Annotated in this window: 91 protein-coding genes and 10 pseudogenes (2 of these 101 cut by a window edge); 43 read left to right on the plus strand and 58 right to left on the minus strand. The window is 71.2% G+C overall.

Features of this window, described 5'->3' with window-relative positions; genetic code table 11:
• Positions 1–295 carry the final stretch of a PAS domain-containing protein gene (locus tag PV342_RS11885; protein WP_386988108.1) on the plus strand. Its footprint begins 1,022 nt before the window's first position, so 295 of the gene's 1,317 nt are visible here — the last part of the coding sequence; the start codon falls outside the window, past its left edge; it ends in the stop codon at positions 293–295.
• 8 nt (positions 296–303) lie between these two features.
• Here PV342_RS11885 and PV342_RS11890 read toward each other — a convergent pair whose 3' ends face one another.
• Complete coding sequence (locus tag PV342_RS11890) at positions 304–1,053, minus strand: SIS domain-containing protein (RefSeq protein WP_400803987.1); 750 nt, start codon at positions 1,051–1,053, stop codon at positions 304–306.
• Between the two features lie 111 nt (positions 1,054–1,164).
• Between PV342_RS11890 and PV342_RS11895 the strand changes: the two genes are divergently transcribed.
• Entirely contained in the window at positions 1,165–1,857 is a 693-nt protein-coding gene (locus tag PV342_RS11895; protein WP_018559992.1) for an iron-dependent transcriptional repressor DtxR, read from the plus strand.
• Positions 1,858–2,299: 442 nt separating this feature from the next.
• Positions 2,300–3,175, plus strand: a complete 876-nt coding sequence (locus PV342_RS11900; protein ID WP_400803984.1) for an alpha/beta fold hydrolase — start codon at positions 2,300–2,302, stop codon at positions 3,173–3,175.
• A gap of 30 nt (positions 3,176–3,205) precedes the next feature.
• On the opposite strand, the gene purU is transcribed toward PV342_RS11900, so the two are convergent.
• Positions 3,206–4,078 (minus strand): formyltetrahydrofolate deformylase, encoded by an 873-nt coding sequence (purU, locus tag PV342_RS11905; RefSeq protein ID WP_400803981.1) that lies wholly within the window; start codon positions 4,076–4,078, stop codon positions 3,206–3,208.
• Positions 4,079–4,198: 120 nt separating this feature from the next.
• On the minus strand, positions 4,199–4,645 hold the full coding sequence (locus PV342_RS11910; protein ID WP_018559989.1) for an SCO4402 family protein: 447 nt from the start codon (positions 4,643–4,645) through the stop codon (positions 4,199–4,201).
• Positions 4,646–4,805: 160 nt separating this feature from the next.
• On the opposite strand from PV342_RS11910, the gene PV342_RS11915 reads away from it, so the two are divergent.
• The gene (locus PV342_RS11915; RefSeq protein ID WP_400803979.1) at positions 4,806–6,080 is read left to right on the plus strand and encodes an ABC transporter substrate-binding protein; all 1,275 of its coding nucleotides are present in this window, start codon (positions 4,806–4,808) and stop codon (positions 6,078–6,080) included.
• A gap of 103 nt (positions 6,081–6,183) precedes the next feature.
• Here the strand turns inward: PV342_RS11915 and PV342_RS11920 are convergent, their stop codons facing one another.
• Together PV342_RS11920 and PV342_RS11925 are read right to left on the minus strand one after the other, a co-directional pair.
• Entirely contained in the window at positions 6,184–7,464 is a 1,281-nt protein-coding gene (locus tag PV342_RS11920) for a hypothetical protein (protein ID WP_500316894.1), read from the minus strand.
• Positions 7,465–7,669: 205 nt separating this feature from the next.
• A complete protein-coding gene (locus tag PV342_RS11925; RefSeq protein WP_018559986.1) occupies positions 7,670–9,052 on the minus strand; it encodes an NsdA family TPR-like regulatory protein in 1,383 nt (460 codons plus the stop codon).
• Positions 9,053–9,302: 250 nt separating this feature from the next.
• Here PV342_RS11925 and PV342_RS11930 point away from each other — a divergent pair, with 250 nt between their 5' ends.
• From PV342_RS11930 to PV342_RS11940, 3 genes are read left to right on the plus strand one after another with little or no spacing between them, the layout of a single operon-like run.
• The gene (locus PV342_RS11930) at positions 9,303–10,004 is read left to right on the plus strand and encodes a bifunctional DNA primase/polymerase (RefSeq protein WP_400803967.1); all 702 of its coding nucleotides are present in this window, start codon (positions 9,303–9,305) and stop codon (positions 10,002–10,004) included.
• Positions 10,005–10,038: 34 nt separating this feature from the next.
• Positions 10,039–10,917, plus strand: a complete 879-nt coding sequence (locus PV342_RS11935) for an ABC transporter ATP-binding protein (protein ID WP_400803964.1) — start codon at positions 10,039–10,041, stop codon at positions 10,915–10,917.
• Positions 10,914–12,482, plus strand: a complete 1,569-nt coding sequence (locus tag PV342_RS11940) for a transporter (protein ID WP_400803961.1) — start codon at positions 10,914–10,916, stop codon at positions 12,480–12,482. The genes PV342_RS11935 and PV342_RS11940 overlap by 4 nt, the downstream gene beginning before the upstream one ends.
• A 25-nt stretch (positions 12,483–12,507) precedes the next feature.
• Here PV342_RS11940 and PV342_RS11945 read toward each other — a convergent pair whose 3' ends face one another.
• Complete coding sequence (locus PV342_RS11945; RefSeq protein WP_500316897.1) at positions 12,508–13,818, minus strand: maleylpyruvate isomerase N-terminal domain-containing protein; 1,311 nt, start codon at positions 13,816–13,818, stop codon at positions 12,508–12,510.
• Positions 13,815–14,363, minus strand: coding sequence for a sigma-70 family RNA polymerase sigma factor (locus PV342_RS11950; RefSeq protein ID WP_018559981.1), 549 nt, complete (start codon positions 14,361–14,363; stop codon positions 13,815–13,817). Before PV342_RS11950 ends, PV342_RS11945 begins: the two co-directional genes overlap by 4 nt.
• Positions 14,364–14,582: 219 nt before the next feature.
• Between PV342_RS11950 and PV342_RS11955 the strand changes: the two genes are divergently transcribed.
• From PV342_RS11955 to PV342_RS11965, 3 genes are all read left to right on the plus strand, one after another.
• Positions 14,583–14,960 (plus strand): STAS domain-containing protein, encoded by a 378-nt coding sequence (locus PV342_RS11955; protein WP_089222457.1) that lies wholly within the window; start codon positions 14,583–14,585, stop codon positions 14,958–14,960.
• 237 nt (positions 14,961–15,197) lie between these two features.
• Positions 15,198–16,640, plus strand: coding sequence for a glycosyltransferase family 2 protein (locus PV342_RS11960; protein WP_500316900.1), 1,443 nt, complete (start codon positions 15,198–15,200; stop codon positions 16,638–16,640).
• A gap of 91 nt (positions 16,641–16,731) precedes the next feature.
• Entirely contained in the window at positions 16,732–18,204 is a 1,473-nt protein-coding gene (locus PV342_RS11965) for a cellulose binding domain-containing protein (protein WP_500316901.1), read from the plus strand.
• Positions 18,205–18,232: 28 nt separating this feature from the next.
• On the opposite strand, the gene PV342_RS11970 is transcribed toward PV342_RS11965, so the two are convergent.
• Positions 18,233–19,336 carry a tetratricopeptide repeat protein gene (locus PV342_RS11970; protein WP_400803949.1) on the minus strand — a complete coding sequence of 368 codons (1,104 nt, stop codon included), beginning with the start codon at positions 19,334–19,336 and terminating at the stop codon, positions 18,233–18,235.
• 723 nt (positions 19,337–20,059) lie between these two features.
• Here PV342_RS11970 and PV342_RS11975 point away from each other — a divergent pair.
• Together PV342_RS11975 and PV342_RS11980 are read left to right on the plus strand one after the other, a co-directional pair.
• On the plus strand, positions 20,060–20,533 hold the full coding sequence (locus PV342_RS11975) for an ATP-binding protein (protein ID WP_500316903.1): 474 nt from the start codon (positions 20,060–20,062) through the stop codon (positions 20,531–20,533).
• 114 nt (positions 20,534–20,647) lie between these two features.
• Positions 20,648–20,836, plus strand: a pseudogene (locus PV342_RS11980) (Zn-dependent alcohol dehydrogenase); the annotation flags it as partial.
• A gap of 6 nt (positions 20,837–20,842) precedes the next feature.
• Here PV342_RS11980 and PV342_RS11985 read toward each other — a convergent pair.
• The gene (locus PV342_RS11985; protein WP_500316905.1) at positions 20,843–21,868 is read right to left on the minus strand and encodes a GlxA family transcriptional regulator; all 1,026 of its coding nucleotides are present in this window, start codon (positions 21,866–21,868) and stop codon (positions 20,843–20,845) included.
• 70 nt (positions 21,869–21,938) lie between these two features.
• Between PV342_RS11985 and PV342_RS11990 the strand changes: the two genes are divergently transcribed.
• Positions 21,939–23,273, plus strand: a complete 1,335-nt coding sequence (locus PV342_RS11990) for an MFS transporter (RefSeq protein WP_386988150.1) — start codon at positions 21,939–21,941, stop codon at positions 23,271–23,273.
• An 83-nt stretch (positions 23,274–23,356) separates the two neighbouring features.
• Positions 23,357–23,683 carry a hypothetical protein gene (locus PV342_RS11995; RefSeq protein WP_400803941.1) on the plus strand — a complete coding sequence of 109 codons (327 nt, stop codon included), beginning with the start codon at positions 23,357–23,359 and terminating at the stop codon, positions 23,681–23,683.
• Between the two features lie 20 nt (positions 23,684–23,703).
• Here the strand turns inward: PV342_RS11995 and PV342_RS12000 are convergent.
• A pseudogene (locus PV342_RS12000) lies at positions 23,704–24,097 on the minus strand (flavin reductase family protein).
• 96 nt (positions 24,098–24,193) lie between these two features.
• Here PV342_RS12000 and PV342_RS12005 point away from each other — a divergent pair.
• Entirely contained in the window at positions 24,194–24,814 is a 621-nt protein-coding gene (locus tag PV342_RS12005) for a hypothetical protein (protein WP_433421012.1), read from the plus strand.
• Between the two features lie 83 nt (positions 24,815–24,897).
• Here the strand turns inward: PV342_RS12005 and PV342_RS12010 are convergent.
• A pseudogene (locus PV342_RS12010) lies at positions 24,898–25,481 on the minus strand (enoyl-CoA hydratase/isomerase family protein).
• A gap of 270 nt (positions 25,482–25,751) precedes the next feature.
• Positions 25,752–26,945 (minus strand): flavin-containing monooxygenase, encoded by a 1,194-nt coding sequence (locus tag PV342_RS12015; protein WP_500316907.1) that lies wholly within the window; start codon positions 26,943–26,945, stop codon positions 25,752–25,754.
• Between the two features lie 132 nt (positions 26,946–27,077).
• Between PV342_RS12015 and PV342_RS12020 the strand changes: the two genes are divergently transcribed.
• The 3 genes from PV342_RS12020 to PV342_RS12030 all read left to right on the plus strand — a co-directional run bounded on the left by PV342_RS12020 (position 27,078) and on the right by PV342_RS12030 (position 29,146).
• Entirely contained in the window at positions 27,078–27,485 is a 408-nt protein-coding gene (locus tag PV342_RS12020) for a Zn-ribbon domain-containing OB-fold protein (protein WP_500316909.1), read from the plus strand.
• Positions 27,472–28,041 carry a GNAT family N-acetyltransferase gene (locus PV342_RS12025; protein ID WP_392604196.1) on the plus strand — a complete coding sequence of 190 codons (570 nt, stop codon included), beginning with the start codon at positions 27,472–27,474 and terminating at the stop codon, positions 28,039–28,041. Before PV342_RS12020 ends, PV342_RS12025 begins: the two co-directional genes overlap by 14 nt.
• Positions 28,042–28,315: 274 nt before the next feature.
• Positions 28,316–29,146 (plus strand): glycoside hydrolase domain-containing protein, encoded by an 831-nt coding sequence (locus tag PV342_RS12030; protein ID WP_400803928.1) that lies wholly within the window; start codon positions 28,316–28,318, stop codon positions 29,144–29,146.
• A 78-nt stretch (positions 29,147–29,224) separates the two neighbouring features.
• Here PV342_RS12030 and PV342_RS12035 read toward each other — a convergent pair.
• Positions 29,225–29,355, minus strand: a pseudogene (locus PV342_RS12035) (thiolase C-terminal domain-containing protein); the annotation flags it as partial.
• Between the two features lie 25 nt (positions 29,356–29,380).
• Here PV342_RS12035 and PV342_RS12040 point away from each other — a divergent pair.
• Together PV342_RS12040 and PV342_RS12045 are read left to right on the plus strand one after the other, a co-directional pair.
• Positions 29,381–30,206, plus strand: a pseudogene (locus tag PV342_RS12040) (acyl-CoA dehydrogenase family protein); the annotation flags it as partial.
• Positions 30,203–30,703 carry a nitroreductase/quinone reductase family protein gene (locus tag PV342_RS12045; RefSeq protein WP_500316911.1) on the plus strand — a complete coding sequence of 167 codons (501 nt, stop codon included), beginning with the start codon at positions 30,203–30,205 and terminating at the stop codon, positions 30,701–30,703. The pseudogene PV342_RS12040 and the gene PV342_RS12045, both read left to right, overlap by 4 nt.
• 144 nt (positions 30,704–30,847) lie before the next feature.
• Here PV342_RS12045 and PV342_RS12050 read toward each other — a convergent pair whose 3' ends face one another.
• Entirely contained in the window at positions 30,848–31,495 is a 648-nt protein-coding gene (locus PV342_RS12050) for a TetR/AcrR family transcriptional regulator (protein ID WP_361004939.1), read from the minus strand.
• A 193-nt stretch (positions 31,496–31,688) separates the two neighbouring features.
• On the opposite strand from PV342_RS12050, the gene PV342_RS12055 reads away from it, so the two are divergent.
• Together PV342_RS12055 and afsK are read left to right on the plus strand one after the other, a co-directional pair.
• Complete coding sequence (locus PV342_RS12055) at positions 31,689–32,489, plus strand: VOC family protein (RefSeq protein WP_500316914.1); 801 nt, start codon at positions 31,689–31,691, stop codon at positions 32,487–32,489.
• Between the two features lie 135 nt (positions 32,490–32,624).
• Entirely contained in the window at positions 32,625–35,003 is a 2,379-nt protein-coding gene (gene afsK / locus PV342_RS12060; protein WP_400803921.1) for a protein serine/threonine kinase AfsK, read from the plus strand.
• Positions 35,004–35,232: 229 nt separating this feature from the next.
• Here the strand turns inward: afsK and PV342_RS12065 are convergent.
• Positions 35,233–35,723 (minus strand): annotated as a pseudogene (locus PV342_RS12065) (enoyl-CoA hydratase-related protein); the annotation flags it as partial.
• Between PV342_RS12065 and PV342_RS12070 the strand changes: the two are divergent.
• A pseudogene (locus PV342_RS12070) lies at positions 35,722–36,018 on the plus strand (AMP-binding enzyme); the annotation flags it as partial. The pseudogenes PV342_RS12065 and PV342_RS12070 sit on opposite strands and share 2 nt — an antisense overlap.
• A 59-nt stretch (positions 36,019–36,077) precedes the next feature.
• On the opposite strand, the gene PV342_RS12075 reads toward PV342_RS12070, so the two are convergent.
• From PV342_RS12075 to afsR, 3 genes are all read right to left on the minus strand, one after another.
• Positions 36,078–36,221, minus strand: a complete 144-nt coding sequence (locus tag PV342_RS12075) for a hypothetical protein (RefSeq protein ID WP_386988168.1) — start codon at positions 36,219–36,221, stop codon at positions 36,078–36,080.
• 395 nt (positions 36,222–36,616) lie between these two features.
• Complete coding sequence (locus tag PV342_RS12080) at positions 36,617–36,751, minus strand: hypothetical protein (RefSeq protein WP_265737386.1); 135 nt, start codon at positions 36,749–36,751, stop codon at positions 36,617–36,619.
• 174 nt (positions 36,752–36,925) lie between these two features.
• Positions 36,926–39,904 carry an SARP-family global regulator AfsR gene (gene afsR / locus PV342_RS12085; protein WP_500317152.1) on the minus strand — a complete coding sequence of 993 codons (2,979 nt, stop codon included), beginning with the start codon at positions 39,902–39,904 and terminating at the stop codon, positions 36,926–36,928.
• Positions 39,905–40,163: 259 nt separating this feature from the next.
• Between afsR and PV342_RS12090 the strand changes: the two genes are divergently transcribed.
• Together PV342_RS12090 and PV342_RS12095 are read left to right on the plus strand one after the other, a co-directional pair.
• Positions 40,164–40,874 (plus strand): AMP-binding protein, encoded by a 711-nt coding sequence (locus PV342_RS12090; RefSeq protein ID WP_400803911.1) that lies wholly within the window; start codon positions 40,164–40,166, stop codon positions 40,872–40,874.
• Positions 40,875–41,050: 176 nt separating this feature from the next.
• Complete coding sequence (locus PV342_RS12095) at positions 41,051–41,173, plus strand: hypothetical protein (protein ID WP_386988177.1); 123 nt, start codon at positions 41,051–41,053, stop codon at positions 41,171–41,173.
• A 16-nt stretch (positions 41,174–41,189) separates the two neighbouring features.
• Here PV342_RS12095 and PV342_RS12100 read toward each other — a convergent pair whose 3' ends face one another.
• The 4 genes from PV342_RS12100 to PV342_RS12115 all read right to left on the minus strand — a co-directional run bounded on the left by PV342_RS12100 (position 41,190) and on the right by PV342_RS12115 (position 46,465).
• On the minus strand, positions 41,190–42,296 hold the full coding sequence (locus PV342_RS12100) for an ADP-ribosylglycohydrolase family protein (RefSeq protein ID WP_400803906.1): 1,107 nt from the start codon (positions 42,294–42,296) through the stop codon (positions 41,190–41,192).
• A gap of 169 nt (positions 42,297–42,465) precedes the next feature.
• Positions 42,466–42,936, minus strand: coding sequence for a hypothetical protein (locus tag PV342_RS12105; protein ID WP_361004914.1), 471 nt, complete (start codon positions 42,934–42,936; stop codon positions 42,466–42,468).
• Positions 42,937–42,953: 17 nt separating this feature from the next.
• Entirely contained in the window at positions 42,954–43,688 is a 735-nt protein-coding gene (locus tag PV342_RS12110) for an SCO2400 family protein (RefSeq protein ID WP_500316917.1), read from the minus strand.
• Between the two features lie 203 nt (positions 43,689–43,891).
• Positions 43,892–46,465: a bifunctional FO biosynthesis protein CofGH gene (locus PV342_RS12115; protein ID WP_400803899.1), complete on the minus strand. Its 2,574-nt coding sequence runs from the start codon at positions 46,463–46,465 to the stop codon at positions 43,892–43,894.
• 123 nt (positions 46,466–46,588) lie between these two features.
• On the opposite strand from PV342_RS12115, the gene PV342_RS12120 reads away from it, so the two are divergent.
• Both PV342_RS12120 and trxA read left to right on the plus strand, forming a co-directional pair.
• The gene (locus PV342_RS12120) at positions 46,589–47,008 is read left to right on the plus strand and encodes a MerR family transcriptional regulator (protein WP_018559955.1); all 420 of its coding nucleotides are present in this window, start codon (positions 46,589–46,591) and stop codon (positions 47,006–47,008) included.
• Positions 47,005–47,340, plus strand: a complete 336-nt coding sequence (gene trxA, locus PV342_RS12125; RefSeq protein ID WP_018559954.1) for a thioredoxin — start codon at positions 47,005–47,007, stop codon at positions 47,338–47,340. Before PV342_RS12120 ends, trxA begins: the two co-directional genes overlap by 4 nt.
• Before the next feature lie 71 nt (positions 47,341–47,411).
• Here trxA and PV342_RS12130 read toward each other — a convergent pair whose 3' ends face one another.
• The 3 genes and pseudogenes from PV342_RS12130 to PV342_RS12140 form a co-directional block, all read right to left on the minus strand.
• Complete coding sequence (locus PV342_RS12130) at positions 47,412–48,944, minus strand: sodium:solute symporter family protein (protein ID WP_018559953.1); 1,533 nt, start codon at positions 48,942–48,944, stop codon at positions 47,412–47,414.
• A gap of 281 nt (positions 48,945–49,225) precedes the next feature.
• Positions 49,226–49,927 (minus strand): annotated as a pseudogene (locus PV342_RS12135) (SDR family oxidoreductase).
• A 51-nt stretch (positions 49,928–49,978) separates the two neighbouring features.
• Positions 49,979–51,172: an aminotransferase-like domain-containing protein gene (locus PV342_RS12140; protein WP_500316921.1), complete on the minus strand. Its 1,194-nt coding sequence runs from the start codon at positions 51,170–51,172 to the stop codon at positions 49,979–49,981.
• A 77-nt stretch (positions 51,173–51,249) separates the two neighbouring features.
• Between PV342_RS12140 and PV342_RS12145 the strand changes: the two are divergent.
• A pseudogene (locus PV342_RS12145) lies at positions 51,250–52,115 on the plus strand (hypothetical protein).
• A gap of 79 nt (positions 52,116–52,194) precedes the next feature.
• On the opposite strand, the gene PV342_RS12150 reads toward PV342_RS12145, so the two are convergent.
• From PV342_RS12150 to PV342_RS12160, 3 genes are all read right to left on the minus strand, one after another.
• Positions 52,195–52,404 carry a DUF397 domain-containing protein gene (locus PV342_RS12150; RefSeq protein ID WP_026251156.1) on the minus strand — a complete coding sequence of 70 codons (210 nt, stop codon included), beginning with the start codon at positions 52,402–52,404 and terminating at the stop codon, positions 52,195–52,197.
• Between the two features lie 161 nt (positions 52,405–52,565).
• Positions 52,566–53,423: a helix-turn-helix domain-containing protein gene (locus PV342_RS12155; RefSeq protein WP_018559948.1), complete on the minus strand. Its 858-nt coding sequence runs from the start codon at positions 53,421–53,423 to the stop codon at positions 52,566–52,568.
• Positions 53,424–53,670: 247 nt separating this feature from the next.
• Positions 53,671–54,381 (minus strand): GOLPH3/VPS74 family protein, encoded by a 711-nt coding sequence (locus PV342_RS12160; protein ID WP_026251155.1) that lies wholly within the window; start codon positions 54,379–54,381, stop codon positions 53,671–53,673.
• A gap of 250 nt (positions 54,382–54,631) precedes the next feature.
• Here PV342_RS12160 and PV342_RS12165 point away from each other — a divergent pair, with 250 nt between their 5' ends.
• Complete coding sequence (locus PV342_RS12165) at positions 54,632–57,043, plus strand: D-alanyl-D-alanine carboxypeptidase (protein WP_500316924.1); 2,412 nt, start codon at positions 54,632–54,634, stop codon at positions 57,041–57,043.
• A gap of 377 nt (positions 57,044–57,420) precedes the next feature.
• On the opposite strand, the gene PV342_RS12170 is transcribed toward PV342_RS12165, so the two are convergent.
• Complete coding sequence (locus PV342_RS12170; protein ID WP_500316926.1) at positions 57,421–58,611, minus strand: winged helix DNA-binding domain-containing protein; 1,191 nt, start codon at positions 58,609–58,611, stop codon at positions 57,421–57,423.
• A gap of 157 nt (positions 58,612–58,768) precedes the next feature.
• On the opposite strand from PV342_RS12170, the gene PV342_RS12175 reads away from it, so the two are divergent.
• Positions 58,769–59,188 carry an SsgA family sporulation/cell division regulator gene (locus PV342_RS12175; RefSeq protein WP_500316928.1) on the plus strand — a complete coding sequence of 140 codons (420 nt, stop codon included), beginning with the start codon at positions 58,769–58,771 and terminating at the stop codon, positions 59,186–59,188.
• Positions 59,189–59,221: 33 nt separating this feature from the next.
• Here the strand turns inward: PV342_RS12175 and PV342_RS12180 are convergent, their stop codons facing one another.
• The 3 genes from PV342_RS12180 to PV342_RS12190 form a co-directional block, all read right to left on the minus strand.
• Positions 59,222–61,510: a heavy metal translocating P-type ATPase gene (locus PV342_RS12180; RefSeq protein WP_500316930.1), complete on the minus strand. Its 2,289-nt coding sequence runs from the start codon at positions 61,508–61,510 to the stop codon at positions 59,222–59,224.
• Positions 61,507–61,716, minus strand: coding sequence for a heavy-metal-associated domain-containing protein (locus tag PV342_RS12185; RefSeq protein WP_018559941.1), 210 nt, complete (start codon positions 61,714–61,716; stop codon positions 61,507–61,509). The genes PV342_RS12180 and PV342_RS12185 overlap by 4 nt, the downstream gene beginning before the upstream one ends.
• Before the next feature lie 461 nt (positions 61,717–62,177).
• The gene (locus PV342_RS12190) at positions 62,178–62,573 is read right to left on the minus strand and encodes a nuclear transport factor 2 family protein (protein ID WP_361001940.1); all 396 of its coding nucleotides are present in this window, start codon (positions 62,571–62,573) and stop codon (positions 62,178–62,180) included.
• 257 nt (positions 62,574–62,830) lie between these two features.
• Between PV342_RS12190 and PV342_RS12195 the strand changes: the two genes are divergently transcribed.
• Both PV342_RS12195 and PV342_RS12200 read left to right on the plus strand, forming a co-directional pair.
• On the plus strand, positions 62,831–64,189 hold the full coding sequence (locus tag PV342_RS12195) for a transaminase (RefSeq protein WP_500316932.1): 1,359 nt from the start codon (positions 62,831–62,833) through the stop codon (positions 64,187–64,189).
• Positions 64,190–64,194: 5 nt separating this feature from the next.
• Positions 64,195–64,635 carry an Lrp/AsnC family transcriptional regulator gene (locus tag PV342_RS12200; protein WP_018559938.1) on the plus strand — a complete coding sequence of 147 codons (441 nt, stop codon included), beginning with the start codon at positions 64,195–64,197 and terminating at the stop codon, positions 64,633–64,635.
• Between the two features lie 12 nt (positions 64,636–64,647).
• Here the strand turns inward: PV342_RS12200 and PV342_RS12205 are convergent, their stop codons facing one another.
• Both PV342_RS12205 and PV342_RS12210 read right to left on the minus strand, forming a co-directional pair.
• Positions 64,648–64,869 (minus strand): cold shock domain-containing protein, encoded by a 222-nt coding sequence (locus PV342_RS12205; protein ID WP_018559937.1) that lies wholly within the window; start codon positions 64,867–64,869, stop codon positions 64,648–64,650.
• 56 nt (positions 64,870–64,925) lie between these two features.
• Positions 64,926–67,241 carry a bifunctional polysaccharide deacetylase/glycosyltransferase family 2 protein gene (locus PV342_RS12210; protein WP_500316934.1) on the minus strand — a complete coding sequence of 772 codons (2,316 nt, stop codon included), beginning with the start codon at positions 67,239–67,241 and terminating at the stop codon, positions 64,926–64,928.
• 776 nt (positions 67,242–68,017) lie between these two features.
• Here PV342_RS12210 and PV342_RS12215 point away from each other — a divergent pair.
• The 3 genes from PV342_RS12215 (at position 68,018) to PV342_RS12225 (ending at position 69,839) form a co-directional block, all read left to right on the plus strand.
• Positions 68,018–68,437, plus strand: a complete 420-nt coding sequence (locus PV342_RS12215) for a hypothetical protein (protein ID WP_361001926.1) — start codon at positions 68,018–68,020, stop codon at positions 68,435–68,437.
• A gap of 80 nt (positions 68,438–68,517) precedes the next feature.
• The gene (locus tag PV342_RS12220) at positions 68,518–69,108 is read left to right on the plus strand and encodes an RNA polymerase sigma factor (protein WP_018559934.1); all 591 of its coding nucleotides are present in this window, start codon (positions 68,518–68,520) and stop codon (positions 69,106–69,108) included.
• Positions 69,105–69,839: a hypothetical protein gene (locus PV342_RS12225; RefSeq protein ID WP_400802888.1), complete on the plus strand. Its 735-nt coding sequence runs from the start codon at positions 69,105–69,107 to the stop codon at positions 69,837–69,839. The genes PV342_RS12220 and PV342_RS12225 overlap by 4 nt, the downstream gene beginning before the upstream one ends.
• Positions 69,840–69,860: 21 nt before the next feature.
• Here PV342_RS12225 and PV342_RS12230 read toward each other — a convergent pair whose 3' ends face one another.
• A complete protein-coding gene (locus tag PV342_RS12230; protein WP_018559932.1) occupies positions 69,861–70,160 on the minus strand; it encodes a hypothetical protein in 300 nt (99 codons plus the stop codon).
• Positions 70,161–70,714: 554 nt separating this feature from the next.
• Between PV342_RS12230 and PV342_RS12235 the strand changes: the two genes are divergently transcribed.
• Complete coding sequence (locus PV342_RS12235; protein ID WP_500316937.1) at positions 70,715–70,942, plus strand: hypothetical protein; 228 nt, start codon at positions 70,715–70,717, stop codon at positions 70,940–70,942.
• Positions 70,943–70,993: 51 nt separating this feature from the next.
• On the opposite strand, the gene PV342_RS12240 is transcribed toward PV342_RS12235, so the two are convergent.
• Positions 70,994–71,290: a GYD domain-containing protein gene (locus tag PV342_RS12240; RefSeq protein WP_500316939.1), complete on the minus strand. Its 297-nt coding sequence runs from the start codon at positions 71,288–71,290 to the stop codon at positions 70,994–70,996.
• Between the two features lie 120 nt (positions 71,291–71,410).
• Complete coding sequence (locus tag PV342_RS12245) at positions 71,411–71,872, minus strand: hypothetical protein (protein WP_500316941.1); 462 nt, start codon at positions 71,870–71,872, stop codon at positions 71,411–71,413.
• Between the two features lie 330 nt (positions 71,873–72,202).
• Here PV342_RS12245 and PV342_RS12250 point away from each other — a divergent pair, with 330 nt between their 5' ends.
• Together PV342_RS12250 and PV342_RS12255 are read left to right on the plus strand one after the other, a co-directional pair.
• Positions 72,203–73,015, plus strand: coding sequence for a hypothetical protein (locus tag PV342_RS12250; RefSeq protein ID WP_500316942.1), 813 nt, complete (start codon positions 72,203–72,205; stop codon positions 73,013–73,015).
• A gap of 4 nt (positions 73,016–73,019) precedes the next feature.
• A complete protein-coding gene (locus PV342_RS12255; RefSeq protein ID WP_361001908.1) occupies positions 73,020–73,391 on the plus strand; it encodes a GntR family transcriptional regulator in 372 nt (123 codons plus the stop codon).
• A 220-nt stretch (positions 73,392–73,611) separates the two neighbouring features.
• Here the strand turns inward: PV342_RS12255 and PV342_RS12260 are convergent, their stop codons facing one another.
• From PV342_RS12260 to PV342_RS12270, 3 genes are all read right to left on the minus strand, one after another.
• A complete protein-coding gene (locus PV342_RS12260) occupies positions 73,612–74,070 on the minus strand; it encodes a hypothetical protein (RefSeq protein WP_400802869.1) in 459 nt (152 codons plus the stop codon).
• 472 nt (positions 74,071–74,542) lie between these two features.
• Positions 74,543–74,770: a hypothetical protein gene (locus PV342_RS12265; RefSeq protein WP_361001899.1), complete on the minus strand. Its 228-nt coding sequence runs from the start codon at positions 74,768–74,770 to the stop codon at positions 74,543–74,545.
• 1,072 nt (positions 74,771–75,842) lie between these two features.
• On the minus strand, positions 75,843–76,433 hold the full coding sequence (locus PV342_RS12270; protein WP_400802864.1) for a TetR/AcrR family transcriptional regulator: 591 nt from the start codon (positions 76,431–76,433) through the stop codon (positions 75,843–75,845).
• A 388-nt stretch (positions 76,434–76,821) separates the two neighbouring features.
• On the opposite strand from PV342_RS12270, the gene PV342_RS12275 reads away from it, so the two are divergent.
• Entirely contained in the window at positions 76,822–77,574 is a 753-nt protein-coding gene (locus PV342_RS12275) for a ZIP family metal transporter (RefSeq protein WP_400802859.1), read from the plus strand.
• Between the two features lie 390 nt (positions 77,575–77,964).
• Positions 77,965–79,440, plus strand: a complete 1,476-nt coding sequence (locus tag PV342_RS12280) for an FAD-dependent monooxygenase (RefSeq protein ID WP_500316943.1) — start codon at positions 77,965–77,967, stop codon at positions 79,438–79,440.
• Between the two features lie 86 nt (positions 79,441–79,526).
• Here PV342_RS12280 and PV342_RS12285 read toward each other — a convergent pair whose 3' ends face one another.
• Entirely contained in the window at positions 79,527–80,276 is a 750-nt protein-coding gene (locus tag PV342_RS12285) for a glucose 1-dehydrogenase (protein ID WP_018559925.1), read from the minus strand.
• Positions 80,277–80,536: 260 nt separating this feature from the next.
• Here PV342_RS12285 and PV342_RS12290 point away from each other — a divergent pair.
• Positions 80,537–81,105, plus strand: a pseudogene (locus PV342_RS12290) (site-specific integrase); the annotation flags it as partial.
• A gap of 796 nt (positions 81,106–81,901) precedes the next feature.
• Here the strand turns inward: PV342_RS12290 and PV342_RS12295 are convergent.
• From PV342_RS12295 to PV342_RS12345, 11 genes are all read right to left on the minus strand, one after another.
• On the minus strand, positions 81,902–86,104 hold the full coding sequence (locus tag PV342_RS12295) for a hypothetical protein (RefSeq protein WP_500316945.1): 4,203 nt from the start codon (positions 86,102–86,104) through the stop codon (positions 81,902–81,904).
• Positions 86,105–86,113: 9 nt separating this feature from the next.
• Entirely contained in the window at positions 86,114–87,535 is a 1,422-nt protein-coding gene (locus PV342_RS12300) for an esterase/lipase family protein (protein WP_500316946.1), read from the minus strand.
• Between the two features lie 373 nt (positions 87,536–87,908).
• Complete coding sequence (locus tag PV342_RS12305; protein ID WP_500316948.1) at positions 87,909–89,003, minus strand: hypothetical protein; 1,095 nt, start codon at positions 89,001–89,003, stop codon at positions 87,909–87,911.
• A 9-nt stretch (positions 89,004–89,012) separates the two neighbouring features.
• On the minus strand, positions 89,013–90,743 hold the full coding sequence (locus PV342_RS12310; RefSeq protein WP_500316949.1) for a hypothetical protein: 1,731 nt from the start codon (positions 90,741–90,743) through the stop codon (positions 89,013–89,015).
• Entirely contained in the window at positions 90,740–93,910 is a 3,171-nt protein-coding gene (locus PV342_RS12315) for a hypothetical protein (protein WP_500316950.1), read from the minus strand. Before PV342_RS12315 ends, PV342_RS12310 begins: the two co-directional genes overlap by 4 nt.
• 198 nt (positions 93,911–94,108) lie before the next feature.
• On the minus strand, positions 94,109–94,807 hold the full coding sequence (locus PV342_RS12320) for a DUF8548 family protein (RefSeq protein ID WP_500316951.1): 699 nt from the start codon (positions 94,805–94,807) through the stop codon (positions 94,109–94,111).
• 172 nt (positions 94,808–94,979) lie between these two features.
• The gene (locus tag PV342_RS12325; protein WP_500316953.1) at positions 94,980–97,049 is read right to left on the minus strand and encodes an Hsp70 family protein; all 2,070 of its coding nucleotides are present in this window, start codon (positions 97,047–97,049) and stop codon (positions 94,980–94,982) included.
• A complete protein-coding gene (locus PV342_RS12330) occupies positions 97,046–97,519 on the minus strand; it encodes a hypothetical protein (protein WP_500316955.1) in 474 nt (157 codons plus the stop codon). Before PV342_RS12330 ends, PV342_RS12325 begins: the two co-directional genes overlap by 4 nt.
• A 213-nt stretch (positions 97,520–97,732) precedes the next feature.
• Complete coding sequence (locus tag PV342_RS12335) at positions 97,733–99,421, minus strand: hypothetical protein (RefSeq protein ID WP_500317154.1); 1,689 nt, start codon at positions 99,419–99,421, stop codon at positions 97,733–97,735.
• A gap of 342 nt (positions 99,422–99,763) precedes the next feature.
• Entirely contained in the window at positions 99,764–99,979 is a 216-nt protein-coding gene (locus PV342_RS12340) for a hypothetical protein (protein ID WP_500316957.1), read from the minus strand.
• Between the two features lie 200 nt (positions 99,980–100,179).
• Entirely contained in the window at positions 100,180–101,418 is a 1,239-nt protein-coding gene (locus PV342_RS12345) for an IS701 family transposase (RefSeq protein WP_500316959.1), read from the minus strand.
• A gap of 170 nt (positions 101,419–101,588) precedes the next feature.
• Here PV342_RS12345 and PV342_RS12350 point away from each other — a divergent pair, with 170 nt between their 5' ends.
• Positions 101,589–102,095 carry a hypothetical protein gene (locus tag PV342_RS12350; RefSeq protein WP_365224240.1) on the plus strand — a complete coding sequence of 169 codons (507 nt, stop codon included), beginning with the start codon at positions 101,589–101,591 and terminating at the stop codon, positions 102,093–102,095.
• Between the two features lie 154 nt (positions 102,096–102,249).
• Here the strand turns inward: PV342_RS12350 and PV342_RS12355 are convergent, their stop codons facing one another.
• The 6 genes from PV342_RS12355 to PV342_RS12380 all read right to left on the minus strand — a co-directional run bounded on the left by PV342_RS12355 (position 102,250) and on the right by PV342_RS12380 (position 114,915).
• A complete protein-coding gene (locus tag PV342_RS12355) occupies positions 102,250–104,343 on the minus strand; it encodes a DUF262 domain-containing protein (RefSeq protein WP_500316961.1) in 2,094 nt (697 codons plus the stop codon).
• A 125-nt stretch (positions 104,344–104,468) separates the two neighbouring features.
• Positions 104,469–106,073, minus strand: coding sequence for a serine/threonine-protein kinase (locus PV342_RS12360; RefSeq protein WP_500316963.1), 1,605 nt, complete (start codon positions 106,071–106,073; stop codon positions 104,469–104,471).
• 168 nt (positions 106,074–106,241) lie between these two features.
• Positions 106,242–109,445: a type I restriction endonuclease subunit R gene (locus PV342_RS12365; protein ID WP_500316965.1), complete on the minus strand. Its 3,204-nt coding sequence runs from the start codon at positions 109,443–109,445 to the stop codon at positions 106,242–106,244.
• 2 nt (positions 109,446–109,447) lie between these two features.
• A complete protein-coding gene (locus tag PV342_RS12370; protein WP_500316966.1) occupies positions 109,448–110,377 on the minus strand; it encodes a restriction endonuclease subunit S in 930 nt (309 codons plus the stop codon).
• Positions 110,378–110,661: 284 nt separating this feature from the next.
• Complete coding sequence (locus PV342_RS12375) at positions 110,662–112,671, minus strand: type I restriction-modification system subunit M (protein ID WP_500316967.1); 2,010 nt, start codon at positions 112,669–112,671, stop codon at positions 110,662–110,664.
• 90 nt (positions 112,672–112,761) lie between these two features.
• Complete coding sequence (locus PV342_RS12380; RefSeq protein WP_500316969.1) at positions 112,762–114,915, minus strand: N-6 DNA methylase; 2,154 nt, start codon at positions 114,913–114,915, stop codon at positions 112,762–112,764.
• A 206-nt stretch (positions 114,916–115,121) separates the two neighbouring features.
• Here PV342_RS12380 and PV342_RS12385 point away from each other — a divergent pair, with 206 nt between their 5' ends.
• Positions 115,122–115,343, plus strand: partial view of a hypothetical protein gene (locus PV342_RS12385; protein ID WP_500316971.1) — the 5' portion only. The gene runs 108 nt beyond the window's last position; the window shows 222 of its 330 coding nt (coding positions 1–222); it begins with the start codon at positions 115,122–115,124; its stop codon lies beyond the right edge, outside the window.

Below are 115,343 nucleotides of genomic sequence, written 5' to 3' on the forward strand. Positions count from 1 at the left end.
GCACCCGGCCCTGCAGGCGGTCGCCCGCACCGGCTCCGTCCGGGCCGGCTTCGGGGCGGCGGCCGCCGAGCCCGCGTCCCGGGCCCAGGTCGACAGCTGGGCCGCCGCCCGGCGCTGGCCCGACGGCACCGTCCACGGACTGTGCGCCGTGCTCCGCAGCCGCGGCCGCACGCTCGGCGTCCTCACCTTCCTGCGCGGCGCGGGCCGCCGTCCCTTCGACCGGGCCGACGCGGCCTTCGCCGAGGACGTCGCGCTGCGGGTGGCGGCCTGCCTCGACCTGGCGCCGCGGGCCTGACCGAGGACTCAGCGGCGGTAGAAGATCCGGTCCGCGTACTCCTCGAAGACCCTCGCGTTCCACTCGTGGCCGCCGTCCACGTTGCCCGAGCGCAGCATGGGCGGGGTGACGCCGCGCTCCGCCAGGTCCGCCGCGGCCGTCGCCACGACGGCCTGCATCAGCGCGCTCGTCACCACGGTGGAGGCCGGGCCGAAGGGCGCCGGGATACCCGATACGGACAGCTCCGCGTCGCCCGGCGCGATCTTGCTGTCGACGACGACGTCGCAGTGGTCCTTCAGGAAGGTGCCGCTCGCGTGCCGGGAGTGCGTCTCCTTGGCGTACGCCACCGACGTGACGCCGATCACCGTCATCCCGAGCGCCTTGGCCTCCTGCGCCATCTCCACGGGGAGGGGGTTGCGGCCGGAGAGGGAGATGATCACCAGGAGGTCGCCCGCCCGCGCGGGGGAGCTGCGCAGCACGACCCGGGCCAGGCCGCCGACCTGTTCGAGCGCGCTGCCGAGCGTGGCGGGGACGACGTCCACGCCGACCGCGCCGGGCACGGCCAGCAGGTTCACCAGGGCGAGGCCGCCCGCGCGGTAGACGACGTCCTGGGCGGGGAGCGAGGAGTGCCCGGCGCCGTAGGCGAACACCCGCCCCCCGGCCGCCACGGTGTCCGCGAGCGCGGCCGCGGCCGCCTCGATCCCCGCGGACTCCTCGTCCCTCACGCGCCTGAGCAGTGCGATGGCGGCATCGAAATATGTGGCGGCCAGATCGGTCATGCCGAGAACCGTGCTGCCGCGGCGTCCGCCTGTCAACCACAGGGCCCCGGTTGTCGGTCGCATGCGTCAGAATTGAGTCCAGGGCCACGTACGAGCCATCGAGGGGCACGCATGTCCGGACTGATCGACACGACGGAGATGTATCTCCGCACCATCCTTGAGCTGGAGGAGGAGGGTGTGGTCCCCATGCGCGCCCGAATCGCCGAACGGCTCGACCAAAGCGGACCGACGGTCAGTCAGACCGTCGCGCGCATGGAGCGGGACGGGCTGGTGCACGTCGCGGGCGACCGGCATCTGGAGCTGACCTCCGAGGGCCGGCGGATCGCGACGCGCGTGATGCGCAAGCACCGGCTGGCCGAGTGCCTCCTGGTCGACGTCATCGGGCTGGAGTGGGAGCACGTGCACGCCGAGGCGTGCCGGTGGGAGCACGTGATGAGCGAGGCGGTCGAGCGCCGCGTCCTGGAACTGCTGCGGCACCCCACGGAGTCGCCCTACGGCAACCCGATCCCGGGCCTGGAGGAGCTGGGCGAGAAGGACGGCGCGGACCCGTTCCTGGACGAGGGCATGGTCAGCCTGATCGACCTGGAGACGGGCCAGGCGGGTGCGAGCGTGGTCGTGCGGCGGATCGGCGAGCCGATCCAGACGGACGCCCAGCTGATGTACACGCTGCGGCGGGCCGGTGTGCAGCCGGGCGCGGTGGTGTCGGTGACCCCGTCGGCGGGCGGTGTGCTGGTCGGCAGCGGCGGCGAGGCGGCGGAGCTGAGCACGGAGACCGCGTCGCACGTGTTCGTCGCCAAGCGGTAGGGCCGGCCGGAAGGCCGGCCGGTCTCAAGGATCTTCGCGGCGTCGCGTCGCGTCGTACTGCGTTGCGTTGCGCTGTGTCGCGTCGCCGATCGGCCTGGTCGCCGCGGGTCGCGGCGTGCCCAAGGGCGGTGCCGGTGCCGTCTCCGTTGTCCGAGGGACCCCGGCGCCTCCCCTTGCGCCGGAGTCCCTTCCTCCCCCGATCCCCCCGTCCCCTCCCCTGGGTCCCCGTGGAGCCCACCCGGATCCCCGAGCTGTCCGGGTGGCTCCCCGCTGCCCGTCTTCCCCGCCGGACCGCGTCCCGCTGAAGTCCTCCCCTCGGCGCGCTCCGGCAATCCTTGAGCGTTGTCACTCGAAAGAGCGGTGTTGCGCGCGTGAAGACGCGAATCGAACAGGATTTCGATAGCGTGGGGGTCTGAACGTCACGTACCAGGGGGTGCGGCACATGGCCAGGCGCGTCGAAGTCACCGGAGCGGGCGGCCTCCCGCTCACGGCGTGGGAGTACGCCGAAGGGCCCGGGACGGCTCCCGAGGAGGCGCCGCGGCCCGCCGTCCTGCTGCTGCACGGCCTGATGGGACGAGCCTCCCAGTGGGCCGGCACCGCCCGCAGGCTCGCCGCCCGCCATCGCGTGGTGGCCCTGGACCAGCGCGGCCACGGACGCAGCGCCAAGCCCGAGGGGCCCTACACGCGGGACGCCTATGTGGCCGACGCCGCCGCCGTCGTCGAACAGCTGGGGCTCGCCCCGGTCACCGTCGTGGGGCACTCCATGGGCGCCCTCACGGCCTGGCAGCTCGCCGCGCGCCGGCCGTCGCTGGTACGGGGCGTGGTCCTGTGCGACATGCGGGCGGTGGCCCTCGGGGAGGCCAGCCAGCGCCACTGGGAGGACTGGTTCGGGGCCTGGCCGCTGCCGTTCTCCGGCCCCGACGCGGTGCGCCGGTGGTTCGGCGAGGAGGATCCGTGGCTGGAGGGCTCCCGCCCGGCCCGCGGGGAGTTCTTCGCCGAGGTGATGGAGGAGCACGCCGACGGCTGGCGCCCGGTGTTCGAGCGGCGGCACATGCTGCGCTCCCGGGAGTCCTGGATCCACGACGCCCACTGGGACGAGCTGGCCCAGGTGTCCTGCCCCGCGCTCGTCGTGCGGGGCTGGGACGGCGAGCTGGGCCGCGCCGAGGCCCAGGAGATGGTGCGGGTGCTGCCCCGGGGCTCGTACGCGGAGATCCCCGACGCCGGCCACCTCGTCCCCTGGGACCAGCCCGAGGCCTGGTACGCGGCGGTCGAGACCTTCCTGGCGGACGTCGCGGGCCGGCCGGTGTGCCAGGCCTGAACCTCGCCGCGCCGGCCCGCCGGCCGGGCGTCAGGCGAAGACGACCGTGCGGCGGCCGTTGAGCAGGACGCGGTGCTCGCTGTGCCACTTCACGGCGCGGGCCAGGGCCTGGCACTCCACGTCGCGGCCGATGGCGACCAGTTGCTCCGGGTTGACCTCGTGACCCACCCGCTCGACCTCCTGCTCGATGATCGGGCCCTCGTCGAGGTCGGCGGTGACGTAGTGCGCCGTCGCGCCGATCAGCTTCACCCCGCGGGCGTGGGCCTGGTGGTAGGGCCGGGCGCCCTTGAAGCTGGGCAGGAAGGAGTGGTGGATGTTGATGATCCGGCCGGACAGCTCCTTGCAGAGGTGGTCCGACAGGACCTGCATGTAGCGGGCGAGAACGACCAGTTGGACGTTCTCCTTCTCCACCAGGGAGAGCAGTTCCGCCTCTGCCTCGGCCTTGTTCTCCTTCGTCACCGGGATGTGGTGGAAGGGGACGTCGTAGGAGCTCGCGAGCTCCGCGAAGTCGGTGTGGTTGGAGACCACGGCGGCGATCTCCACCGGCAGCGCGCCGATGCTGGTGCGGAACAGCAGGTCGTTCAGGCAGTGCCCGAACTTGCTGACCATGAGGATGATGCGCATCCGCTCGGCGGAGGGCGTGATCTGCCAGTCCATGCGGTAGGCGTCGGCGACGGCCGCGAAGCTGGCGCGCAGCTTGTCGGCGGTGACCGGGTGGCCCGCCGAGAAGTGCACCCGCATGAAGAACAGCCCCGTGTCGTGGTCGCCGAACTGCTGGCTGTCCTCGATGTTGCATCCGGTCATGAAGAGGTAGCTCGACACGGCGTGCACGATGCCCGCCTTGTCGGGGCACGACAGGGTGAGGATGTACTGCTGCGGCTGCGACTCGTCGGCGGCGTTCACGGGGCTAGGGTCGCACAAAGTGGCCGTGCCGTCCCAAGCCGTCCGCCAGCCGGGCGCCCCTGGTGTCGTCGCAGGTGGCACCTTCGCCCGCGCCGCGGCGCGGGCGGCAGGGCGGACGGCTCAGGCCGTACGTGTGTAGATCTTGAGGATTTCCAGTGAGCGCGGCGGCGTGTCCGGGTCCTCGCCGTCCCCGGACGCCAGCCGCACGTGGGCCTCCCGGGCGGCCCGCACGGCCTCGGGCCACGCGTGGTGCTCCAGGTACGCCGAGACGGGGGCGTCCGCACCCACCTGGTGCAGTATCTTCAGCACCCGCAGCACGGCCACGTCGACCAGGGCCGCCTCCTGGGAGTCCCGGAAGACGGTGCCGACGTACTTCTCCGCGGACCAGTTGTCCAGCCAGGTGTCCTCCACCAGGCGGTAGACGGCGTCGGTCACGTCGCCGTAGCCCGGCTGCCCCGCGAGCCAGACCTCACGCTGGAACACCGGGTCGCTGATCATGTGCAGCGCGGAACGCACGTTCGCGCGCCAGCGCCACCAGGGCATGTCGTTGAGCGGCATGCCCCCCATCGTGGAGGAGCGGGTGCCGCGGCGGGAAGACTTCTCCGTACTCTGCACAGTGCACGATCGTACGTGCTTCCCACTCCACACATTCTGTTCACCCGATGGTGACCCTGCGTTCCCCGGCGTTCACCCCTGCGTTACGGGAAGCGCGGAATCTTCCCGTTCCATGACTGATTGCCGTACACGCAGAGCTGTTCCCTTCGTGTCCGCGATGGCCGGAGTCGTACTGCTGGCAGGGTGCGGCACGCTGCCCGGGGGGACCGACGGCACCACGGGCCCGATCGTGGTCATGACGTGGGCGCCGCAGAACACCAGCGCGACCAACATGCCGGGCATGCCGGCCATGGCCAAGACCTACGCCAAGTACGTCAACGCCCGCGGCGGAATCGGCGGCCGGGAGCTCAAGGTCATCACCTGCAACGATCACAACAACTCGCTCGGCGCCGGCGACTGCGCCCAGCGGGCCGCCGACGAGGGCGCGGTCGCCGTCGTCGGCTCCTACAGCCAGTACGGCGCCGCCTTCACCTCCACGCTCGAGGCCGAGGGCATCCCGTACCTCGGCGGCTACGGCATCACCCAGGACGAGTTCGAGAGCCCGCTCTCCTACCCCGTCAACGGAGGGCTGCCCGCGCTGATGGCCGGTGCCGGCCGTCAACTGGCGGGCAAGTGCGACAAGGTGAGCCTCGTACGCCCCGACACCGCCGCGGGCGACATCTTCGCGCGCTTCCTGGACGCCGGCCTGCGCGACGCGGGCCGCACCAGTGCCACCGACCTGCGCGCCGCCGAGGACGCCACCGACTACAACACCGTCTCCCGGCAGGCGATCGGCGCCAACAAGCCCGGCGACTGCGTGAGCGCCGCGCTCGGCGACAAGACCGCCACCTTCTTCGACGCCTTCCGCCGCACGACCACCACCGACCCGGTGACCGGCGGCGAGGAGGGTCCCAAGGCGCAGATCGCCTCCGTCCTCGGCAGCGTCCAGCAGTCCACCCTCGACAGCACCGGCGGCAGCAACAGCCCGTTGGAGGGCGCCTACATCACCGGCTGGTACCCGCCGGCCTCCGACTCCCGCTGGGCGCTGATGCGGAACACGATCAAGAGGTACGCCTTCGGCGACAACGACATCGACCCGAACGACCCGGGCGTGCAGACGACGTGGATCGCCTACACCGCCCTCACCGCGGTCATCCAGAAGATGGGCAAGGACCAGGCGATCACGGCCCCGACGCTGAAGCAGGCGCTGGACGCGGCGCACGACGTCTCCACCGACGGCCTCACGCCCGCGCTCGGCTGGCGGGAGCAGGACGCCGCCGCCGTCATCGAACAGCCGCGCCTGGTCAACGGCTGGGTCACCTTCCAGAAGGTGGAGAAGGGCCGACTCGTCGCCGCCCGCAAGGGCTTCGTGGACGTCAGGGAGACCCTGGAGGACGCCCCGGGCTGATGAGGGGTGCCCGGGCCCTCACGGGCGCGGGCAGTCCGCGGGGCGGGCGGAGGCACCGTAGGCCGTGGCCGTGGAACGCCCCGGTGCCTCCGGGGAGTCCGCCTCAGAGCTGACTGCCCTGGTGCTGCGTCAGCCCGTACTTCTTGGCGATGGGGTTCCACAGCGCGGCCGCGCTCGACTTGGCCTGCGAGGCGGTGCCGCTCTGGGTGTTGCCGGCCGCGTACTGGTTGGTGTGGCGCGCCTGGCCGTGACGGCAGAGCTTCTTGCTGCCCTTGAGCTGATCGGCCCAGGCCGCGTAGTGGTTGTCGGCCGCCGCGGAGGCCGTCCACGCCTTGTTGAGGGCGTCGGTGAGGGCCTGGTGGTTGGCGAGCTCGTCCACCGGCAGTGACTTCAGCCGGGTCATCAGGTCGTTGCGCTGCTGAGCTGCGGCCCGCAGGTCGGCGGCCGCCCCGTCCAGATTGCGGCAGCCCTTGATGCTCTCGACCGCGCTGATCACCGAGGTGCGGTTGCTGCCGCTCGTCTTGAGCAGCGCCTCCAGGCCCTTGGCCTGCTTCTCCGCCGCGTCCTGACCTCCTCCACCGGAGGAGGCCGGGGCGGAGGCACTCGTCGAGGGCGCCGGGGACTGGGCCGCGGCCGGGTCGTCGTCTCCGCCGCTCATCAGTGCACCCGCCAGGAGACCCGCGACGGCGCATCCTCCGACGACGATGCCGATCAGCGCGGCCGGAGTGAGCTTGCGGCGGTTCGGTGCGGGCTCGTCGTAGCCGTAGGACGGCTGCGGCGCGTGGCCCGGCTGCCCGTAGCCGGGCTGCGCGTAGTCCGGTGCAGCGCCGTAGCCGGGCTGCTGCTGCGGGGGCGGGCCGTCCTGGCGGTACAGGTGCCCGAAGTCGTCGTGGGGCTGCTGCGCCGGGGGTGTCGCGTCGTGGCCCTGGTGGCCCTGGTGGCCCTGGGGCGCGTGCGGGTAGCCGTAGCCGGAGGCCGGCTGCGGGGCCTGCGCGTCCTCGAAGCGCGGCAGGTGCTGGGTGGCGTCCGCATCGCCCGGGCGCATGCCGTACGCGGCCTCGGGCGTCGGGTACGGCGGGAAGACCTGAGTGGCGTCCGCCGCGGGGCCGGGCTGGAACTGGGGCGCCGGGGGCTGCTGCGGCTCGTGGGCCGGCATGGGCGGCCGGGCCTGCGGGTACGGCGGGAAGAGCTGTGTCGCGTCGGTGTCCGGGAGGGACTGCTGCGGGGGGTCGTACGCCTGGGGCTGATCGCCCCACGGCTGCCCGGCCGCGGGGCCCGCACCCCATGCCGCGGTCGCTCCCGGGCCGGGTATGCCCCCGTCCGCGGGCAGCACCACGCCCTCGTGCACCTCCGGATACGCCTCGTCACCGCGTCCGCCGTGCATCACCGGTACCTCTGCCTTCTCCGTCGCTACGGAATCGTCGGCTCACGCTACCGGGTCTGCTCGGGACGTCACCACGCCGCGGTCGGTCCCACGGGGTCCGGGGTGCCCCCTGTCGTGGAACAGGGTGCCCCTGGCGCTGGGTTGATGTCGTTCCCGTAACGATTCGGCGGACGGGGGCGCGCGACGCCCCCGTCCCCCCGTGCCGTCACGCCGCCAGTTCCTCCTCCTCCAGCCGGGCGTCGAGCTCCCGGACCGCGCTCTCCGCCGCGTACGGCTGCAGACGCAGACGGAGGTCGTCGAGATACTCCGCGCCACGGGTCGTGCGCAGCGTTGCGAGCAGTTCGACGGCCTGGGCGCCGGTGTGGCAGGCCTGCTCGATCTCCCGCTGCTGGACCTGGGCCTGGGCGAGCAGCAGCAGGCCGATGGCGCGGCGGCGTGCCTTGTCCGGAGCGTGCCCGGCCAGTGCCTCCTCTGCGCGGCGGACCGCCTGCGGCGCCTGGTTGAGGTCGCGGTGGCAGTGGGCGAGTTCGTCGGCGAGGTAGGCCGGGCCGAAGTGCCGGATCCAGTCGGGGTCGTCGCCCGGTTCGGAGCGCTCCAGCGCCTCCACGGCCTGCCCCGCGGCGGCGCCGCAGGCCCGCGCGTCTCCCATCAGCGCGTGGCCGCGGGCCTCCGCCGCGTGGAACATGGCCTGCGCGGTGGCGGTGACCTGGCCGCGGGCGCCCTCCTGTGCGGCACGGGCGAGTTGGGCGATCTCCCGCGGGGTGCCGAGCTGCGCGGCGAGGTGGCTCATCCCCGCGGCCAGGACGTAGCCCCCGTACGCGCGGTCGCCCGCCGCCTGGGCCAGCCGCAGCGCCTGGATGTAGTAGCGCTGCGCCAGCCCGGGTTGGCCGGTGTCGACGGCCATGTAGCCGGCGAGTTCGGTCAGCCGGGCGACGGCGGAGAAGAGCTGGCGCCCCGTCGCCTCCCGGTAGGAGCCGGCGAGCAGCCCGGAGACCACGCTGTTGAGGTAGTGCACCACCACCGGGCGCACATGACCGCTGCCGAAGCGGTGGTCGAGTTCGTTCAGCGCCCGGGTGGTGGCCCGTACCGCCTCGACGTCGGACATGCCGACGCGCTGCCCTCCGGCGCGCGCGACCTGCGTGTCGGCCCGGGTGATCAGCCAGTCCCGGCTGGGCTCGACCAGGGCCGAGGCCGCCACGCTGGAGCCGGTGAGGAAGTCCCGGCGGCCGACGTCGCTCCGCCACAACTCGCAGACCTGCTCGATCGCGCCGAGCACGGTGGGCGAGAAGTGCAGGCCGACACCGGTGGCCAGGTTCTTGCCGTTGGCCATGCCGATCTCGTCGATGGTGACGGTGCGGCCGAGCTTGCGGCCGATGGCCTCGGCGATGATCGCCGGGGCCCGGCCCCTCGGTTGCTGGCCGCGTAGCCAGCGGGCCACGGAGGTCTTGTCATAACGCAGGTCGAGGCCGTGCTCCGCGCCGCACATGTTGACCCGGCGGGCCAATCCGGCGTTGGAGCAGCCTGCCTCCTGGATCAGTGCCTGCAGCCGTTCGTTCGGCTGGCGGGCGACGAGCGGTCGTGCGGCCATGGGCTCCCCCTCACAGCTGCCGCTTTCGGGACCTCAAGATCCCTTCCCGAAGATCCCTTCCCGGTACGCGCCACTCAAATGCCTCGCAAACGACATAATTTACGGAGGGATGCATGCTTACACACCCAAGGGTGACTACCCGGATGCCGGACCACCCCCACCGCGCGCCCCCGCTTGTGCTCCCGTGCGCCCGGCATGAGCCGCGAGGCCGGGACGTCACAGCCCGTAACCCGCGCAGGGCAGTGCAGTTGTGAAGGTCGTGGAAGACACCGTGGAACACACCATCGCAGCCCCGCGGCGGAACGCCGGCCAACTCCTCGACGCCGCCGTCGGGTACGCGGAGGAGCGGCACTGGGACGTGCTGCCCGGTGCCTGGCTCGTCGAGCACGCCTCCCCCTCCGGCGCTTCCGGCGTCCCCGGCATCCCCGGCGCTTCCGGCCGCGGTGGTCCGCGCTGCTCCTGCGGTGACACCGCCTGCCCGGCGCCCGGGGCGCACCCGTCCGGCCCGGGCTGGGTCGGCGAGGCCAGCGGGAGCGGTCCCGCGGTGCGCCGGATGTGGCAGCGGCAGCCGCACGCCTCGGTCCTCCTCCCCACCGGACGCACCTTCGACGCGATCGACGTCCCGGAGGACGCCGGCTGCCTCGCGCTGGCCCGTATGGAGCGCATGGAACTGCCGCTCGGCCCGGTGCTCGGGACCCCGTCCCGCCGGATGATCTTCTTCGTGCTGCCCGGGGCCGCCGCCAAGGTGCCGGGCCTGCTGCGCCGGCTCGGCTGGGCGCCCTCCTCGCTCGACCTGGTGGTGCGCGGCGACGGCGACTGGGTCCCGGCTCCGCCCACCCGGCTCGGCACGGGCGGTGTCGTGCAGTGGGTGCGCCAGCCCACCGCCCTCAACCGGTGGCTGCCGGACACCGAGGAGCTGATCTCCCCCCTCGCGTATGCCTGCGGACGCTAGCCGGGCCACACCCCCCTCGGCATAGGCTGAGCGGATGCCGAACGCATCCGTCGCGCCCGCCGTGCGCGTCCATGGGCTGTGGAAACGCTTCGGGCAGCAGGTCGCCGTCGCCGGGATCGATCTGACACTGCCCGCCGGACACTTCGTGGGACTCGTAGGGCCCAACGGGGCGGGCAAGACCACCACCCTGTCGATGGTGACCGGACTGCTGCGGCCCGACCACGGCCTCATCGAGGTCGGCGGCGCGGACGTCTGGCGCGACCCGGCCGCCGTGAAGTCCCGCATCGGTGTCCTGCCGGAGGGGCTGCGGCTCTTCGAACGGCTCACCGGCCGCGAGCTGCTGGCGTACACCGGCCGGCTGCGCGGCATCCCGGGCGCGGAGACAGACCGCCGCGCGGCCCAGCTGCTCGACGTCCTCGACCTCGCCGGGGCCGCCAACAAGCTCGTGGTGGACTACTCGACGGGCATGCGCAAGAAGATCGGCCTCGCCGCGGCGCTGCTGCACAATCCCGAAGTGCTCTTCCTGGACGAGCCCTTCGAGGGCGTCGACCCCGTCTCCGCCCAGGTGATCCGCGGGGTGCTGGAGCGCTACACCGGGTCCGGGGCGACCGTCGTCTTCTCGTCGCACGTCATGGAGCTCGTGGAGAGCCTGTGCGACTGGGTGGCGGTGATGGCCACCGGCCGGATCGTGGCCCAGGGCCCGCTCGCCGAGGTGCGCGGGCAGGCGCCGACGCTGCAGGACGCCTTCCTGACCCTGGTGGGCGCCCGCGACCGCGGGCCGGGGCAGGACCTGGACTGGCTCGGTGGGGCGAACGCGCCGGCGGCGCGGGGCGCCGGGACCGGCGCGGCCGGAGCGGGCGGCACTGACGGTGCTGACGGCGGGGACGGGCCCGCCGGGGCGAGCCGGTCGTGACGGGCACCTTCGTACGGCTCAAGCTGTCGGTCCTCCGCAACGGGCTGCGCCAGTCGACCGGCCGCCGGGTCGGCTGGATCGCCGGCACCCTGGTGTCCCTGCTGTACGCGCTGGGGATGTCCGTGGGGCTCGTCGTCCTGCGGGGCAACGAGTACGCGCCCTCGGCGGCCGTCGGCGTCGGTGTGGTGCTCGGGGTCGGCTGGGCCGTCATGCCGCTGTTCGTCTTCGGCGGCGACGACACCCTCGACCCGACCCGGCTGGCGATGCTGCCGCTGCGGCCGTGGCCGCTGGTCCGGGCGCTTCTGGTGTCCTCGCTGGTCGGCGTCGGGCCGCTGCTGACGTTCCTGGTGGTGGCCGGAGCGGCGGTGTCCGTCGCGGCGGACGCCGCGTCGGCGGTGGCCGCGGTGCTCGCGGTGCCGCTCGCCGTGCTGTTGTGCGTGGCCCTGTCGCGCGCGGTGGCCGCGGCCAACACCCGGCTGCTGACCAGCCGCAAGGGGCGCGACCTGGCGGTCCTCAGCGGTGTACTGATCGCGGTGGGCGCCCAGTTGGTGAGTCTGGCCGCCAACGCGCTCACCTCCGGGCACGGTCTTGAGCGGATCAGCGCCTTTACCACCGTGCTGCGCTGGGTGCCGCCGGCCTCGGCGCTGGACGCGGTGCGGTCGGCGGGGGAGGGCTCGTACGGGCTCGCGGTCGCCGAACTCGCCTGGACCGGGGCGGTGCTGGCACTGGTGCTCATGTGGTGGCACACCAGTCTGGACCGGCTCATGACCCGCCCGGACGCCTCCACGCTGCAGGCGGGCCCGTCGAGCGTCCGCGAGACCCGGTTCCGGCTCTTCCCCGAGGGGCGCACCGGCACCGTCATGGAGCGCCAGTTCCGCTACGCCTGGCGCGATCCGCGGACCAAGGCCGCCTGGGCCACCGCCCTGGCCGTGGGGCTGCTGCTACCGCTCGTCTCGGCGGTCCAGGAGGGCAGCGTCTACACCGCCTGCTGGGCGGCGGGTCTGCTCGGGCTGCAGATGTACAACCAGTTCGGCATGGACGGCTCCGCCTTCTGGACGGTCGCCGCGACGATCTCCTCCCGTGCGGACGCGTACGCGGAACTGCGCGGACGGGCCCTGGCGATCGTGGTGGTGGGCGTGCCGTACGTGGCCGTCGTCACGATCGGCGCGGCCCTTCTGCTGGGGCGGGCGGACGCGGTGGCCGAGACGCTCGGGCTCTCCTTCGCGCTGCTGGGGGCACTGGTCGCCACCGGCGCCTGGGCGAGCGTGCGCTTCCCCTACTCCATGCCGCAGGAGAACCGCTTCGGGAGCGCGGCCGCGCCGGGCCAGACGAGCCTGGCCTGGCTCAGTCTCGTCGGGGGCGCGCTGACGGGTGCGGTGATCACGCTTCCCGTCCTCGGCCTGCTGATCTGGCTCCATGTCTCGGGACGGCACGGCGCGCTGTGGCTCCTGCTGCCCTTGGGCTGCCTGTACGGGGCGGCGTTCGCGGTGCTGGGGGTCCGCACGGCGGCGCCCCGCCTGCTGGGCCGCCTGCCGGAGGTGCTGACGGCGGTGAGCAAGGGGTAGGCCGCCCGCTCCCCGCGGCGGACTACTAGAGACGTGACAACGATGCCGTGGCGTGCAGGACGTCCCGGATCGCCGCGCTGTCCCCGTCGCGCCCGGCGGCGATGCGGCCGGGGGAGATGTGGCCGGCGGCCAGCTGGCAGAAGTCGAGCTGGTCGACGGCGATCTCGGCGACCACCGCCTCGGGGGTGCCGATCGCGCCGGGCGAGTCCAGGGAGATGTACCAGTGGCCGCCGCCGGACCCCTCGACGTGGAGGTCGAGGGTGCGGCCGGGGGCCCCGGCCCGTACGAGTCTCGCGGTGGACTCGGCCAGCCCCGCCTGGCGGAGCGCGGCCAGGGCGGTGGGCAGCATCCGGGCCGCGAGGTCGATCATGCGGTTGAGGTGCGGCGCCGCCGGCGGCCCGTACTCGGGGTAGTCCAGGGCCTGCGCGATGTCCTCGGCGTGGATCCAGCACTCGAAGGCGCGGTCGATCAGCGCGTCGCGCATCGGCACGACGGCGTCGGCGAAGTCCACCGGCAGTCCGCCGGTCGCGGAGCCGGCGAAGGACAGCGTCCGCACGATGTCCCGGGTCTGGGTGCGCCACTTGTTGCGGACGAAGGCGTGCGTGTGGCGGCGGCAGCGCTCCCCGGCGAGCTCGGTGCGCTCCAGGCGGGTACGGGGCGCGCCCGGGCCGAGCGGGTCGTCGAGGCCGAGGGCGGTGGCCACGACGCCGTCCACCGAGCCGAGATGGGCGAGGACGCCGCAGAGCGTCAGCTCGCGCGTCCCGCCGGCCCAGACGAGCTTGACGGGCATGTCCCACTCGGGCTCGCCGAGGTCGGTGAGGAGCGCGTCGAGGCGCGCGGTCTCTGCGTCGTACGGAGCGGCCCACTCGGGGACGGGGATGCGCGCCGGGCGGCGCCCCAGGCACCCCTCCAGGACGCGGGCACGCAGCAGCGGGTCGAGGTCGAGGGACTCGTCCTGGTGCAGCAGGCCGACCGCGCGGCGCAGTCGCACCGCCTCCTCGGCGCACGGCGCGCAATCGGTGAGGTGGACATCGACGGCGCCGGCCTCGTCACGGGAGCAGGCCGACAGCGCCCACGCGCCCAGCAGGGAGCGCAGCACGCGGTGGTCGTACTGCGGGGGTTCGGGCCGCACGGGTTCCTTCTCGGATTCGCGCTCCGGCTCGCGCGCCGCCTCCGCCGCTCGCGCCGCGCCGTGCGCGGGCGCGTCCGGCGAGGACGGGGACACGGGCCCGACCTCCGGCAGCGGGCCGTTCTCGGCGGCGCCGCGGGGCATCGGCACCCGGGGCAGGTTGGTCCCGGACGGGGGAGTCTCGCCGTTATCGGCCGGTCCGTTCACAGGGACCTTCCCTGGGGCGAGGAGTCCTGCACGGCGGTGGACAGCAGTTGGAGTCCGAGCCGGAGGCGGCGGCGCGCCTCGTCCTCGGTGACCCCGAGGTCCGCGGCGGCCTCGCGGTAGTCCATGCGGCGGCGGTAGGCGAGGTCGAGGGCCTGGCGCAGGGGTTCGGGCATGGAGGTCACGATGTAGTCGGCGCGGGCGGCCGTCGAGGCCTCGCGGACCCGGGCCTCGACCTGCTCGGGGCTGCCCGCGCCGCGGTTCTCCGACTGGCGCAGCCGGTGGACGGACTGGCGCTGGGTGAGGCCGGCGATCCAGGAGCGCAGCGAACCCTGCTTGGGGTCGTAGGCGTCCGGGTTCTCCCAGATGTAGCCGAAGACCTCACGGGTGATCTGGGCGGCGGTCTCCTCGTCGTCCATGACGCGGTGGGCGAGGCTGTGCACGAGGGAGGCGTAGCGGTCGTACAGCTCTCCGAGCGCGGCCTCCTCGCCGCGCGCGAGCCGCTGCTGCATCTTGCGGTCCCAGCGGGGTGGTGCGGATGCCGCCATCGCGTCTCCCCCTTTGTCGCCGTCGCCCTACTACGGTCGCACTGCCTCGGATCGAATGTATCCGCCGATTGCTGCCACGTACGACGCCTTGAGGCAAGCTTCTGCCATAACTGATCGATTCTGGTAATGCGTTACCCGGGTGTGACCGGAAGATTGCGGGGAAGCGGCCCGCGCGGGGCATAGGGTCTGTACGACCGCTGCCGGGAGAAGGGCCAGACAGTGGCATTGCAGGTGGTGCAGGACGAGCGGGACGGCTGGGTGGTCCTGACCGTTTCGGGAGAAATGGATCTCGTGACCGCGCCGGTGGTACGCCAGCACGTACACGACGCGGTGGCCGACGGGCGGCACAGCGTGGTGCTGGACCTGGCCGGGGTCCACTTCTGCGACTCCAGCGGTGTGGGCGTGCTGATCGCGGCCCGGCGGCTGATGCGGTCCTGTGCCGGCCAGCTGCGGCTGATCCTCCCGCGGAACAGTCCCTCCGACGGTGTCGCGCACGTCAACCGGGTGCTGGCCGCGCTCGGCGTACGCCGGCTCTTCGAGGTGTTCCCCGACCTGGAGGCCGCCACCGACGACGCGGCCCGGCCGATGTCGGCCTAGTTCCTCCGGCGCCGCCCGGGGCGAGTGGGCCCGCCCGACCCCGTGTGAGCACTCTCACATCCGATGTCCGCTTCGCCCATGTGGCGTCCCTGGAGGCCGGATTGCGGGCTTACCGGTGAAATATGCGGAGGATGTGCCTTTCGCCGTTCCTCCGCCCGGGTTACCTTCGTGCGCAGAACACGCGTTCAAAGTTCTGTCCGGCGGGTGGGGGCGTTCGTTCGGAGGTCTCCACTGCCCATGCTCGATCTCGCGGATGCATGGGGCCACTTCTCGTGGTCCCTTGGTCATGTGCACTGGTACGGAGTGGCCGTCGGTTCCCTCCTCGCCGTCAAGCTGCTGCTCTCCATCCGCCGGCGCCGCCGTCCGGAGCTCACGTTCGACAAGCCCGTGACCCGGCTCCGCATCCATGGTGTGATCACGGTCTACAACGAGGCCCCGGCGATGCTGCGCGGCTGCCTGGAGTCGGTCCTCGCGCAGACTCTGCCGCCGCACTCCCTCACCGTGGTCGACGACTGCTCCGAGGACCACTCGGCGCGTGCCCTGGTCGAGGAGATGCGCCCACGGTTCCGGCGGGCCGGGGTCCGCCTCGACTTCCTCCGGTTCCCCGACAACCGCGGCAAGCGCCACGGCCTCGCCGCGGGCTTCGGGCAGGAGCCGCTCGCGGACGTCTACCTGTGCATCGACTCCGACACGCTGCTCGACCGGCACGCCGTCGCGGAGCTCGCCCGGCCCTTCGCCAAACGCCGGGTCCAGTGCGTCACCGGGCTGGTGCTCGCCCACAACCGCGGCACGAACCTCCTGACGCGCCTGATCGACATGCGCTACGTCAACGCCTTCCTCGGCGAGCGGGTGGCCTACTCCCGCCTCGGCTCGGTGCTCTGCGCGTGCGGGTCGCTCGCCATGTACCGCGGCTGGGTCGTCCGCAAGCACCTCGACGACTTCCTCGACCAGCGGTTCCTCGGCCGCCCCGCGACCTTCGGGGACGACCGGCGCCTGACGTACTACTGCCTCACCGAGGGGCTCTCCCTGATCCAGCCGTCGGCCGTCGGTTACACCGACGTCCCCGAGCGCCTCGGCCACTACGTGCGCCAGCAGGTCCGCTGGGGCAAGTCGTTCATCCGCGAGGGCTTCCTGCTGCTCGCCAAGTTCCGGCTGCACCGCATGTACTGGTGGCTGAACCTCGTCGAACTCGTCACCTGGGTCGCCTTCACCGCGGCGCTGCTCGCGGCGCTCGTCGCGGTCCTGATGCACCCGCGGGGCTGGACGCTGCTGGCCGGCTACCTGGCCTACATGTGCGTCATGGCCTGGGTGCGCTCCGTCCACTACCTGCGCGGCGCCGCACAGGTGAGGATCGCCGACCGGGTGCTGACCTTCCTCGCCGCCCCGCTGTACGCGCTGCTCAACATCGGCCTGCTGCTGCCGCTGCGGCTGTGGTCGCTGGCGACGCTGCGGCGCACCAACTGGGGCACCCGCGCCCGGATCGAGGTCGGCGGCGCCCACGACGACATCGCCTTCCAGCCCGGCCAGCAGCCCCACCTCCCGCGGCAGCGCAGGGAGAGCACGGCTGCGGAGCAGCAGGACCGGCGGGACCGGTGGAACCCGTGGGACGCGTCCGCGCACGTCGGAAGCACGCCACCGGCCCTCGGCACCGTCGGCCCCGTGCCCGACACCGCACCGTAGGCGGCGCGACCCTCCCGCTGCGGTCCGACCGCGTCCTGGAGACCGCGGGGCATGCCCTCGGCATCGCCCCTCCACCGTGCTAGGAGCTTTCGTGGGTTCTGCCCGCCCCTCTGTCCGCCCTTCCGTCCGGCCCGACCGCCCCGTCCCCTCCGGGCGCGGCGAACGGCGCCGACCCGTCCGGAGGGCGGCCGGGTACCTGCTGGTGGCGGCCGCCGTCGGCGCGGGCGTCACGGCGCTGTACCCGCAGTGGCGAGAGGCGCACCAGCCGCCCCCCGAACTCACCGTCCGCTACAAGGCGGGGACCTCGGAGTCCGCAGCCACGGCCCGGCCGTGGCTGGAGGTCGTCAACACCTCCGACCACCGGCTGCGCCTGGCCGACGTGGCCGTCCGGTACTACTTCACGCAGGACGGCGGCTCCCCGTACGCGTTCAACTGCGTACAGGCATCGGTCGGCTGCTCGGACGTGGACGGGCGGACCGTCGCCATGGACCGTCCGACGCCGACCGCCGACCACTACCTCGAGATCACCTTCACGAAGGCCGCGGGCACCCTTGAGCCCGGCGCCAAGAGCGGCGCCGTCGGGATCCAGCTGTACCGTCCCGGCGGGAGGGTGGACCAGCGCGACGACCGGTCGTTCAGCCCCGCCCACGACACCTTCCAGGCGTCGGAGCTGGTGACCGGCTACCTGGACGGCAGGCACGTCTGGGGCGAGGAGCCCGGCGGTGACGCCGGCGCGTCTCATCGCGGTCCCGCCGCAGGGGCGGCACGGCCCGCCGCGCCCCCCGGGATCGTCTTCGACGACTTCCGGTACAGCGGACCCCGGGACCCGGCGCTGCGCGCCCACGGGTGGCTGGTCCGCACCAGCGCGGGCGGCCCCGGCATCCACGACACGTGGTCGGCGGGAGGCGTCAGCTTCCCCGCGGACGAGGACGCCCTGGGCGGCCAGGTCCTTCGGCTGCGCGCCGCCACCGACGGGACGCGGCGCGGCACCACGCAGGCCGAGGTGCACACCACCGGCACGAAGTTCCTGACGGGGACGTTCGCCGCCCGGATCCACTTCACGGACGAACCCACGAGCGGCCGCAACGGCGACCACGTCAACGAGACCTTCTACATGATCTCGCCGCACCACCACGCCGAGTACAGCGAACTCGACAACGAGTACCAGCCGAACGGCGGCTGGGGCGCCCCCGGCCCGAGGCTCGACACGACGACCTGGCGCAGCGCCAGGGAGGGGGACCGGGTGACCCGGGCCACGACGTCCAGCCTCCGGGGGTGGCACACACTCGTCACCACCGCCGCGCACGGCGTGGTGACCTACAGCCTCGACGGGCACGAGCTGTTCCGGACCGGGGGCAAGTACTACCCGACCCAGAACATGTCCGTGAACTTCAACGCGTGGTTCGTGGACCTGCCGTTCGCGGGGAAGCGCACCTGGGACATGAAGGTCGACTGGTTCTACCACGACGCCCGGAAGGCCCAGTCCCTGGCGGAGGTGGAGAAGGCGGTCGACGGCCTCGCCGCGGACGGCACGGGCTACGTGAACACGGTTCGCGAGCCCTGAGCCGGTACGGCGACGAGGCCGGCCCGCGTCAGGAGTCGGCCGGGGCCGGGCCCAGCGTGGTGGTGCCGATCGCCGCTCGGTGGCCCAGGCCGGTCCGGTAGGCGTCCAGCGCGGCCTCGACCCGGCCGGAACGGCGCAGCAGGTCGCCCAGCAGCCGGCAGATGTCGGCCAGGTCCCCGGCGGCTCCCGCGCGTTCCAGCAGCGCCAGGGCGGAGACGTAGTGCTCCTCAGCGGCCTCCGGGTCGCCGCGCTCCTCCGCCAGCAGCCCGAGCAGCCGGTGCGCGCCGCCGGCGTGGACGGCGCCTCGCCAGGGGCCCAGCTCGTCCAGCAGCCGGGTCAGCAGCTCCTCGGCCTCGGCGGGCTTGCCGCGTCGCCGCAGCACGTCCGCCAGTTCCACCTCGACCTGCACCGTGAACAGCACGGACCGGCCGGCGGACAGCATGTCGCGGGCGGTGCGCAGCTCGCGTTCGGCCTGTTCCAGGTCGCCGTCCTGGGAGTGCACGTAGCCGCGCATCCAGTGGCAGTGGGCCAGGTCCGTGTGCAACTCCAGCCGCTGGAAGAGCTCCTGTGCCTTCGCCAGCGAGGCCTCGGCCTCGACGGTGCGTCCCGCGACGATCAGGGTGCGGGCGATGCTGCGATGCATCTGTGCCACCAGGGCCGGATCTCCCGCCCCGGGAGCGAGGTTGAGCGCCTGCTCGGCGGCGTGCGCGGCCCGGGCGTAGGCGCCCAGGTCGGTGTACGGCCCGATGGAGGCGATGTACAGCATCAGCAGGGCGTCGGGGTCGGGCGGTCCGCCGTCCGGGGCGGTCCGCCTCTCCAGCCGGGTGATGCCCTCCTCCAGCAGGTGGGAGGCGTAGCGCACCTCGCCCGCCAGCAGGTGGGAGACGGCCCGGCCACGCAGTGCCGCGGCGCGCCGGGCGTCGGGGGCCGAGGGGTCGGCGGCCAGCAGCCGCTCGGCGGTCTCGAAGTGGACGCGCGCCTGGTTGAGTTCGCCCGCGTCCAGCGCCGCGTCGCCCAGCCGGAGCAGATCGAGGGGATCCTGCGGGCCGTCCTGCGGGCCGCTTTCCGGACCTGTGCCGGGACCTTCCTCCAGGCCGTCCCGCGCCCGGTCCTGGCCGTCCTGTGTGCCCACCGTGACCCTTCCCCTTTGGAACTCTTGCGGAGGAGGTTACGCGGCTTTGCGCCGGACGTGCCTCACGCTTTCGTAAAGCGCTCCCTGAGCTGGTACTTGAGGACCTTGCGCAGGGTCTCATTCCCTCCAGGAATCCGGGAGCCGCCGCCGAGGTCCTCGACCCCGCCGGGGCTGGTCGACTGCCTGCAGGTGTTCGGCGGCACGGGTTTCACCTGCGAGGCGGAGGTGCATCTCCACATCAAGCGGTCGTGGATCCTGCGGAGCCGGAGCCGGGGCCGTTCCGTGGCGGAGTGTGAGGAGAGCCTCGCGGAGAGCCTTCTCGCTGAGACTCTTCGCGGCATTTAGGCAGTTATGACCTCTTCGTCACGGATAAGGGGTCACCGAGTGCCGATATCGGGTTGTGTCCGAGGTGTGACTCGTCACGCCGTGGAGTCGGAGCCCGCCTCGGGTACGCTCCATCGGGTGCGTGTGGTGGCGAAACGCGACGGATGTGGCAGTGGCGGGGCTTCGGTGCCCGGTGGGCTGCCGATGCCGGGCTGTTCGATTTCGCCCCGTAATGAGCCCCGCACAGTATGCAGTACTCGTCCCCCCTTGCGCTGGAATATGCCCGAAGCGCTTGTTGCGGTGACCGTGGGTCAATCATGCTGGGTCGCGAAGAGGTCACGTACGGTGACCCTGCCGAGGCGCGAGGCGATGTGTCCGCCGGTTCGGATGGTGTGAGCGGTGCAGGTGCTCCAGGTTCAGCTTGAGGTCGGTCCCGACCCCGCGGAAGTGGGCCGGGCCCGCCGGTGGGCCCGCTCGCGTCTGGCGGGGTCCGGGATAGGGGCCGACGAGCCGGTCGCCGAGACGCTGATCCTGCTCATCTCCGAACTGGTCACCAACGCCGTCGTGCACACCGGCTGTCCCGCCGTGCTGCGGATGCTCTTCCGTTCCTCCGGAGCCGCGCAGAGCGGCGAGCAGGAGACCGTGCGCGTCGAGGTGGCCGACACCAGCGACGCCCCGCCGCGCCCGCGCCACGCGGACAGCGACGAGACCGGCGGCCGGGGACTGGAGCTCGTGGACGGCCTCGCGGACCGCTGGGGCTGGCAGCGCGAGGGCGCGGGCAAGCAGATCTGGTGCGAGATCGACCGCTGTGAGCGCCCGGCGATCGTCCCCGCGCAGTCCGTGGGCGGGCTGCTCCGCCGTCCCGCCTTCTGACCGTACGGACCGCGAAGGCCGTCCTCAGGGCACCGCCACCGGCGCGGCCGGGCTGCCGACCCGCCCACGAAGGGCTGCGGGGTGGCGTCCAGCAGGAACTCGTACCGCCCCTCCTCGGCGCAGGGCTGCCGCTACGGCTCGTCGCGACCGCAGCGCGACACCGCGCTCTACGCCGACCTGTACCGGCAGGGACGGCTCCTGCTGGACGAACTCGTGACCCACACCTACCCGGTGGAGGACTTCGCCGAGGCGGTGGAGGACGCCCGGGGCGGCCGTGTGGCGAGGGGCGTGCTGACCTTCTGAGGGGCCTCAGTACGCCGCCGTCGCCCGGAAGGTGCGCCGGTAGGCGCTGGGCGAGACGCCGATGACGGCCTGCAGGTGCTGCCGCATGGAGGCCGCCGTGCCGAACCCGGCCTGCCGGGCTACCTGGTCGACGGACAGGTCGCTGGACTCCAGCAGGTGCCGGGCACGCTCGACGCGCTGCTGCGCCAGCCACTGACCGGGACTGGTGCCCACCTCCTCCCGGAAACGGCGGGTGAAGGTGCGCACGCTCATCGCCTCGCACTCGGCCAACTCGCGCAGTGTCAGCGGCTGGTCGAGCCGGTCCAGCGCCCAGGAGCGCGCCGCGGCCGTGGCGGACTGCTGGGGCTGGGGGACGGGCCGCTGGATGTACTGGGCCTGACCGCCCTCCCGGTGCGGCGGTACGACCGTACGGCGTGCGCTGGCGTTGGCCACGGCGATGCCGTGGTCACGGCGTACGAGGTGCAGGCACAGGTCGACGCCGGAGCCGACGCCCGCGGAGGTGAGGATGCTGCCGTTGTCGACGTACAGGACGTCCGGTTCGACCCGCACCTGCGGGAAGAGCCTCTGGAAGTGGTCCGTGCTCGACCAGTGCGTGGTGGCGCGCAGGCCGTCCAGGTAGCCGGCGGCGGCGAGGAAGTAGGAGCCGGTGCAGATGGACACCAGCCGGGTCCCCGGGCGGATGCGGGCGAAGGCGGCCGCCATCTCCTCGGGCAGGCGCCCCTCCGTGTGCGCGACGGAACGCTCGTGGGCCGCCGGGACGATGACGGTGTCGGCCGTCTCCAGCACCTCGGGGCCGTGTACGACGTGGATCTCGAAGTCGGCCTCGGCGCGCACCGGCCCGGGACCGTGCGGGGAGCACGTGAGCACCTCGTACAGATCGGCCCTGTCGGAGTCCCTCGCCCCGCCGAAGATGCGGTGCGGGATGCCGACTTCGAAGGGGATCACCCCGTGCTGGACCAGGACCGCGACCCGGTGGCGCACCCGAGTGCCGGGATCGGTGTTCCGCGAAGACGTCTCCATGGATGCGGGCATGGCCCGATCCTTGCACAACCTGGCCATCCGGCCACTCGTTCCGTGAAAAACGATGCCGGATGCTGATCTGGTGACGCAGACTCCCGAGCTTCCCGCGCAGACCCTGTCCGACGGGGTCCCCGACGATTCCCGGCCGCCCCGTACGACGCGTGTCCATCGCGCGTGGTCGGTGGCGGCCGCCGCCTTCGTCACGCTCATCGGCGCCGCAGGCTTCGCCTCCCTGCCCGGCCTGCTCATCGAGCCGCTGAACGGCGAGTTCGGCTGGTCGCGGGGCATGATCGGCCTGGCGGTCTCGGTCAACCTCGCGCTCTACGGCGTGACGGCGCCGTTCGCCGCCGCGCTGATGGACCGCTTCGGCATCCGCCGGGTCGTGGCGGCCGCGCTCCTCACCATCGCGACCGGCGCCGGCCTGACCGTCTTCATGACCGCGAGCTGGCAGCTCGTGGTGCTGTGGGGCGTGCTCGTCGGACTGGGCAGCGGCTCCATGGCCCTGGCCTTCGCGACCACCGTCACCAACCGCTGGTTCGAGCACCGGCGCGGTCTGGTCACGGGCATCCTGACCGCGGCCGGCGCGGCGGGGCAGCTGATCTTCCTGCCCCTGCTCTCCGTCATCATCGAGCACGCGGGCTGGCGCGCCGCGACGCTCACCGTCACGGGCGCGGCCGTCGTCGTGGCACCGCTGGTCTACCTGCTGCTGCGGGACCACCCGGCTGACGTGGGCGTGGCCCCTTACGGCGCGAAGGAGTTCGTGCCGAAGCCGCCGCCGGTGACGGGGGCGGCGACGCGCGCGGTCAAGGCGTTGGGCAACGCCGCCCGCGGCGGCCCGTTCTGGCTCCTGGCGGGGACCTTCGCGATCTGCGGTGCCTCGACGAACGGCCTGGTCAAGACGCACTTCGTGCCGGCGGCGCACGACCATGGGATGCCGGTGACGGCCGCCGCCTCGCTGCTCGCCGTGATCGGCGTCTTCGACATCGCGGGCACCGTTGCCTCCGGCTGGTTCACCGACCGCTTCAGCCCGCGGCGGCTGCTCGCCACCTACTACGGGCTGCGCGGACTGTCGCTGATGTTCCTGCCGGTGCTCCTGGGCGACTCCGTGCACCCGCCCATGGTGCTGTTCATCGTCTTCTACGGCCTGGACTGGGTCGCCACCGTGCCGCCCACCATCGCCCTGTGCCGTGAGTACTACGGCGCCGACAGCGCCATCGTCTTCGGCTGGGTGCTCGCCTCCCACCAGGTGGGCGCCGCCCTGGTGGCATTCCTCGGCGGCGTGGCGCGCGACACCTTCGGCTCCTACAACGTGGTCTGGTACTCCTCCGGGGCGCTGTGCGCGCTGGCGGCGCTCATGTCGCTGGCCATCCGGCGGCGCGCGACCCCGGCCTCCGGGGTGCTCCCGCTCGCGGCATAGCCGGCCGCCCGGCGCCGCCGGTCCCGCGCCGCCCTGGTGGCGGCGCGGGAACCGCGTGCGGCACCGCGGCGTCCGTCCCGTGTGTGAGGGAAGCGGCCGAGGGCCGCACCGGCCTTCTCCTGGCGGTCCTGGGCTCCGTGTCCGCGCTGCAGGCCTGGGCGCCGCGCGCCAGGGTCAACGTCGAGGGCGGCTTCGAGGGTCAGCGCCGGGACTTGAGCGTCCTCTACGTCGACCTTCCGCTCGTGGCCGTGGATGGCGCCTTGGTGCCGCTCGCCTTCTGGCTGCTCACGCTGCGCGGGTCGCGCCGCCCCGGGCTCGCCGCCCTGGTGGCGGTGGTCGTGGCCGCCCTCGGGATCTGGGCGCTGATCAGTGGGTGGGCGCCGCACCAGGCGCCGGAGTCCGCGGGCTGAGGCGCGCACGGCGGCCGCGGTCAGGACGTGAGCCGTCCGAAGCCGCCGCGGTGGAAGAGCAGGGGCTCAGTGCCCTCCGCGGCGCAACCGAGGCCGCGTACCCGGCCGATGACGACGAGGTGGTCGCCGCCGGTGTGCACGGCGTGGATCGCGCAGTCGACCCAGGCGGGCACGCCGCGCAGCACGACTGGCAGCGAACCCTGCGGGCCCGCCCTCCGCGTCGTCCCCGGGTGCCGCGATCACCGTCACGCCGCTCGCGAAGTTTCCCAGCACCTCGCGGAACTCCGCCGGGTCCACCGGGGCGCGCTCGTCCGGCCGCACGGCCCGCAGTTCCGGCCGTGGCAGCGGGTCCACCCGCCCGGCCGTCGTCACCGCCCCCACGGACCGTAGGTAGCGGACGACGGCGACCGTCATGCCTGCCTGTTCCATCACGCCTTCCGTTTGAACTGACGATTCATCAGCAATGATCCGCGCGAAGGGCGGACGGGGGCCGGGCGTAACGTGGCGTCCATGGGTCGGGGTACAGGGTGGGGCTCCCCGGTGCGGCCCGCGGCCGATCCGTGGGGCGATGCCGGACGTGCGGCGGCGGTGTCGACGTACTGCGCGGTGGCGGTGATCGCGGCAACGGTCCACACGGTCGTCCTTCCGTCCCTGAAGTCCTCGGACCGCGCGTTCGACGAGCCGTTCGTCCTCTGTCTGCTGCCGTTTGCTCTGATCCCCCTCTGGGCCTGCGCGGTGGCCGCCTCCCTTCTGCACGCCCTGCCGGCGACGGTCCTCGGGCTGAAACTCGCGGCGCGCACCGGGCGTCCCCGCTGGCTCTGCCTGCTGGCGGCGGAGGCGGCGACGGCCGCCGTCCTCGCGGTGCCGGTGGTGTGGCTCGGCGGCCCGTATCTGCCCGTGTGGCTGTGGGTCGCGGGTGCCGGCGCGGCGCCGGTGCTGGTGACCTCGTTCTACGCTGGGCGCCGGGACCCGGAGGGCAGGACCGGGTGGGCGCGCCAGCGGCAGGTCGCGTTCCAGATCTCCCTCGTGGCGGTCGCGTTGATCGGCGTCGTCTTCGCGGGCGGCCTGCTGGCGTACGGCACCGGCCTGCTGGAGGAGTACCGGCCGCCGCCTGGGGCGTCCGTGGAGTGAGCCCTCGGGGCCTTACCGCCCGCGGAACTCGGGCGGGCGGCGTTCGACGAAGGCTCGCAGTCCCTCGTGGGCGTCGGCGGTGGTCATGTTCTGCTCCTGCGCGGCCAGTCCAGGGACGCGTTGACGAGCTGCTTGGTCAGGGCGAGGGTGCGGGTGGGGCCGGCCGCCATGCGCTCGGCGAGGGCGCGGGCGGCCGTGCCGGAGTCGTCGGCGGGGACGACACGGTTGACCGGCCCGAGGCGTTCGGCGGAGGCGGCGGGCAGGTCGTCGCCGAGCAGCAGGAGTTCCTTCGCGCGGTGCGGACCGACCAGGCGGGGCAGCAGATACGCGCCCCCGCCGTCGGGGACGAGGCCGCGGCGGACGAAGACCTCGATGAACTTGGCCGTGTCGGCGGCCAGGACGACGCCGGCGCGGCCGGGATTGACCGGGTGGAGCCGGGCGCCGACGGCCCAGGTGGCGAGCTGCCGGGTGTGCCGGTGTTGGGGCGGCCCTCGGCGTCGTGGGCGCCGACGACCGCCAGGGAGTCGGGCCGGAAGAAGGGGTCGAGGTCGGGCACGCAGGCGTGCAGCGGACGCCCGCTGACGTCCGCGTCGTCCGTGCGGCGGCCCTGGCCGCCGGCGTCCGCCGTGGGATCGGTGCCGCGCGTGCTGAAGGCCGAACCAAGCATGTGTCTCGCCCGTCCTGCTCGAAGGAGCAGAGAACTGACGCTATGTCAGGGTACTTGACTGACGTATCGTCAGGAACGGGGGGGATGCGAGAAACCTGTGCGCTCCGCGGGAAGGCTGCCCGGCCGGCCGAGGGGAAGAGGGCCGGCCGGTCCGCCGGACCGGGGTGGTGCGGGAGCCTCGCGGGTGTGTGCAGAGGGGGTGCGGAGCCGCTGTCCGGGGCGCCGAGGGCGCTCGTCGGCACCCCCTCGGTACCCGCCGCGCCGCGTGGGCTACCGCCGTGCCACCGCTTTGGCGATCCGGCGCGCGTCGATGGCCATTTCACGGATCATGCCGCTGATCGGATTGGTGAAGCCGGTGAAGTAGAGACCCGGAGCGCTCTTCGGGCTGCGGCGGCCGTGCGTCACGGGCCGTCCCCGCTCGTCCAGGACGCCGAGATGTCCGACGAGCGGTTCCAGGCCGCGCTGGTAGCCGGTGGCCGCGACCACCGCGTCCGGGGTGATCCGCGTGCCGTCGGCCAGCAGCACCTCACGCCCGTCGAAGCCCTCGACGGCGGCCACGGGCTCGACCTTCCCCGACCGGACGGCGTCGATGATGCCGACGTCCTGGACGGGGATGGATCCCTCCCGCACCCGCGAGTAGAGCCCGTTGTCCGGGCGGGGCAGCCCGTGCGCGGACAGGTCCGGCACGGAGATGCGCTCCACGTAAGGGGCGATCCCGTCGACCAGCTTCGTCGGGAGGCGGCGGACCATGATCCCGGTGCGCTGTGCGGGCCACCCGGCGGTGGAGCGGCGCATGATGTGCGGGGGTGTCCGCACCGCCAGCCGGACGCGGGCCGCGCCGGACTCCGCGAGGTCGACGGCGATCTCCGCGCCGGTGTTGCCCACGCCGACGACCAGGACGTCCCGGCCCTCGTAGGGCCGGCCGTTGCGGTAGCCCGAGGCGTGCAGCAGCTCGCCGTCGAAGGTGTCGCGCCCGGGCCAGTCCGGCAGATGCGGCGTGTGGTTGTAGCCGGTGGCCACGACGACGCTCCGCGCGGTCAGCCGGCGGCCGCCGGTGGCCGGCAGCACCCAGCCCGCGGCCGGGTCCTCGGCGGGCTCGATCCGCCCCACCTCTATGCCGGTGGCGACGTCCAGCTCGTGGAACTCGGCGTACTGCTCCAGGTAGCGCACGACGTCGTCGCGGCCCACCCAGCGGCCGTACGCCCGGGGGATCCCGAGGCCCGGGAGCGCGGACAGCCGTCTGGTCGTGTGCAGTCGCAGTCTGTCGTAGTGGCCGCGCCAGGAGGCGCCCACCGCGTCCGACCGTTCGACGACCAGGGTGCGCACACCCCGGTGCCGCAGCGACGCGGCGACGGCGAGTCCGCCGGGGCCGGCACCGACGACGATGGCGTCCGGCGCGGCCGTGCTCGGTATGGGGGTGGCGGCGGATGCGGAGGTACCGGCGGATGCCGAGGTGTCGGTCATGGCTGCTCCCGTGCCTGCAGGGTGAGGGTCACTACCGGAAGGTAGCGCGCTTTCGCCCCGGCACCTTGCGAAGGTGCGACCGCAGCCGGTCAACTGACGTATCGTCAGATATGTTGCCGCGAGGAGGCAGCGATGCAGACGGTCTGGCTGACCGGCGCCGAATGGCTCGCCGTGCTGCGTATCGGCCTGGGACTGTGGTGGCTGGAGAGCCGGCGGCACAAGGACAAGAAGGGCTGGTTCGAGCGGGGTACGGGCATCGCCTGGGCCGCCGGCCACGCCACCCTCTACACCTGGTCCGTGGTGCACGCCAACGACCCCAGGCCCTTCGCCGGACGGGTCCCCTGCGTCGCAGCCGTCGTCGACCTCCCCGAGGGGCCGCGCATGATGACGGAGGTCGTCGGCTGCGCCCACGACGCGCTGCACGTCGGCATGGACCTGCGCGTCTGCTTCCCCCCCCCCCCGCGGCCGACGGCACCGGGATCGCGATCCCCGTCTTCCGCCCGGCCCGACGGCCTCCGTTGCCTGCATGAGCTTGAATGAGGTGGTGCTGAGGCCCGTGGAGTTGGAAGCGTACGGACTGCTGCTCAGACCGTGGGAGGAGACCCCCGGCGACCTGGACGCGGCATTGCGCGGCCTCGGCGACCCGGACTTCCGGCGCTGGAACACCGCGCACGCCCCCGAACCGGACGAGGACGGGGCGCGGGGCTTCCTGCGGCGCCGCCGGGACGGCTGGGCGGCCGGCGACCTCGCGTCGTTCGCCGTCACCGAGGCCGGGGTCGTACTCGGCCAGACCGGGATAGGGATGATCGACCACGCCATGCGCGGCGCACGCGTCAGCTACTGGATGCTCCCGGAGGCCCGTGGACGCGGCGTCGCCACCCGTGCGCTGGAGGCGGTGACCCGGTGGGCCTTCCGCGATCTGGGGCTGCACCGGCTGGAACTCGGCCACGCCGTCGGCAACGAGCCCTCCTGCGGCGTCGCACGGCGCTGCGGTTACGTCCTCGAAGGCGTCCTGCGTGAGGCGGTGGTCGACCTGTCGGGCACCCTGCGGGACGTCCATCTGCACAGCCGCCTTGCGACCGATCCGCGTCCCTGACCCGCCCCCGGCAGCGGCTCGGCGCGGAGGTTTGCCGTGCCTTGGGGGAACCTTGTGGCGATCGGGACATCTGCTTTCCCGATCGCGGTGGGCGGTTTGACTAGGGTGCGATCCGCCCCTCGCGCGCCGCGGACCCGTACGCCGGTGCATCCGCGCGCCGCTCAGCCGCCGCACGCGGGCCGCACGAAGTGCCGTACGCGCGCGCCTGCAGGGGCCTCAGCAGTCCCGAAGGCGCACCCGGCGTGGTGTGCCACGTGTCGTGAATGGGGTGGGGATGTCCGGTCACCGGATGTCGAAGAAGCGTCGTTACATCGCGTGGGCGGTGGCGGCGGCCGCGGTGCTCGTGGGGGGCGGCGTCGCCGCGGAGGCCTCGATGGCGACCACCGTGTCGCGCCCGGCGCCCAAGGTCTACACGGGGCGGGCGTTCGACACGTGCGCGGCGCCGTCCGCGTCGGCGATGAAGGCGTGGCACACCGGGTTCTACGGCGCGGCGGCGGTGTACGTCGGCGGCAAGAACCGCGGGTGCGCGCAGCCGAACCTGACCGCGTCCTGGGTCAAGTCGGTCAGCGCCACGGGCTGGAAGCTGATCCCGCTGTACGTGGGCGCGCAGCCGCCGTGCCAGACCAGCCGCAACCCGGAGAAGCTGACCGCCTCCACGGCCGCATCCCTCGGCGCGACGGACGGCGCGGACGCGGCGGCCAAGGCGTCGGCGCTGGGGATGAAGGCGGGCAGCCCGGTCTACCTGGACATGGAGTCGTACGACGTCGCCGACACCTCGTGCGACAACGCGGTGCTCACTTACATCCGGGCCTGGGACAAGGCCGTGCACGCCAAGGGCTACTGGGCCGGCTTCTACGGCTTCCGCAGCTCCAGCGCGAAGGCCGTCGCCACGGCGGCGAACCGCACCGACATGCCGGACATCCTCTGGTACGCGCTGTGGGACGAGCACAAGACCACGACCACGGACTGGCCCTTCTCCACGTCGCTGTGGACCGGGCACCGCCGCGGCCACCAGTACATGGTCAACAGCAAGGAGTCGCGGGGTGGTTACACCATCACCGTGGACCGCAGCGCCTGGGACGCCCCGGTCGCCATCACCGGCTGACGACCGAGGACGGGCAGGCGCGGGGGCGGGACGCAGAGAGCGGGCGGGGGCGGTACGAGGCCCCGCACCGTCAGTCCCGCCCAGCACCACCGTCCCCGAGGAGCAGAACCAGCCCCCCCGGTTCCCGAGGCCACGGCCAGCTCGGGCAGCGCCCCGCCGGCCTTGCGCACCTGCCGCTCGCCCGCCTCCCCCCGCAGCTGCCCGGTGGCCCCCGCACCCACCGGCCCCACCACCGGCGACTGGGCGGGCGGCCGTCGCGCGGGCGGCGTGCTGGCCCGCCGGGCGGACGGCGTCTGGCGGTCGTAGGGGCAGGCCGATCAGGTGCTCGGCGGCCCCGGCGCCGGGCTGCTGCTGGTGGCCGCCCATACGGGTGGCTAGGCCCGCAGCGGCATCCGGCTCTTCCTCGTACCCGGCGACGCGAAGGGCCTGGCCCGCAGGCGGCTGACCGCTCTGGACGAGACCCGCCCGCAGGCCCGCGGCGAACTGCGCGACGTCCCCGCCGAGCCCCTGGGCGGACAGGAGGCCGGCGATCCGCGCACCGCGCTCGCCCGTACGGGTGCCCTGGCCGCCGCCGCACTGGCCGCCGAGGCTGTCGGAGCCGCCTCCCGGGCGCTCGCGGGCACCCTGGAGTACGTCGAGGTCAGGGAGCAGTTCGGGCGGCCCGTGGGGTTCTTCCAGGCCGTCAAGCACCGCCTCGCCGACCTGTACGTCCAGGTCCAGGCCGCCCGCTCGGCCGCCTACTGCGCCGCCTGGGCCGTCGGGAGCCCCCCGGAGCAGGCGCCGGACGCCGCGGTCGCGGCACCACTCGCCCTCGCGCAGGGCCTTGAGGCGCTGCGCGCCGCGTCGGGGCAGGCCGTCCAGTTGCACGGCGGCATCGGCTTCACATGGGAGCACCACGCGCACCTGTACGTGCGTGAAGCGGGCCGCCTCCGACGCGTTGCTCTCCGGCCCCGTGCACGCGCTGCGGGCCCACGCGGCCGAGCGCGCGGGCCACTTCGCCACGGCTGCCACCACCACCACCACGACCACGACCACGACCCGGGGAAGGGCGGCGGCATGAACCCGTTGCGGACCGTCGTGCAGAAGGTGTCGTCGACCCGGGCGTTCGCCAGGGCCGGACCGCATGTCGTCCCGGCGGTGGACCGGTTCGTGCACCGGGCGACCCGCGGCAGGGTGCTGCTCAGCGCCCGGATGCCGCCCGGGCTGGTGCTCACCGCCACCGGCGCGCGCAGCGGCCTCCCCCGGCGCACCCCGCTGGCCTGCATACCCGAGGAGGGCGGGACGTTCGTGCTGGTCGGCAGCAACTTCGGCCGCACGGACCACCCGGCGTGGACGGGGAACCCGCTGAAGCACCCCGACGCGGAGGTCAGCCGGCGCGGCCGGGACATGCCCGTACGCGCGGAGTTGCCGACGGGCGAGGAGCGCGAGGAGGTGTGGGCGGCGCTGCTGGAGTTCTGGCCGCCGTACGCGACCTCCGCGCGACGCGTGGAGCGGCGGATCAGGCTCTTCCGGCTCGTCCCCAGGGAGAAGGGCGGCGGTGCGCCGGTGGAGCCGTAGCGCGAGGCCTTGGGAAAAGACAACGCGGGCGCCTGGACCGGCAACCTCCCCCGAGGACCGGTGGGCGCCCGCGTCGTCACAGGCAGGACTTGACGTGAACGTAGGTCAACAATGCCGCCGGAGGCGGGCGTCAGCGCCGCGGCGTCACCGCGTCGGCTTCTTGCCCGTCACACCGAGGTGCACCAGCAGCGAGAGGTTCGGCTTCAGCTCGGCCTGCTTGACGCCCCAGCTCTGGAAGCCCTTCTGGTGGCCCGCGACGGCGGCGAGCATGGCCACCAGGGATCCGGCCACGGCTGCCGGGCTGACATCCTTGTCGACCCGGCCCTTGCCCTGGAGCTCCTTGATCGAGTCGGAAAGGGAATTGGTGAGGGGGTTGAGGATCTTCATACGGATCTTGTAGAACCGCTTGTCCCCTTCGGCGGCGCCCAAGTCGACGACGCGCAGGATGGCGTCGTGCTTGCGCCAGAAGGAGAGGAAGCCCTCGACCAGTTCCTCCGCCGCCGTGGCGCCGGACTTGCCGGCCCAGGAGCGGCCGGCGACGAGGTCCGTCAGCGCGGCCCCCTCCTTGGCCATCTCCTCGGCGAGCTCGAGGACGGCGCCCTCGACGTCGGGGAAGTACTGATAGAACGTTGCGGGGGAGGTACCCGCCATCCGGGCGACGTCGATCACCTTGACGTCCCGGTACGGCGACGTGCTGAGCATTTCACCGAGGCAGTCGAGCAGCTTCTGCCGCGTCGCCTGTCCCCGGCGGCCTGCCACACGGCCGTCGACGGTGCGAACTTGTCCTGTCATGCCGTCAGTTTACGGGCTGGTGATCAGCGCGCGATTCGATGCCTGCAAATGGGGAAGGCCATGTGTTCGATTTCTCCTCGGGCGCAGCGGGGGATCCGCCGATAACGTGTCAAGCCAGACACTCCGTCGATCCATGCGAATCCCCACGTGAATCGGGATCGCCGGTCGCATCATCGGACGAATCGAGGACGAGATGGCCGCTTATCCCGACGGCACTCCCTGCTGGGCCGACGCCATGCTCAACGACCTGGAGGCCGGGAAGCGCTTCTACGGCGGACTGCTCGGCTGGACCTTCGGGGCGGGGGAGGAGCAGTACGGCCAGTACACGCAGGCGTACGGTCCGGACGGGAAGAACGTCGCGGCACTCTCCCCCAAGCCGGACGGCCGGATGCCGACGGTCTGGAACCTCTACCTCGCCTCCTCCGACATCCGGGCCACCGCGGACAGGATCCGGGACTCGGGCGGCCAACTCATCATGCAGCCCATGGCCGTTGGCGCCTTCGGCACGATGCTCATGGCGGCCGACCCGGGCGGCGCGGTGTTCGGGGTGTGGCAGCCCGGCACGCACGGCGGCTTCGAGGCGACCGGTGTCCCGGGCTCCTACATCTGGACCGAGATCTACACGCGCGAGACCGAGCGGACCGATCCCTTCTACGAGGAGGTCTTCGGCTTCGGCAGCAAGCGGATCGAGGACGAGGCCATCGACTTCCGGATCTTCGTCCCCCAGGGTCAGGAGGTCACGCCGGGCAACGCCGTGCTCGGCCGCTTCCGGATGGGGGAGGGATTCCCCGAGGAACTGCCGGCGCACTACATCGTCTACTTCGCCGTCTCCGACGCCGACCGCGCCGCGGAGACCGTCGGGCGGCTCGGGGGCCGGGTCACCATGGGTCCGATGGATTCGCCTTTCGGTCGTTTTCTCCTGGCGAGCGACGACCAGGGTGCCCATTTCGCCCTGATCGACCCCGGAACCACGGTGGGTGAGAAGCCGTCCTGAACGCAGGCGGATCCGCAACCGAATCAAAGGTAATCGCGTGTCGACACCGCCCCGGGTTCGCAACTGATACTCATCCCAGGAAGAATCAGGGGCGTACCCCGGGATGGGGGGAACCCACGGGGAGGTGGCAGGGCAGTGGTGCAGCAGCTGACGCAGCACGATCCGAGACGGATCGGCCCTTTCGAGGTGCTGGGCAGGCTGGGTGCCGGCGGTATGGGCCTGGTCTATCTCGCGCGATCGGCGTCCGGCCGGCGCGTGGCGATCAAGACCGTACGGGCGGAGCTCGCCGAGGACCAGCTGTTCCGTGTGCGCTTCGCCCGTGAGGTCGAGGCGGCCCGCGCGGTCAGTGGCTTCTACACGGCGGCGGTCGTCGACGCCGATCCCAGGGCCGCCGTGCCCTGGCTGGCGACGGCCTTCGTGCCGGCGCCCTCGCTGGAGGAGATCGTCAACGAGTCCGGTCCGCTGCCGGTGCAGGCCGTGCGGTGGCTGGCGGCGGGCGTTGCGGAGGCGCTGCAGTCGATCCACGGGGCGGGGCTCGTCCACCGGGACATGAAGCCCTCCAACGTGCTCGTCGTGGAGGACGGCCCGCGGGTGATCGACTTCGGCATCGCGAGCGGGGTGTCCAACACGCGGCTGACGATGACGAACGTCGCGGTCGGCACGCCGGCGTACATGTCGCCCGAGCAGGCCAAGGACTCGCGCAGCGTCACGGGCTCCAGCGACGTCTTCTCGCTGGGCTCGACGCTGGTCTTCGCCGCGACGGGGCACGCGCCCTTCCACGGGGCGAACCCCGTGGAGACGGTCTTCATGCTGCTCCGGGAGGGCCCGGACCTGTCGGGTCTGCCCGACGAACTGCGGCCGCTCATCGACGCGTGCATGCGGATGGAGGCGGACCGCCGGCCGAGCCCGGCCGACCTGCAGGCGCAGTTGGCGCCGCATCTGTTCTCCTCCGCGGGTGACGACACCGGTACGGCCTCCGCGTGGCTGCCGCCCGCGGCGGTGGGCCTGATAGAGGAGCGGCGCAGTGGCGGTCGCCCCGGCGCGGGGCCGGGCGCCGCCGGCGGTGGCGCGGGCGCCGGAGCGCCCGGCGGCGGTGCCGTGGTGCCCCCGATGCCGGCGCAGCCGCCCGCGCCTCCCGTGGCGCCCCCCGTGGCGCCCGCACGACCCTCTGCGGTCGCCGCCGAAGGCCCGGGCGGACCGGTGCAGCTCGCCGGCTCGGCGCCGATAGGGCCCGGGATGCGGCTCGCCGAGCGCAAGAACCAGGCCGCGGCCACCGCCGCCGGAGGTGGCCTCGGCTGGGCTGGCCGCGGCGGCGCGGCCGGGGGTCCGCCGGCGGCGGTGCCCGGTCAGGGCAGCCCCCAGGGCGCCCCGCAGGCGCCCGCGGTCCCGCCGGGCGAGTGGCGGCCGTGGCGGTTCCGCATGTCGAACGACGTGTGGGGCACCCCGGTCGTGTCCTCGGGCCGTCTCTACGTGACCTCCTTCGAGGTGCACGCGCTGGACGTGGCCACCGGGCGGCGGCAGTTCAAGACCCGTGACGTGGCGTGGACGATGGCGGTCTCGGGCGGCCGGATCCACGGCTCCGACGGGCCGAGCCTGTACGCGCTGGACGCCGCGGACGGCTCCGAGCACTGGCGCACCGGTGTGGACGGCTGGATCTACTCGCTCCGCGCGGACGCCGGGACCGTGGTCACCGGTACCCGCGGCGGCGGCGTGCAGGTCTGGGACGCCGCGGCCGGACGGCTGCGCTGGGAACGCGGCGGGGCGCAGACGGAGTTCGAGACGCCCGAGTCCGGGCCGAGCGTGGTGGACGGCGTCGTGTACTTCCACGGCGGCGGCCGGCTGCACGCCCTGGACGCGACGAGCGGCGCGGAGCACTGGTCGTACCCGACGGGGGAGGGCGGCGCCATGCCGACCCGTCCGGTCGTCGCCGACGGCGCGGTGTACGTGACCGTCGGGAACCGCGTGCTCGCCCTGGACGCCCGCAGCGGCAGCGAGCGGTGGCGTTTCGACGCCCCCGCGGTGATGTTCGCGCCGCCCGCCTACGTGCCCGGACCGGGTGTCAGCGGCGGCGGGGTCTACGTCGCGGACTACCTGGGCACCGTGTACGCCCTGGACCCGGCGGACGGGCGCGACCGCTGGCGGGTCGCGACGGAGCAGCGGCAGAGCGTGGAGCCGGTGCTCCTCGCGGGCGGTTCGGTGATGCTGGGCGCGGGCGGCGCGCTGTACACGCTCGACGCGGTCTCCGGCACTCCGAAGTGGCGCTTCGCCGCCCAGGGCGAGATCGTCGGCTCCCCGGTGGTGGCCGACGGGCGGGTGCACTTCGGCTCGAAGGACCACTGCCTCTACACGGTCGACGCGAGCGGCGGCCAGTTGCGCTGGAAGCTGGAGACCGGCGGGGAGATCACCGGTTCCCCGGTGGTCTCGGACGGTGTGGTCTACGCGAGCAGCAAGGACCGCTGCGTCTACGCCCTCAACGCGGTGAAGGGCACCGAGGCGGCCACCCGGCGCACCTGAGGGACCCCGGCCGACGGCCGTCGTGCCACACACGGAAGGGGCAGACGACGGCCGCCGCCGGCCAACTTACGCGGTGGGCGGCCGAGGCGCCACGCGAGGGGAAGTCAGGGGTGACCCGCGCCCGACCGTTGTGAGGCCGGCACCCGCGGGCCGGCGGCGTCACCACCGGCCCCGGCGGCGGCAGTTCCCCGTTCGCGTACGGCTCCGCGGCACCCGCGGGGGACGCCGGTCAGCGCACGCGGTGCTCCCGGGTGCGGTCCGCGAACAGCCGGGCCTGGCGCTCCGGGGGGAGGTTGCCGAGGGCGATGAGGTGCGGCGCGTGGACGAAGGCCTTGGCCCGCGCGGCCTCGTGGGCCGACCAGACGGCTCGGATCGTGCCCTGTACGGCCTCCGTTGGTGGGCGGCGAGGACCGCCGCCGGGCGCAGGGCCGCGCCGGGCAGCAGCGGCCCGGGCACGACCTCCGAGACCCGGCCGGTCTCGTGGGCGCGCCGGGCGCCGATCCGCTCCGCGGTGCCCATCAGGGCCATGCGCATCACCTCGCCGTACGGCATGTGCTGCGTCATGGCGATGGCCTCGTACGCGCTGACCATGCCGTAACTGGTGCGCGGATCGAAGAAGGTGGCGTGCTCGGCGGCGATCACGGACTCGCACTCGCCGAGCAGGTAGAAGGCGCCGCCGCAGTCCATGCCGTTGACGGCCGCGATGACCGGCTTCCAAATGCTCATCGGCGCCGGGTTCAACGTGTACCCGGCGGAGATCGAGCAGGCGCTCGCCCGCCACCCGGACGTGGTGGAGGCGGCGGCAGTGGTGGGCGTCCCCGACCCGCGGCTCGGCGAGGTCGGCCGGGCGTACGTGGTGCGGCGTGAGGGGGCCGTGGTCACCGCGGACGACCTGCTCGCCTGGTCGCGGCGGGAGATGGCCAACTGCAAGGTGCCGCGCGAGGTCGAGTTCCTGGCGGAGCTGCCGCACAACGCGAGCGGGAGGGTGCTCAAGACGGCGCTGCGGGCGGGGTGAACTACGCGCGGTGGCCCTCCCCGCGGGACACGGGAGGGCCACCGAACCGCAGGACAGGGTCAGGGCGAGTGCCAGTTGTCGGGCGAGACGATCGTCTGGTGCCAGGCGTCCGGGCTGTCCGCGGCGGCGGCCGGGAGCGCGGGCGTGAGGAGTCCGGCCGCGACGGCAGCGAGGACGACGGCGGCCTTGCGTACGAAGTTCATGACGCCTCCGGAGGGGAGGCCGGGTGCGGGCACCCGGCGGCAGCGTGCGTACAGGTGGTGCCGGCGAGACGGCCCGGGCCGCAGGGGTGCGGGAGGGCGACTCCGGCTGTGAACCTACCGTGTTGTACCCGAGGGCCCGCAAGTGCCGTGCGCCGCGCAAGGTGATCCGGTGCATGACGAAGACCGACTGCGGCGCCCCCTCCGCGCCGCAGTCGGTCCCTGGATCCTCCGTGCCGTCCCCCCGCTCCTGGGGGCGCTCCCCCCTTGGCGCGCCCCCAGGCCGTGCTCCCCCCGGTGATGCCCCCCGTGGTGGTGCCGTCCCCCGTCGTACTGCCCCCCGTGCCCCCCGTGCCCCCGGGCCGGCCGGGCCGGCCGTCCCCCGTGTCAGGCGCCGGTCAGGGCGTGTGCCAGTTGTCGGGCTTGACCGTGGTGTCGTCGCCCTTGACCTTGGGCTCCTCGACCTCCTCGGTGGTGACGACTTCCGGCTCTTCCTCGACGGTGGAGCCGGACTCGGGTGCCGTCTCGCTCATGGTGCCTCCCCTGTGGGTGGAACTGGGCCGATACGAAGCCCGCCTGGCAACGACCCCCGTGCGCTACCAGGCGGGCAGCTCTTGCAGTGATGGAATCGTGGCAGGCGTCGATAATCAACCGATAAACGGAACTGTTGATGTCCTGTATCAGCGGTGTTGCGCGGTGCGGAACCGCTACACGGCGATCGCCGGGGCGGCCGGACCGTGGAGCAGGCGCCGCACCTCGTCGGCGTCGGGGGAGCCGAGCGCGACGAAGGCCGCGAGGGCGTCCCTCCAGCAGGCGCGGGCACGGTCCACCTGGCCCGCCTCGGCGAGGGCGCGACCGAGGACGGTGAGCACCTTCGCGCGGTAGAGCTCGCCCCCGAGGTCGCGCAACGCGTTCAGCGACTGTTCGGCCAGCGCCGCCGATTGACGGTGGGCGCCGGAGGTCAGGTGAACCTCCGCCATGCGGAAGAGGGACATGGCCTCCCAGAACTGCTGCCGCGCCGCTCTGAAGACGGGGAGCGCCTCTGAGAGCGACGCCAACGCCTCCTCGCGGCGGCCGGCCGCCGTCAGCGCGATGGCGAGCGCGTACAGGCCGTTGCCGAGGCGGAATCCGGCCCGCAGCTCACGGTAGATCGACAGGGCCTGCTCCGCCGAGGCCACGGCGGCGGTGACGTCGCCCAGTTCGATCTGCGCGCGGGACAGGTTGCTCAGCGCGGCGGCGCCGCCGTGCCGGTTGCCGTCGGCCACGAAGGCCTCCAGCGCCTGGGAGTGGTGGTCCGCGCAGTCCCGGAAGCGCCGCAGCGGGAAGGCCACCATCCCCCGCAGGTTGGGGGCGTAACTACTGGTCAGAGGGTCGCCCACGGCCCGCCCCAGCGCGAGGCTGCGTTCGGCCTCCCGGTCGGCCTCCTCCAGTCGTCCGGCCAGGCTGTACTGCTGGCCCAGCAGCACGCGGGCCCGGCCCTCCACGAGCGGCTCGCCGCAGGCGTCGGCCGTCGCGACGAGGGAGCGCGTCGCGCGCTCGTATTGGCGCGCGTGGATCCCGGACTCCATCAGGTCCTGGCTCACGAGCAGCAGGTCGACGGCCCGCCGCATCGGGCCCTCGCAACCGCCGGCGGCAGCCTGCCGGACGGCGGCGAGGAGACTGGGCGCCTCGGTGAACAGCCAGTCCAGGCCTTCCTCGCGGGAGCCGAAGGGCATTCCGGCGCGGCCCACGGGGGCCAGGTGCGCGAGCAGGCGGTCGCCGGGGTTCTCCAGCTCGTAGGCGCACATCGCCGACGCGAGGTAGAAGTCCAGCAGCCGGGACACCGCCGCGCAGCGGGCGTCGTCCCCTTCGTGGCGCTCGGCGCAGTCGCGGGCGTACAGGCGGACCAGGTCGTGGTAGCGGTAGCGGGCGGGTGCGGCGGACTCGATGAGGCTGATGTCGACCAGCGTCTCGAGCAGTTCCTCGGCGTCGTAGACGTCCAGGTCGAGGACGGCCGCCGCCGCCTCCAACGAGATGTCCGGGCCGTCGGCGAGGGCCAGCAGGCGGAAGGCACGGGCCTGCTGCGCGGTGAGCTGGCCGTAGCCGAGTTCGAAGGTGGCCTTGACGGCGAGGTCGCCGGCCTTGAGTTCGTCCAGGCGGCGCCGTTCGTCGCTGAGCTTGCGGGCGAGGAAGGAGACCGTCCAGGTGCGGCGGGTGGCCAGGCGGGAGGCGGCGATGCGGATGGCGAGCGGCAGGAAGCCGCAGGCGGCGACGACGTCGAGGGCGGCCTGGCGTTCGGCGGCGACGCGCTCCTCCCCGACGATGCGGGTGAAGAGCAGCAGCGCCTCTTCCGGGCTCATGACGTCGAGATCGACCAGGTGCGCACCGGCCAGGTCGACCATGCGGGCCCGGCTGGTGATCAGCGCGGCGCAGCCGGGGGTGCCCGGCAGGAGGTGGCGGACCTGGGCGGCGTCGTGGGCGTTGTCCAGCAGGGTCAGGATCCGGCGGCCCGCGAGGGTGGAGCGGTAGAGCGCGGCGCGGTCGGCGAGGGACTCGGGTATCGCGGAGTCGGTGACACCGAGGGAGCGCAGGAAGGAGGCGAGCACCGTCTCGGGTTCGGCGGGCCGCGCGGCGGTGCCCTGGAGGTCGATGTAGAGCTGGCCGTCGGGGAAGGTGCCCGCGACGGCGTGGGCGACGTGGACGGCCAGGGTCGTCTTGCCGACTCCGCCGATGCCGGCGACGGCGGAGACCGACATGACGCCGCCCTCCGCCGAGGACGCGGCCAGGCGCTCGCCGAGCTCGCGGACGAAGGCGACGCGGCCCGTGAAGTCGGCGACGGTGGCGGGCAGCTGGGCCGGACGCACCGGCTCCGCGACGGCCTCGGCCTGCGGGACGGGCGGCGGCAGCAGCGACGGGTCGGCCTCCAGCACGCGCTGGTGCAGCTCGGCGAGCTCCGCGCCCGGGTCGACGCCCAGCTCGTCGTCGAGGAGACGGCGGGTGTCGGCGTAGACGCCCAGCGCCTCGGCCTGCCGCCCGCTGCGGTACAGGGCGAGCATCAGCAGGGCACGCGGGCGTTCGCGCAGCGGGTGCTCCGCCGACAGCACGGTGAGCTCGGAGACCGCCTCCGCGTGGCAGCCGGCCTGCAGGTCCAGGTCGAGGCAGGTCTCGGTGAGCTGCAGCCGCCATTCCAGCAGGCGGGTGCGCTGGGTCTCCGCGTACGGGCCGGGGAGCCCCGCCAGCGGCTCCCCGTCGAAGAGGGCGAGGGCGCCGCGCAGCTCCTCGCGGGCGGTGGCCAGGTCGCCCGCGGCGCGGGCCTTCTCGGCCGCGGCCTGGTGCCGTTCGGCGAGGAAGAGGTCGAAACCGTCGCCGGCGTGCAGCACGTAGCCGCCGTCGACGGTGGCCAGCGCTTCGGCGCCGAGGGCCTTGCGGAGGCGGAAGGCGTAACTGCGCAGCGCCGCGAGCGCGGTGGGCGGCGGGTCCTCGCCCCAGACCGCGTCCAGCAGTTCCTGCGCGGTGGCCGCGCGGCCGCCACGCAGCAGCAGGGCGCCCAGCAGCGCCTTCTGCTGTGGCGACCCGGCGGAGATCGGCTCCGCGCCGCGCCAGGCCCGCACCGGGCCGAGGACCGCGAAGCGCAGTGCCCCGCCCTGGTCCTTACCGCTTGCCATGCCTGCCCCCTGGTGCCGCCGAACTGCGCGACGAGCGCGTATATCGATCGTTCATCACGAGCCGGAACAGTTTTCACGGACGGCGGGACCGACCCGATCGGTTCCGCTGCCTGTGCCAGTTTGCCGCCTCAACCTGTACGCGGTCACCTATGGGTGGCTTTCGGGAGGGGCGTACCAGGAAGTAGCGGGGAATGTTCGGGCAAGTTTCATGTGAAGTGCGGTCATATGCCGTCGGTCTGACGGGTGTCCCGTCGGAGGAGGTGGAGGGCCGCCCATGTGTGCGCGTTGTGTGCCGCAGGCCGTGAGCGGACCGAGCCGCAGCGGGAGCGGGCCGGGGCCGTCGGTGTACCGGCTGCCCGGTCCCGCGTTGCGCCGCCGGGCCGTTCGGCATCCCGAGGGGCGCCCGTACGAGCCGTACGACTGCGACTTCGCCGGGCTGGACCGCCGCGCCCGCGCGGTCGCGGCGCGGCTGGGGCGGCTGCTTCCGCCGGGCAGCCGGGTGCTGCTCGCCTATCCGCCGGGCGTGGACCTCGCCGGGGCGTTCTACGGCTGCCTGTACGCCGGTATGGCGGCGGTGCCGCTCGTCGGCGGCGGCCCGGACGGGGCGGGGACGGTCGCCGAGGCCGTCGAGCGCTGCCGTCCCGCGGCGGTGCTCACCGGCGCCGACGCGTGGACCGCGCTCGCGGTGGACCGCTCGCGCACGGAGGTCGTCGAGGCCGACGGGTCCCGGGTCGGCGGCGACCCGGTGGACCGGCTGGCGCAGGAGTGGCGTCCGGTCGGCGTCCTGCGCACGGCGCCCGGCTACGAGCGCTACGTCGCCGACGGGCTCGGCGGGGGCCGCATGGAGCCCGCGCTGCGGCACGGGGACCTCGCGGACGCGGTGGGTGAGCTGGCGGTCGCGGCGGGCCGGGGCACGACGGAGGACAGCCTGGGGTGGATCGCCTCCGTGCACGGGTTGGAGGACGCGGTGTGGCGCATGCTTTTGCTTGCGCCGGGTGGGGGTGTGGCGTGACCGGGGTCGCTTGGTGCGGCCGGTTGTTGGGTGCGGGTTGCTTGCGCCTGGCGGGCTGTCCCCGCCCGCCCTCCCTCCCCCGGCCGAAGGCTGGGGGAGGTGGATGTTCTGGACGCTGCGGGATATTTGTGTGCGGCACAGACGGCACGAATCCGGACCGCCCGTCATACACGTAAATGCCCCAGTCCAGGACGTGCAGCCCCGGAGGCCCCGCCCCCGGCGAGGTCGTGCTGCACCTGCCGTCCGCGGGAACGGCGAAGGTGCTGCGCACCCTCGACGACTTCGCGCGGTACCTCTGAGCGTCCGTCCGGCGGGTCAGTCGACCGGGTAGCGCTCCAGCCAGGCCGCGGAGGTGCCACCGGGCCCGTGCAGCGCCGGTCCCTGCGTCGTCTCCATGGCGAAGTCGTCGGCGAGCTGCAGGATGGTGCCCCGTCCCTCCAGCTCCGCGATCCACGCCGGGGGCAGGGCGGTCTCGCCGTGCTGCACGCCGAGCAGGTTGCCGCAGATCGAGCCGGTGGAGTCGCTGTTCCCGGAGTGGTTGACCGCGAGCAGCAGCCCGTGCCGCACGTCCTCGGCGACCAGGGCGCAGTAGACGCCGACGGCGAGCGCCTCCTCGGCCGTCCGGCCCGCGCCCAGGGACTCCACCCGTTCCGCGCCGGGCAGCCCCTGGCGTACGGCGCCGAGCGCGGCCTGCAGGGCCGCGGAGGTCTCCTCGTGCCCGGGCCGCGCCGCGATCAGGGCCAGCGCGTGCTGCACGGCGCCGTCCAGCGCCTCGCCCCGGGCGAGCCCGTGGACGATGACGGCGAACGCCCCGGCGGCCAGGACGGCGGTGGGGTGACCGTGCGTCTGCGCGGCGCACTCGGCGGCGAGCTGGAACACCAGGTGCGGCTCCCAGCCGACCAGCAGCCCGAACGGCGCGGACCGCACGACCGTGCCGCAGTCCTTGGACTGCGGGTTCTTGGGGCTGCCGAGGGTGCCCATGCGCTCGTCGCCGAGCCCGGTCAGGCAGGCCCTGCCGGGGGCGCGGCGCGCGTACAGCCACTCCTCGCGGGCCAGCCAGCCGGTGTCCATGCGGCGCTCGTCGGGCCCCCAGTCGTTCTGGGTGGCCGCCCAGCGCAGGTAGGCGCGGTGCACATCGGTGGGCGGGTGCCAGGCCCCGGCGTCGCGGCGCACCTGGGCGCGTATCAGGCCCTCGGCGGTGAACAGCGTCAGCTGGGTGTCGTCGGTGACGGCACCCCGCCGCCCGTACGCCGGGACGTAGTCGGTGACCCCGCCCTCGCCGTGCGCCTGCCGAACGGCGTCCGGCGAGTCGGACTGGACGCCGGCGCCGAGGGCGTCGCCGATCGCGCCGCCGAGCAGGCAACCGCGCACCCGGCTGCGGAAGTCCTGCTGCTCGGCACGCCCCCATACGGCCCCGCTCATCACCAACGCCTCTCTGCTTGACCCGACCAAGCACTGTAATCGACCCGGATCGGTCGGCTTCCGGTCGCGAACGGAATGTGGCCGGTCGAGCACGGAGCAAGGCAAGGCCTCCGCTGCCGGGGCAGCGGAGGCCTTCGGGGGTTCGGGGCTCAGGCGCCTGCCAGGCGCGTCACCGCCAGGCGGGCCGGGGAGCCCGGCCGCCGCGGGTCAGGGCCCAGCGGGCCGCACCCGCGAGCAGGGAGGTGACGATCAGCCCGATGAACAGGTTCACCACGCAGGCGGCCAGCACCTCGTTGGAGCGGTGCAGGGCCAGCGGGACCACCACCGCGAAGAAGGTCAGCGCGGTCATGATCCAGCCGAAGAACAGCATGGCGCGCGGCGTCGCGGCGAGCAGGACGCGCAGCAGCAGCGTCGCGGCGAGCGCGATGAACCCCGCCCCGAGGACGTAGGCGGTCGCGGCGGCGTCGCGCCACACCCCGTAGCCCTGGGGGGCGAAGAGCGGCAGCAGCAGGAATCGCTGCGCGACCAGGATGCCGGACTTGGCCAGCAGGCCGGCGAGCACCGCGGCCACGGCTCCGATGCCCCACAACCGCCAGCCGTTGACGCGGCGGCGGTCGTGATCGGCGTAGCTGCTTGACACGTGTCGTTCCTTTCCGGTCAGCCGACGCAGAGCACCAGGAGGCACAACTGCATCGGTGACTTCGTTGCCGACGGCGTGGGGGCCGTCGTCGTGGGGGGTGTGGCCGGGACGTCCGCGGGAGGTTGGGGCGCGGACGAGGGCGCGGAGGTGTGCGGCGCGGTGTCCGCGGGAGCGGGGGCGGCCGTGACCGCGGATACCCGGGAACCGGTGTCGCCCTGCGGGGCGGTGCGGGCCGGCGCGGTGGTGCTCGCGGCGGACGGTGCGGTGTGGGGTGTGTCGCCGCGGGGCGCCGGGGTGGTGGGGTGCGTGCGCTGACCCGGGCGGTGCGTGGGGTCATCGGGCTGCGCGGGGATCGAGGAGAGCGGCAGGGTGCGGGCGGTGGCCGGCGTCAGCGGCTCGGCGGCCGCGGCCGTGCCGGCCTGGCCCCGCGAGCCGCCGTGCGGCAGCGCCGCGACGGTGAGGCCGCCGCCGACGAGTGCCACGGCCGTGGCGGCCGCGGCGCGCCGCCGGTTCTTCTTCCAGCGTTCGAGCTGCCGTCGCCGCGCCGCGCGGCCCTGCAGGGAAGGGTCGGCGTCATCCTGCGCGGAGCCGTCGGGGTCATCGGCGCCGTCCGCGTCGCGGAGCCTCTCCCGTTCGGCGGCCGAGTCCGGGCCCTGCCACATCGGCGGGGCGATGTCGGGTGCGTAGGCGCCGCACCCCGGACACACGAGAGCCCCGTTGAGATGCCGACGGCAGGAGGAGCAGTAGTCCATCTCCGAGTCTTTCTGTGCTGACAGCGCCGCCGGGGGACGTCGGCGGCAGGTCCGCGCGCACGTTCACCGTGCACGGCGGGACGGCCAGCAACGCTAACGACACCTCCCGAAGGAGCTGCGCAGCCTGTGTGACGCTTTTGGAGAGTTGCTCGGACTCTTTTGCACAGGTTGCCGAGGGGCGCGGCCGGGGGCCGCGCCCCGGCTCAGTCCTCCAGCACCGGCAGCAGTTCCGGGAGGTGGCCGTCGGAGGCCAGACCTGCGGCGATGCGCTCGGCGGGCACCTCGCCGTAGGTGGTGGTGCGCTGGCGGGCGGGCCGGCCGGCGGCGTCGGCGATGGCGACGAGGTCGCGGATGGAGCGGTGGGAACCGTAGCTGGAGCCGGCCATGCGGGAGATGGTCTCCTCCATCAGGGTGCCGCCGAGGTCGTTGGCGCCGGAGCGGAGCATCTCGGCGGCGCCGTCGGTGCCGAGCTTGACCCAGCTGGTCTGGATGTTGCGGATGTGGGGGTGGAGCAGCAGGCGGGCCATGGCGGTGACGGCGCGGTTGTCGCGCAGGGTGGGGCCGGGGCGGGCGATGCCGGCCAGGTAGACGGGTGCGTTGGTGTGGATGAAGGGGAGGGTGACGAATTCGGTGAAGCCGCCCGTCCGCTGCTGGATTTCGGCGAGCAGCCGCAGGTGGGCGAGCCAGTGGTGGGGCTGGTCCACGTGGCCGTACATCATGGTGGAGGAGGAGGGCAGGCCCAGTTCGTGGGCGGTGGTGATGACCTCGACCCAGGTGGCGGCGGGGAGTTTGCCCTTGGTGAGGATCCAGCGGACCTCGTCGTCGAGGATCTCGGCGGCGGTGCCGGGAACGGAGTCGAGGCCGGCCTCCTTGGCGGCGGTGAGCCATTCGCGGAGGGACAGGCCGGTGCGGGTGGCGCCGTTGACGACTTCCATCGGGGAGAAGGCGTGCACGTGCATGCCGGGAACGCGTTCCTTGACGGCGCGGGCGATGTCGAAGTAGGCGGTGCCGGGCAGGTCGGGGTGGATGCCGCCCTGCATGCAGACTTCGGTGGCGCCGACCTGCCAGGCCTGTTCGGCGCGGTCGGCGACCTGGGACAGGGACAGCGTGTAGGCGTCGGCGTCGGTGCGGCGCTGGGCGAAGGCGCAGAAACGGCAGCCGGTGTAGCAGACGTTGGTGAAGTTGATGTTGCGGGTGACGACGTAGGTGACCTCGTCGCCGACCGCGTCCCGCCGGACGTCGTCCGCGATCCGGCACAGCGCGTCCAGCGCGGCACCGTCGGCGTGCAGGAGAGCGAGCGCCTCGGCGTCGGTCAGCTTCGTGGGGTCGTCGGCCGCCACGGACAGCGCCGTGCGCACGTCCGCCTCGATGCGGTCGGGGACCAGTCCGGGCGCGGCCTGTTCGCGCAGCGCCTCCCAGTCCCCGTACACCTCGTCGAAGTCCTCGCGGCGGTCGCCGGTGCGGCCCTCGGTGTCGATGGTGCGGTGCAGGTCGGTGCGGCCCGCGGCGGTGAAGACCTCCTCGGGCTCCTGCCACGGACGGCCGGTGACCTCGGCGTCCTCGCGCGCCAGGCCGGTGGCGGGGTCGGCCAGCGCGGTCACGTGCGGCAGCAGCCGCGGGTCCAGCCACGGCTCGCCGCGCCGGACGAACTCCGGGTAGACGCAGAGCCGCTCGCGCAGCGCGAAGCCCGCCTCCGCCGAGCGCGCCGCCAGCTCCTCGATCTGCGGCCAGGGGCGCTCGGGGTTGACGTGGTCCGGGGTCAGCGGGGACACGCCGCCCCAGTCGTCGATGCCGGCCCCGATCAGCCTGGCGTACTCCGCGTCCACCAGGTTCGGCGGCGCCTGCAGACAGGCCGAGGGCCCCATGATGTGCCGCGCGACGGCCACCGTGGCCACCAGGTCGTCCAGTTCCGCGTCCGGCATGCCGCGCATCGCGGTGTCCGGCTTGGCGCGGAAGTTCTGGATGATCAGCTCCTGGATGCCGTGGTACGACCGGGCGACCTTGCGGAGGGCGAACAGCGACTCGGCGCGCTCCTCGTACGTCTCCCCGATGCCGATGAGCAGCCCGCTGGTGAACGGCACGGAGCTGCGCCCGGCGTCCTCCAGCACCCGCAGCCGCACGGCCGGTTCCTTGTCGGGGGAGCCGTAGTGGGGGCCGCCGGGCTCGCTCCACAGCCGGGTCGCGGTCGTCTCCAGCATCATGCCCATCGAGGGCGCGACCGGCTTCAGCCGCTGGAAGTCCGTCCAGCTCATCACCCCGGGGTTGAGGTGCGGCAGCAGCCCCGTCTCCTCCAGGATCCGGACGGACATCGCCCGGACGTAGGCGATGGTGTCGTCGTAGCCGTGGGCGTCCAGCCACTCACGGGCCTCCGGCCAGCGCTCCTCCGGCTTGTCCCCGAGCGTGATCAGGGCTTCCTTGCAGCCGAGTTCGGCACCGCGCCGGGCGATCCCCAGCACCTCGTCCGGGGACATGAACATCCCGTGCCCGGCGCGCCGCAGCTTGCCGGGGACGGTGACGAAGGTGCAGTAGTGGCACTTGTCCCGGCACAGCCGGGTGAGCGGGATGAAGACGCTCTTGGAGTAGGTGATGATCCCCGGACGCCCCGCCGCCTCCAGACCGGCGTCCCGCACCCGGGCCGCGCTCCGTGTCAGGTCGGCGAGGTCCTCCCCCCGCGCCTGGAGCAGCACCGCGGCTTCCGCGGTGTCGAGCGCGACGCCGTCTCGGGCGCGCCTGAGGGCACGGCGCATGCTGTTGGCGGTGGGCGGAGTCTGGGTCATCCTCCGAGGATAGGTGCGGCGTACGTCAGTCGGGTGTGTCGGGAGGATCACCGGACCGCGGGGTCCCGACGGGGAATATCCGGGCTGGCCTTGACGTCCGCGTCAAGGTCTACCGTCGGGGGCATGCGGATCGGAGAACTCGCCGAACGGGCCGGGACCACCACTCGCGCCCTGCGTCACTACGAAGCGCTCGGCCTGCTGCGTGCCCGGCGTGCGGGCAACGGCTACCGGGCCTACGACGAGCGGGACCTGAGGATGCTCCGGCAGATCCAGGCGCTGCGCGCCTTCGGCTTCGAGCTGGAGGACACCCGCCCGTTCGTGGACTGCCTGCGGGCAGGCCATCCGGAGGGGGACTCGTGCGACGCCTCGATCGAAGTCTACCGGCGCAAGCTGGCCGAGCTCGACGAGTGCATCGCCCGCCTGACGGAGGTCCGCGAGCGGCTCGGCTCTCAGCTCGCCCACGCGGAGCTGGCCTCGGCCGGGGGCGCGTCCGAACCGCGCTGTGAGTTCAGTTGCGGGGCAAGCGAGGGGAGTACGCGATGACGACGCACACCGAGGGCCTGACCGAGGTGACCGACGCGACGTTCGCCGAGGAGGTGCTGCGGGCCGAGGGGCCGGTCCTGGTGGAGTTCACCGCCGACTGGTGCGGGCCCTGCCGCCAGATCGCCCCGGTCCTGGCGGAGGTCGCCCGCGAGGAGGCGGGCCGGCTGAAGGTCGTCCTGCTGGACGTGGACCGCAACCCGCAGGCCCAGTCGGCCTACGGCGTCCTGTCGATGCCGACGCTGATGGTCTTCCGGTCGGGCGAGCCGGTGAAGTCCCTGGTGGGGGCGCGGCCCAAGCGGCGGCTGCTGCAGGAGCTCGCCGACGTCCTGTGAGGGGGCGGGCGCCGCGCGGGCGCCCGGGGCGGTTCCCGGGGCGGGTGAAGGACCGCCCCGGGAACCGGCTGTCAGGCCTTCGCGGGCTCCTCGGGCAGGGCCGCGGCGGCGGCCGCGCCGTCCCCGTCGCCGTCGGAGTTGATCTGCGCCAGGACCGCGTCGCGCTCCGGGGTGTCCTCGGGCTTGACGAAGCCGATGAGCACGTAGAGCACGAGGCTGACCGCGAGCGGCGTCACGATCTGGATCTGCAGCTGCACCCCGTCCAGGCCGTAGTTGGTGAGCCAGAAGGCGAACAGGCCCGCCGCCCAGGAGACCAGCGCCGCCGTCGGACCGGACTTGCGGAACGTACGCAGCAGCCCGAGCATGAACGGGATCGCGATCGGGCCCATCAGGCCGGCCACCCACTTGATGACGACCGTGATGATGTCCTTGAAGGTCGGCGAGTTGACCTGGGTGGCGACCGCCATCGACAGGGCGAGGAAGGCCACGGTCGTGATGCGGGCGGCGATCAGCCCGGCCCGCGCGTTCCAGCCGCGCGCCGCCTTGGACAGCACCGGCGCGATGTCCCGGGTGAAGACGGCGGCGATGGCGTTGGCGTCGGAGGAGCACATCGCCATGGTGTGCGAGAAGAAGCCGACGACCACCAGGCCCAGCAGGCCGTGCGGAAGCAGCTGCTCGGTCAGCAGGGCGTACGAGTCGGACGCGTCCGGCTTCTGCGCCTTCACCAGCAGCGGGGCGACCCACATCGGGAAGAAGAGGACCAGCGGCCAGACGAACCACAGCAGGGCCGACAGCCGGGCGGAGCGGGTGGCCTCGCGGGCGTTGGCCGTGGCCATGTAGCGCTGGGCCTGGTTCCACATGCCGCCGTTGTACTCGAACGTCTTGATGAACAGGTACGCCAGCAGGAAGGTCAGGGTGTACGGGCCGGCGGTCGGCGCCGTGTGGTTGTCGGGCAGCTTGTCCCAGACTGTCCACAGCCCGCTGATCCCGCCGATCTCGCCCAGCACGGCGACCAGCATGGCGAGGCCGGCCAGCAGCTGGATGACGAACTGGCCCAGCTCGGTGAGGGCGTCGGCCCACAGCCCGCCGACCGTGCAGTAGACGGCCGTGACGGCGCCGGTGATGAGGATGCCCTGGTTGAGGGAGACTCCGGTGAAGACCGACAGGAGGGTGGCGATCGCCGCCCACTTGGCGCCCACGTCCACGATCTTGAGCAGCACGCCGGAGACGGCGAGGGCCTGCTGGGTCGGGACGTTGTAGCGGTTCTTCAGGTACTCCAGCGGCGAGGCCACGTGCAGCCGGGAGCGCAGGCGGTTGAGCCGCGGCGCGAAGAGGTTGGCGCCGATGGCGATGCCGATGGCGATGGGGAAGGACCAGGTGACGTACGAGGTGACGCCGTAGGTGTAGGCGATGCCGGCGTAACCGGTGAACATCACCGCGCTGTAGCCGGACATGTGGTGCGAGATGCCGGACAGCCACCAGGGCATGCGGCCGCCCGCGGTGAAGAAGTCGCTGACGTCGTCGACGCGTTTGTGGGACCACAGGCCGATGGCGACCATCACGCCGAAGTAGCCGATGAGTACGGCCCAGTCGAGACCATTCATGCGTTGTTGCCCCTTCCAGGGGTCCGCCTTGTGAACGGGAGCGCACTTCGCCGGTACGTCCGTCGCGGGGCGGCGCCCCAGATTGAACCGCCTGGAAAGGGGCTGGTCAAGACCATCGGCGTTCAAGGACATGAACGTCGATCAGGGAGTAGAACGATTTTACTTGTTCTTGACCTTCCGTCACGTTGTTGCGACTGTGTGCGGCGCCCCACCATGAGCGGGTACTTCGCCGGAACGACCGCACGCCGGACGGGGCCCCTCCGGGCTCCGTCCGCCCCCAGTCAGCGCATCAGTTCGCCCGCGATCACCAGCGGCGACTGCCCGGTGATCGCGCGCGCCCGGTCGGAGGCCAGGAAGACCGCGGCCTCCGCCACGTCGCCGTTTCTGGCCAGTCCGGGCAGCGCCATCCGGTCGGCGAGCCGGTGCGGCGCCTCGTCCTCGGGTACGCCCTCGGTGTGCGCGGTGAGGCCGACGAAGGCCTGGACCGGCGGGCCCCACATCCAGCCCGGGAGCACCGTGTCGACCTGGATCCGCTCCGGGCCCAGCTCGCGGGCGAGCGAGTACATCGCCGAGGTCAGCGCGCCCTTGGAGGACGCGTACGCCGCCTGCCGCACCTGGGACGGCGCGGCCACCGCCGACTGGGTGCCGATGAAGACCACCGGGCCGCCGCCGCGCCCGCGCAGGCCGCGCAGGCAGGCTCGGGTCATCCGCAGCGTGCCGAGCGGGTTGGCGTCCAGCACGGTCTTCCAGGTCTCGAAGTCGGCGTTCGCCAGGCCGCCGAAGTGGCCGTCCATCGCGGCCGCGTGGACGACGGCGTCGATCCCGCCGAACCGCTCCTCGGCGAGGGCGGCCAGCGCCTCGCGCTACGCGGCGTCCTTGATGTCGATGGCACGCCAGGCGACGCGGACGACGGCCTGGGCGACGCGCTGTCCGAGGCCGGCCCCGACCCCGGACACCACGACGGTCCTGTCGCGCGGCAGCACGGCCCACCACCTCCACCTGGACGGAAAAACTGATGCGCCGTCACAATTGGCTCAGCCGCCCGCGATGGCCAGGGCCTTGGCGAGCCGGCGCAGCCCCTCCCCGATCTCGTCCGGGGTGTGCGTCACGAACGACAGCCGCAGCGCGGCGCGGTCGGGCTCGCCGGCGTAGAAGGGCGCCCCCGGCACATAGGCCACGTCGTGGGCCACCACCCGGGGGAGCAGCTCCGTCGCGTCGTACCCGGCGGGCAGCCGGGCCCAGACGAACATGCCGCCCTCCGGCCGGTTCCACGAACTGCCCTCGGGCAGTGCGCCGGGCAGCCCGGCCAGCAGGGCGTCCCGCCGCTCACGGTAGGCGGCGCGGACCCGGTCCAGGTGGGCGTCGAGGTCGGAGTCGGCGAGGTAGCGGGCGGCCGCGGCCTGGTCGACGGTCGAGGTGTGCAGGTCGGCGGACTGCTTGGCGACCACGCACGCGCGGCGCAGCGCGGCCGGGGCGCGCAGCCAGCCGAGCCGCATCCCGGGCGGCATGATCTTGGACAGGCTGCCGAGCAGGACCGTCCGGTCGGCGGCCGCCTCGCGCGAGGCGATCCACGGCTGCGCCTCGCCGTCGTAGCGCAGTTCCCCGTACGGGTCGTCCTCCGCGATCCACAGCCCGTGCCGCTCGGCGACCCGGGCGATCGCCTGCCGGCGCTCGGCGGTGGTCGTGCGGCCCGTCGGGTTCTGGAAGGTCGGCACCAGGTAGAGCAGTTTGGCCTTCTCCCGGACGGCGGCCAGTTCCAGGGACATCGGGTCGATGCCGTCCGCGTCGGAGGGGACGGGCACCACGCGCGCGCCCGCGAAGGCGAAGCACTGCAGCGCCGCCAGGTAGCCCGGGTCCTCCACGAGGACGACGTCCCCGGGCTCCAGCAGGGCGGTGGAGATCAGGGTGAGGGCCTGCTGGGAGCCGCCGGTGACGACCAGGTCGTCCGAGCCGGTGGGCAGTCCGGCCCGGGTGAGCCGGCCGGCGACCGCCCCGCGCAGCGCCGGGTCCCCCTCGGTGGTGGAGTACTGCAGCACCCTCTCGGGTGCCTCGGCGAGCACGCGGTCGTACGCGGCGCGTATCGCCGCCGCGTCGAAGAGCTCGGGGGCGGGCAGTCCGCCTGCGAAGGAGATCACCTCCGGACGGGCGGTCAGCGCGAGGATCTCCCGTACCGGCGAGCCGCCGACGGTGGTGGCACGGGTGGCGAGGCCGGGGACGGCGGCGCGCATGGCGGGCTCCTTCACGGTCGCGGGCGATTGCGCGGACCGTACACAGACATGTCGGGTACCGCCACGGGCTTCCATATCTGACGCTACGTCAGCTAAGGGAAGACACCCGCAGCGGGTCTACGCCGAACTGGGCTCCGTCGGCCCCTACGGCCCGGGCCTCGGCCACGCCCTCATCACCATGGTCGTGCCGCACCGCGGCCGCGAGTACGCCTGCAACCGCTGGTACGTGGACGACCACTTCATCGCCGGCGCCATGGCCATGCCCTGGATGTACCGCCGGACGCCGCTGGGTGGCCACCCGCGACCTGCAGTCACTCCGCTACCCGGAGAAGTCCGCGGTGGCCCAGCCGGTCACCCACGGCTGCTACATCACCGTGTACTGGATCACGGCCGGGCGCTACGCGGACCACATGAAGTGGACCGTCGCCATCAACCGGCGCCTCAACCGCGACTCCCGCGTCCACCACGACCGCACCCACGTCTTCACCGCCTTCCAGGACCATCCCGCCACCGTCTACCGCGACGGCGCGGACGGACCCCGGGACTTCCACGCGCTCGACCACCCCTACACGGGGCTGGCCGTCGAGGTCGTCGAGGTCGTCGACACCGATACCCCGCAGCGGTGCGAGACGCTGCTCGACCTGCTGCGCGACCGCCACCTGCCGCGGCGGCTGGCCGGTTCGCCCTCGGCGGTGGTGACCGTCTTCCGCCCCACACCGCTGCCGCTGGAGCGGATGTCCTGCGTGAAGCAGGTCGAGGGCGTCGGCACCCGGCTCACCCTGCTGTGGTTCCTGCAGCGGGAGCCGCGCGAGGTGTGGGAGGAGCACTTCACGGGGCTGGACGCCGAGGTTTCCGGCAGGGGCTCGGCCGGGTCGAACTCGTCGCGCCCTACGTCCCCATGGTGCCGGGGACCGACACCTACGTCGACGAACTGCGGGGATAGGGCGTCGGGGTGGCAGTAAGCCCCCTCGGCCAGGACGGCGTGCCGGTCGAGAGGGCCCGTACGGGTACTGCGACGGTGCTCAGTCGAGGTCGTACGTACCGTGGCTCACGTCCGCGACGAACGCCGACCAGGCCTGGGGGGAGAAGGCGAGCGCCGGGCCGTCGGGGTCCTTGGAGTCGCGGACGTCGACGGCCGACGTCGTACGGGAGGCCACCTCGACACAGGCGCCATTTCCCTGGGAACGAGTGGACTTGGTCCACGCCTTGGTGTTTCCGAGCTGAATAGCCATGATCGCTCCGAGCTTTCTTTTATGTGCAGCTCTGACGTGATCGAAGCTACTCGCCAACATCACTGCCCACAGCGGCTATTACCTCCAACGAGTGGCATATTCCAGGAGGTCTTCCGCCTCACGGGGCCCAGGTGTACTCTCCGGCATTCCCAGTCGCAGAGTCAGCGTGCGTACTCTTTCGCGGCGTCCGCGATGAACTGCCGGCTCTGCTCCGCGCTGAGCGCCTGCGCCCGCAGGTGCTCGTACATGACGCTGTAGCCGTGCACGTCCGTCGGCTTCTCCAGGTACAGGTCGCTCGTGACGCCCTCGATGTACACGACGCTGGAGTCGGTCGCGTCGGCGAACTCCAGGATCGCGAAGTTGCCGGACATGCCCGGGTGCGCCCCGGCGTCGTACGGCAGGACCTGGACCGTGACGTGCGCCTGGGTGCTCATCTGGGCCAGGTACTCCAGCTGTTCGCGCATCACGTCCCTGCTGCCGACGAGGCGGCGCAGCGCGGACTCGTCCATCACCACCCAGAAGCGCAGCGGCGAGTCCGGGTCGGTGACGCGCTCCTGGCGGCGCAGCCGGATCTCGATCCGCTTCTCGATCTGCTCGGGCGTGGCCTCGGGGAGCGTCCCCTCGATGACGGCCGAGGCGTAGTTGCGGGTCTGCAGCAGGCCCGGCACCACCAGGGAGTCGTAGACGCGCAGGGACTCGGCCTCGGTCTCCAGGCCGATGTAGACGCTGTAGGGGACGTCGCCGAAGGCGTGCCACCAGCCCTGCTGCCGGGACTCGCGGGCCATGTTCATCAGGGAGTCGACGAGGCGGCTGTCCTCGACCCCGTAGACGCTGCACAGGTCGCGCACGTCGCGCTGGCTGATGCTGCGGCGCCCGTTCTCCAGCCTGCTGATCTTCGACTGGGAGACCAGCAGCCGGGCGGCGACCTCCTCCGCGGTCATTCCCTTCTGCTCGCGCAGCTTGCGCAGTTCCGAGCCGAGTCGGCGTCGCCTGACGGTGGGATTGACGTTGGCGGCCACGGGATGTGCACCTCCGGTTTCCGGACTGGTCCGTGTTCTCTGCAGATATGTACTGCTGGTCAGCAGAGTGCCACTATCGGTCATCCCGCCGCTGGGAATTGGTCATATGCTGCGCTCTTCAAAAGAGCGGACAAACGGAGGCGCGCGGGGCGGCGACCGGCGGTTGCCGGTCGCCGCCCCGCGCGCTGCGGTTGCGGTGGGATCGCGGTCGTCACGGTGTCCGGGCCCTGCCGCCGGACACCCCGGGTCAGCGGACGCCGGCGCGGACCATGCCGTGGCCCGTCGCCCTGGCCGCCGCCGGACGCCCCTGGGCGGGGGCGCGTTTCGGCTGCGCGGCGGCACCGTTCTGCACGTCCATCACGGCGTGCGCCACGAGGCCGCCCATGGGGTCGTACCTGATCAGGTCACGGAGCCGCGATCGGGACGACCGGCCCTCGTTCCCCGGGTACAGGTGCTTGCCGAGCCCCACGGCATGGGCGATCGCGGCGAGCGCGGCGGTCCGCGGGTCCGGTGGCACCCCGGTGCGGATCGCGCTGTCCAGCCGGGCCCTGATCTCCCGGCTGACCTCGCTGTCGGTCGCCTGATAGCGCGTGGTCGGCAGCACCCCGCACATCTGCCCCGGCACGGCGTGCACCATGCCGCACCGTTCCAGATGCGTGAGATACGTCTGGCGCAGCCCCAGGCGGGGCCCGCCGATCCAGTGGACGGCGCGCACGGGGCTGCCGCGACGGCGCAGCAGTTCGAGCGCGGAGTCCAGGGTCGGATCTCCTGTCGGCCGTGGGTGCACCACGGCGATACGATCCCCGTCAGGGGCTATTCGTCCTGCGAGGGCCAGCTCCACTAGCTGTGCCCCGGCAAGACCAAGGTCGAGCGACTGCGGCTGCGCCGTGGTACCCGTGGCCGGGTCCAGGGCGAGAAGCAGTAGCTCCTCCGGAAGTGTTCTGCGGCTCCTGCCCATCCATGCCTCCCCGCGTGGATGAATGACAGGGTGACGCCTCTCACACCGGCCTGTCGAGAGCGCCTTGCCCGTTCGTGCGGGAACCGACTCATATGTCGTTCTCGTCTAGCACCGAGGGCGGCGGTGGCTCGCGGGGGGCCGGGGCGTCCCACGGCGGGTCTCACGGCGGCTTCACGGCAGAGGCCTGGAAACTGGTGTAAGGGTGAGCGGGGCGCCGCGGCGGCGCACCGCGCGATGTGGAGGAGGTCCGGTGGCGGGCGAGTCCCCCGGCAGGGCGGAGCAGCAGGAGTTGTCGGGGGAGGCGACCGGAGGCGGGGCGGTGGATCCGCGGCTGACGGTCTTCCGCGGGGCCGTGGGAGCGCCCCGGGTCGCATCGGAACCGGCCACCGGTGAACCGGAGTTCGCGCCGGAGCCGCCCGAAGCGGAGGGCGCACCGGCCCCGGACGCGAGTGCTTCGGCTACGCCGGACGACGGAGCGGACGTGGACGGCGCGGCGCAGGACGCTACGCCGGACGCGGCGGACGCCCCTCCGGCCGACGACGCGGGGGACGGCGCGGAATCCCGTACCGGCGACGCAGTCGCCGAGGAGGCCGGCGCGGAGGAATCCGCCACCGCCACCGCCACCGACGGCGACGGGAGCGGGAAGCGGGACGGGGCCGAATCCGGCACCGCCGAGGACACGGATGAGGAGCCGGCCGCCGGCGGGACGCGGGCGGAGGAGCCCGAGCCCGAGGACGCGGCGGAAGCCGGGAAGTCCGGCGCGCCGCAGGAGCGTTCCGCCACCGGGGAGGCCGGCCGCGGCGAGGAGCCGTCCGCCGGGGCGGACACAGAAGCGGAGCCCGGTGACGCCCCCGCGGGCGACACGGTCGCTCAGGCCCCGGAAGACGCCGCGGAGGACACCCCGGAAGACGCCGCGGAGGACACCCCGGAAGACACCGAGGAGGACGCCTCCGGGGAGTCCCGGGACGACGCCCCGTCTGACACCCCCGGGGGCGGCGGCGCTGAAGGCCCCTCAACGGGCCCCGGAGGCGTCAAGGGCGGACCCGGGGCGCGCGAGGCGTCCGGGGGCGGACAGGACGGCCCCAGGGCCGGGGAGGGCACGCTCACGCTGCGCGCGCCCCGTACGGAGGGCGTCGGCACGCCGGTCCGGGACCGCACCATGACCCTTCGCGCGCCCTCCGCCTCCGCGCCCGTCGCGACGCCTCCCCGGCCGAGCGGAACGTTTGTCCCGCTGCGGACCGACGACCGGCCGGCCGCGGCCCCGCAGGCCCCGATGCCCGCCCACGCGCCCGTGCCCGCCCCCGCGCAGAGCACGCGGACCCCGCAGGCCGCGGAGCCCGCCGCCGGTTCGCGGACGAAGCAGATGCCGCTGCCGCCCGACCCCGACGAGCCGCTGCGGCTGCTGGCCGAGCTGACCAACACCCCGCCGCCGCCGCAGACGCCGCTGCGCACGACCGTGCGGCGGGTCAAGATCTGGACCCCGCTGGTCCTGCTGCTCATCGTGGCCTTCTGCGTGGCGCAGGCACTGCGTCCGCTGCCCGAGCCGGAGCTGGTGTCGACCGCCGAGACCTCGTACACCTTCGAGGGCGACGAGCTCGCGCTCCCGTGGCCCAGCGAGGGCCAGGCCGTCGTCGAGGCCGAGGGCCTCGGACGCATGGGCGAGTTCGGCGAGCAGAAGCCGACGCCGATCGCGAGCGTCGCCAAGGTGATGACGACCTACGTCATCCTGCGCGACCACCCGATCAAGAAGGGCGGCAAGGGCAAGACCGTCGAGGTCGACCAGAAGGCCGAGGACCAGTACCACAGCGGTATGCAGGAGTCGGAGTCCGTCGTCCCCGTCACCGCCGGGCAGAAGCTCAGCGAGTACGAGGCGCTGGAGGCCGTCATGCTGCCCTCGGCCAACAACATCGCCCGCCTGCTGGCCCGCTGGGACGCGGGATCGGAGGCGGCGTTCGTGAAGAAGATGAACGCCGCCGCCAAGGAGCTCGGGATGGACGACACGACGTACACCGACCCGAGCGGTCTGGAGGCGACCACCGTCAGCACCGCGAGCGACCAGGTCAAGCTGGGTCACGCGGCGATGAAGGACAAGGTCTTCGCGGAGATCGCCGCCAAGATCCAGTACACGGACATCAACGGGAACGTCCAGAAGAACTACAACCAGCTGGCCGGCTACAACGACATCGTCGGCATCAAGACCGGCACCAGCACCAAGGCCGGCGGCAACCTGCTCTTCGCCGCCTACCGCAAGATCGGCGGCACCAGGCAGCTGATCGTCGGCGCGATGCTCGACCAGCAGAAGGCGCCGATCATCGACACGGTCCTCGGCCGCAGCCGCACCCTGATCGACGGCACCCGGGACGCGCTCGCCTCGGCCTCGATCATCAAGAAGGGCGACGTCGTCGGCTACGTCGACGACGGCCTCGGCGGCCACACCCCCGTGGTGGCCGGGGAGGACGTCACCGCGATCGGCTGGGCGGGCCTCGAGGTCGACATCTCGGTGGAGGCCGGCAAGGCGGGCCTCCCGCACACGGCGAACGCCGGTGACCAGGTCGGTGAACTGGTCGTCGGCAAGGGCGACAGCGTGGTCCGGGTCCCGGTCCTGCTGGAGTCGGCCCTCCTCGCGCCCCCGTTCGGCTCGAAGCTGACCCGGGTCGCCTGACCCGGGTCGGCCCGCCCGCGACGCGCGGGCGACTCGGAGGACGGGCCGGCTGGACCGCTACACGTGGTCCGGCCGGCCCGCCTTCGCCTCCTCGGTCAGCGAGCGGAACTGCTCGGCGCTCATCCGCACCCGCTGCCCGAAGTCGTCGGTCAGCACGACCCGCTGGTCGGCCGGCGCCGCCTCGTCAGTCGTCGGTCAGCACGACCCGCTGGTCGGCCGGCGCCGCTTCGTCCACGTACAGCGTGGGACAGCCGCGGTCGCGGTTGCCGCAGAACACCGCCACCTGTGCCATCGGTCCACCTCCGCCCGGTCCGCGCCCGGATCCCGCCCGGACGGTCACCGGGCGTCATGGGCGGCATGCTCGCGGTGACGGCGTTTCAGGCCGCTGGAGCCGGCGACCCGGACAACTCCCGCTCCAGAGGCGTCCGGAAGCGTGGTGTGACGCGGACACCGTCCAGCCAGCCCCCCAGCCGGGCGGCCTCGGCCCCGATCGCGGCGACGGCCTCGCGGCCGGGGTCGGCGAAGAGACGGTGGACGACCTCGCCGTCGGCGCGCTGCGCCCAGCCGCCGACCACCCGCCCGTTCCACCACACGGTGGGGCCGATGTTGCCCGACTGGTCGAAGAGCGCCGCCCGCTCCCGCCCGTCCGCCGGCAGGTACCAGTCGCGCCGCTGCCAGCCCATCGGCGTCGGATCCAGCGCGGGCAGCAGCGCCGCCCACGGCGATGTCGCGGGGACCGGTCCGGCGTCGTCCGGCAGTACGTGGCCGGTCTCCCCGTCGATCAGCACCTGTTCGGTGCCGATCACCGTGAGGGCCCTGCGGACCTCGGTCAGCGTCCAGCCCGTCCACCACTTCAGGTCGGCCTCCGTGCCCGGCCCGTACGCGGCCAGCCAGCGGCGCACCAGCTCGACACGGGCCTCCGGGGCGGGGGGCGCCTGGGTCACCGCGCCCGGGGCCCAGCGGTACTGACTGCTCGTCCAGCCGCCCAGCGGCCGTCTGCGGACGATGCGGCCCTCCGCCGCCAGCACCCGCAGGACGCGCGTCGACACCGCCTGGGTCGCCTCGTACGGCTTGCCGCGCGCCACCACCACCTGCTCGCGCAGCCCGGGCACGTCGGAGGCGAGCTGTGCGGCCGTCGCCTCGCCGCGTACGGCCAGCGCGGCGAGCACCGACTCCTCCAGCCGTGCCAGCCACCCCTCGTCCCAGCCGCCGCCGTCGGCCAGGTACCCGAGCAGTTTCCGGCGCTCCTGCGCGGCGATCGCCCGGGCCGCGGCGGAGAGCACCACCGGCGCCGAGGCCGTGGCGACGACGAACATCGTCCGGCGCATCGCGAGCAGGCGCGTCAGGCTCCCCTCCTCGTACAGCGCCCGGTCCAGGGCCGCGGCGCCGGGCGCGCGCATCCTGGCCGCGGCCGACAGGTAGACCGTCGCCGGGTCCGTGCCGTGCAGCGCCACCAGCGACTCGGCGACCTCCTCGGGGGCGGCCGCCCGCCGCTGTGCCGTGAGCCGGTGCCGTACCGCCAGGCGCCGGCGCCGCTCCTCGGCCCCAACCGTCCGTCGTGTGTCCATGGCTCATCGTGGCACGGCCCACCGACAGCGCCTTCGGCATCCTGTGACGTACATCACACAATCGGAGCCGCACGTCGCGTAAGGGCAGCGGCCGTCCGCGCTCTTCCAGGGCACCGGAACGCATCCGGAGCGCACCGCCCGCCTGCCGAGGAAGGCCATGCTGACCGACATCGACCACATCGTCAGGGCCCGTCTGCGCGGCCCGCGCTCGGGGCCCGGGGGCCGGGAGATCACCGCGACCCTGCGCTACCGCCGTGACGACCCGCTCGCCGCCCGGATCACCTTCCCCGCGGAGGCCTCCCTCGACGGCGCCGAGGTGACCTGGGTGTTCGCCCGGGGGCTGCTCACCACCGGCCTGTACGAGCCCGCCGGGGAAGGCGACGTGCGCATCCGGCCGAGCGGGCCGGAGCACACCGCCATCGAGTTCCGCACCGACGAGGGCACCGCCCTCGTCGAGGTGCGCACCTCCGGTCTGCGGGGCTTCCTGGCCCGGGTGTACGAGGCCGTGCCGCCCGGGCAGGAACCGCGCCACCTGGACATGGACGCCGTCGTCGCCGCACTCCTGGACGGGGAGTGACCGCCCCCCACGGCCCGGGGGGCGGCCGCGGGGTCAGCGTGCGAGCGGGCGGAAACCGCGCAGCCGGAGGGAGTTGCCGACCACGAAGACCGACGAGAAGGCCATCGCGGCGCCCGCGATCATCGGGTTGAGCAGCCCGGCCGCGGCGAGCGGCAGGGCCGCCACGTTGTAGCCGAAGGCCCAGAGGAGGTTGCCCTTGATCGTGCCGAGCGTGCGCCGGGAGAGCCGGATGGCGTCGGCGGCGACCCGCAGGTCCCCTCGGACCAGCGTCAGGTCGCTCGCCTCGATGGCGGCGTCCGTGCCCGTGCCCATGGCGATCCCGAGGTCGGCGCGGGCCAGCGCGGCGGCGTCGTTGATCCCGTCGCCCACCATGGCGACGGACCTGCCCTCCCGCTGGAGCCGGGCCACGACGGCGACCTTGTCCTCCGGCATCACCTCCGCGATCACATCGGAGGCGTCGATGCCGACCTCGGCGGCGACGGCCCGGGCCACCGCCTCGTTGTCCCCGGTGAGCAGCACCGGGGTGAGGCCCAGGCCGCGCAGCAGGCGCACGGCGTCGGCGCTGGTCGGCTTCACGGCGTCGGCGACGACGAGCACGGCCCGGGCCCTGCCGTCCCAGGTGGCCGTGACCACCGTGCTGCCCCGGGCCTCGGCCTCCGCCTTGGCGCGGGCAAGCCCCGCCGGGAGCGGCCCGGGCGGCTCCTGGCGCCCGACGGCGACCTCGTGGCCGTCGACGGTGCCACGGACGCCGAGTCCGGGCAGCGCGCGGAACCCCGTGACGCCGGGCAGGGCGCCGGTGCGTTCCTCCGCCGCCCGCGCGATCGCGCGGGCGATGGGGTGCTCGGAGGCGTGCTCCAGGGCGCCGGCCAGGCGCAGCACCTCGTCCTCCCGTTCGCCCTCGGCGAGGTGGACGGCGGTCAGCGTCATGGCGCCGGTGGTGACCGTCCCGGTCTTGTCCAGCACGATGGTGTCGATTTGCCGGGTGGTCTCCAGGACCTCGGGTCCCTTGATGAGGATGCCGAGTTGCGCGCCCCGTCCGGTGCCGACCATCAGCGCCGTGGGCGTGGCCAGGCCGAGCGCGCACGGGCAGGCGATGATCAGCACGGCGACGGCCGCCGTGAAGGCCGCGGCCGGCCCCGAGCCGTTGCCGAGCCAGAAGCCGAGCGTCGCCAGGGCGAGCCCGATCACGACGGGCACGAACACCGCGGAGATCCGGTCGGCGAGGCGCTGCGCCGCCGCCTTGCCGTTCTGGGCGTCCTCCACCAGGCGGGCCATGCGGGCCAGCTGGGTGTCCGCGCCGACCCGGGTGGCCTCCACGACCAGACGGCCGCCTGCGTTCACCGTGGCTCCGGTGACGGCCTCGCCCGGCCCCACCTCGACCGGTACGGACTCGCCGGTGAGCATCGAGGCGTCGACCGCCGAGGTGCCCTCCCGTACGACGCCGTCGGTGGCCACCTTCTCGCCCGGCCGCACGACGAACAGGTCGCCGACGGCCAGTTCGGACGTGGGGACGCGCACCTCGCGCGCGCCGCGCAGCACGCCGACGTCCCTGGCGCCCAGCTCCATCAGGGCGCGCAGCGCGGCGCCCGCCCGGCGCTTGGAACGGGTCTCGAACCAGCGCCCGGCCAGGATGAAGGCGGTCACGCCGGAGGCGACCTCCAGGTACAGGTTGGCGGAGCCGTGACCGGGGGCGACGGTCAGCTCGAAGGGGTGCCGCAGGCCGGGCACACCCGCGTCGCCGAGGAAGAGCGCCCACACGGACCAGCCGAAGGCGGCCAGCGTGCCCATGGAGATCAGCGTGTCCATGGTGGTGGCGCCGTGCCGCAGGTTGGTCCACGCCGCCCGGTGGAAGGGCCATGCCGCGTACGCCACGACCGGCGCGGCCAGGGTCAGGGACAGCCACTGCCAGTTGGGGAACTGCAGGGCGGGGACCATGGCCATCGCGATGACGGGCACGGCGAGCACGACGGCGGTCAGCAGCCGCTGCCGCAGCGTCGTGAGCTCGCCCGGCTCGGAGTCCGCCTGCTCCCGGGGCACGTCGGTGACCGGCGGGGCGGGGAGCGCGGCGGTGTAACCGGTGGCCTCGACGGTGGCGATCAGGTCGCCGACGCCGATCCCGCCGCCGAACGCCACCTTGGCCTTCTCGGTGGCGTAGTTGACGGTGGCCGTGACGCCGTCCATCCGGTTGAGCTTCTTCTCGATCCGGGCGGCGCACGAGGCGCAGGTCATCCCGCCGATCGCGAGTTCGAGCTCGGTGACGCCCGCAGGGGCGGCCTGCGCTGCGATCCGCGGGGTGACCTGCTGCTGATCCGGGAGGGTCATGCCGGGCCGACCAGTTCGTAGCCCGCCTCGTCGACGGCCGCGCGGACCGCCGCCTCCTCCAGGGGCGCGTCCGAGTCGATGGTGAGCAGGCCGGTCTTGGCGTCCACGGTGATGCCGGTCACACCGGGGAGGGCCGCGACCTCCTTGCTGACCGCGGACTCGCAGTGACCGCAGCTCATCCCGGAGACGCTGTAGCTGACAGACATGGGTTCTCCTCGTGCGTTCTGTGCGTGTTCCGGTGTACGGCGTCGGGCTCCGCGCCGTCCACCCACCACCAAATTATACCCCCTAGGGGTATCGCGGAAGGGGAGGGTGAGGGGGCGGGGGGCGGTGGGGCGCCGGGTTGCGCTCGCCCGCGGGGGAGCGCCGGGATGCCGGCCATGGCAACTCGGCCCGACCCGGCCCGCCTTGGCCCCGGATCACGACCGGCAGGGGGCGCGGCCTCCTCCGTGCGATCTCGGGGTTGTCGTGCGCGTCGCGTCTTCCGCCCGCGCGGTCGCGCGTCGCGAACCGCCGCGGGAAGCGCGGGGGAGTGGTGACGGTGCCGCGTACGGCCGGTGCCCCGGCCCTCCCGCTCACCTGCGGGCGGCACCACCCGGCCGCGGGGCGGCGGCAGAGCGCGCCGCCACCTTCCCCCCGGTCGTCGCCGCCGTACGGGCGGCCCCGCTCAGGACCAGAACCGGTTGGTGGCATCGAGGTCGGCGACGCACTCGTCGACGTCCGTGATCCGGTCGCCGACGATCCGGAACACGATGCCGCCCGGCTGGTCGAGGTACTCGCCCCCGCGCTCCGCCGTGAGGTGGTGGAGCGACATCGCATGGCCGCGGCCGTCGACGAGCACCTGCCGCAACTGGACCCGCATGCTGCCGTCGGTCTCCTCGGTGAGCCTGCGGTAGTACCCGATGATCTCGTCCCGGCCCTTGTAGTGCCCGGCGAGCGGATGGTCGCCGGGCGAGTGGTGGGCCGCGTCCCCGGACAGCAGGCCGGCCAACGCGTCCATGTCGCCCCGGGTGAACGCCGCGTACGCCTTCTGGACCAGCACGGAGTGAGGGTGTTCCGTCATGGTCATCGCCGCCTTTCCCCGCCGTCCGTCCCCGGCCTGACACAAGCCACCCTGGCACCGGTCCCCGGCGGGCGCACCCGCTGCGGCCGCGGCGTCCCCGGCCGCTCCCGGTCGCCCCGGAGCCGGTGGGTCCGGTGCTTCCCGGCCGTCATCGGATAGGGATTCGATCGTTTGAACGCTCGAATCACTTGCAAAGGGGTGGTCGTGCAGTGGAATCACGCGTACGGTCGGAGCCGCCCGTAGCCGAGGAGGCCCCCATGTCCGTCGACCGCACCCGCCTGAAGGAACTGCTCGCGCGGGAGACCGCCGAGGCCGCCGCCCGCAACCCCAAGTCACGCGCCGCGTACGAGGCCGCCGACCACCTCTTCGGCCGGGTGCCGATGACCTGGATGAACAAGAACGCCGGCGCCTTCCCCCGCTACCTGGCCGGTGCCCGCGGCGCCCGCGTGACCGACATCGACGGCCACGAGTACGTGGACTTCTGCCTCGGCGACACCGGCGCCATGGCCGGCCACTCCCCGGAGCCCGTCGCCGAGGCGATCGAGCGGCGCTACCGCGAGCAGGGCGGCGCCACCGCGATGCTCCCCACCGAGGACGCCGAGTGGGTCGGCGCCGAACTCGCCCGCCGCTTCGGGCTGCCCCGCTGGTCGTACGCGCTGACGGCGACCGACGCCAACCGGTGGGCCATCCGCCTGGCCCGCGCCGTCACCGGACGGCAGAAGATCCTCTTCCACAGCTACTGCTACCACGGCAGCGTCGACGAGTCCCTGATCGTCACCGGCCCCGGCGGCCGTGGTGGCGCCGGCCGTCCCGGCAACGTCGGCGCACCGTGCGACGTCACGCTGACCAGCCGCGTCGCGGAGTTCAACGACCTGGAGGGCCTGGAGCGGGAGCTCGCCCACGGGGACGTGGCCGCCGTCCTGATGGAGCCCGCCCTCACCAACATCGGGATCGTGCTGCCCGAGCCCGGCTACCTGGAGGGCGTCCGCGAGATCACCCGCCGGCACGGCGTCCTTCTGATCAACGACGAGACCCACACCTTCTCCGCCGGGCCCGGCGGCGCCACCGCGGCGTGGTCCCTGGAGCCCGACGTCCTCACCATCGGCAAGGCCATCGCCGGCGGTGTGCCGGCCGGCGCCTACGGCCTCTCCGCCGACCTCGCCGACCGCCTGCTGTCCCGCGGCGACCTCGACCTGGTCGACATGGGCGGCGTCGGCGGCACCCTGGCGGGCAACGCCCTGTCCGTCGCCGCCATGCGCGCCACCCTCGAACACGTCCTCACCGACGACGCGTTCACCGCCATGTCCGCCCTCGCCGCCCGCTTCGAGCGGGGCGTCGCCGACGCCGTCGCCGCCTACGGCCTGCCCTGGTCCGTCAGCCGCCTCGGCGCCCGCACCGAGTACCGCTTCGCCGCGCCCGCGCCGCGCAACGGCACCGAATCGGCGGCCGTCTCCGACCCCGAGCTGGAGGACTTCCTGCACCTGTGGCTGGCCAACCGCGGCATCCTCATGACGCCGTTCCACAACATGGCCCTGATGTGCCCGGCCACCACCGAGGCCGACGTCGACACCCACACCGCCCTCTTCGCCGCGGCCCTGGCCGAACTGGCAGGCTGAACCCCGTGGACGACATCGACCGCGCCATCCTCCGTGAACTCCAGAGCGACGGCCGCATCCCCTACGCGGACCTCGGCCCCAAGGTCGGGCTCTCCCCGTCCGCCGCCCGCCAGCGCCTGCAGCGGCTGATCGACGGCAAGGTCGTCCAGGTGGTGGGCGTCACCGACCCGATGGCCATGGGCGGTCAGGCGATGGCGCTGCTCGGGGTCCGCGTGGACGGCGATCCGCGCGCGGTCGCGGACGCGCTCGCCGCCCGCGACGAGGTGGTCTACGCCGTGCTCACCGCCGGGCCATACGCCCTCTTCGCCGAGGTCGTCTGCCCGGGCCCGTCCGACCTGCTGGACTTCGTCAACGACGTCGTCAGGACCGCGGAGGGCGTCGCGGGCGTGGACACCTTCCCGTACTTCGGCATCCACACCCACCGCTTCCTGTGGGACGTGGGCTGAGCGCGGGCCCGGTCAGCCCTTCGGCACGACGCGCAGGGCGCGGTACTCGTACCCGTCCTGCGCGAAGCCCGGCGCCTCCCACTCCAGTGCCACCGGCTGGCCGGCGGACAGCGTGCGGAAGCCGTTCATCTCGATGTCGCTGTAGTGGGCGAAGCACCCCCCGGGCGTCTCCGGGCAGTCCAGCACGCCCCAGCCCTCTTCCTCGTACCACTCGCGCACGGTCGCATGAGCCATGCCCGCAGCCTAAGCGCGTCCGCGGCGCGGGGCGCGTCCACGAGGGTCAACGGGCGTCACGGGCCCTGGCGGCCGTCCCACATGGCGTCCGACGGGGGGTACGCCCTCGGCAGTGCGCCCCCGTGCAGCTGGGGGACATCGGCGGAGTGGGAGGCACGGGCCTCCTCGACCCAGGAGTCGGCCAGCAGCGTGGGCGATTCCGCCGTCCCGTCCGGGGCCTGCCGATCCGAACCCGAAGCCGGGACCGACAGGCTGCCGTAGCGCTCCATCCGCTGCCAGCGCAACCGTGACCCGGCGAGGGCGGTGGCCACCGACTGGATCACCACGAGGTACATCAGCTGCCGGTAGACGAACTGCTGCAGGGGCAGGCTCCACAGGGGACCCGCCCGCTCGCCGTCCAGCCGGAAGGCGTACAGGCCCATCACGGTCTGCAGCGCCAGGAATCCCAGCCACAACCCGACGATGCGCACGGGGTCGAGGAAGACCAGCCCGTAGACGGCGAAGACATCGACCACCGGGGCCAGCAAGGGCAGCAGCACCTGGAAGAGCATCAGGTACAGCAGGCCGCGGCGGCCGAGCTTGCCGGCCGCACCGGTCTGCAGGAGCGCCCCGCGGTGCTTCCACATCGCCTGCAGCGTGCCGTAGCACCAGCGGTAGCGCTGGCGCCACAACGCGCCCAGCGAGGCAGGGGCCTCGGTCCAGGCGATCGCGTCCTCCTGGTACACCACACGCCAGCCGGCACGGCAGAGCGTCATGGTCAGATCGGTGTCCTCGGCGAGCGTGTCGTCGCTGACGCCGCCCGCCCGCACCAGGGCATCGCGACGGAACGCTCCGACGGCCCCGGGCACGGTAGGCATGCACTCCGCGAGATCGAACAGGCGGCGGTCCAGGTTGAAGCCCACCACGTACTCGATGTGCTGCCAGCGGCCCAGCAGTCCCCGGCGGTTGATGACCTTGGCGTTGCCCGACACCGCGCCGACACGCGGATCGGCGAAGGGCTGCACCAGTCTGCGCACCGCGTCGGGTTCGAAGACCGTGTCGCCGTCGACCATCACGAGCAGGTCGTACGAGGCCGCCGCGATCCCGGTGTTGAGTGCCGCGGGCTTGCCCGCGTTGGCCTGCCGGATGACGCGTACGGAAGGCAGCCGCAGCGACTCCACCAGGTCGGCCGTGCCGTCGGTGGAGCCGTCGTCGACGACGACGATCTCGACGGGATGGTCGGAGGCGAGGAGCGAACGGACCGCGGCCTCGATACCGGCGCTCTCGTTGTACGCGGGCACGATGACAGAGACAGGAACGGTCACCGGCGGCCCCCACGGGACCTCACGCGTGCGGACGTGCCGACGGGCCGCGACCATGACGGCGGCGGCGCGCAGCAGAGCGAGCGCGCCCGCCGCGTACAGCAGCCAGCCCAGGATCCGGAGGGCCCACGCGCTGCCGGTGAGCGCGCCGATGAGCCCCAGACCCAGCCAGTGGTCGCCGGCGGTGGCGGGCCGAGTGGACTGGGGCAGCCGTACCGCTCCGCTCACCGTCGTCACGGAGAAGCCCCGGTCGGCGAGTGCCGAGAGCAGTGGGTCCAGCGCCTTCAGCGTCTGCGAGCGGTCGCCGCCACCGTCGTGCATCAGCAGGATCTGTCCGGCCGTGCCGCGTGGGACCGAGTCGGCGACGATCCGGTCCACGCCCGGCCGCCGCCAGTCACCGCTGTCGAGCGTGCTGAGCACGGTCAGGTAGCCGTCCCCTGAGGCCGCCCGGATGGCGGACCAGTCCTGGTTCGTCACCGCCGCGTTCTTGGACGAGTACGGCGGGCGCAGCAGCGAAGTGGTCTTTCCGGTGGCACCCGCCAGCGCCAACTGGGTCTGGCGCAGTTCCAGCGAGCGCTGCCACTGCGGGAGCGTGCCCAGGTCGGCGTGGGTGAAGCTGTGGACACCGATCTCGTGCCCCTCGGCGAGGATGCGCCGCACGATCTCCGGATGGGCGGCGATCTGGGTGCCGACCACGAAGAACGTGGCGTGCGCATGATGGCGGCGCAGGACGTCGAGGATCTTCGGCGTCCACCTCGGATCCGGGCCGTCGTCGAAGGTGAGGGCTATGGTGCGCGCCCTCGGGCCGGCGGTGCGGACGGTGTGCGAGGAGCCGTCGACGACCGGGCCGCCGTCGCTCACGGCGGACGGTACCCGGTCGGAGGCACCGGCCGGCTTGGCGGCGTCGTCGCCGATCCCGGCCATGTGGTGGGTGTAGCCCTGGATGACCAGTGCCGCGCTCAGCGTCAGGACCAGCATCGTCAGCAGGAGCCAGTGCGTGCGCAGCGGCACGCTGCGCACGACGCCGCGGTGGCCGCGTCTTCGCGGGCGGCGGGTGTGGGCACGCGTCATCGGGGTCGCTCTCCTCGGCGGTGGAACACGGTCGGCCCTAGTCGCGGCCACGAGCGGTACTGCGGGCGGGGGCGGGGTGCGTGGTCGTGCTCCTGCCCCGGGTCGCGGCGGGTGCCGGGGTCGTTTTCGCGGCCCCCGGAGCGCTGCTCGCTCCCGGGCTCGGTGGGGCCGTGGCCGCGGTCCCCGGCCGGGGTGCGGATGCGGGCGTTCGGGATGCCGCGCCGGACGGATTCTCCGGAACCGCGGACGATGCCGGCTCCGGACGGCCCGGGTCGTCCCCGGCGCGCTGCGGTGCCCCTGACGCAGGGCCACGGGAGTGGTGTTCCGCGGAGTCGGGCAGGGGAAGGTACGCCGAGGAGGCGCCGGGCCCGCCCAGCAGGGCGCTCAGCAGAACGGCGATGTACGCGACCGCGGGCACGGCGAGCAGGAGCCCGAGCCGCCGGACCCGCCGCTGCCGACGCCCGGAGGTGTCCACGAAGACGGGTCCCGTGGCCGCGTGGCGACGGGACGCGACAGGGCTTTCCCGCTGCTGCGGGTGCGTGTCGGGCTCGGTGGTCTGGTGCACGGCCGCGCACCCTACAAGCGACCCGGCTCCGTTGACGAACGCCACCATATTCCGCCCAAGACGGGTATTCGAGGGTTTCCCTTCATCTGCCCCTTTCATCATGTTCGCCCCCGGAGCGCGGCGTCGGGGTGTAACGCTTTCGGGGCCGGTTGCGCCCCCGTGGATAGCCGCGTGCAGCACGGCACGCGGGCCCGAGGAGCGAGGGGGCAGGATGAAGCAGGACGTGACCAACCCACCGGTGGCCGTGCTCGGGCCCCGCCTCGCCGCGGACGTGGTGACCATGGCCCGCGAAGGGGCCAGGATCAGGCTCGACTACTCGCCGGCGAGCCTCACCCTGGTCGACCGGGTCATCGAGGCCATCCGGAGCGAACGGCCTCCGCTCCAGGCCGTGACTCCGACACTTCGGGGGTTCGGTGCCTACACGGGCGAGGTGCTCGTCCGCGCGGCCGGGGCGGCCTGGGTGGAGTTCGATGCGGAGGAGCGCGGTACATTCGGGCAGCCGTTCGGAATCCGCACGCCGGACGGGCGAGTCTGGAACCCGCTCGGACGGGCGATGAAGCGGTACGAGAACGGCGCGGCGGACAGCCTGCGTCTTTTCTGCCTCTCCGTGATGGGCCGGGGCCAGGTTTGACCTCCGTCATGTCGCGAGAGTCTGGTCCTCGCGGGGCGACAGGGTGAGACGGACGGGGCGACGAGCACGAAGAGGACGCAGTGGGCAAGGCGGAGGTCCGTCGGCGCGACCGGCTGGGCGAGGGCGAACTCGGTGATGCGGTCAGACGGGCCCGCGACGGTGACGAGACCTCGTTCGCCGTTGTCTACCGGGAGGTCCACCCGATGCTCCTGGGCTACCTGCACGGCCTGGTGGGCGACGACGCCGAGGACGTGGCCTCCGAGACCTGGCACGACATCGTCCGTGACATGTCGCGCTTCCGAGGTGACGGCCAGGCCTTCCGCGGCTGGGCCGCCGCGATCGCCCGGCACCGGGCACTGGACCACATCAGGAGGATCAAGGCGCGGCCCCGCACCACACCTCTCGAGGGTCGCGTCCCCGAGCCGCCGACGCTCGATGACGCCGGCGGCTCGGCGCTGGAGAACCTGTCGACGCGGCGGGCGCTCGATCTGATCGCGGGACTGCCGCAGGACCAGGCCGAGGCGGTCCTCCTGCGCGTGGTCGTAGGACTCAACGCGCCCACTGCGGCCAAGGTCCTGGGCAAGCGGCCGGGCGCGGTACGGACCGCCGCCCACCGGGGTCTGAAACGCCTGGCGGAGCGCCTCGACGGCGCCGGGGGAAGTGAAGGATGAAGGACAGCAGAGAACACGGCGACTGGATGGACGCCTCGCTGGCGGAGCGGTTGCTCGACGGCGCTCCGGTTGGCGACGCCGACGGCCGGGCGGCCCGTGTGGCGGGTCTCCTGGCGGTCGCGTCCGCGCCGTCGGCGGCTGATCCGGCACGGGAGCGGCTGGTACTGGCGGCGTACCGACAGGCGCGGGACGCCGGGACCACGCGGCGGCGACGGTCCGGCCTCGGCCGGCGTGCCCGGGTGGTGGCCGGAGGGCTGGCCGCGGTCTTCGCCCTCGGTGGTGTGGCGGTCGCCGCGCAGACGGGCACGTTGCCCAACCCCTTTCACTCGACCACGACAACACCCCGTCCGGTGACCTCCGGTTCGGCGGGGTCCGTCGCGCCGGTCTCCTCCGCGTCCCCCGGTTCAGTCGCGCCCACGCCCACCGCATCCGTGTCCACGTCTCCCACCGCACCCACGGCGAGCAGGACTTCCGGCGCGCATCCCGTCCCGCCCGGTTCGCCGGGCGTGCCGCCAGGGCTCACGGAGGCGGAACCCAGGGGCCTGTGCCAGGCGTACGTCAAGGCCGCCGGGCGGGGTGAGGCCATGGACGCGGCCGCACGGGCCATGCTCGAGAGGGTGGCGGGCGGAAAGGACGCCCTGGGCCCCTACTGCGACCGGCTCCTCGGCCCGGGCGCCGCTCAGAGATCACAGGCTCCCGCGCCGCCCACGGAGAACGGCGGGCACCGTTGACCGCCCGCGCCCGACGTCCCCTCAGCCCCACACCGAGCGGACGCCGTTGACCAGGTTGACGACCGTCCCCAGCACGAGGAACCAGCCGAAGCACAGGTAGACCCGCCCCACGGTCCGGTCGCCCTGCGCCCGCGAGGCCGCGGGACCGGGCACCGGCGCGGATTCCACCCGCACCGGCTCGTCGGGGGCGAGCAGGCCCCGGGGCGCGCGGCGCCACACGCGGCCCGCCCGTATGAGCACGATCGCCACCAGGCAGCAGAACGCCGCCGTCTGGAAGTAGGTGCCGGGTGATGCCAATTGCGCCGAGGCGTAGCTCTGCATGAACGCGTGACCTTCCAGGATTCCGGACGCGCCGGACCGCACACCGGCCTGCCCGTGCCGACGGGCGAGGCGGTCGTGGACGGACCGCCGGTGGTCTCGGCAGAGTGCCGTACGCGGTCATCTTGTGATGATCCGCAACGCAGGTCAACACCCGGAGCCCGCGAGGAGTCCGCCGGGCCGCGGGGCGGATTGATACGTACCGAATTGCCCCGGATCGACTGTCCCTTCGGACTCTCGGAGGGGACCCTCGGAGGCAGCCGACGCCCGGTTCCCGCCCTGCCGCGCCGACGAACACCCGCGCGCGCTCCCCGGCCTCCTCGATTTCCGCACGTGGCGCCGCTTCAGGACGCCGGACGCACCCCTGGCATGTGACCCGCGCCGGTCACGGGAACCGGCGGTGGGAGGGGTGGGATGGACGTCGAGCTCGTCATGGACTTCCCCGTCGAGCACCGGGCCTCCGACGTCGTGCCCGGCTACGTCTCCGAGCGACTCCTGTCCATGCCGTGGATCCTCGACGCCGAGGACGTGGCCCGCATCGTCCAGGTGGCGAAGCGGTGGCTGCGGTCCGAAGCGACGCGTTCCGCGCGGCCGTGGCGATCGGCCCGCAGAACGGGACCTACCCGGCAGACTCCTGGGAGGAGACCGCCGCACCGGCCGCACCCCTCAAGGAGCGGTTCCCGTCCATGGCCGCCGACGTGGACGCCTGGATGGCACGGGCCGAGCCGTCGTACGAGCGGCTGAGGCGCGGCTCCTTCTTCGACCGGGCCGCCGAAGGCAGCTGAACGCACCGGGGTCCCCGGGCCCTTCCCCGAGGGCGAGCCCCACCGGGCCCCTCAGGCGGAGGCCTTGGCGATGATGCTTTCGACCTCGTCCCGCCCGAACGCCCGCATGGTCGTGCTGCGGATGTTGCCGACCGCGCCCAGCCGCAGCAGCGCCGCGGCGGCGGTCTCGTCGTCGGGCGCCTCGACGACCGCGACGAGGTCGTACGGCCCGACGGTCCAGTAGATGTCGGCCAGCCTCCCCCCGACGTCCCGCAGCGCGGCGCCGAACGCGTCGGCCCGCTCCGCCGTGTCGGCGTACGCGCGGATCCCCTGGTCGGTCCAGTTCAGCAGCGTGATGTAGAGCGGCACGATCTCTCACCTCGACAAAGAGAGGAGCGTCCACTCCCAGCGTATGGGCGCCCCCGAGGGGTCGCATCCGGCGCCCGCGCCCCGGTCCGATCCTGTGGCCCGTTGCCGGCTCCGGCGGGCTCAACGGCACGGCGACTGCCCGGCACACGGCGCCGCATCGGGATCCGACGGCCCGCTCACCGCCCGGCCGCGGTGGTTGATCCGCCCAACGAAGGCGGCCGCCCCGAGGGGCAGACCCGCCAGCGTGCCCAGGGTGAACCCGAGATCCTCGGCGCTGGGCGAGATCCACGAGGTCGCCGCACTGCCTGCCACCGCCGACGCCGACATGACGAGGAGGGCCGCGGCAACGGCGGAGCGCCGGCCCGAAGGCCTTTTCCGGTACAGGTCGCCGAGACGCCGGCCTCCTGCCGCGACAACGCCGACGGACACCGGACCGAACCCGTCCGGCAACCAGCCGAGCGGCCAGGCGACCAACGCCAGAAGGCCCATCCCGAGGAGACCGAAGGCCATGTCCCGAGCCGTCTCCGCAGCCGCGTCCCACGGCCGACCCGGCATCGCGCCGGCCGCGTTCTCGCTGGTCATGTCAGGAGCGTAGCCGCAGCGCGCATCGCTCCGGCACCGAGGGCGGCCCTGCCGGGTTGTCACCGCCGCGGCTTGGGGTGCGCCCTCATGGACGCCGGCGAACTAGGGGGGGCCGCGGCGCAGGATCCCGTCCACAGCGGGCCACTTGTCGGGGGGTACGGGGTAGCGGAGCAGCGTGGGATTCGGCGGACGCCGACCGTCGGGGCCGGCCGACGGCGGCAGGGCTGCCGCCACCGCTTAGCGTTCCGTTGACTTGTCTCAAGGCTTGTCGCATCATGTTGCGACAAGCCTTGAGACATAGGGGGCGTCATGTCGAGGGACAGTGGCCGGATGCCTGAGCAGCCGGTGCGTCAGGCGGACATCGAGCAGGCCGGCGCGTGGCTGGCCGGGCACGGCCTGGCCGACGTCCGGCCGACACCGTTGCTGGCCACACGTCTGGCGGTCCGGCGACGTACCCGCCTGACCAGCCAGATCCTGCTGGCCGCGTTCATCATCGTGGTCGCCCTCGTCTACACCGGAGCCCGTACCGCCGAAGCGGCCTTCGGCGGGGCCGGGTCGTACCGGCGCTGGTCGCTGCTGGTCCTGACGGCGGTGGTGGTCGCGTTGGTGCTGGCCCAGTCGTTGCTGGACCGGCGGGTCCGGCAGGCCGACCGGCGGGCCGGCGCCGACTTGCCGCGGCGGGCGGCCCACCCGGTCCGGCTCGGCTGGCGTACCGTGCTCGGCCGGCCGCGCGCCGCCTTCGCCGCCGCCACGTTCGCGGGCGCGATGCTGATGGCGGTCGGCGCGCTGACCGCGCCGGACTCCATCGCGCGCTACGCGGCACTCATCCTGCTCATCGGGTTGTGCGGGGTCGCGGTCTGCATGGTCGTCCAGTTGCGCCATGTCCTGACGCACCCCGTCGTGGCCGACGACGAGGCCTCGCTGACCGCGGACGTGATCATGCGGGTCGAGGACGCCCGGGAGGTCGCCACGCCGAGTGTGGTGTGGTCGCTGCCGGTCGTGTCGGTCTTCGAGACCGCCCTCGGCTGGTGGAACGCCGCCTGGCTCGGTTTCATCGTCCTGAGCGTCGTCGCGTTCGCCCTGATCACCGCGCGGACCCCGCAGAGCGGCACGGTGGCCCGGCACGCCACGGGCGCCCGGTGAGCCGATGATCGTCATCGACTCCGCCTCCCCCGTCCCGCCGTTCGAGCAGCTCCGCGCCCAGCTCGCCCGCCAGATCCAGGACCGCACTCTGGCCGTGGGCACCCAGTTGCCGACCATCCGCCGCCTGGCCGCGGACCTCGGCCTGGCCGTCAACACCGTCGGCCGCGCCTACCGGGCGCTGGAGGAGGCGGGACTGATCGAGACCCGCGGACGGGCGGGCTCGTTCGTGTCCGCGGCCGGTGAACAGGGGCGCGAACGGGCATACCGCGCCGCCGCCGAGTACGCCGCCGTCATCGCCAGCGTGGGCATCGACACCCCCGAGGCCGTCCGCATCGTCCAGGCGGCCCTGGCCAACAGCGGCGCCGCAACGCCCTAGGCCGTGTCGTCACATGCCCTCCCCCGACCTTCGACCGGGGGTGCCCCCACCCCGCGACGCCTGGCACGGCACTCCCCCAGCTGACGCTGGGAGGTGCCCCCACGCTGCGTTGTCGCATCGTCCGAGTAGCCCCCTACGAGGACGATCCTCCGCCTTGCGATGCACCGCACCTGGGGGCCCCTCCCAGCGGTAGCTGGGGGAGCTCATGTGACGACACGGCCTAGTCGCGACCGACCGCCAGGAGCGGTGCAGGCCTGACGGGCTCCGGGCGGCGCTCGACGTCCTGAGCAGGGCCTCCCGACTGCGAGGTTGTGAGCGCTCGGCCGCCGACCGATCCTTCGACGACCGTCGAGCGCAGCAGCCGGATGTCGTACTCGGTCCAGCAATCCGCTCTCTCGATGCCGACCTCGCTGCCGCAGCGGGCACACAGCAAGTTCGGCCCGTCGAGCCCGTCCGGCCTGCAACACCCGTACAGCCGAGCCGGGTCTGTGTGGGGCCGCAACAGCACGCCATCCAGTGGGTTGATCACCCAGGTGGCGACTGAACCAGCGGGAGCGTACGGATCCGGATCAGGGGAGAAGGAACCCACCGCGACCGTCGAAGGGCCGTACGTGTAGTGCTCCCGGCCCTTCACCATCGGCAGGGGTTTCCACTCGGCTTGCGTCAGGGGATTCGACAAGGGGGCATCACATTGCCGACACCTGAAAACGATCAGCATCGCATCCCCGCGACTTCTCCCGTCCATGGCACACCTGTTGCTGACGTCTTCGGTCGGTAGTCCGACCTGCGGTTGGGCTGTTGGCGGTTGCCGGCACGTACCCCCGACGGCCTGGAGACGGCCCAGTCGCACCTTGGCCTACACGCCCCCCAGACCGAGGTTGGCACCGTCGCGGAGATCTGGGAAGCCTTGAGCGGTGAGGGCCGCAGGCTCAGGGCAGGCGTGGCGGGTCGACGCTTCGGTCGGGTCGCTGGCACAGCCGAGTTGCTGGTACCTGGCGACAGCGGTCCTCGTGGTGCCGGCTTGCCGGATGCCGCCGGCTCCACCGCCGCCACGGACGCATAGCCGACGGGTGGGCACGGTCCCTGACTCTCCCGGCCACGCTCGCGTGGGAGCGCCCCGCGGCGCGTGGCTGCGGGGCGCTTTGCGAGGGTCAGTCGATCTTCTGCCCGTCGTACTTTCCGCCCTTGCAGGTCCCGGTCGCCCAATCGACTGTTCCGCCGCCGTCCTCGCACTCACCCACGGTGGGGGCGGCGTCGGCGGGGGCGGCGTGGGTGGGGGCGGCGTAGGTGGCGGCGCTGGCGGTGGAGGCGCCTGTGAGGCCGAGTCCGGCGAGGGCTGCCGTGGCGATACCGGCGGCGAGGCTTCGTCGAATGCGCATGTGGTTCCCCTTTCACGGATTGCCTCAGGTGGGGCACTACTCAGCTTGATGTTCCTCCATGTGGGCGACACATCATGTTGGGCCGTTCGGGTGACGTTGCTGTCGGGTGCGGGGTCGTGACGCGACCCGTCAGGCAGGCCCTGGTGGGCGCTGCCGCGCGCGGCCACCTCGCGCTCCCGCCCTTGAAGGATCCCCGGTCCACGGGCCGCCGGCTGAAGAAGTTCAGTCGAGGAGTCACGAGGCGGAGTCCGGGCTGCCCGCGACGTGGCGGCCTCGGCCGGGCTACCGACCGCGCCGTGTGGCACCGCACGCCCGGTACCGGCCCGGACGAGCGGCGGATGCCCGGACGGGAGTTGTCGATCGTCACACTGAGCTGGATCGCGACGGTCGACGGTTGTCATCGTCGCGTGTCATCGGTTCGCCTTGCACGGCCCCACGGCCCCACGGCGGCCCGAGGCCAACGTGTCGAGCTCTGGCCAGTGCTCACTGATCGGCGATAGCCCCTCCATCCCGTGGCGAAGCAGTAGTGGCACCTCGGCTGCCAAGGAGGCCGGGTCGGCGACTATGTGAAAAGGCAGCAGTACACGGGCGCTGCGATCGGGATTCTCTTGGGAATCGAGGGGTGTGCACAGCCATCCCTCATGGCGCCGCCAGAACAAGACGAGCCCGTATGCCCATACCGCACGAGTCAGACCAGGAGCTTCCCCTGTCCACCAAAATGCGGTTCCGGCCGCCTCTTCCCACCGCTCACACGGTGCGTGACCCACGGCCTCAAGAGCACTGACCACGGCATCGGCGTACCGATGTCCCTCCCGGAACCCCAGAACCGCACCTGGCTCCGTCATTCCCGTCGCCCCTCTTCCGCTCTCACCGCCGGCATCGGCTGCTCGCTACCGCGCGGGGGTTGACGACCCGATCACGGCGCCCGTCCGCCTGGGGCACGGCGCACCGTCTCCGGGGTACGCCTGCGGGGCGGGCGTCACCACCAGCCCGGAGATCGGCCACCGCTCGTCTCGACGATGGCCGTAGCGCGCGCGAACTGGGCCGGCTCGGTTCGCCTCCTGTCACCGCGCTACGAGCGGGGCAGCAGAGCCAGAGCGGTGTCGGCGATTGCATGAAGGGACTCGGGGCTGCTGCCGCCCTTACCGAGGGCCTCGATGCCGCGGACGACGGCAAGCAGGAGGTCCGCGAGGCGGGCGGCGTCGGCATGGGGGTCGATGTCGCCCGCGCGCTGGGCTGCCGCGACGCAGGCGGTGAAGAGCTCCGCCAGGGCGGCGAAGGTGCGCCGGGCGATCGCGTGGACCTCCGCGTCGCGGCCGGAGAGTTCCGCCGCGCCGTTCGCGAGCAGGCAGCCACGCAGCGACGTGTCGGAGGCAGTGGCCGCGGCGATCTCCCGCACCTGGCCGCTCAGGCGTTCCAGGGCACCCTCGTCCGGGCCTTCGAGCCGGTTGCCCACCGCCCTGACGAGCCCGTCGCAGTACTCCTGGAAGGCGCGCAGAAACAGTTGGTGCTTGTCGCCGAAGGCGCCGTAGAGGCTGCCCTTGCCGAGTCCGGTGTCACGAAGGATGTCGTCGACGCTGGTCCCCGCGTAGCCGGTGGACCAGAACCGGTCCCTGACGGTGCGCAGTACCTGGTCCTCGTCGAAAGTGCGGGGGCGTGCCATGGACTCACGGTACCAATTCTTGACTGCACCGTCCATAACGGCACGGCGCCCAGAACCCGTCCCGCCCGGACGTTGTCGATGAGCCCCTCTGTGCAGGGCCCGACCATCGTTCACCTCCCTGGAAGCCCCGGGCGCCCATGGAAAGGCCCCCTCCATGCCCCCACGCACGGAAGATCGGCCTGTTCGCCGAAGCCTCCCGCGGCGGCGGGCGCGCGATCGCTCAGCGCCTTGCTGTGCGGGTACGGGGGACGCGAAGTCCTGATGCCTCAGCACTCCCGTCCGCGGGCCGGCTGACGCCACATGACGACACGTAGACGTGCCGGCTCCCCATGACAGCCCGGTGAATGGCTGAGTAGCGACCCCCCGCGGCGTCACACAAGATTGCTTCATGCCGGTTCTGATAGCCGCGTGCGCCATGGTCATGACTCTTGTAGGTGGGGTCGTGGCGCAGCGGGTCGGTGACCGCCGTCATCTGGTTCTCGGTCTTGCCGCCGGGCTCATGCTGGGCGTTATCGGCTTCGATCTGCTTCCCGATGCGCTGAACGCTCAGCCGCGGCGCGTTTTCGGGGTTCCTGCGGCATTGCTGATGTTCGTCGCAGGATTCCTCACTCTGCACGTGGTAGAGCGAGGAGTCGCCATTCACCGCGCTCACGAGAGCGAGTACGCACCGCACAGCCATGCTTTTGGGCATGCGCAGGAGTCCGGTAAGGGAATCGGTCTGACCGCAGCCTCAGCACTTGTGGGACACAGTGTGATCGACGGGTTCGCCATCGGCGCTGCGTATCAGGCCGGCAGCACACTGGGAATCGTCGTTGCGATCGCTGTGATCTCGCATGACTTCGCCGACGGATTCAACACCTATACGATCGCCAGGCTGTACGGTAATGCACGGCGTCGGGCTCAACTGCTACTGGTGGCCGACGCGCTGGCTCCGGTGGTCGGGGCGGCGATCACTTTGGCGTTCACGATACCGACGGGACTGCTGGGCCTTTATCTCGGATTCTTCGCCGGCTTCTTGCTTTATCTGGCGACGTCGGACATATTGCCGGAAGCCCACAGTCCGCACCCCTCCAAGGCCACTCTGTTGTTCACGGTGACGGGGGCTCTGCTGATGTGGTTGGTGATCGGGCTCGCTGACTGAGCGGGTCGCTGGTGGCGCACTGACAGGTGCGGAAGGTCTTCGTCGGCCCGTGTGTCGGGACGCCGATCACGTCGGGCCGTGTCGGAGCGTCCACGCCGATCCGATGGCGGTGGTCGTGGTGGTGGTCGGTGGCGTGCGCTCAGGGTTTCGGGCTCCCACACCCCCGTGCATACGCCTGCATGGCAATTTCCGCGTCTGCGGACCGGGCCTGCCGGGACGCCGCGCGTACGCCTGAAGCCGGCGGTACGGTTTGTATAGCCACCGCAGGGCTACCACTGGCCTGCGCTTCGGTATTCCGGTATCGCTGCCCAGAGGGCCGGTCGACGATTTCCCCAGTCGGCCCCGAACACGGCTCTTAACGGTGGCCCCGGCGATCTTGCAGGGAGTCGTATGAGCTCCGAAAATCGGGTATTGGTCGTAGGAGCAGGCCCATCGGGACTATTGCTGGCCGGCGATCTGGCGGAGGCCGGTGTCAGCTGTACCGTCGTCGAGCGTCGTGTACAGGAATCGCAGCTCACCCGGGCTTTCGCAGTCCACGCGCGGACGATGGAACAATTGGACGCCCGTGGTGTGGCCGACCAGATGCTTGCGACCGGCGTCCGTAACCCGGTTCTGCAGTTCTTGCGGATCGATCTGTCGCGGTTGCCGACCCGTTACCCGCATGTGCTGGTGACGCCGCAGTATCACACCGAGCGGATTCTCCGGGCACGGGCTCTTTCCCATGGTGCCGATATACGGGAAGGCTGGGAAGCCCTCGGGCTCACGCAGGATACGACCGGTGTCGACGTTCAGGTCCGGGCGCCGGATGGCTCCCCTCAGACATTGCGCGCGGCTTATGTCGTGGGCGCGGACGGGAGAAACAGCGTCGTACGCCGTTCCCTCGGACTGCCGTTCCCGGGCCGCTCCGCGGTGCGGTCGATGATGCTTGCCGATGTCAGGTTGGCCGACCCCCCGCACAAGCCTCCTACCGTGGGGGCAGTAGGTGACGCCTTCGCCATCCTCGTTCCGTTCGGCGATGGATGGTTCCGCATCATGGCGTGGAATCGCCACCACGAGATGCCGGACAACGCACCGGTCGATCTGGAGGAGATCCGGGCCATCGCCCGCCGAGCGCTCGGCCGCGACTTCGGCATGCACGATCCCCGCTGGATCTCACGGTTCCACAGCGATGAGCGACAGTCACCGCGCTACCGCGTAGGCAGGGTCTTCCTCGTCGGAGACGCGGCGCACGTACATTCCCCCGCCGGCGGCATGGGCATGAACACCAGCATCCAAGATTCCGCCAATCTGGGCTGGAAACTCGCTGCCGTCCTGCGCGACCGTGCCCCCGAAGCCCTGCTTGATACCTACGAGGCCGAGAGGCACCCGGTGGGGCGCAGAGTGCTGCGCATGAGTGGCGCACTGTTGCGTGGGGTCCTGACCACCCCGCGGCTGCTTATCGGCGTCCGAGACTTCGCCGCCCGGACCGTCCTGCGTCTCCCACCGGTCGCCTTGCGGCTGGGGCGGGCGATGTCCGGGATCGACATCGCCTACGGCTCCCCGGCCGGCGCTCACCCGCTTACGGGCAAGCGGGCGCCGGATGTCCTCCTTGCCGATGGTCGACGTCTGTACGAGGTGCTGCGCGGCCGCCGGTTCGTACTGGTCACCCCGGCAGACGCGCCGCTTTCCGCCTCGGTGACCGAAGCCTGGAACGGCGCGGTCGAGTGCGTCACCACCCCGTCCGGTCTGACCAGCAAGTCTGTACTGGTCAGACCGGACGCCTACATCGCGTGGGCCTCCTCCGAGCAGTCTCCACACCGCCGAGCCGACGAGATCGGGCAGACACTGGCCGGCCTCTGTGGTGAGGGCATGGGCCCGTCGTCCTAGAGGCGCTGGTAGCCAGGGTTGCCGCCCGCGGGCGCTGCGGTTGCCATGTCCGCGGGGGGAGGACGCAACGGGAGTCGAAGCGGCGATCAGACCTGGTTCAGGCCGCCGTCGACGAAGAGCTCGGTCCCGGTGATGAAGCTGCTCTGGTCGCTGGCGAGGAAGAGTGCCGCCGCGGCGGCCTCCTCGGGGCGACCCATCCGCCCCAGAGGCACCTGGCTGGCGAAGAAGTCCCAGAGCTTGGCGGCTTCTGCGGCATTGGGCGCGAGCCCGGAGTTGCCGGGCGTCTCGATCGGGCCCGGAACGAGGGTGTTCACGCGGATCTTCCGGCTCTTGAGTTCGTTGGCCCACGTGCGAGAGAAGGATCGGATGGCGGCCTTCGAAGCGGCGTAGACGCCGAAAGCCTCGGCGCCCGAGGTTGCCGCGGTGGATCCGGTGAGGATGACCGAAGCCGCCTCGTTCAGCAGAGGAAGAGCCTTCTGGACCGTGAAGAGCGTACCCCTCACATTGATGCCGAAAGTCGAGTCGAAGTGCTTCTCGGTGACGTCTTCCAAGGCCGAGAACTCGCCGCCACCAGCGTTGGCGAACAGCGTGTCGATGCGGCGGCCCTGCTCGGAAACGGCGGCATAGAGGCGATCGATGTCGTCGAGATCGGAGACGTCGCCCCTGACGGCGGTGGCGTTCGGACCGATCTCGGCCAGCGCGGCGTCGAGCGCTTCCTGACGCCGACCGGTGATGAACACATATGCGCCCTCGGCCGCGAATCGCTTGGCGGTGGCCAGCCCGATTCCGCTGTTACCCCCGGTCACGATGGCCGTCTTACCGTCGAGCTGTCCCATGATCAAGGCTCCTGTTCAGCGGAGGTCTTCCCTCCGTGGCTGTTGCTACGCGTCAGGCCCGCGCTCGGTGCGGTGGGCCTGTTATGGACGGTACGGTAAAAAACCCGATGCTGGACGGATCGGTCCAAAACTGTGGCCTAGCCCACTCGCCCAGCCTCACTGATGTCCTGATCGCCGATTTGTGCGGCGGCGAGGAAGGTCAGCGCGCTCGTCCGGCGTCCAAGGGCTCAGCTCCCGGGCCCGCAGCCGGCGGCTCCACCAGCGCGCGCAAGGATCCGCTCTACCTGGCCTTCGTGTTCGCCATCGCCGTGGGCCTGCGCCGGGGTGAGGTCGTCGGGCTCCGCTGGGCGAACGTCGACCCGGACAAGCGCGTCACCTACGTCCGGCAGGTGGTGCAACGCGGGGTGCTCAACGGCGACGATCCCAACAAGCGCCGTCGCCAGGCGGTGCCCATGCCCGCGCTGTGCATCGCGCCCCTGCGCCGGCATCGGATGCGGCAGGCTGTCGCCCGCCGGCGTGCGGGAGATGTGGAAGGGGGGAGCGGCGGCTACGTCGTCACAGACCGGTCGATCGATCGAGCCCCGCAACCTCTACCGCTCGTTCGCTCGGGCCGCAGACAGCTCCGCGTCATACGGTTGCGCGATGCTCGGCACGGTTGCGCCACGCTGCTGACCGCGGCCGGCGTGGTTCCCCGCGTGGTGATGGAGATCCTCAGCCACAGCCAGATCGCATCACCATGGACGCCTATACACACGTCGTGCAGGACACTCAGCGCGAGACCATCAGCCACATGGACCGGCTGTTGAGGAGGCGTGTCGACCGCGGCTGATCGTCGCCGTTGGTGTCGAAAGTGGATGTCAAAGGCCCCGGACCTTGATCGGTCCGAGGCCTTTTCCCTTGTGCCCCAGGCAGGATTCGAACCTGCGACACCCGCTTTAGGAGAGGCCCTATCGCCTCCCCTGTCTGTCGTTGATCTTCCCCCAGCTTCACCGTTCCTGCTGGTCGGCAAGGTTAGGCCTTCCGTCCCCGGCGGGTGGTTCCCCGACTTTCCCTAGCCTTCCGTTCCCGCCACGTTCCCATCTGGGGGTCCTGGAACCGCTGGGAACGCGGGTGGGGGAGTCGTTCCAGGTCGGCTGAGGTGGCCGAAACGGTGAGCACCGCAGACCCCTTGGGGGCGACGAAGGCCCCGTCCCCATCCGGGGGTCGGGGCCTTCGGCCGTAGTCGCGGCCAGCGTCGGCCGCTGTGGACAGGCTAGCGGCTCGGGCTGAGCTGCGGGACGAGTCCGTACAGGATGGTGGGCAGATCTCCGGATGGTCGACGTTGCCGCAACCGTGCGGGCAGGGCACCTATTTCCAGGGCTGGGCGTGCGGGGCTCGGATGGACTTGCGGGCGCGTACTCTGGCGACGCAGCGACGCTGGACGCGGCCGCGTAGTCCGCAGCCGGTGCACAGGCCGAAGGTACGGGCCGCACCGTTCGGCCTCGATGGCGGCAATCCCGGGTGGGAGTACAGGGTGCGACGCTGGGTGCAACAGTCATAGCCATCCCGGTCGGTTCGTCGTCCCTGCGGACCACAGCCCGGACCGCGTCATCATGTCGGCAGCAGCAAAGGAGCGGTCACGGCGATCAAGCGATGTTGCCGTGCAGGCTGATCACCAAGATCCCGTCTGGTCCGGCGATCGCGAGATCACCGTTGACGCCAGCGAGGTTGCCTACTCCGAAATTCAAAGGAATGACTGCACTGGTTTCGGCTTCCAGATCCCAGATCCGCACTGTGCGGTCGTCGCTGCCGGTGGCGAGCAGGGTGCGGCCGTCGGATGCGGGGAACGCCGCGACCGCCCGCACTGGACCAGTGTGTCCGGTCAGGGGCTGGCCGACTGGGGTGCCGGCCAGCGGATCCCACACCCGGAGCCTCCCGTCGTCGCTGCCGGTGGCGAGCAAGGTGCGTCCGTCAGCTGCAGGGAACGCCGCGACCGCCTGCACTGGACCAGTGTGTCCGGTCAGGGGCTGGCCGACTGGGGTGCCGGCCAGCGGATCCCACACCCGGACCGTCCGGTCGTCGCTGCCGGTGGCGAGCAGGGTGCGTCCGTCCGCTGCGGTGAACGCCGCGACTGCCCGCACCTGGGTGCGGCCGGTCAGGGCCGCCCACACCCGGCCAGTGCGGTTGGTCGGGTGTGGGGTAGTCAGGGGCTGGCCGACTGGGGTGCCGGCCAGCGGATCCCAGATCCGCACCGTCCCGTCGCGGCTGCCGGTGGCTAGCAGGGTGCGGCCGTCGGATGCCGTGAACGCCGCCACCGCAAGCACCCAGCCGGTGTGTCCGGTCAGGGGCTGGCCGACCGGGGTGCCGGATAGCGCGTCCCAGATCCGAACCCTCCGGTCGTCGCCGCTGGCGGCGAGCAGGGTGCGTCCGTCGCTTGCGGTGAACGCCGTCACTGCCCACACCCGGTTGCGGCCGGTTAGGACCGCCCACACCCGGCCGGCGCGGTTGGTCAGGGGCTGGGTGGTCAGGGTCTGGCCGACTGGGGTGCCGGATAGCGCGTCCCACACCCGAACCCTCCGGTCGTCGCTGCCGGTGGCGAGCAGGGTGCGGCCGTCGGCTGCGGTGAACGCCGTAACCGCTCCTACCCAGTGGGCGTCTCTGGTCAGGGGCTGGCCGACTGGGGTGCCGGATAGCGCGTCCCACACCCGCACCGTCCCGTCGCGGTCGCCGGTGGCGAGCAGGGTGCGTCCGTCGGGTGCGGGGAACGCCGCCACCGCCTCCTCCGGGCCGTTGATGCCACTCAGGTGCTGGCCGACCGGGGTGCCCGCCAGCGCGTCCCACACCCGCACCGTCCCGTCGCTGCTGCTGGTGGCGAGCAGGGTGCGTCCGTCGGGTGCCGTGAACGCCGCCACCGCAAGCACCCAGCCGGTGTGTCCGGTCAGGGGCTGGCCGACCGGGGTGCCGGCCAGCGCGTCCCACACCCGCACCGTCCCGTCGCTGTCGCCGGTGGCAAGCAGGGTGCGTCCGTCGGCCGTGGCGAACCCCACTACCGCCCCCACCCCGTGGGCGTGTCCGGTCAGGGGCTGGCCGACCCGGGTGCCGGATAGCGCGTCCCACACCCGCACCGCCCCGTCGTAGCCACCGGTGGCGAGCAGGGTGCGTCCGTCGGGTGCGGGGAACGCCGCCACCGCAAGCACCCAGCCGGTGTGTCCGGTCAGGGGCTGGCCGACCGGGGTGCCGGATAGCGCGTCCCACACCCGCACCGCCCCGTTGCCGCTGCCGGTGGCGAGCAGGGTGCGGCCGTCGGATGCCGTGAACGCCGCCGCCGCCCGCACCGTGCCGGTGTGTCCGGTCAGGGGCTGGCCGACTGGGGTGCCGGACAGCGGATCCCACACCCGCACCGTGCCGTCGCCAGTGGTGGCGAGGAGGGGGCGGCCGTCGGCCGCGGCGAACCCCGCCACCGCCGACACCGCGCCGGTGTGGGCGTGCAGGGTCAGATGCATCGGCTTGATTTTGAGTGAGGCCCATGTGACCGACCAGGCGGGGAGGGTGTCCTCCGGCTCGGTCAGTGGTCGATGGAAGGATCCTGTGACCTGTGCGGCGGCGACTTCCCTAAGGCCGCGGCGGTTGCTGGAGCTGCTCGTGGCGGCCAAGTGCTGTGAGGCCACTGCACCGGCGATGGCCGGGGGAAGAGTGATGCGCCCGAAGGCGTGGGTCATGACCTGGCTGGTGATGCTGATGGGGTCGAGGCGGTCCAGTACGCGGGTGTGCTGTGCGAGGTTTTGCCATGCGGGGAGTCGGCCTTGGCCCGCGTGTGCGGAGAGGTACTGGGCGACGTACGGGTTGAGTTCGGCTTCGGGCAGGCGGAGGCTGTCCGCCTGCGTGGTCAGGGCTGCGGTGATCCGTTGGTGGAGGCGCTCGTCCGCCTGACCGGCCTGTGCGAAGTGTTCGCTGAAGGTTCGGTGGGCGTGGCGGTAGACGGACTGCTCGGCTTCGGTGTCGAGCATCAGGTAGGGCGCGGCCTCTGCTTTCAGGTCACTGATCGCCCTGTCGGGGATGGCCGTGTCCTGGGGAGCAATGGCCGCGGCGATCGTCGACCAGATCCCGTCACGGACCGGAAGTCCGCGTCCTTGTGCGAGTGCCAGGGCATGGAGCAGCGGCTGGAAGGCCGGATTACGCGCTGAAAGCCGGTGGACTGCACGGGCGAAGAGTTGCCGGTGGCTGCTGTTGCGCAGCGGGGTCGGGTCGTGGAGAAGCCGCGGGTCGTGGATGATCTCGTGCACGGCGAGGCGTGCGTGCAGGAACTCGTGGCCGCTGTTCTCAAGGTCGGCTGATGCCTGGGTGATCTGTGTGGGTGAGGCTGTGAGCTTGCCGAGTTGGACGGCCCGCTGCAGTCTGCGTCGGATGTAGCGGACCATTGCGTCCGCGTCGCGTTCGACGCTCACGGTTGCGTGTGGCTGATCGGTAGCTGTGCGGTTCGTGCCCAGGGCGTCGAGGAGGTTGGTGTCGGCCGGTTGTGGAAGGTCGGGGCCTTCCTTGGTCGAGCGACGGGTGCCGACTACCACGCGAGTGCTGGGGAGTTCGGCGAGGCGGCGGATGATCTGGTCGGCGATGACGAGCGGGGTCTGGGCCTCGTCGAGCGCGTCGAGCAGAACTGTGAAGGGCTGCGCCCGCAGTCGCAGTTCACCGAGGAGCCAGTCGATCTGCTCGTTCAGAGGCCGGTCGCGCGGTGCCTCGTGGAGCCTGGCTGCGAGCGCCAGTCGTGCTATCAGGTTCTGGGGAGTGGTGCCCGTCAGGTGGATGACAGCGTCGAAATGGTCGCTGGGGCAGGGGATGCCTGCCGGAAGCGGGCTGAGGTGACCGCTGCGGCGCAGGATGCTGCTGAGGTCGGGACGCGTGTGGAGCAGGATGTGTCCCAGGAGTGCGGATTTGCCGGAGCCTGCGGCACCGGTGACCACGAGCATTCCGTTGGTGGTGGTATCGAGCCAGCAGAGGATGGTGTCGCGCTCTTGTTGACGTCCCTCGAAGTACCAGGCAAGTTCGCCGAGTTCGGCACCGGCCGCCTTGGGAAGGAAGTGTTTTTGCTCGTCGCGTGGGAGTTGGTCGATGACCGCCTGAATCTCGGCGAGCATGTCGAGCGTGGTAGTGACCGCTCCCGCCGCTGCTGGGACGGCTCTGTGGAGGAGGGCCCGTCCCGTGTCGGTGTGGGGCAGGACTGGGCAACCGTGGAGGTTGCGGTTGAGCTCGTCACCTAGAGCCCGCAGGTCGATGGTGCTGTCTGCGGCGAAGGTGGTGCCCAGGACGGTGTGCAGGGCGTGTCGAAAGACACCCAGATTCGCGTCTCCGTCCTGGGAGGTTGCTACGAGCAGGAAGTTCCGTGGGCCGTTGGTCTTCAAGTGGGCCTGGGCGCTGAGGAGTTCGATGAAGCGTCCCGACTTGCACGCGTCGATGACGACGATGGCCCAGGTGTCTTCTGCGTCTGGGTGATTCTGCCGGGCCGTCAGGTAGGTGAGGATGTCTTGCGGTGAGATGCCGCTGTGGACGAGCGGGTGGGGGCTGCCGGTGTGGGCGAGGAGTGCGGTCTCGCCGTCACTCTCGCCGTGGCCGGCCCAGTACAGGATCGTGTTGCCGGTGCTGGACGGGTGGGCCCATTCGCTCAGGCGCTGCTGAACGGCGTCGGCGGTACGTTCGCTCCCTGCCACCTGCCAGGGCTGGTAGCGAGGGGCGAAGGGGGCGAGTTCGGCGGCGACTGCCTCGACCTCTTCGGCGGTGGGTAGTGGCGGGTGATGCCGGTAGTCGCCGATGTCGATGGGGAAGAATTCCAGCGGTGGTGGGGAGGCTGGTGGCATCGGGCGGCCTCAGTCGGCGTCTTCAGGCGCGATGGCCAGGATGAGTTGGGTGACTGCCGCGTTGCCGCCGCTGTCCAGGCTCACCCGGTACAGGCCGGTGTCGGGGAGGGTGACCTGGGCGGCCAGTGCGCCGTCGCGGCCCGACAGCCGCGGGCGGGCGATTGCCCTTCCTGTCGCGGCGTCCTTCACGTGGCAGGTCACGCCGGCCGGTGAGGTGGTGCCGGTCACGCGCAGGGTCCATGCCTGCCCGGCCGGCACTCCTTCTTCGGGCAGGACCAGGCCCAGCTCGCCGGTCCCCATCGGGGGGCCGAGGTGTTCGTCGTGCTCGGTCAGTACCGCGTGTACGTAGCGCAGTGCCGTGCTGTGCTTGGCGAGTGCTCCGTGCTGGACGGGGAGGTAGGTCGTGGAGGCGGGTGTGCCGATGGAGGCGGAGTCGCGGTAGACGGTGCCGTCACCTGCCCGGTCGTGCCGTTCCGGTATGCCGTCGGCATCCCGTCTGAGTTCTCCGTCGGCGTACGCGCGGAACGCCTCGTAGCGGGCGTGGACGACGCCGCTCTCGATGTGCAGGCTTTGGACGGTGGGCTGGGCCACACCGACGACGGCCCGGTGGCCGGGCAGTGCGGGGGTGGCGGTACGCATCCGCGTCTGGAATTCCTGGGCGCGGGCAGCGAGTTCTTTGCTGCCGCCGATGGCCTCGACGGTCTCGGGCGACAGCCGCGCGATCTCCAGTCCTTCGTCGACGCAGCGGTAGTCGGGTAGCAGGTCGTGGACACCCGGCAGGGTTGCTGCCAGGGCCTGCATCCGCCGCGGCGGGAGAGCCGGCGTGGGGTTGGCGCGGTCACCGTTGAGGATGATCGCGGTCTTGGCGGCTCCGAGGAAGGGCGTGCCCAAGGTGATGACGGCTCGCGTGTCGGGGATGAGGTCGTGCTCGTGTGCGAGGGCAGCACGGGTGACGAGGCCGCCCATGGAGTGTGCGACGAAGACCAGGCGCGGCTCGCGGTCCTCGCACAGGGCGCGCAGGTCGGCGCTGGACTCGACTCGGGTACGCCACTGTTCCAAGTGCTGTCGGGTGGCTGCGGCCAGCAGTGCCCCGTTGTGCTGGACCGGCAGGCGCCAGTCGTAGGGGAAGGCGAGTACCGCCTCCGGGGCCGCGGCGGCCTCCGTCACGGTCCGTAGCAGGTCCGAGTACGGTTCGACGCCTCGTAGGAAGGGCGCCCACGCGGGCACGGCCAGCAGTCGAGTGGCACGAACCCGCCCGGTGCTGCCTTCCAGCTCCTCCGGTGTGGTGCGAAGGTGTTCCAGGCCGTCTCCACGCCGCCACGCTCGCTCCAGCAGGCGGACGCTCAGCCCCCACAACAGGTCGCCGGTCTTGGCGTCGCGCAGCTCACTGCCCATGATCCCGGGCACGACGACTATCGCGTCCTGGGTCACATCCGGCTTCGCCGACGGCTGCGGACGCCATACGCGGCCCGCCTCCAATTGTGCGTCTCTGCTCCCCCAAGTCCCCATGAACAACGACAATATCGGCCATGGGCATGACGGGGGAGGCGAATGCAGTGACTCGAAACGGGCACCGAGTCGGGGGGGCAGTGACAACCTGGTCAAAAACCACGCTTCGGCGGCTGGACCGGCGGCCGTTCATCCCCGTCACCTGGAGCCGGGGCACGAAGACCGGCCCGAGCAACCCGCGCGCCAACATTCACTCGCACTCCATGGCCTTGCGGGCGCTCTCCCAACCGCTAGAGCCCTCGCTGCCGACGGCGGCCTGCCCGAGTGCTGGCCGAATGGCCGTCTGGCACAGCCCTTAGAGGACGGCGCGAAAGAGCAGCGCCGTGAGTTGGTCGATCGGTGTGGTATCGAAGCGGATCCGCAGCCGCAGGTATGTCTCGAGATAGCCGCCGCTGGAGGTACTGACGAAGTCATAGTCGGTCGTGTTTTTCAGGCTCCCGGTGGCTCCCACTAGCCAGCGGCTCTCGGGCAGAAAGATAAACGCGCGGGCTGGCACCGGTGTGGACACTGCGGCGCCGTCCAGCGTCATCCGGACCATGTCTGAGGCCTGCAGCCGACCGAGCATCTGCCCGATCTGGCGGGACAGGCCCGAGTCGGCGGCGGCCGGTCGTTTGATCTCAAGCCCAGCACTGATCGTCCAGTAAACGATCTTACTCCTTCCGGGCACGATCAGTGGAGACACATAGGCGCAGTCAAGCCACTCCTTCCAAGCGTAGGCCTCTGCCGGGGCGACGTCCTTCAGGAAAGGCGCCTCCTTGCCCTCACCCCGCGGCTTGGATAGCCACCAGTTCGTCGCTCGCTGCGGTGGGCCGAACGTCCCCCGCGGGTCGAGGTCGGGACCGAGGCCGTGCACATCGATAAGCCGGGTCGACGATGACGCCAGCCGGCTATTGAGATCGCCGACGTGCGCCTCGGAGATGTTGCGGAGGTCCTGGTGCAGCACAACATGATTGTTCGCGAGGCGCTCGAAGAGCAATCCGTTGAACAAGCCCTCGCGACCGACCCCCGGCTTGGCGTTAACCCGCGGTAGGTTGCTGAGCACGCCCTTGGGGTTTTCCGCCACCATATCGACGACCACGATGGCTGCCTTCACCGGCGACGCGCAACCGAGGTGCATCCAGAACGGGATGTAGTCACCGCCAGCGAGGGCGCTCGCTCGGGCCTTCTTCTTGAGGTACTCGACGACCTTCTGAATCAGGAATTCGCGGCGTGCTGTCCAGGCCGGAGTGCCGAGCGACTGCCCAGCCACGGCGTGCTCGCGAAGCAGACGGACCATGTTCCCTTCCGGCTCTGTGTGCGCGGGGGGCGGGTAGAGGGGGGCCTTGAGGGACTCGCCCAGGTCGACGTCGTTCTGCTTGGCGGCTTTGCCGACAATCGTGATGAAAGACATCGTCGTGCCTCACCGCTGGTCCGGTCGCGGGTCCCAGGCCGCGATCGTCTGTAGGTCGTTGTAGTAGCCGCGCAGAAGAAGCAGCCTGCGCACCTCACGTGACTGTATGCCCAGCGGTATCGTCGCGAGCTCCAAGGCCAGCTGGACGGGCAGCGTGGCAAGCACGTCCCGCCGGTAGGCGCAGTAGCGGGCGGCTGTCGAGAGCGCCTCGACCCCGCTCCCCGTCACCGCCCCTGCCAGGCCTATCGCCGTTCCCGCCTCGGCATAGCCGGCTGCGACGCCGTAGAGACTCTCCGCCATGAGCAGGAGATCGACTGCGAGTACTGCGCCGCTGACGGCTGCGCTGGCTGGCGGGATCCAGATCATGGCGAGGGAAACGAGCGCCGCGAGTGTCCGCAGGTTCTTCATCAATGACGCCCGGGACTGTGCGTCGATTGCCCGCTCCATGAGGTGATCGCCCAGTTCGACGAGGTACCAGGTGCCGACCGCGTAAAGGAAGGAGGTGCGGGGCACGCGGTGGTCGAGCAGGTCGGCCCAGAGGGGTTCGACGACGAGGCCCACAAATTCGGGCTCCGACTCGAACCGAGCGGCTGCCTGCCGGACTGCGTGGCGCTCGAACCCCTCGCCTGGGATATTCAGCCGTGCCACGACGTCTGGCGGAATCGGATCGCTGCCGCCGCCCACGCCTGCGAGCGAGGAGACCCATCGCGGACCGGACGGTGGCTGGTGGGCCTGGACCGATGACTTAACCTCCTGGAGAATTTCGCCGAGCGCCTGGGTCATCCGCGGCGGCTCCCATTGCCGTTGCATCACGGGCAGCAGGAGCAACAGGGCCGGCGCGTTCGCCACGAACTGCTCCTGCACGGTCCGAAGTACCGCCTCAGCCTCTGCCACGAGGCCCTTGAGCTGTTCGACCCTCTTGGCGGCTGCTTGGGTCTTCGGGCTGTCCCGGGGGGGGAGCTTGCTGAGGCGCACCCGGTGGAAGTCGTCCATGCGCTTTGCACCCAGGAGTGCGCTCTCCGCCTCGGTGAGCGAGTTCACCAGGTTGTCCAGTTGGTCTCGATGTCCGACCAACTCGAGCATGGCTGCGTGGTATGTCTTCTCCAGGTCGGTGTTGGACGCCCGGTACACCACGATGACGTGCGGGCTCGGGAATGCGACTATCGGGGGCGGTGGGATCTCCAACTTCTTGGAAGTGATGCCGAGGTCATCCCGTAGCTGGTCGAGTTTGGTCAGGACGTCGTCCAGGTTGGAGCTGACCTGAAGGGCGACCCGTGCCTCCAGGTCGACAAGGCATTGGGCAACGACGATCCCGACGGCGTTCCGGGTGATGCGAAAGAACTTCCAGGCGGCCACCCATGGGGCGATCACGGTCCCGCCGGACAGGTCCTCGTGCGCCACAGACACATGTTCCCGGATGGAATGCTCGACGGCTGCGACGCCGTCCCAGCCGCAGGCGGCGTAGATGTCGAGGAGCCGCCCGGCGAGACTTCCGTCGATCACCACCGGTTCGTCGTCGAACGGCACGGTCACCTGCAGGATTTGGCCGCCGACCACGTTCGCAAAGTCCTGGGCCGCAACGAGGTAGGCGCCCCGGACCCGGCGCCACGTCACGACTGCGGTGTCCCCTTCGGTTTCCGCTCGGCTCACCGGCTCGGCGGCCTCAAGGCGGCGCAGGAAGTCACCCTGCTGGGGGCGGCGCTCCGCTGTGAGCTCCAGGAACGCTGGCCGGGCCGTCATTCGTCTCCGACCTCTACCTTCGCGGTTTTCTCTCCGGCGGTCGGAGTCTCGGCGTCCGGTGTCCCGTGGTTGCCGCCTTCCTTCTCCTCCTGTGTCTTTCGTTCCGCTTCGAGGTCGGGCAGCAGGGTGGTGCTGGCGTGCAGATAGACGAGGGTGGTCGGGACGATGAACGTCCATGGCTCGCCCTCGGGCACGCCGCCGTCCCGGTCGTCGACAGACTGCTCCCGTACCTCCTCGAAAAGCGGGACGAATAGATTGTCGTCGATGACTGGTGGTTCACACGCGCCCTGCCACGGCTGGCGTGTCAAGAGATAGTGGTGGACGGCGCATTCGTACCCCGGGGTGACGGACAGCAGTACTCGGGCCATCCCGGCTCGCAGGAATGCCGAGAAGGTCGGGTCGAGGCCGTCTACGCGGCTCATCAACGACAGCCAGTGCTTTCGCTGCGCCCAGTAGTACGGGTAGAAGAGGTATGAGATCCGCTCCCACTCGAAAGCCTGTTCAATGAACTGCACGAGGAACGCATTGGTCCGGGTATTGGCGAGGTTGGCGGCCGGAAGCCGGGTGGGCAGCGGGGATGTGACGAAGCCGGCTGTCGTGCGCTTCGGTTTCCCGTCGTCGTTCTGGCCCTGTTCCTCATCCGTTGGACGGATAAGGGCGTCGTGCACCTCGAATCGAGTCACGTCGAGGTCGACCTGCAGCTCGTCCATGGCAGGGGTTTTCGGCAGCAGGTCGTCGGACTGGTCGGTGTCGAACTCGCAGGTGATGGCGGAGATGCAGGCGCGTTTGATCTCCTCGTCCATGAGCGCGCGGTTCGTTGCGTCGCTGGAGCCCTGGATAAGGTCCACCAGCCGCAAACCCGCCAGTTCCGAGAGCCTGTTGCGGTAGGTCGACAGTTCGGCCTCGTACGCGAGCCGCGCCTCCTTGTTGACCTGCGTGACCCGCTCGCGTTCGACGTTCGCGACCACCTCGTAGACCTTCTGCTGCCAGGCCTCGCGCCCGGCCGACCCGAGACGCAGGCGTGCCGAGGCGATGAGTCCGTAGTTGCCCACGCGGCGGAATCCGAACGCGAACGAGATCGTCTCCGAGGTGAGTGGGAGCGGGCCACCCTCGGGCGCGGGTAGGTTTCCCTCGAACTTCTCCGGGAGGTACCAGTACTCGTGGACGTGGTCGAGCACCTTGCAGGAGACCCCGTTCACCGTCACAGTGAAGCGATTGGCGTTGTCCTGCCCGTTGTAGTCGATGTGCCCCTCGACCCAAACCCTCTCCAGGTCGTAGCCGATGATGCCCCTGACCTCGCAGGTCTTCGTCACCGCGTGCCAGTCGTTCTGCAGCGACACGCTGTTGCCCGAGATGTAGCCGTTGCCGGCGTCGCCAGTAAGCGCGACCGTCATCGTCTCCGCCGGGATGGGCAGCCCGGAAAGGTCGTAGACCTTCGCCAGCTCCCGGTACTTCTCCACTGTGATATCGGAGGCGCCAAAGCCTAGGTCGAGCCTCTTCTCCTGCGGCTCCCGCGGCGGCTGCGGTACGTCAAGTTCGGCCTCGAACCCGAGGAGCCGTCCCGTGACCCATAAAGCCGCCGGTTCTGGGATGGCAAATTCGTACATGGTTCGGCGGCCGTAGTTGTAGACCTGGGCCTCATACTTCTTGTCGAGCCAGCGATAGATACCGCTGATGTGCTCGCCCTCTTCGTTCTCGAACTCCTGCCGGTTATGCTCCACCGTCTCGAAGAGCTTGGTTGTGGACCGCGTGGAGGTAGTCTTCGTCTCGACCCGCTCAACGGCCTTGGTGACCACGTCCCGGGCGAAGTTCTGTGCGGTTTTGATGTGGTTTTCCGAGGAGCGGTTGTAGGCAAACCCGCCCCCGGCGCTCGCCGTCACCCGTTGCGTGAAAATTTTCCCACTCGTCGTGACGTTGGCGTTGGCATTGACATTCAACATAGTCTTGATGACCGTGTCGGCCTCGCTCTTGAGCTCGAACCGGTCGGTCGTCTGGTTCTCGGTCGTGCCGTCCTCGGTGCGCGAGCCGGTCAGCTGGAAGAGCTCCTCGGTCCGCTCCTTGCGGCGGTGGTTGCGCCCGCGGGACTCGCCCTTCATCACGTTGTGAATGTGCGATATCTCGCCGGGGAGGTACGCCACGAGCTTCTGGCGGACGATCTTGAGGTCGCCGACGCCGATCGGGCGGATCCGGTTGAACGGCCGCAGGTACCAGAACAGCCGGGCGAAGACTTGGTGCATCGTGACGGGTACGCGCAGCAGCTCGGCCAGGTCGTCCCGCGAGCCGACGAGGGGGAAACCGGCTGGCGCCGTCTTAAGGTCCCAGCCGGCCAGTGCAGGCCACATGACCTCGGCCCGCTGCAGTGCCGCCCGGTCCTCCGGCAAGAGCGGGTCCTGGTCCGCCGCCGCAGACACCTTGCCGGTCAGCCGACGGACCAACGCGTCAAGGGCGACGATCTGGACGGCGTGCAGCGCGCGCAGCGCCTCCATCAGCGAGTCGAGGTTAATCTCGGTGAACCGTGTGCAGACGTAGTCGACATAAAGGGCGTCGTAGAGCAGGGATTGCGCACGGCCCCATCGTTCCGAGAGGCTGTCACCGCCGAGCACGTATCGCTCCGGCGACACCCCCAGCGCGACTGTCAAGCGCTGGTCGAGCGCGTGCACATCGTCGTCACTCTCGACGGCCCACAGCACCCGCTGTACCTCGTGCAGGGGCCCGACAACATCCTGTTGCTGCAGGCGTTCCAGGCGGTCCTGGAGGAGGTAGAGGATATCGTCCATCCGTAGGTAGGCGCCGTCCTCAAGCTCCTCGACGGTAACCGCGGGCACCTCCGGCTCCACCGGCAGTCCCGGGGGAGGCGGGGCAGGCGGCGCAACGCCGAGCGGCCGTCGGGCGATCATGAACGTGGCCAGCGACTCCTTGAGCGCGGCCAGGGCACCCTCCTGGTCCGCACCGTTCCAGGCCGTGACCGCGTCAACGACCACCTTCGCAACGGACGACTTGCCGACGAGGCTGCGCAGGTCGGCTTCGCCCGCGACGTGGAAGACGTCGCGTTGAGGCTCGAGCCGCCAGTCCGCTACGTATCTCAGCCTTTGCCGCAGCGGAGCGAGCGTATTGGGTGCCCGCACCATCATGAAGTCGAAAACTGCGCTCTCACCGGACTCGGCCACGGTTTCCCCCTCCGTCGGGGACCCGGCGTCGATCCCCCCAGGCGGGGATTTTCCTGGAACGACCGGAAAACATCAATAGGCCCTCCCGTGAGGCCTCTGCGCCACGGTCTGATCGCACAGCTCGATCCAGGGCATGCCGCCGGGGCCGCCGCGGCGGCTTTGTCTTGAGGGGGAGGAACCGCGACTCCAGGAAGTGAACTACTTTCCCGTGCTGCGCTGGTTGAGCCAGATGGCGTGATCCAGTTCCCAGGGAGTGCAGCTGATGATCTGCGCTGCAGCAGTCAGCAGTGTGCGGGCCTCAGGCACGCGCATCGGACGCTTCAAAACGTGGGCGAGCCAGTTCAGGACCATACGGTCCGGCTTGATGCCCGTGTTGTCGCCAGCAAGCATCCATAGGTAGCTGAGCCGGACCCCGTGGGCGCCATGGCCCGGCACCTGGGCCAGCGCCTTCTCAACCTTGGCGAGGCGATTTTCGTCGGCCAGCAGCTTCTCGACGTCGATGAGGAGATTCACGCCGTGGTCCACGAGGATCCGCGCGTATTCCATGGCCGCCTCGGCCTTAAGGATCCCGCCCCTCGGAGACGTGCGTCCACGGTTGTCGAGGACGGCGGCCAGGGCGTCCATGTCCGCAGCACACTGCGCGAACAGGGACAGCGGCTCCTCACCACCGGGGTGCTCGGTGCCGCGCGGGTACAGCCGGTGCTCAAGGCCCACATGGTCGGCGTATCTGCGGCACACGTTCACGACGCCTGAGTAATGGGCGTTGATCGAAAAGACGGCGTCGAGCACGCACAGTGAAAGATGAGCCCACCGCTTCAGCCCGGACTCCGGTCCGCACCGGATGATGTCCAGCCTCTTGGCGGCTATGACGACCGCCTTGATGTCCTGTTCCTCCACGTGCTCCCCCTGATCATTTGTTGTGGCGTCTTCGTGTGATCGGCATCGTGTAGGCGGTCTGCGGTGGGCCTTCCCCCCCCTCGGGCTGACATAGCGCAATTCGCTGTCTTGGCCCGGACTGGTGAACCCCCGTAGCGAGTGTCACAGTCCGCGCCTCGCTACCTCGAGCGCGTCACCTCGGCCGAGCGGCCGCTGCCGGATTCGGTACACGCCGGTTGAAGACCCACACTCCCTGGGAGTGAGTGGCCCCTAGGACCCGCCCCGCCTCCAGGAGCCATGGGTTCGCCTTCTGGAACGGTGCAAAGTTGTCATTGGAGACGATGACCCCGCCGACCTCCTCGGCAATGCTGATCACCAGCGCGTCGCCACGGCCTTCGGTCCCGGCGGGGGGCTGCACGACCTCTCCGCCGGCAATGGCAGCTTCCACCCTGGGGCGCTCGTCGACAGACACGTCGTGGCGCAGAGTGGCGTCGACCACCACGTGAATGTCACGGTGGGGGTGCTTGAGCCGCAATGACCGGATAGCCGCCTCCAGCGCCGCGAAACTGGGCTTTCCGCCCGCTGTACGTGGGGGTCGGCCGTTCCAGGCGAGGTTGGAGCCGTCCACGATGAGCGGGGGAGTCGCCACGCCCTTATGGGCCGATCGGGCTGAGGACTGCGGCGGGCCAGGCTTGGGTACTCCGCCCCTCTGGACGGCGGGGTTGGCTTGCTGCGGATGGGTCGGGGTGGAGGCGGGCCGGGCGGACGGGGCGAGGGCGAGGAGGCGCTCGAGTTCCTTCTTCACCTCCGGCAGGACGTTTCCGTCTCCGAACACCTTCACCTCTCCTTCGAGGACGGGTTCCCCGGTCTTCTGAAGGGTCGCCTTGACGGTCAGCAGACCTTCTTTGCTGTAGGTGTACTCCAGGTCGAAGACGCCGTCCTCGACTGTGCAATGCCGCGGGTACGTCAGGATGAGGTCGGTCAGTTTGACATTGTCCGGGTGGTCCACAGCGCGGTCTGGGTCTCCCTCCCAGACTTCTACGGTCAGCTGGGAGATGTTGTCCCTGGTCGGCTCGTACGACTTCACGCGCTGTTGGGGCAGTCGCTGGTTCCGGTCGATGAGGGCGCTGAATCGTCGCTTGCCGTCGCGGTCCGTGGTGATCGTGCCGAGGGCGTGGGTGTTGACCACGCGGATGATGCTCTTCAGGTCGCCGTTCATGGCGGCCGCGCTGATCGCTGCTCCTTCGGCCACCGCGGTCATGGGGTTGCACATTGCGGTGTCGACGAGTTCGCAGCCGAGCGCCTCGGAGACGGCGGTGCGTACCGCGGGGATCTGGCTGCTGCCACCGATCATCAGTACCGCAGTGAGTTTGCTCGGATCCATCCGAGCCTGCATCAGGCATTCCTCAACCGGGTCGAGCGCACGGGTGATGAGGTCCTGGATGGCCTCGGAGAACTCGTCCTGCCCAATCTCGACGTGCACGCCGTCAGGTGTCTGGACGGCGACCGACTCCTGGTTGGAGAGCAGGATTTTGGCGCGCTCGATGTCGAGGGCGAACATGCGCTTCTCTGAGTCGCTCCAGCGCCCGCGAGCGGGCGCCCGGTCGAGAACCATGCGGCGTAGCCGGGCGTCGATCTCCAGTCCGCCCAGACGGTTGACACCTCGGCTTGCCTTCTCGTCGAAGAAGCCGTCGTCGTGCAAGAGAAGGGTGGCGTCCATCGTGCCGCCGCCCCAGTCGAAGACCAGGAACTCGCCATTGACCTTCAGCGCATGGGCGTAGGCGATCGCAGCTGCCGTCGGTTCGTTCAGCAGAGTGCGGACCTTGATCCCGGCGGCCCGGGCAGCCTCCCGCGTGCGGAATCGTGCCGCACCGGTCGCATTGGCGGGTACGGTGATGACGGCCTCGCGGATCTCGGTGGCGGCTTCCTCCTCTGCAGCCCTGGCGATGGCGTGGAAGACGCCGGCTGCGGCGGTGGTAGCGGCGAACCGTTGGCCGCCTAGATCGACGAACGGTTCTTCACGCAGCATCCGCTTACACGCCTCGACGGCCTGTTCGGAACGAAGTTTCGCCTCCCAGCCGAACAGCGTGCCCGGCCGCAGGGAGCTCGTGCCGACGACCGACGGGTAGAGCAGTTCGAAGCCCCTGCGCCCCCAGTTGGCGTCCAGGCCCTGCCCACCGATCTCCAGGATTTCGATGTATTCGCCGTTCCATTGGGCGGCAACGGAGTTTGTGGTCCCGAAGTCGATCCCGGCTGCCGTCATGCTTCCTCCCCCCACTTCATGCCCGCGGGGCTGGCAACACGCCGCAGTTGTCCCGCAAGGATGACTTTCCCTGTCATTTCGTCGACGTACGCCGGGCTCAGCAGTTCAAAGGCGTCTCCCTCGCCTTCGGTCACCACGAACCGGTCGCTTTCTTCCGGCTCTGTCACTCGTAGCAGCCGCAGTTCTCGGAGATGCGCCGTCATCGCCCCGTTGACAGCTTCGCGGCTGTCGCCGGCTCGGGACCAGAGCAGCGCGTCGATCTCGGCGAGTCGTCCGGCGAACTGGGCACGCGTACGGAATTCGTCCAGGACCGCCCTGCGCACGGCCATAGCAAGCGCCCCGGACGGGGGCGCCTCGTCGGCTCCGGCAGCCTCCAGTGCCTTCGGTACGCGTTCCGTCACTCCCTTGATCACTGTCATCGCGTCGATCGGATCGGGGCAGACGGGAGCTTCGGCGACGCTGGTGCTCACCGACTGGGCCGAAGTATCGGAGCTGCGTTCTCTACGGCGCTTCAGTCCACCGGGTTTGTGTGGTGCCTCCGAGCCCCTTGCACCGGGTTGTGTCTGTCCGCAAGCGGGGCACGGACGGTGCGGGCGCTCTCTCTTGGGAGTCTTTTTCTTGGGAGGCATCAGGCCTGCTTCGTTCGATACGGGCAGTTGGTCGTGACATGGACGCCGGTGTGGTTATTGCGTGGAACTGTGACGGTCGAGCCGTGGAGCGGTGGTCCTGAAATCGTTGAGGAGTTCGACCGCGGCGCGAACACGGATGGCTTCCAGTTCGTTGCCGCTCGTCACCGGAGAACGACGCGGCAAGGCTTCAACCGGAGGCACGAGATGCCGCGGCACCTGTGCGGCCATGACGTACTGCGACCGGTCAAGTGGCAACTGGTAGAAGACGTCCCAGCCGGCCTCATCATGCAGCGCCCCACGGATGCGCTCCTCGGCCCAGTTCAGAGCGGACTGGGCCCTGGCATCGCCCTCGCGCTGGCGGAATATCTCCCTACAACGTTCCTCCCACGACTCAGCACCGTGGTCGAGGCCGATCTCGAAGAAGGGGTTACTGAATGGACCGCGCTGGTTCCGCCTCGTCCCCCTCCAAGCCCGCAGGAGCCGCAGGTTGCGTTCGGCGACAGGACCCTGCTCGGCGGCCCTCTCGGCGTACTCCTCAGCGGAGTCGAGCAGTCTGTCCCGTCCGGCGGCCGACTCGGCCCGCTCGCTCTGTTCCACGGCTGCGTACGCTGCGATGGCGTGTCCCTCGTGAACCAACTCCGCGGGGACCTTCCGGCCACTGCCGCCACGGGTCAGGGAGTGCGCCTGCCGTGCAGCCGCATCCATCTCGCCCGCCTTGATCAGGTCGTACGCCCGATTTACGGCGACGAGCGCGTAGAAAGGACTGCGTCCGGCGTCGACAAGCTCCCGCGGTTTCCACAGTGCGGCCATCAGACGCCAGAGGCCGCGGTCCTCGCCCATGCTCGGCGGCCACTGTCCGGACAGGGCACCGGACTTGAGGTCACGCAATTCGATTTGCTGGGCTCGCGGGAGAACCGCGTCGAGTGCATCAACGGCCGCTGTGTCGCCGTCGATGACGACGTCGTACAGGAGGTCCCAGACGTCGTCCGGTTCCTGTCGGGTGAGCGTCTCACCCGACAGGAAGGACTGTCGGCGCAGATAGGCCTGCCAGTCGAGCCGTCCGGCCTCCTGTTTGGTGATCTTCTCGGGAGCGAGGCGCGCGCGCAGGTAGAGACGTTCCTCGTCGCCGCGTACTTTCCAGGGCGCGTCCTCGGCCAGCAGGCCACCGTGGTCGATCAGGTCGTCGATGACGGTCAGGGGGGCCCAGGTGAGGAGTTCGTCCAGAAAGCGGTTGAGTATGGGGACCGCACCGCGGGTGGCGGCGGTCGCGAAGAGGGAGAAGGCGGGGCCGCCTGTGACCGCGTGGGAACGCTTGCTGACGAGATCTAGGCCGGGCGCGGTCGAACACAGCAGTCGGCAGCGTTCCGAGCCTGCCTCGTTGAGCCATCGCACCCCGTTTTCCCAGAGGTTGCGCATGTGGCCGAGGACCGACGCCGGCGCCAGGTGGCTCAGCCCGGTGCGGACCGCCAGCAGCAAGTCCTCGCGGTCTGGATCCCCGGCGAGCGCCCGAGTGAGCACCAACCGTTCGGCCTCAGGCATGCCGGCGACGGCCACCGTTTCAGTGAGCATGGCAAGCACGGCTTCGACGGCCTCGCTGCCGCCGACACCGAGCCAACGCCATTTGCGTTGGACGAAACCACTCACGCCCGAGGGCTCCTGGCTGTCCCGGCGCTCACGTGCTCGTGCTAGGCGCTCTCGTTCAGCGGCGATCGCTGCTTGCCGGGCGGCGACCGGGTCCGTCATGTCGTACACGCCCGTCAGATTATCCGTGCGGTCTGACAAACCAAATGGTCTCGTACGTATCGTGACCTTGGAAGACGTGTGGTTCGGACCTACGGCCTGAGTGCCGCGGAAGAGGTTATCCCGCTGACGACGAGTTGGTGCCCATGCTTGCTCCTGCCACGCAGGGCTTCTTGTTCGGTGCGGGCCTCGACCTCGGCCACATAGAGGATCGGGTGGGTCGTTCGCTCCTTCTCCACGTTGACCGCCCTGCTGGAGTGGAACCCCGGGGGGTGCAGTCCGGGCGGTGGTAGTTGCGTCTCGGGTCGGTGGTGATGAGGCGCTACTCGATGACGATCGTGGCCCTCACTGCTCGATGACGCGGTACTGAACGGGTCGGTCCTGCACCTTGACCAGCAGGCCGGCTTCGGCGAGGCGCCGGTAGGTTCTGCGCACATGCTTCTCGTCCGGGGTGTATCCGGCATCGCGCAGGACGGTCAAGCCGCGGGTGGTGTCCCACAGGCCGCCGAGCGTGCGAATTGAATTCTCCAGACTGCCGCTCTGAGTAGATTCGTCGCTCATGGACGCATCTCCCTGCTCGTGGTACTCGCGGATGGGGTTGCGGGCGTGGTCGTCATTAGACGGCGATGGCTTCGTGGCAACCTTCGCTCTGACAACGAAACACCCCGACGGAACCTTACGGAGCCGGCGGGGTGTTTCTGAGACCCCTCCTGCGAAAGGAGAGACCCGTAGCCTAGTACTCCAGCCGTAGATCGTGATCTTCAGGGTTGTTGGGCGGTCCGCCGCTGGTAGTGGCAGGCGCGGGCCCGGGCCTGGTGGCGTCGTCGCCACTCGGACCAACGGAGCCTGTGGATGACTGTGTGGACGGTCTGGGCGACGAGTGTGGTGAACAGGTGCTGGATCTCGTTGCAGGTCAGCGGGACCAGGTCGTCCGGAGGTGGCTCCTGCGCACGTTCGTCGGCGGTGGCTGCGGCAAGGAAGGCGTGGGCGAGCATCGCGAGGGTGACCCAGCGGTACCAGGATGTCCAGCGCCTGACCTGGTGTTCGTCGAGCCCGGCCAGGCCCTTGCTGGACTGGAAGGTCTCCTCGACTGTCCATCTGCGTCCTGCCACTTTCACAAGGGCGGACAGCGGCACTCTTGCCGCCGAGTAGCAGCGGTAGAAGGCGAGTTCTCCGGTGCGCCGGTTTCGGCGGACGAGTAGATGGCGGTGGCCGGGCCGGTCGTCGGCGATGTCGGCCAGGGCCCAGTCGTAGAAGCGGTGCCCTTTCGCTCCGGCGCCGACGGAGAGCTTCTGCCAGGCTCGCTTCGGCAGCTTCTTGACCAGGACGTCGGCGCGAAACTTGCCCGCGCGGGTAGTGATCTGGTGGTCGCAGGCGACGGCGAGGACATAGCCGACCTGCCGTCCCTCCAGCGCGGTCCGTAGATGGGGGTTGCCTCCGTAGACCTCGTCACCGGCTACCCAGGACGCGGGGACGCCGGCGTCCAGCGCACGGCCGATCATGCGTGCGGCGAGCGTGGGTTTCGTGGCGAAGCTGACGGTGTCAGGGATCCCGGCCGCACGGGAGCGGGCCGTGTCCTGGGCCCAGGAACGCGGAACGTACAGTTCCCGGTCGATCGCCGCGTGCCCCCTCGGGGTCGAGTAGGCGAGGTAGACGGCCACCTGACTGTTCTCGATGCGTCCGGCGGTGCCGGTGTATTGACGCTGCACGCCCACCGTGGCGGTGCCCTTCTTCAGGTCGCCGGTCTCATCGACGACCAGCACCGCGTCGTGGTGGTGCAGCTGCTCGACGACGAAGCCGCGGATGTCATCGCGGACCGCGTCGGCGTCCCACCTGGCCCTGGACAGCAGGTGCTGCATGCCGTCCGGGGTCGTGTCCCCGGCGTACTCGGCGAGCGTCCAGCAATTCTTGCGTGGCAGGTCCGACAGCAAACCGAGCACCAGCGCCCTCGCCCGGCGCCGCGGTTCCACCCGGGCAAACCGCCCCGCGATGCGGCCCATCAGGACCTCGAACCTGTCCTGCCACCGGGCAGGATCTATGCTGTGACCTGCGGCTACCGTCTGATCTTCTGTCTTCACACACCGATGATCACCGGTGGCCGCACCCATTCCCGGACCAGCCCCAGAGCCTCCGTAAGTCGCGTGATTTCTGGTTCTGAGAGGATCCTGGCGTGTTCAACTTCGGGATCGAAACCTACCGGCCTGATTGGCTGAACGGTCGCTCCGCGGTCGTGGCAGGCCACGGCCAGCAACTGCGTGCGCTCATCGGCCGTCCGTTGACCCATGCCTGGCTGGTCTGGGACGTTCAGGACAACGAGTGGTTCTCCGACTGCCCGGTCCTGCTCGATTTCACCGGAGAACAGGTTGAGATCAACCACCAAAAGTTCGACGACCTCTCGATCACCTGGAACACGGTGGACCCCCACCAGCCGGTCCTGTGGCCCGACTTCGATCTCCAGTGGCGCCACGACATGCGCGCCGAACTGGGCGCCCTCCAGGGCCAGATCCTCCAGGACGTAGAGCTCCTGGAGTGGACCGGGAGCGACATGGCCCAGGGAACAGTCGCCGTCAGCTTCCGCTTTCCCCACAGCCAACTGACCATCGCCAACGCCCTCGACGAGAATGGGCTGACCTTCGGGCCACCGGAGTCGCGCTACCAGCGTCACTCACTGCGCTAAAGCACCCGGCCCGAAACCGGGCGCCCTCACGCGTGCCGAAGCCCTGGGACCAGCCCCGATCGGCAGATCACGATCTACGGCTGGAGTACTAGCCGATCGGACCGGCCCATCCATAGAGGTTCCGCCACACACTCCGGCGCGGATACGGGACGGTTCAGTTGATCTTGCGTGCGGATAGAGGGCTCGAGCCGGGCACGGCCCGGATGCCGGGAACGTTGTCGGTGTGGAGCCTAGCGGCCACGGCACCCGCGCTGATTTCACCGGCCTCGTATTGGCTGGTGCGGATCGCCACGATCTGCGCCACCGTCAAGACGGTTCCGACGGGGAGACCAGCGAAGGCCTCTCGCATGTGCAGGGCGACGTCGCGGCGGGCTTGAGGGACCTTAACCGTCGCTGGCCTATCAGCGGAAATGGTCTCCCGCGCCACCATCCGGGGTGCCGGGAAGCCCGCAACCGAGGGCCCCGATGAGCCTCCCTCGGGGCGCTGCCACCGCCGGGAGAACACCTCGGAAAGGTGGTCGGCCCGGGCAAGGATGGCCTCCTCGTCCCACTGTGCAGGCAGGGAACGGTTCAATGACAACGCACTGTGCGACAGGATTTCGGGGCGCTTGTGCTCCCATGCGCAGTTGGAAACCGATGGGTTCAGTCTGCGGGTGAGTAGGGTCAGGTTTCCTATGGTGTGGAGGAGCGACTGCCTGCGCTCATGGGCGTCGACGCTTTCGCGGCTTCCGCCATTGGGAAGCGGCCAGTGTTCCACCCATGTCTGAGGAAGCAGGTGCTCGATCGTCAGCTCACCGTCATGTACGAGTCGCTCGGTCTTGCCCGAGTAAAGAGCGTTCTCCAACTCAGCCAGCAGCAGCCGCAACCGCGCGCGGGTGAGCTGCTTGTACAACGGCTGGGACCGGAAGACGTAGCGAATGTCGTGATCTCGAGGCCAGAACCCGGAGTCGGCATCCTGCCGAAGCAGGAAATCCGTCACGACCGTCGGGTCGTCCTTCGCTTTAAGTTCCTTGAGCAACTCCAGGAAGAGCCGGTTGTAGTTCTTCGTGGTCAGGCGGCATACGGTGCGTCGCACCAGGTAGGAGTCCAGGGCGGCCATCGCGCCGGCCCGGTCACTCTCGTCGAAGCGGGTCACCAGCCACAGCAGCACGGGCATGGCGGTGTTGGCGTCCAGGACTCCGACCGTGCGCAGGAACCGGCCCTCCAATGTGGCTGGCTGTTCCTCGTCTGTCAGTCGCCGGTAGGCCCCTGCCCGCTCGACCAGGCGCCGCATCAAGTCCACCAGACCTGTCTCAGCTTCCCCGACGTACCTGCGGAAGGTAAGGAACAGCTCGGGGGCCAGGACCTCTTCGGCGAGTTCGCTGGTCAGGTACTGCATGAGGAAGACATCCAGCCGCGGTCGCTTCAGTCTTCCCTGCCGGACCTCCTTGCGCCAGTCTGGCGTCTCCAGCTGCGCCCATAGGTTTCGGTAGAGCTCTTCCACCGGGAGCCCTTGCTCCTCCGCCTTCTGGAAGACCAGGTTTTTGACCAGGTCGGAGGCCTGCAATGGGGTACCGCGGTCGTTCAGAGCTTCGAAGATGACCTGGGCGTTGTCTTGGGGTTTGAGGTCGATGACGACCAACTCGAACTTGTCGCGGAGCACGCGCACCATGGCATCGAAGCCCTCGTCCAGTCTGTTCTCGTAGCTCAGCTCTCGCGCCCACTCGACGGTGCGGTCGCGGAAGAACCAGTACGCCTGGACGACCGCCGAGGCTCCCGGACTGGCGGGGACGTCCACGTCGACAGCCCGGCGCAGCTGTCCGTCCATGACCGCGCGGAACGATGCCCGGTCGATGTTGGTAGGCCACACCTTGTAGGCGGCGTGCGGGTCGTCGGTCATGTCATCGTCGTTGGCGGTCAGCTTGACGAGAGCGCGCACGTACCTGTCCTGGACATCGAGCTCCCGCGCGACGTCGCGAACTGAGGCGATAAGGACCTGCAGCGTGGTCAGTCGCTGCTGGCCGTCGATGACCTGCCTGGCGGGCATCGATCCGGTGGGCGTCAGCATCTGATCCAGCACTACAGCGCCAAGGAAGTGCGGATGGACTTCCTCGTCTGCCATCTTCCGGTGGACCAGGGCGGTGACGTCCTCCCACAGGGGGCGCCAGTTCCTATCCTCCGTCCAGACGTACGGTCTCTGGAAGACTGGCACGACGAGACGCCGGTCTGGCCCGAACAGGTCGCGCAGGGTCATCGACTTGGCTTCCATACTGTCCCTCGTCTTTCGTGTCCCAGCGTTCCCGCCGCTCGGTCGTCAGGTAGTGGCAGGCGAGGGAGACCAGGCGCTGCCAGTAAGTTGAGCACGCAGTCGCCCGCGGGGCAGGTTCATGACGGTCATGCCTCCGGTGCTCCCCCGTGGGTACCGTCCAGGGTGAGGTGGATCCGCGCCAGGGCCTCGGCGATCTCCACGGTTTCCTCGTCGTCGGGGCCGTAGACCACGCACATGTCGTCGTGGAGCGGTTCGAGCATCCGCCGGGCCTCGACGAGTCGTCCCTCGGACAGCTCCAGGAAGCCGATGGCTCGGCGTAGTTCGATCGCCTCGTCGCTGGCGTCGCTGTCCACGGCGCGCACCTGGCGGAGAACGGCCTCGAACTCTTGTAGGGCGACCGTGACCTGGCCCAGTTCGGCGCGGCAGTGCGCGGCCTGGGCGCGGCAGGAGCGCGCTTCTCCGCTGGTGGGTCCGGCGGTGCGGGAGAAGGCGCCGGCGAGTGCGTCGAACTCGGGCAGTGCCCGACGGTAGTCGCCGCCGAGGAAGTGGACCGCCGCCCGTTCCATGCGCAGCTCGAGCACCTCGCCGTTGTCGGAACCGAGTGTCAGGGCGGCCGGCTCGACAACACCGCTGAGGACCTCGGCGGCTTGAGTGAACCGCTCCTCCTTGAGCAGGGCGTTCGCCTGTGCGCGTGCTGCCCTGATGTCTTCGCGGATCCTGAGGGCCTGCGCCGGGGGCACCGGTGGGGCAGACAGGTCGGCGTGGGTGGGAGGGATGTGAGACGGCTGGGACCCGGGGCGGGCGCGGGGCGCGTACGGCTGCCGGTAGACCCCCGTGGGGTCGGGGGTGCCGGCGGGGCCGGCCTCGTCCGGCGCCGGGGCCTGGCCGGGAGGGGGCAGGAACGGCAGCAGCCGCTCGTACACCTCCTGGGCGTCGGCGGGCCGGCGCTCCGGACGCTTGCGGAGCAGGTGGAGGACGAGCTCTTCCAGTGCTTCCGGGACGTCGTCCCGCAGCCGGCGCAGCGGTACGGGCGCGGCCTCGACGTGCTGCCGCATCAGCTGGTACGCGTTGTCCCCGTCGAACAGGGGGCGGCCGCAGCACAGCTCGTGCAGGATGCAGCCGAGCGCGTACAGGTCGCTGCGCGGCGTGACCCGTCCTCCCTGGACCTGCTCGGGCGCCATGTACTGGCTGGTGCCGACCGGGCTCCCGGTCACGGTGATCCTGGTGACGTCCGTGCGCAGGACCGCGGCAATGCCGAAGTCGAGGACCTTCACCGTGCCGTCCTCGGCCACCAGGATGTTGGCGGGCTTGAGGTCCCGGTGCACGACCGGCACGGCGTGCGCATGGGACAGCACCGTGCACACCTGTGCCGCGACCGCGGCCGCCCAGGGCATCGGCAGCGGCTGCTGGGGGTCGATGTAGTCGCCGAGGGGAATCCCGTCGACGAGCTCCATCACCAGGTACAGCCGCTCGTGCGACTCGTTGAGCACGGCGTCGTAGACCTGCGGGACGCCGGGGTGCTGGATGCGTGCGGTGACGCGTGCCTCGCGCTTGAACCGCTTGGCGAATTCCTCCGCCATGGCGGGCGTGGCGATGGCGGCCTGGCGCACCAGTTTGACGGCTACGGGGCGGTCGAGCACCCGGTCGTAGCCGCGCCACACATCGCCCATGCCGCCGTTGCTGAGCGGCTGCACGAGTTCATAGCGATCGGAGATCACCTGTGACGGCACGCCCCCGCCTCCCCCTCCTAGGGCCTCGCCTGTCATGCGCCGGTGCGTCCTCGGTCCAAGACCGATGGCCTCGCCCGGGCGCACGGCCAGTGTGACGGCCGCGATGACCTCTCGTCCAGGCGGGGCCGGGCCGGGCAGCATCCCGCGCCCGCCCGGTCCCGCCCAGCGTCACGCCGCGCTGTCGTCGATGCCCTCTTCCTGACGGATCATGCGCCAGGCTGCGCGCCGGGCACTTCGGTTGAGCGAGCTCTTGAAGCTCTTGTCCGGGCCGAAGTACTGCCGGCCCAGCCCTGCGATGGTGTCGATGTGGTCGGCCATCTTGTCTTCGAAGACGTCGTCGAAGACCACCCCGAAGTTTTCCGGGTCGTTGTTGGCGACGGCCGCCAGTCGCACCTTCGGGTCGGCGACGGCTTCCTCGAACGGCCGGATCACGTCCTGCTCGGTGAAGTCCGTGCCGAACTTCTCGTTGAACCGCTCGATCAGCTCGGACAGCAGCGACTTCTCCGCTTCCTTCGCGCCGCCCGAACCGTCGCCGAAGCCCTGCATCGTCGTCGGCCCCTCGGAGGTGAGGGAGACGTCGTACTCGCCGGTCTTCTCCACCCGCATGTGGCTGAGGTCGACCTCGCCTATGTCGACGCCGCCGTCCGCGCGGCGCGGCAGCCGGTTGAGGAGGTAGCGGCCGTACAGGTGCAGCCGCTCCAGCTCGGCGTCCCGGTAGGGGACGATCTGCGCGAGGAAGCCGTACTTCCTGACGTAGTCGTTGAGGTCGGCGCGGAAGCCCTCCGCGGTGTCTTGGTCGTCTTCGTCGTCGCTTTCGAGCAGCGTGGTGAAGCGGGCGACGGCGGGTGAGAGCAGGCGGTACAGCTCGGCGTGCAGCTTTTCCCACTTGGACTGTGAACCGGCGGCCTTCTCCTTGGCGGCGAAGTAGGCGGCGGCGAAGTCGTCCATCTCCTGCCCGGACAGGATCGCAGCCTGCATGACCCGGCTCTGAGCGGTGTAGAGCAGGTTGGGGTCGGAGGGGAGGGTATTCGCCTCCTCGAAGTACGGGCGGAAGGAATCCTGTATGTCGTTCGCGTCGTTGACGAAGTCCAGTACAGCCAGGTCCGCCTGGGTCTTGCGTTCAGCGGTCCGGTTCAGCCGGGACAGGGTCTGGACTGCGGAGATGCCGGTCAGCGACTTGTTGACGTACATCGTCGTCAGCAGCGGCTGGTCGAACCCGGTCTGGTACTTCTCCGCCACGACCAGGATCCTGTACTCGCGCTGGCCCGCACCGCCGGCTCGGGCGGCCTTGTCGTCGGCGCGCGTGTACGCGAACGCCTTCGGCAGCGCGCTCTCCGACAGGCCGCCGTTCTCCTTCGGCTCGGTGGTCTCCTCGCCGTCGACGGTGAGCGAGCCGGAGAAGGCGACGAGGACACCCAGGTCGGGGTACTTGGTGTCGTAAGCCCGGTCCTTGATGTAGCTCTTGATGGCGCGCGCCATCTGCACGGCGGACTGCCGGGATGCGGTCACCACCATCGACTTGGCCCGCCCGCCGAGACGGCCCCGGCTGTGCGCCACGAAGTGCTCCACGATCACCTGCGCGTGCTGAGCGACCGTCGAGTCATGGGTCAGCGCATACCGGGCGAGCAGGCCGTTCGCCTTCGACGGGTCGACCTCCCGCTCGTCGGGGTTCTGGTTAACCAGCTTCCAGTACGTGTTGTACGTGACGTAGTTCCGCAGCGGGTCGAGGATGAACCCCTCCTCGATCGCCTGCCGCATCGAGTACGTGTGGAAGGGCCGGTAGGTCGCCTTGCCGTCGATGTCCTGGAGCGTGCCAAAGAGTTCGAGGGTCTTGGCCTTCGGCGTGGCGGTGAACGCGAAGTAGGAGAGGTTCGCGGCGCGGGAACGCTGCTCGGCCCTCTTCTTGAGCTGCTCGTCGACGGTCGCGGCCTCGGCCTTGACCGTGGTCGCGCCGGCGTCGTCCGAGTCGGAGTCCAGGCCTAGGTCACGTAGGGCAGACCGTACGGCGGTGGCGGCGTCACCAGACTGCGAGGAGTGCGCCTCGTCCACGATGATCGCGAAGCGGCTGCCCTGAATATCGGTGGGGTTGCGCTGGAGGTAGTCCAGCAGTGCGGGGAAGGAATGCAGGGTGACGGTGACGATCTTCCCGGTGTCGCGGGAGAGGGCCTTGGCGAGCTGCTCGCCCTTCGCCCCGTGCTTCTCGTCGATCTTCACGACGAGGCCCGCGGTCTGCTCGAAATTGCCGACCGTTTCACGGAGCTGGGCGTCCAGGTTGCGGCGGTCGGTGATGACGATGACCTTGTCGAACACCGGCACACCCGGCTTGAGGCCCTTGGCCACGGCCTCAGCGTCGAGCTCCGACGGGTCGGTGGGGGTGTGCAGGTCACTGAGGCGGTGCGCGAGCCAGCCGATGGTGTTCGACTTCCCAGAGCCGGCCGAGGCCATGACCAGGTAGTCGTGGCCAGCGCCATGGGTGGCGGCGTGCGCCGTGAGCTTCTTGACCGCGTCCCACTGCTGGAACCGGGGGAAGACCATCGTCTTCGTCGTCCCGCCACCGGGCGTCTTGCTCTTGTGCAGGTGCACGAACCGCTGGAGCAGGTCCAGCCAGTTGTCCGGCTGCCAGACCTGCTCCCACAGGTAGGAGGTCGCGTACGTGCCGAAGGCGGTCGGGGCCGGATTCCCGGCGCCGCCCGGCTGACCGGGACCGTTGGAGCCGGTGTTGAAGGGCAGGAATCGGGTGTTCTTGCCCTTGAGCTGGGTGGCGACGAAGACCAGGTCCGGGTCCACGGCGAAGTTCGCGACGACCCGGCGCGTGAAGATCAGCTCGGTGGGGTCCCGGTCGGTGCGGTACTGCTCCTTGGCGTGCTCCACCCCCTGCTTGGTCAGCGGGTTCTTCAACTCGGCCGTGGCGACCGGGATTCCGTTGAGGAAGAGGGTGAGGTCGAGCCGGTTGCCCCAGTCGGCCTGCTTCGTCGCGTACTCGAGTTCGCGGACGACGGTGAGGCGGTTGGCCCGGTATCCGTCGAGCACAGAGTCGTGGGCGACCAGGTTCGGTCTGAAGTACGCGACGCGGAGGAGGACACCTCGATCCTTGACACCGTTGCGGAGGACATCGAGGAGGCCGTTGGTGGCGATGGCCTGGTCGAGGCGGGCGGCGAACCCTCGCTGCGCCCCGTTCGGGTCGCCGCCGTAGACGGTGAGAAGCTCACTCCACTCGTCGGGCTGGGTCGCGCCAATGAAGGTGAACAACTCATCAGCGTCCAAGCCGAGATCAGTCTGGTAGTCCTGCGGGCGCGCCTCGCGCCAGCCGCGCTCGACCATGGCGGCGACGATGGCGTCACCGAAAGCAGACTCCGTGTGGATGGGGCTCATGGCTACGCGCTCACTCCGTCCGTTACGTTGCGCCCGCTGGCAGTGGAGACGTCGAACTGGCCGGTCACGGCGGCGGTGATCAGGGCCTGGCGGCGTTCGGCGAGCAGGCTGAGCTGGCGACGTAGTGACTCTGCGAGCCGGTTTCCCCTGGCCTGCTCCGCGGAGATCCACTCGACCAGCTCACGCTGCTGGTCCTCAGGCGGTACGGGAACGAGTACGCCGTTCATCCCATCCTGGGTGATTTTTTCACGCGTGGAGCCACTCATACACAGTTCACGATCGAAAACATTGAGGATCTCCGCAAGGAGCCGCCCGTCGATCCCGATCGGCCGCAAGACGTGCGCATGGTTATTGACCCAAATCTTCCCTTCAACGAAGAAGGAAACCTCAAGATTCGGATTACCCAGTTGGGCGCCGTCCTCACCGAACAGCACCAATGGCTCATCGAATAGGTAGTCATCGACGTGATCGACCACCCGACTTGCCCCATAGTAGGGGTATGGGCCTTGACGCGAGGATCGTTCTTGGGCGCTCAAAGGAATTCGTCGCCCGTCGAGACATTGTGTGATGTATCGCAGTGGCACAAGAGACCAGTCGATGGGACGCTTCGGCAGCCAACCCAGATCAGTGGTCTCGGTCTGCGCGCCCCGGAGCCCACTCATCAGCACCTCACGCACCAGACTGAACCTCCGCTGCTCGAGGAGGCGCAACTGCAGTTCGCGCTTGCCAGCCAGGAGATCCAGATGGGACGTCTCAGCATCGAGGAAGTCGGCGATGCGGCGCTGCTCCTCCAGCGGGGGTACAGGCATCGAAAGGTCCTGGAAGGCCTCAATGTCAATTGCCTGACCTTGCCGGATCCCCTGGGTGATATTCGCGAGATGGGAGATGAGCAGGCTGGATCGGAAATAGTGCTTGAAGAATCGCGGATCCAAGTCGTCTGCTGACCGCAGAACCGTGTATGCCGGACTCACGATACCCCGCACCGCGGAGTGCGAAATCCCGTGTTGGAAGGACCGTAGGCCGATAACGAAGTCGTCTGGTTCAACGAGCTTGTAGTTACTGACGTTGGAATCCGGGTTCCACACTGAGAAGTCTAGGTCGCTTCGCAGACTGACGCCGTCTTTGGTTGCAGAGGCCAAGGGGGCGTCAGCGTCTCGTACGTCGCGACGCGAGAAGGAGAAGCGAGCTCGGCGAGTCGGCCACTTGACAGGAAACGTCATTCGGTCACCTCAACCAGCAGCGACTGAATCTCCGCCTCCAGCGACTTCAGCTCCGCGTCGATCTCCGCCAGTGGCCTCGGCGGCTTGTACACGTAGAAGTGCCGCGTGAACGGGATCTCGTAGCCGATCTTCGTCTTCGTGTGGTCGATCCACGCGTCCGGGGCGTGCGGCAGCACCTCGCGCTTGAGGTAGTCCTCGACGTCCTCGCCGAGCGAAACGTTCTCGTAGTTCCTCAGGTCCGCGTCCGGCTCCGGCGCGCCCTTGACTTTCTGGACCTCGCCCTCCGGGTCCCGGACGCCAATCGTCTCCCGTACCGCCTTCGCGAACGGCGCTCCCGGCGGCCAGGTCAGGCCGGCCGCGACCACTGCGTCCTTAAGTGCGATGAACGCCTCAGACTTCGTCGTCCACGTTGAGCCGAGCAGAGTACGCACCGCCGCGACGAACGCCACGTTCCGCTCCAGCGTCGCCACCGGCTTGGCCTCAGCCAGCGCCGCCAACGTCTCCTCGGTGACCTCGAAGCGGAGCTTCAGGGGGCGTTCGACGGTGATGCGCTGGTATCCGAAGTCCTCGTTGGCGAAGATCTTGACCTTGCCGTGCAGCGGGTGCTCGGGGTCCTTCGCGACCTGCAGGGCCTCCGCGTATAGGCGGGTGATGTCGGCGATGTGGTCGGGGCCGCCGTTCGTTCCGTCGCCGAGCTCCTTGCGCTTGTCGCCGAGCGACCTGCGCATCTTCTGCCACTGGTCGCGCGCGTCCAGGAGGACGACCTTGCCCTTGTGGTCGGCGTCCTTGCGGTTGGTGAGGATCCAGAAGTACGTGGAGATGCCAGTGTTGTAGAAGAGCTGGTCCGGGAGGGCGACGATCGCCTCCAGCCAGTCGTTCTCCAGGATCCAGCGGCGGATGTTGGACTCGCCGGACTCGGCCGCGCCCGTGAACAGCGGGGAGCCGTTGAAGACGACGGCGATGCGGGAGCCACCCCCGCCGTTCACGTCCACCGGCTTCATCTTCGAGAGCATGTGTTGGAGGAAAAGCAGCGAGCCGTCGCTGATGCGCGGCAGGCCTGCGCCGAAGCGGCCGGCGTCGCCGAGCGACTTGTGCTCGTACTCGACCTCGTCCTTGACCTTCTTCCACTCCACGCCGAACGGCGGGTTGGCGAGGATGTAGTCGAACGTGCGGCGGGCGTGGCCGTCGTCGGAGAAGGAGTTGCCGAAGGCGATGTTGTCCGGGTCCTGGCCCTTGATCATGAGGTCGGACCGGCAGATCGCCCAGGACTCGGGGTTGAGTTCCTGGCCGTACACCTCGACCGTCGCGTCCGGGTTGAGCGCCATGATGCGGTCGTCGGCGGCGCTGAGCATGCCGCCCGTGCCGCAGGCCGGGTCCATGACCGTGCGGACGACACCTGGCAGGCTGAGGGCGTCCGCGTCGGGCGCCACCAGCAGGTTGACCATCAGTTTGATGACCTCACGCGGGGTGAAGTGTTCACCCGCGGTCTCGTTCGATTGCTCGGCGAAGCGGCGGATCAGCTCCTCGAAGATGTAGCCCATGTTGTGGTTGGGCACGACAACGGGGTGCAGGTCGAGGTCGGTGAACTTGCCGATGACCTGGTAGAGCAGGTTCGCGCCGTCGAGCTTCCTGACCTGCTGGGCGAACTCGTACTTGTCGAGGACCTCGCGAGCGTTGTCGGAGAAGGCGCCGACATAGATCTGCAGGTTCTTCGCCGCGCTCTGCGGGTCGGCCGCGATCTTCCGCAGCGTGAGCTCGGTCTTGTTGTAGAAGGAGTGGCCCGACGCCTTTCGCAGGAAGCGGTCGGTGTCGATGTCCTGGCTGGCGAAGCGGGCCACCGTCTCGACGACCTTGTCCCGTGTGGGTTCCAGGACGCATTCCAGGCGTCGCAGCACGGTGAACGGCAGGATTACCTTGCCGTAGTCGGACTGCTTGTAGTCGCCGCGCAGGAGGTCGGCGACGGACCAGGCGTGGTTCGCCAGTTCCGTGTGCTTGCTTCTGTTCAAGGTTCCCCGAGTTCCTTCCGGGCCGTCCCGCCGCGCGTGGGGGCGGGTACGGTCGAGTGTGGTGGATAGGTGAAGAAGTGCGCCAGTGCGTCAGGTCGATGCAGTCTCGGGCGGGAGCAGCGCCCCCGCCGTCAGGCCGGTAGTCAGGAGGTCCGCGTATTCCCGGGCCAGTTCGGTGGCCTGGCGGGCGGCGGTGCGTAGTTCGTGGATGCGGCGGAAGGCCTCGCCGTAGCGACGCTGCTCCTGCAGGGGCAGTAGCGGTACCCGTAGCCGGCCGGGTTGGAGATGGACGGTGGTGCTGCCCGTGGATGCCCCGGTGATGTTGTCGTGCGCGCCGACGAAGCCCATAAGGAACCAGGGGTCCAATCGTGTCGGGTCCGGGCGCAGGAGGTAGAGGTCGTGGCCGAGCAGGGCCCCGATGTCTTGTTCGTCGGCCAGTCGGGCCGTGCTCATGCCGTCCCCTGGGAACATGCGTACCAGAATGTCCCCTTCTGTGATGACGGGTGACGACTTCAAGGGCATGCTGTCAAGGAACGTGGCGGAGGCGGGTGCGCCGTCCGCGATGTCGGTGCCGTAGAGAACCAGCCGTCCGGCGTTCTCGGCCCTCCATTGCATGCCCTCGGTCTTTTCCCGGGTGTCGGCCGATGCCCGCAGGATCTCCAGGGCGCCGCCGCGGGCGAGGTCGGAGATGGTGGCCGTGCGCCACTGCCGTGGGGGGTCGTCCGTGGGCTGCCATGTGCCTTGAGCGGCCTGGGCAAGGTGGCTGGCGTGCTCGGTCAACTGCTTGCGGTGGTGATCGGCCTGCTGTGCCACCTGGGCTGGGTCGATGTCAGTGGGCAGGGCGCGGACCTGGCGGGCTGGGGTGAGGTCGACGACCTCGTCGAGGAGGTCCAGTACGGGGACGGCCCGGGCGATGCCGGGCTCGTCGGAGAAGGACTCCGGGTTGGCGCGGAAGGCCGTCCAGTGGTCCAGCACGGTGCCGGTCAATTCGTCCCAGTCGAGGGCGTCACGGCGTCGACGCGTCCCCGATGAGCTGAGCGTGCTCCCGGCCCGGTCGCGTGGCCTGTCCTGCTGCCGCTCGGCGGCGGCGTCCACGAACAGCACCGAGGTGCGGTCCGGGCCGTCCGGCTCCGGGGTCTGCAGGATCCACAGCTGGAGCCCGATGTGCAGGGGCGCGGCCGCGCCAGGCGGCAGGGCGACGACGGCTCGGAGGGCGCCGCCGCGTACCAGTTCGGCGCGCACGCGGCGACCTGAGGAGCGTGCGGCGGTGGCGGGGGGCAGTAGCAGCACCGCATACCCGCCGGGGCGCAGGTGGGCGAGGGCGTGCTGGATCCAGGCGAGTTCGGATTCCATGCGCGGTGGGACGCCGTAGGCCCAGCGGGGGTCGTAGGCCAGTTCGTCGTGGCCCCAGTCGCGATCGCCGTAAGGCGGGTTGCACAGCACCGCATCCATTAGGGGCTGGGGGAAGGCGTCGTGGCGCAGGCTGTCGTCGACCTGTATGGCCACCGCCGCATCGGGCGCGGCCAGCAGGAGGCGTACTGCGCTGCGTTGGGCCTGCACCGGCAGGGCGTCCTGGCCGTACAACTCGCGGGCGCCGTGGCGTGCGGCGGCGGCCAGCAGGGTGCCGCTGCCGCACGCCGGGTCCAGGACCCGGGCCGTGTCCGCGGGTAGTAGGCGGGCCATGAGGTCGGCCAGGCGGTCGGGGGTTTGGTAGGTGCCGGTGGAGGCGCTGTCCTCCAGTTCCCGCTCGGCGAGTACATCGAGGGCGGCCTGGGCGCCTTCCTCCCGTACACAGTGGATCAGCGCCCGCACGATGCCTGCGTCCGCTGCTGTGAAGGGGGCGGCCTCGGTCTGCGGCACTGTGCCGACGAGCTCGGCGACGGCGGCGTCCGCGCGTGCGGCAAGGTCAGCGTCCGGCAGGTCGACCAGCGCCGTCAGCTCGTCCGGTGTGCGGCGAGAGATGGCGAGGACCAGGGGAAGCAGCGGTACGGCCGAGTCGGCGCCCGCGAGTCGCAGGCGCAGCAGGGTGCGCAGTTCCTCGGCGGGGGCTGCGGCGGTGGTTTGGCCGCGGGAGCCAAGCCAGGCACGCACGGCTTCCAGGTCGTAGAGCGGGCTGGTCTCCGTGCCGCCGGCTGGTGCTGGGAAGTCGTCGTGCCGACGGCGCCAGTTGCTGACGGTGGCGCGCGTGACTCCCGCGATGCGGGAGATCTCCGCGGCTGTCACCTGGGCTGACGGCTGCGCCATGACGTGTTCTCGCCTCTCGTCGGGGACAGCGACCACCATACACCCCCGACCAAGTCGGTAAACAGGTTTGACAGTGCTTTCACTGTGGTGCTTATCTGTAGACGCTTCCGGTCGGCTCGCGGTCGGCGGAAGCGCCCGGGGCCGTTGACGGCCGCTTCGGCCTGCCCTGGGACACCAGACAACGCCTCACGAGTGGAGAGACCTGCTTGACCGAGACGGGCGAGCCCGAACTGACCGTGTACCGCCGCCACCTGGCACAGCTGCTGAAGCGCGACGCCGGGGAGAACTTTCGGGCCCTGCTGGTCCAGGCCCGCCACATCACCGGCAAGGCCTACGAGACCACCCTCTACGACCACCAGCAGGCATTCCGCCTCCTGTGGCACCACTTGGAGCGCAGCGGCTACCTGCGCCGCGCTCACCGCGACACC

Source organism: Streptomyces sp. PA03-3a, from assembly GCF_033792735.1.
Classification (GTDB): domain Bacteria; phylum Actinomycetota; class Actinomycetes; order Streptomycetales; family Streptomycetaceae; genus Actinacidiphila.

Excerpts from the sequence above, each read along its gene's own strand:
- PV342_RS11890 (WP_400803987.1), bottom strand. The coding sequence starts at position 1,053 with ATGACCGATCTGGCCGCCACATATTTCGATGCCGCCATCGCACTGCTC.
- PV342_RS11895 (WP_018559992.1), top strand. The coding sequence starts at position 1,165 with ATGTCCGGACTGATCGACACGACGGAGATGTATCTCCGCACCATCCTT.
- PV342_RS11900 (WP_400803984.1), top strand. The coding sequence starts at position 2,300 with ATGGCCAGGCGCGTCGAAGTCACCGGAGCGGGCGGCCTCCCGCTCACG.
- PV342_RS11910 (WP_018559989.1), bottom strand. The coding sequence starts at position 4,645 with ATGGGGGGCATGCCGCTCAACGACATGCCCTGGTGGCGCTGGCGCGCG.
- PV342_RS11915 (WP_400803979.1), top strand. The coding sequence starts at position 4,806 with ATGACTGATTGCCGTACACGCAGAGCTGTTCCCTTCGTGTCCGCGATG.
- PV342_RS11920 (WP_500316894.1), bottom strand. The coding sequence starts at position 7,464 with ATGCACGGCGGACGCGGTGACGAGGCGTATCCGGAGGTGCACGAGGGC.
- PV342_RS11925 (WP_018559986.1), bottom strand. The coding sequence starts at position 9,052 with ATGGCCGCACGACCGCTCGTCGCCCGCCAGCCGAACGAACGGCTGCAG.
- PV342_RS11935 (WP_400803964.1), top strand. The coding sequence starts at position 10,039 with ATGCCGAACGCATCCGTCGCGCCCGCCGTGCGCGTCCATGGGCTGTGG.
- PV342_RS11950 (WP_018559981.1), bottom strand. The coding sequence starts at position 14,363 with ATGGCGGCATCCGCACCACCCCGCTGGGACCGCAAGATGCAGCAGCGG.
- PV342_RS11960 (WP_500316900.1), top strand. The coding sequence starts at position 15,198 with ATGCTCGATCTCGCGGATGCATGGGGCCACTTCTCGTGGTCCCTTGGT.
- PV342_RS11985 (WP_500316905.1), bottom strand. The coding sequence starts at position 21,868 with ATGCCCGCATCCATGGAGACGTCTTCGCGGAACACCGATCCCGGCACT.
- PV342_RS12005 (WP_433421012.1), top strand. The coding sequence starts at position 24,194 with ATGGGTCGGGGTACAGGGTGGGGCTCCCCGGTGCGGCCCGCGGCCGAT.
- PV342_RS12015 (WP_500316907.1), bottom strand. The coding sequence starts at position 26,945 with ATGACCGACACCTCGGCATCCGCCGGTACCTCCGCATCCGCCGCCACC.
- PV342_RS12020 (WP_500316909.1), top strand. The coding sequence starts at position 27,078 with ATGCAGACGGTCTGGCTGACCGGCGCCGAATGGCTCGCCGTGCTGCGT.
- PV342_RS12025 (WP_392604196.1), top strand. The coding sequence starts at position 27,472 with ATGAGCTTGAATGAGGTGGTGCTGAGGCCCGTGGAGTTGGAAGCGTAC.
- PV342_RS12030 (WP_400803928.1), top strand. The coding sequence starts at position 28,316 with ATGTCCGGTCACCGGATGTCGAAGAAGCGTCGTTACATCGCGTGGGCG.
- PV342_RS12045 (WP_500316911.1), top strand. The coding sequence starts at position 30,203 with ATGAACCCGTTGCGGACCGTCGTGCAGAAGGTGTCGTCGACCCGGGCG.
- PV342_RS12050 (WP_361004939.1), bottom strand. The coding sequence starts at position 31,495 with ATGACAGGACAAGTTCGCACCGTCGACGGCCGTGTGGCAGGCCGCCGG.
- PV342_RS12055 (WP_500316914.1), top strand. The coding sequence starts at position 31,689 with ATGGCCGCTTATCCCGACGGCACTCCCTGCTGGGCCGACGCCATGCTC.
- PV342_RS12075 (WP_386988168.1), bottom strand. The coding sequence starts at position 36,221 with ATGAACTTCGTACGCAAGGCCGCCGTCGTCCTCGCTGCCGTCGCGGCC.
- PV342_RS12080 (WP_265737386.1), bottom strand. The coding sequence starts at position 36,751 with ATGAGCGAGACGGCACCCGAGTCCGGCTCCACCGTCGAGGAAGAGCCG.
- PV342_RS12095 (WP_386988177.1), top strand. The coding sequence starts at position 41,051 with ATGCCCCAGTCCAGGACGTGCAGCCCCGGAGGCCCCGCCCCCGGCGAG.
- PV342_RS12100 (WP_400803906.1), bottom strand. The coding sequence starts at position 42,296 with ATGAGCGGGGCCGTATGGGGGCGTGCCGAGCAGCAGGACTTCCGCAGC.
- PV342_RS12110 (WP_500316917.1), bottom strand. The coding sequence starts at position 43,688 with ATGGACTACTGCTCCTCCTGCCGTCGGCATCTCAACGGGGCTCTCGTG.
- PV342_RS12115 (WP_400803899.1), bottom strand. The coding sequence starts at position 46,465 with ATGACCCAGACTCCGCCCACCGCCAACAGCATGCGCCGTGCCCTCAGG.
- PV342_RS12120 (WP_018559955.1), top strand. The coding sequence starts at position 46,589 with ATGCGGATCGGAGAACTCGCCGAACGGGCCGGGACCACCACTCGCGCC.
- trxA (WP_018559954.1), top strand. The coding sequence starts at position 47,005 with ATGACGACGCACACCGAGGGCCTGACCGAGGTGACCGACGCGACGTTC.
- PV342_RS12130 (WP_018559953.1), bottom strand. The coding sequence starts at position 48,944 with ATGAATGGTCTCGACTGGGCCGTACTCATCGGCTACTTCGGCGTGATG.
- PV342_RS12140 (WP_500316921.1), bottom strand. The coding sequence starts at position 51,172 with ATGCGCGCCGCCGTCCCCGGCCTCGCCACCCGTGCCACCACCGTCGGC.
- PV342_RS12150 (WP_026251156.1), bottom strand. The coding sequence starts at position 52,404 with ATGGCTATTCAGCTCGGAAACACCAAGGCGTGGACCAAGTCCACTCGT.
- PV342_RS12160 (WP_026251155.1), bottom strand. The coding sequence starts at position 54,381 with ATGGGCAGGAGCCGCAGAACACTTCCGGAGGAGCTACTGCTTCTCGCC.
- PV342_RS12170 (WP_500316926.1), bottom strand. The coding sequence starts at position 58,611 with ATGGACACACGACGGACGGTTGGGGCCGAGGAGCGGCGCCGGCGCCTG.
- PV342_RS12175 (WP_500316928.1), top strand. The coding sequence starts at position 58,769 with ATGCTGACCGACATCGACCACATCGTCAGGGCCCGTCTGCGCGGCCCG.
- PV342_RS12180 (WP_500316930.1), bottom strand. The coding sequence starts at position 61,510 with ATGACCCTCCCGGATCAGCAGCAGGTCACCCCGCGGATCGCAGCGCAG.
- PV342_RS12185 (WP_018559941.1), bottom strand. The coding sequence starts at position 61,716 with ATGTCTGTCAGCTACAGCGTCTCCGGGATGAGCTGCGGTCACTGCGAG.
- PV342_RS12190 (WP_361001940.1), bottom strand. The coding sequence starts at position 62,573 with ATGACGGAACACCCTCACTCCGTGCTGGTCCAGAAGGCGTACGCGGCG.
- PV342_RS12195 (WP_500316932.1), top strand. The coding sequence starts at position 62,831 with ATGTCCGTCGACCGCACCCGCCTGAAGGAACTGCTCGCGCGGGAGACC.
- PV342_RS12205 (WP_018559937.1), bottom strand. The coding sequence starts at position 64,869 with ATGGCTCATGCGACCGTGCGCGAGTGGTACGAGGAAGAGGGCTGGGGC.
- PV342_RS12210 (WP_500316934.1), bottom strand. The coding sequence starts at position 67,241 with ATGACGCGTGCCCACACCCGCCGCCCGCGAAGACGCGGCCACCGCGGC.
- PV342_RS12215 (WP_361001926.1), top strand. The coding sequence starts at position 68,018 with ATGAAGCAGGACGTGACCAACCCACCGGTGGCCGTGCTCGGGCCCCGC.
- PV342_RS12225 (WP_400802888.1), top strand. The coding sequence starts at position 69,105 with ATGAAGGACAGCAGAGAACACGGCGACTGGATGGACGCCTCGCTGGCG.
- PV342_RS12230 (WP_018559932.1), bottom strand. The coding sequence starts at position 70,160 with ATGCAGAGCTACGCCTCGGCGCAATTGGCATCACCCGGCACCTACTTC.
- PV342_RS12245 (WP_500316941.1), bottom strand. The coding sequence starts at position 71,872 with ATGACCAGCGAGAACGCGGCCGGCGCGATGCCGGGTCGGCCGTGGGAC.
- PV342_RS12250 (WP_500316942.1), top strand. The coding sequence starts at position 72,203 with ATGCCTGAGCAGCCGGTGCGTCAGGCGGACATCGAGCAGGCCGGCGCG.
- PV342_RS12255 (WP_361001908.1), top strand. The coding sequence starts at position 73,020 with ATGATCGTCATCGACTCCGCCTCCCCCGTCCCGCCGTTCGAGCAGCTC.
- PV342_RS12265 (WP_361001899.1), bottom strand. The coding sequence starts at position 74,770 with ATGCGCATTCGACGAAGCCTCGCCGCCGGTATCGCCACGGCAGCCCTC.
- PV342_RS12270 (WP_400802864.1), bottom strand. The coding sequence starts at position 76,433 with ATGGCACGCCCCCGCACTTTCGACGAGGACCAGGTACTGCGCACCGTC.
- PV342_RS12275 (WP_400802859.1), top strand. The coding sequence starts at position 76,822 with ATGCCGGTTCTGATAGCCGCGTGCGCCATGGTCATGACTCTTGTAGGT.
- PV342_RS12280 (WP_500316943.1), top strand. The coding sequence starts at position 77,965 with ATGAGCTCCGAAAATCGGGTATTGGTCGTAGGAGCAGGCCCATCGGGA.
- PV342_RS12285 (WP_018559925.1), bottom strand. The coding sequence starts at position 80,276 with ATGGGACAGCTCGACGGTAAGACGGCCATCGTGACCGGGGGTAACAGC.
- PV342_RS12295 (WP_500316945.1), bottom strand. The coding sequence starts at position 86,104 with ATGCCACCAGCCTCCCCACCACCGCTGGAATTCTTCCCCATCGACATC.
- PV342_RS12305 (WP_500316948.1), bottom strand. The coding sequence starts at position 89,003 with ATGTCTTTCATCACGATTGTCGGCAAAGCCGCCAAGCAGAACGACGTC.
- PV342_RS12310 (WP_500316949.1), bottom strand. The coding sequence starts at position 90,743 with ATGACGGCCCGGCCAGCGTTCCTGGAGCTCACAGCGGAGCGCCGCCCC.
- PV342_RS12325 (WP_500316953.1), bottom strand. The coding sequence starts at position 97,049 with ATGACGGCAGCCGGGATCGACTTCGGGACCACAAACTCCGTTGCCGCC.
- PV342_RS12335 (WP_500317154.1), bottom strand. The coding sequence starts at position 99,421 with ATGACGGACCCGGTCGCCGCCCGGCAAGCAGCGATCGCCGCTGAACGA.
- PV342_RS12340 (WP_500316957.1), bottom strand. The coding sequence starts at position 99,979 with ATGAGCGACGAATCTACTCAGAGCGGCAGTCTGGAGAATTCAATTCGC.
- PV342_RS12345 (WP_500316959.1), bottom strand. The coding sequence starts at position 101,418 with ATGGGCCGCATCGCGGGGCGGTTTGCCCGGGTGGAACCGCGGCGCCGG.
- PV342_RS12355 (WP_500316961.1), bottom strand. The coding sequence starts at position 104,343 with ATGGAAGCCAAGTCGATGACCCTGCGCGACCTGTTCGGGCCAGACCGG.
- PV342_RS12365 (WP_500316965.1), bottom strand. The coding sequence starts at position 109,445 with ATGAGCCCCATCCACACGGAGTCTGCTTTCGGTGACGCCATCGTCGCC.
- PV342_RS12380 (WP_500316969.1), bottom strand. The coding sequence starts at position 114,915 with ATGGCGCAGCCGTCAGCCCAGGTGACAGCCGCGGAGATCTCCCGCATC.